Annotated in this window: 107 protein-coding genes and 2 tRNA genes (2 of these 109 running past the window's edge); 46 read left to right on the top strand and 63 right to left on the bottom strand. The window is 65.0% G+C overall.

The genetic code is table 11. From position 1 onward, the window contains the following. Both rplK and rplA read left to right on the top strand, forming a co-directional pair. Window positions 1-364: the 3' portion of a 50S ribosomal protein L11 gene (gene rplK, locus K3172_RS13690; RefSeq protein WP_200982369.1), read on the top strand. 68 nt of this gene lie to the left of the window's left edge; the window shows 364 of its 432 coding nt (coding positions 69-432); its start codon lies beyond the left edge, outside the window; its stop codon occupies window positions 362-364. 4 nt (window positions 365-368) lie between these two features. Continuing rightward, window positions 369-1,061: a 50S ribosomal protein L1 gene (rplA, locus tag K3172_RS13685; protein ID WP_221590934.1), complete on the top strand. Its 693-nt coding sequence runs from the start codon at window positions 369-371 to the stop codon at window positions 1,059-1,061. Window positions 1,062-1,126: 65 nt separating this feature from the next. On the opposite strand, the gene K3172_RS13680 is transcribed toward rplA, so the two are convergent. From K3172_RS13680 to K3172_RS13655, 6 genes are all read right to left on the bottom strand, one after another. After that, on the bottom strand, window positions 1,127-4,063 hold the full coding sequence (locus K3172_RS13680; protein ID WP_221590932.1) for a DUF2339 domain-containing protein: 2,937 nt from the start codon (window positions 4,061-4,063) through the stop codon (window positions 1,127-1,129). Window positions 4,064-4,122: 59 nt separating this feature from the next. Beyond that, entirely contained in the window at window positions 4,123-4,881 is a 759-nt protein-coding gene (locus K3172_RS13675) for a competence/damage-inducible protein A (RefSeq protein ID WP_221590929.1), read from the bottom strand. Between the two features lie 33 nt (window positions 4,882-4,914). Continuing rightward, entirely contained in the window at window positions 4,915-6,417 is a 1,503-nt protein-coding gene (locus tag K3172_RS13670; RefSeq protein WP_221590927.1) for a flavin-containing monooxygenase, read from the bottom strand. An 81-nt stretch (window positions 6,418-6,498) separates the two neighbouring features. Further along, window positions 6,499-7,896: an O-antigen polymerase gene (locus K3172_RS15780; RefSeq protein WP_221590924.1), complete on the bottom strand. Its 1,398-nt coding sequence runs from the start codon at window positions 7,894-7,896 to the stop codon at window positions 6,499-6,501. A 42-nt stretch (window positions 7,897-7,938) separates the two neighbouring features. Beyond that, window positions 7,939-9,318: a hypothetical protein gene (locus tag K3172_RS13660; RefSeq protein WP_221590922.1), complete on the bottom strand. Its 1,380-nt coding sequence runs from the start codon at window positions 9,316-9,318 to the stop codon at window positions 7,939-7,941. Window position 9,319: 1 nt separating this feature from the next. Continuing rightward, window positions 9,320-9,628 carry a hypothetical protein gene (locus K3172_RS13655; RefSeq protein WP_221590920.1) on the bottom strand — a complete coding sequence of 103 codons (309 nt, stop codon included), beginning with the start codon at window positions 9,626-9,628 and terminating at the stop codon, window positions 9,320-9,322. Window positions 9,629-9,753: 125 nt separating this feature from the next. On the opposite strand from K3172_RS13655, the gene K3172_RS13650 reads away from it, so the two are divergent. Both K3172_RS13650 and K3172_RS13645 read left to right on the top strand, forming a co-directional pair. Further along, entirely contained in the window at window positions 9,754-10,782 is a 1,029-nt protein-coding gene (locus K3172_RS13650; RefSeq protein WP_221590918.1) for a LacI family DNA-binding transcriptional regulator, read from the top strand. A 75-nt stretch (window positions 10,783-10,857) separates the two neighbouring features. Then, window positions 10,858-14,178 (top strand): amidohydrolase family protein, encoded by a 3,321-nt coding sequence (locus K3172_RS13645; RefSeq protein WP_221590916.1) that lies wholly within the window; start codon window positions 10,858-10,860, stop codon window positions 14,176-14,178. 54 nt (window positions 14,179-14,232) lie between these two features. On the opposite strand, the gene K3172_RS13640 is transcribed toward K3172_RS13645, so the two are convergent. The 9 genes from K3172_RS13640 to K3172_RS13600 all read right to left on the bottom strand — a co-directional run bounded on the left by K3172_RS13640 (window position 14,233) and on the right by K3172_RS13600 (window position 25,703). Continuing rightward, complete coding sequence (locus tag K3172_RS13640) at window positions 14,233-15,576, bottom strand: methyl-accepting chemotaxis protein (RefSeq protein WP_221590913.1); 1,344 nt, start codon at window positions 15,574-15,576, stop codon at window positions 14,233-14,235. Between the two features lie 57 nt (window positions 15,577-15,633). Continuing rightward, window positions 15,634-17,436 (bottom strand): methyl-accepting chemotaxis protein, encoded by a 1,803-nt coding sequence (locus tag K3172_RS13635; RefSeq protein WP_247718173.1) that lies wholly within the window; start codon window positions 17,434-17,436, stop codon window positions 15,634-15,636. Then, window positions 17,433-18,923, bottom strand: a complete 1,491-nt coding sequence (locus K3172_RS13630) for a putative bifunctional diguanylate cyclase/phosphodiesterase (RefSeq protein WP_345725658.1) — start codon at window positions 18,921-18,923, stop codon at window positions 17,433-17,435. Before K3172_RS13630 ends, K3172_RS13635 begins: the two co-directional genes overlap by 4 nt. 163 nt (window positions 18,924-19,086) lie before the next feature. Beyond that, window positions 19,087-19,950, bottom strand: coding sequence for a CheR family methyltransferase (locus tag K3172_RS13625; RefSeq protein WP_221590911.1), 864 nt, complete (start codon window positions 19,948-19,950; stop codon window positions 19,087-19,089). Continuing rightward, on the bottom strand, window positions 19,941-21,026 hold the full coding sequence (cheB, locus tag K3172_RS13620) for a chemotaxis-specific protein-glutamate methyltransferase CheB (RefSeq protein ID WP_247718172.1): 1,086 nt from the start codon (window positions 21,024-21,026) through the stop codon (window positions 19,941-19,943). Before cheB ends, K3172_RS13625 begins: the two co-directional genes overlap by 10 nt. Window positions 21,027-21,037: 11 nt before the next feature. Continuing rightward, window positions 21,038-21,403 (bottom strand): response regulator, encoded by a 366-nt coding sequence (locus tag K3172_RS13615; protein WP_221590909.1) that lies wholly within the window; start codon window positions 21,401-21,403, stop codon window positions 21,038-21,040. Window positions 21,404-21,460: 57 nt separating this feature from the next. After that, window positions 21,461-21,895: a chemotaxis protein CheW gene (locus tag K3172_RS13610; protein ID WP_221590907.1), complete on the bottom strand. Its 435-nt coding sequence runs from the start codon at window positions 21,893-21,895 to the stop codon at window positions 21,461-21,463. Beyond that, window positions 21,892-24,288, bottom strand: coding sequence for a chemotaxis protein CheA (locus tag K3172_RS13605; protein WP_221590905.1), 2,397 nt, complete (start codon window positions 24,286-24,288; stop codon window positions 21,892-21,894). The genes K3172_RS13610 and K3172_RS13605 overlap by 4 nt, the downstream gene beginning before the upstream one ends. Before the next feature lie 47 nt (window positions 24,289-24,335). Next, window positions 24,336-25,703, bottom strand: coding sequence for an MATE family efflux transporter (locus K3172_RS13600; RefSeq protein ID WP_221590903.1), 1,368 nt, complete (start codon window positions 25,701-25,703; stop codon window positions 24,336-24,338). A 113-nt stretch (window positions 25,704-25,816) separates the two neighbouring features. Here K3172_RS13600 and K3172_RS13595 point away from each other — a divergent pair, with 113 nt between their 5' ends. Beyond that, complete coding sequence (locus tag K3172_RS13595; RefSeq protein WP_221590902.1) at window positions 25,817-26,368, top strand: (2Fe-2S)-binding protein; 552 nt, start codon at window positions 25,817-25,819, stop codon at window positions 26,366-26,368. Here the strand turns inward: K3172_RS13595 and K3172_RS13590 are convergent. Then, window positions 26,365-28,461 carry a TonB-dependent receptor gene (locus K3172_RS13590; protein ID WP_221590900.1) on the bottom strand — a complete coding sequence of 699 codons (2,097 nt, stop codon included), beginning with the start codon at window positions 28,459-28,461 and terminating at the stop codon, window positions 26,365-26,367. The two genes, K3172_RS13595 and K3172_RS13590, sit on opposite strands and share 4 nt — an antisense overlap. A 174-nt stretch (window positions 28,462-28,635) precedes the next feature. On the opposite strand from K3172_RS13590, the gene arsC reads away from it, so the two are divergent. Further along, window positions 28,636-28,980, top strand: coding sequence for an arsenate reductase (glutaredoxin) (gene arsC / locus K3172_RS13585; RefSeq protein WP_221590896.1), 345 nt, complete (start codon window positions 28,636-28,638; stop codon window positions 28,978-28,980). Here arsC and K3172_RS13580 read toward each other — a convergent pair. Then, window positions 28,977-30,332 carry an MFS transporter gene (locus K3172_RS13580; RefSeq protein ID WP_221590894.1) on the bottom strand — a complete coding sequence of 452 codons (1,356 nt, stop codon included), beginning with the start codon at window positions 30,330-30,332 and terminating at the stop codon, window positions 28,977-28,979. The two genes, arsC and K3172_RS13580, sit on opposite strands and share 4 nt — an antisense overlap. A 97-nt stretch (window positions 30,333-30,429) precedes the next feature. Here K3172_RS13580 and K3172_RS13575 point away from each other — a divergent pair, with 97 nt between their 5' ends. Then, on the top strand, window positions 30,430-31,065 hold the full coding sequence (locus K3172_RS13575; protein WP_247718171.1) for a class I SAM-dependent methyltransferase: 636 nt from the start codon (window positions 30,430-30,432) through the stop codon (window positions 31,063-31,065). On the opposite strand, the gene K3172_RS13570 is transcribed toward K3172_RS13575, so the two are convergent. Then, window positions 31,066-31,899, bottom strand: a complete 834-nt coding sequence (locus K3172_RS13570) for a glycerophosphoryl diester phosphodiesterase membrane domain-containing protein (protein WP_221590890.1) — start codon at window positions 31,897-31,899, stop codon at window positions 31,066-31,068. Between the two features lie 57 nt (window positions 31,900-31,956). On the opposite strand from K3172_RS13570, the gene lipB reads away from it, so the two are divergent. Beyond that, window positions 31,957-32,628: a lipoyl(octanoyl) transferase LipB gene (lipB, locus tag K3172_RS13565; protein WP_221590888.1), complete on the top strand. Its 672-nt coding sequence runs from the start codon at window positions 31,957-31,959 to the stop codon at window positions 32,626-32,628. Continuing rightward, window positions 32,625-32,939, top strand: coding sequence for a hypothetical protein (locus K3172_RS13560; RefSeq protein WP_221590886.1), 315 nt, complete (start codon window positions 32,625-32,627; stop codon window positions 32,937-32,939). Before lipB ends, K3172_RS13560 begins: the two co-directional genes overlap by 4 nt. A 3-nt stretch (window positions 32,940-32,942) precedes the next feature. Here K3172_RS13560 and K3172_RS13555 read toward each other — a convergent pair whose 3' ends face one another. After that, window positions 32,943-34,043 carry an alkene reductase gene (locus K3172_RS13555; RefSeq protein WP_221590884.1) on the bottom strand — a complete coding sequence of 367 codons (1,101 nt, stop codon included), beginning with the start codon at window positions 34,041-34,043 and terminating at the stop codon, window positions 32,943-32,945. A 54-nt stretch (window positions 34,044-34,097) separates the two neighbouring features. Here K3172_RS13555 and K3172_RS13550 point away from each other — a divergent pair, with 54 nt between their 5' ends. Next, window positions 34,098-35,021 (top strand): DMT family transporter, encoded by a 924-nt coding sequence (locus K3172_RS13550; RefSeq protein ID WP_221590882.1) that lies wholly within the window; start codon window positions 34,098-34,100, stop codon window positions 35,019-35,021. Here the strand turns inward: K3172_RS13550 and K3172_RS13545 are convergent. The 6 genes from K3172_RS13545 to K3172_RS13520 form a co-directional block, all read right to left on the bottom strand. Next, window positions 35,002-36,318 carry a DUF2254 domain-containing protein gene (locus K3172_RS13545; protein ID WP_221590880.1) on the bottom strand — a complete coding sequence of 439 codons (1,317 nt, stop codon included), beginning with the start codon at window positions 36,316-36,318 and terminating at the stop codon, window positions 35,002-35,004. The genes K3172_RS13550 and K3172_RS13545 overlap by 20 nt on opposite strands. 60 nt (window positions 36,319-36,378) lie before the next feature. Beyond that, a complete protein-coding gene (locus K3172_RS13540) occupies window positions 36,379-38,493 on the bottom strand; it encodes a prolyl oligopeptidase family serine peptidase (RefSeq protein WP_221590878.1) in 2,115 nt (704 codons plus the stop codon). Between the two features lie 20 nt (window positions 38,494-38,513). After that, on the bottom strand, window positions 38,514-39,500 hold the full coding sequence (gene nadA, locus K3172_RS13535; protein ID WP_221590876.1) for a quinolinate synthase NadA: 987 nt from the start codon (window positions 39,498-39,500) through the stop codon (window positions 38,514-38,516). A gap of 89 nt (window positions 39,501-39,589) precedes the next feature. Next, window positions 39,590-40,366 (bottom strand): hypothetical protein, encoded by a 777-nt coding sequence (locus tag K3172_RS13530; RefSeq protein WP_221590874.1) that lies wholly within the window; start codon window positions 40,364-40,366, stop codon window positions 39,590-39,592. 92 nt (window positions 40,367-40,458) lie between these two features. Then, complete coding sequence (locus K3172_RS13525) at window positions 40,459-41,136, bottom strand: DUF4230 domain-containing protein (RefSeq protein WP_221590872.1); 678 nt, start codon at window positions 41,134-41,136, stop codon at window positions 40,459-40,461. Next, window positions 41,121-42,005, bottom strand: a complete 885-nt coding sequence (locus tag K3172_RS13520) for an MBL fold metallo-hydrolase (protein WP_221590869.1) — start codon at window positions 42,003-42,005, stop codon at window positions 41,121-41,123. Before K3172_RS13520 ends, K3172_RS13525 begins: the two co-directional genes overlap by 16 nt. Window positions 42,006-42,067: 62 nt before the next feature. Between K3172_RS13520 and K3172_RS13515 the strand changes: the two genes are divergently transcribed. Next, window positions 42,068-43,531 carry a glycerol kinase gene (locus K3172_RS13515; RefSeq protein ID WP_221590867.1) on the top strand — a complete coding sequence of 488 codons (1,464 nt, stop codon included), beginning with the start codon at window positions 42,068-42,070 and terminating at the stop codon, window positions 43,529-43,531. Here the strand turns inward: K3172_RS13515 and K3172_RS13510 are convergent, their stop codons facing one another. Both K3172_RS13510 and K3172_RS13505 read right to left on the bottom strand, forming a co-directional pair. Continuing rightward, entirely contained in the window at window positions 43,532-43,990 is a 459-nt protein-coding gene (locus K3172_RS13510; RefSeq protein WP_221590865.1) for a DUF1465 family protein, read from the bottom strand. It abuts the gene before it with no gap. A 90-nt stretch (window positions 43,991-44,080) separates the two neighbouring features. After that, window positions 44,081-44,290 (bottom strand): YdcH family protein, encoded by a 210-nt coding sequence (locus K3172_RS13505; protein WP_221590863.1) that lies wholly within the window; start codon window positions 44,288-44,290, stop codon window positions 44,081-44,083. A 151-nt stretch (window positions 44,291-44,441) separates the two neighbouring features. Here K3172_RS13505 and K3172_RS13500 point away from each other — a divergent pair, with 151 nt between their 5' ends. From K3172_RS13500 to tilS, 5 genes are all read left to right on the top strand, one after another. Then, window positions 44,442-44,597, top strand: coding sequence for a YdcH family protein (locus tag K3172_RS13500; RefSeq protein ID WP_221590861.1), 156 nt, complete (start codon window positions 44,442-44,444; stop codon window positions 44,595-44,597). A 73-nt stretch (window positions 44,598-44,670) separates the two neighbouring features. Then, complete coding sequence (gene ptsP, locus K3172_RS13495) at window positions 44,671-46,941, top strand: phosphoenolpyruvate--protein phosphotransferase (RefSeq protein ID WP_221590859.1); 2,271 nt, start codon at window positions 44,671-44,673, stop codon at window positions 46,939-46,941. Window positions 46,942-47,084: 143 nt separating this feature from the next. Further along, window positions 47,085-47,918 (top strand): helix-turn-helix domain-containing protein, encoded by an 834-nt coding sequence (locus tag K3172_RS13490; protein ID WP_221590857.1) that lies wholly within the window; start codon window positions 47,085-47,087, stop codon window positions 47,916-47,918. A 96-nt stretch (window positions 47,919-48,014) separates the two neighbouring features. After that, window positions 48,015-48,965 carry a tetratricopeptide repeat protein gene (locus tag K3172_RS13485; RefSeq protein WP_247718170.1) on the top strand — a complete coding sequence of 317 codons (951 nt, stop codon included), beginning with the start codon at window positions 48,015-48,017 and terminating at the stop codon, window positions 48,963-48,965. Further along, on the top strand, window positions 48,919-49,932 hold the full coding sequence (gene tilS / locus K3172_RS13480) for a tRNA lysidine(34) synthetase TilS (RefSeq protein WP_282098627.1): 1,014 nt from the start codon (window positions 48,919-48,921) through the stop codon (window positions 49,930-49,932). Before K3172_RS13485 ends, tilS begins: the two co-directional genes overlap by 47 nt. Before the next feature lie 4 nt (window positions 49,933-49,936). On the opposite strand, the gene K3172_RS13475 is transcribed toward tilS, so the two are convergent. From K3172_RS13475 to rimO, 8 genes are all read right to left on the bottom strand, one after another. Next, window positions 49,937-50,581, bottom strand: a complete 645-nt coding sequence (locus tag K3172_RS13475; protein WP_221590853.1) for a L,D-transpeptidase family protein — start codon at window positions 50,579-50,581, stop codon at window positions 49,937-49,939. A gap of 73 nt (window positions 50,582-50,654) precedes the next feature. Further along, window positions 50,655-51,263 carry a bifunctional 4-hydroxy-2-oxoglutarate aldolase/2-dehydro-3-deoxy-phosphogluconate aldolase gene (gene eda, locus K3172_RS13470; protein WP_221590851.1) on the bottom strand — a complete coding sequence of 203 codons (609 nt, stop codon included), beginning with the start codon at window positions 51,261-51,263 and terminating at the stop codon, window positions 50,655-50,657. Continuing rightward, window positions 51,260-52,231 carry a glucokinase gene (gene glk, locus K3172_RS13465; protein WP_221590849.1) on the bottom strand — a complete coding sequence of 324 codons (972 nt, stop codon included), beginning with the start codon at window positions 52,229-52,231 and terminating at the stop codon, window positions 51,260-51,262. Before glk ends, eda begins: the two co-directional genes overlap by 4 nt. Window positions 52,232-52,233: 2 nt before the next feature. Next, on the bottom strand, window positions 52,234-54,048 hold the full coding sequence (gene edd / locus K3172_RS13460) for a phosphogluconate dehydratase (RefSeq protein ID WP_221590847.1): 1,815 nt from the start codon (window positions 54,046-54,048) through the stop codon (window positions 52,234-52,236). Beyond that, window positions 54,041-55,483 carry a glucose-6-phosphate dehydrogenase gene (gene zwf / locus K3172_RS13455; RefSeq protein ID WP_221590845.1) on the bottom strand — a complete coding sequence of 481 codons (1,443 nt, stop codon included), beginning with the start codon at window positions 55,481-55,483 and terminating at the stop codon, window positions 54,041-54,043. Before zwf ends, edd begins: the two co-directional genes overlap by 8 nt. Before the next feature lie 85 nt (window positions 55,484-55,568). After that, a complete protein-coding gene (locus tag K3172_RS13450) occupies window positions 55,569-56,366 on the bottom strand; it encodes a transglutaminase-like domain-containing protein (RefSeq protein WP_221590843.1) in 798 nt (265 codons plus the stop codon). Window positions 56,367-56,575: 209 nt separating this feature from the next. Next, window positions 56,576-58,951 carry an EAL domain-containing protein gene (locus K3172_RS13445; RefSeq protein ID WP_221590841.1) on the bottom strand — a complete coding sequence of 792 codons (2,376 nt, stop codon included), beginning with the start codon at window positions 58,949-58,951 and terminating at the stop codon, window positions 56,576-56,578. Window positions 58,952-59,207: 256 nt separating this feature from the next. Then, window positions 59,208-60,581 carry a 30S ribosomal protein S12 methylthiotransferase RimO gene (gene rimO, locus K3172_RS13440; protein WP_221590839.1) on the bottom strand — a complete coding sequence of 458 codons (1,374 nt, stop codon included), beginning with the start codon at window positions 60,579-60,581 and terminating at the stop codon, window positions 59,208-59,210. 65 nt (window positions 60,582-60,646) lie between these two features. On the opposite strand from rimO, the gene K3172_RS13435 reads away from it, so the two are divergent. Then, window positions 60,647-61,150 carry a hypothetical protein gene (locus tag K3172_RS13435; protein ID WP_221590837.1) on the top strand — a complete coding sequence of 168 codons (504 nt, stop codon included), beginning with the start codon at window positions 60,647-60,649 and terminating at the stop codon, window positions 61,148-61,150. Further along, window positions 61,138-61,503 (top strand): DUF1761 domain-containing protein, encoded by a 366-nt coding sequence (locus K3172_RS13430; protein ID WP_221590835.1) that lies wholly within the window; start codon window positions 61,138-61,140, stop codon window positions 61,501-61,503. Before K3172_RS13435 ends, K3172_RS13430 begins: the two co-directional genes overlap by 13 nt. Here K3172_RS13430 and K3172_RS13425 read toward each other — a convergent pair whose 3' ends face one another. The 4 genes from K3172_RS13425 to serS are packed head-to-tail and all read right to left on the bottom strand — an operon-like array spanning window position 61,504 to window position 65,574. Next, the gene (locus K3172_RS13425) at window positions 61,504-62,631 is read right to left on the bottom strand and encodes a potassium channel family protein (protein WP_221590833.1); all 1,128 of its coding nucleotides are present in this window, start codon (window positions 62,629-62,631) and stop codon (window positions 61,504-61,506) included. After that, a complete protein-coding gene (locus tag K3172_RS13420; RefSeq protein WP_221590831.1) occupies window positions 62,628-63,407 on the bottom strand; it encodes a M23 family metallopeptidase in 780 nt (259 codons plus the stop codon). The genes K3172_RS13425 and K3172_RS13420 overlap by 4 nt, the downstream gene beginning before the upstream one ends. Continuing rightward, complete coding sequence (gene surE / locus K3172_RS13415) at window positions 63,404-64,168, bottom strand: 5'/3'-nucleotidase SurE (RefSeq protein WP_221590829.1); 765 nt, start codon at window positions 64,166-64,168, stop codon at window positions 63,404-63,406. Before surE ends, K3172_RS13420 begins: the two co-directional genes overlap by 4 nt. Continuing rightward, the gene (gene serS, locus K3172_RS15580; RefSeq protein ID WP_247718169.1) at window positions 64,168-65,574 is read right to left on the bottom strand and encodes a serine--tRNA ligase; all 1,407 of its coding nucleotides are present in this window, start codon (window positions 65,572-65,574) and stop codon (window positions 64,168-64,170) included. Before serS ends, surE begins: the two co-directional genes overlap by 1 nt. A 139-nt stretch (window positions 65,575-65,713) precedes the next feature. On the opposite strand from serS, the gene K3172_RS13400 reads away from it, so the two are divergent. The 5 genes from K3172_RS13400 to K3172_RS13380 all read left to right on the top strand — a co-directional run bounded on the left by K3172_RS13400 (window position 65,714) and on the right by K3172_RS13380 (window position 71,777). Beyond that, window positions 65,714-67,018 carry a sulfotransferase family protein gene (locus K3172_RS13400; protein WP_247718168.1) on the top strand — a complete coding sequence of 435 codons (1,305 nt, stop codon included), beginning with the start codon at window positions 65,714-65,716 and terminating at the stop codon, window positions 67,016-67,018. 52 nt (window positions 67,019-67,070) lie between these two features. Beyond that, entirely contained in the window at window positions 67,071-67,331 is a 261-nt protein-coding gene (locus tag K3172_RS13395) for a hypothetical protein (RefSeq protein WP_221590825.1), read from the top strand. Window positions 67,332-67,607: 276 nt separating this feature from the next. Then, window positions 67,608-68,954 (top strand): tyrosine-type recombinase/integrase, encoded by a 1,347-nt coding sequence (locus K3172_RS13390; protein ID WP_221590823.1) that lies wholly within the window; start codon window positions 67,608-67,610, stop codon window positions 68,952-68,954. A gap of 137 nt (window positions 68,955-69,091) precedes the next feature. Next, entirely contained in the window at window positions 69,092-69,280 is a 189-nt protein-coding gene (locus K3172_RS13385) for a helix-turn-helix transcriptional regulator (protein WP_221590821.1), read from the top strand. A gap of 259 nt (window positions 69,281-69,539) precedes the next feature. Further along, on the top strand, window positions 69,540-71,777 hold the full coding sequence (locus K3172_RS13380) for a primase-helicase family protein (protein ID WP_221590819.1): 2,238 nt from the start codon (window positions 69,540-69,542) through the stop codon (window positions 71,775-71,777). Between the two features lie 466 nt (window positions 71,778-72,243). On the opposite strand, the gene K3172_RS13375 is transcribed toward K3172_RS13380, so the two are convergent. Genes K3172_RS13375 through K3172_RS13365 form a run of 3 tightly spaced genes read right to left on the bottom strand, consistent with a single transcriptional unit; the run spans window position 72,244 to window position 73,481 of the window. After that, window positions 72,244-72,927, bottom strand: a complete 684-nt coding sequence (locus K3172_RS13375) for a hypothetical protein (protein WP_221590817.1) — start codon at window positions 72,925-72,927, stop codon at window positions 72,244-72,246. A gap of 14 nt (window positions 72,928-72,941) precedes the next feature. After that, complete coding sequence (locus K3172_RS13370; protein ID WP_221590815.1) at window positions 72,942-73,133, bottom strand: hypothetical protein; 192 nt, start codon at window positions 73,131-73,133, stop codon at window positions 72,942-72,944. 57 nt (window positions 73,134-73,190) lie between these two features. Continuing rightward, window positions 73,191-73,481, bottom strand: a complete 291-nt coding sequence (locus K3172_RS13365; RefSeq protein WP_221590813.1) for a hypothetical protein — start codon at window positions 73,479-73,481, stop codon at window positions 73,191-73,193. Window positions 73,482-73,975: 494 nt separating this feature from the next. Between K3172_RS13365 and K3172_RS13360 the strand changes: the two genes are divergently transcribed. From K3172_RS13360 to K3172_RS13325, 8 genes are all read left to right on the top strand, one after another. After that, window positions 73,976-74,479, top strand: coding sequence for a hypothetical protein (locus K3172_RS13360; RefSeq protein ID WP_221590810.1), 504 nt, complete (start codon window positions 73,976-73,978; stop codon window positions 74,477-74,479). After that, complete coding sequence (locus K3172_RS13355) at window positions 74,466-74,912, top strand: hypothetical protein (RefSeq protein ID WP_221590808.1); 447 nt, start codon at window positions 74,466-74,468, stop codon at window positions 74,910-74,912. The genes K3172_RS13360 and K3172_RS13355 overlap by 14 nt, the downstream gene beginning before the upstream one ends. Next, complete coding sequence (locus K3172_RS13350; protein ID WP_221590806.1) at window positions 74,887-75,288, top strand: hypothetical protein; 402 nt, start codon at window positions 74,887-74,889, stop codon at window positions 75,286-75,288. Before K3172_RS13355 ends, K3172_RS13350 begins: the two co-directional genes overlap by 26 nt. Then, window positions 75,285-75,659 carry a hypothetical protein gene (locus K3172_RS13345; protein ID WP_221590804.1) on the top strand — a complete coding sequence of 125 codons (375 nt, stop codon included), beginning with the start codon at window positions 75,285-75,287 and terminating at the stop codon, window positions 75,657-75,659. The genes K3172_RS13350 and K3172_RS13345 overlap by 4 nt, the downstream gene beginning before the upstream one ends. Next, entirely contained in the window at window positions 75,650-75,982 is a 333-nt protein-coding gene (locus K3172_RS13340; RefSeq protein WP_221590802.1) for a hypothetical protein, read from the top strand. Before K3172_RS13345 ends, K3172_RS13340 begins: the two co-directional genes overlap by 10 nt. A gap of 509 nt (window positions 75,983-76,491) precedes the next feature. Further along, window positions 76,492-76,695: a hypothetical protein gene (locus tag K3172_RS13335; protein ID WP_115416064.1), complete on the top strand. Its 204-nt coding sequence runs from the start codon at window positions 76,492-76,494 to the stop codon at window positions 76,693-76,695. A 21-nt stretch (window positions 76,696-76,716) separates the two neighbouring features. Beyond that, window positions 76,717-77,034: a helix-turn-helix domain-containing protein gene (locus K3172_RS13330; RefSeq protein WP_199798591.1), complete on the top strand. Its 318-nt coding sequence runs from the start codon at window positions 76,717-76,719 to the stop codon at window positions 77,032-77,034. Next, complete coding sequence (locus K3172_RS13325; protein ID WP_221590800.1) at window positions 77,021-77,962, top strand: reverse transcriptase family protein; 942 nt, start codon at window positions 77,021-77,023, stop codon at window positions 77,960-77,962. The genes K3172_RS13330 and K3172_RS13325 overlap by 14 nt, the downstream gene beginning before the upstream one ends. A 76-nt stretch (window positions 77,963-78,038) precedes the next feature. Here K3172_RS13325 and K3172_RS13320 read toward each other — a convergent pair. Together K3172_RS13320 and sppA are read right to left on the bottom strand one after the other, a co-directional pair. After that, window positions 78,039-78,113 (bottom strand) — tRNA-Val (locus tag K3172_RS13320). A 68-nt stretch (window positions 78,114-78,181) separates the two neighbouring features. Next, window positions 78,182-80,059, bottom strand: coding sequence for a signal peptide peptidase SppA (gene sppA / locus K3172_RS13315; RefSeq protein WP_221590797.1), 1,878 nt, complete (start codon window positions 80,057-80,059; stop codon window positions 78,182-78,184). Between the two features lie 102 nt (window positions 80,060-80,161). Between sppA and K3172_RS13310 the strand changes: the two genes are divergently transcribed. Continuing rightward, complete coding sequence (locus K3172_RS13310) at window positions 80,162-81,187, top strand: aspartate carbamoyltransferase catalytic subunit (RefSeq protein WP_221590795.1); 1,026 nt, start codon at window positions 80,162-80,164, stop codon at window positions 81,185-81,187. Next, entirely contained in the window at window positions 81,184-82,416 is a 1,233-nt protein-coding gene (locus K3172_RS13305; protein WP_221590793.1) for a dihydroorotase, read from the top strand. Before K3172_RS13310 ends, K3172_RS13305 begins: the two co-directional genes overlap by 4 nt. Before the next feature lie 66 nt (window positions 82,417-82,482). Here K3172_RS13305 and K3172_RS13300 read toward each other — a convergent pair whose 3' ends face one another. The 3 genes from K3172_RS13300 to K3172_RS13290 are packed head-to-tail and all read right to left on the bottom strand — an operon-like array spanning window position 82,483 to window position 85,101. Further along, window positions 82,483-83,817: an SPOR domain-containing protein gene (locus K3172_RS13300; protein ID WP_221590791.1), complete on the bottom strand. Its 1,335-nt coding sequence runs from the start codon at window positions 83,815-83,817 to the stop codon at window positions 82,483-82,485. 36 nt (window positions 83,818-83,853) lie between these two features. Beyond that, window positions 83,854-84,360 (bottom strand): hypothetical protein, encoded by a 507-nt coding sequence (locus K3172_RS13295; protein WP_221590790.1) that lies wholly within the window; start codon window positions 84,358-84,360, stop codon window positions 83,854-83,856. A 24-nt stretch (window positions 84,361-84,384) separates the two neighbouring features. Next, window positions 84,385-85,101, bottom strand: a complete 717-nt coding sequence (locus tag K3172_RS13290) for a ParA family protein (protein ID WP_219955639.1) — start codon at window positions 85,099-85,101, stop codon at window positions 84,385-84,387. 225 nt (window positions 85,102-85,326) lie between these two features. On the opposite strand from K3172_RS13290, the gene K3172_RS13285 reads away from it, so the two are divergent. The 4 genes from K3172_RS13285 to bfr all read left to right on the top strand — a co-directional run bounded on the left by K3172_RS13285 (window position 85,327) and on the right by bfr (window position 88,651). Beyond that, window positions 85,327-86,421, top strand: coding sequence for an SPOR domain-containing protein (locus tag K3172_RS13285; protein WP_345725657.1), 1,095 nt, complete (start codon window positions 85,327-85,329; stop codon window positions 86,419-86,421). Between the two features lie 59 nt (window positions 86,422-86,480). Beyond that, a complete protein-coding gene (locus K3172_RS13280) occupies window positions 86,481-87,770 on the top strand; it encodes a DUF418 domain-containing protein (protein WP_221590788.1) in 1,290 nt (429 codons plus the stop codon). A gap of 77 nt (window positions 87,771-87,847) precedes the next feature. Next, entirely contained in the window at window positions 87,848-88,036 is a 189-nt protein-coding gene (locus K3172_RS13275; protein WP_221590786.1) for a (2Fe-2S)-binding protein, read from the top strand. Between the two features lie 123 nt (window positions 88,037-88,159). Further along, window positions 88,160-88,651, top strand: a complete 492-nt coding sequence (gene bfr, locus K3172_RS13270; protein WP_221590784.1) for a bacterioferritin — start codon at window positions 88,160-88,162, stop codon at window positions 88,649-88,651. On the opposite strand, the gene K3172_RS13265 is transcribed toward bfr, so the two are convergent. From K3172_RS13265 to der, 3 genes are all read right to left on the bottom strand, one after another. Continuing rightward, the gene (locus K3172_RS13265) at window positions 88,648-88,854 is read right to left on the bottom strand and encodes a hypothetical protein (RefSeq protein WP_221590781.1); all 207 of its coding nucleotides are present in this window, start codon (window positions 88,852-88,854) and stop codon (window positions 88,648-88,650) included. The two genes, bfr and K3172_RS13265, sit on opposite strands and share 4 nt — an antisense overlap. Window positions 88,855-88,971: 117 nt before the next feature. Continuing rightward, complete coding sequence (locus tag K3172_RS13260) at window positions 88,972-89,463, bottom strand: DUF2721 domain-containing protein (protein WP_221590779.1); 492 nt, start codon at window positions 89,461-89,463, stop codon at window positions 88,972-88,974. A 6-nt stretch (window positions 89,464-89,469) separates the two neighbouring features. Then, window positions 89,470-90,876 carry a ribosome biogenesis GTPase Der gene (gene der, locus K3172_RS13255; RefSeq protein ID WP_221590777.1) on the bottom strand — a complete coding sequence of 469 codons (1,407 nt, stop codon included), beginning with the start codon at window positions 90,874-90,876 and terminating at the stop codon, window positions 89,470-89,472. 121 nt (window positions 90,877-90,997) lie between these two features. Between der and K3172_RS13250 the strand changes: the two genes are divergently transcribed. Continuing rightward, a complete protein-coding gene (locus tag K3172_RS13250; protein ID WP_221590775.1) occupies window positions 90,998-91,591 on the top strand; it encodes a CHAP domain-containing protein in 594 nt (197 codons plus the stop codon). Here K3172_RS13250 and K3172_RS13245 read toward each other — a convergent pair whose 3' ends face one another. Together K3172_RS13245 and K3172_RS13240 are read right to left on the bottom strand one after the other, a co-directional pair. Then, window positions 91,592-91,876, bottom strand: coding sequence for a DUF3297 family protein (locus tag K3172_RS13245; RefSeq protein WP_221590773.1), 285 nt, complete (start codon window positions 91,874-91,876; stop codon window positions 91,592-91,594). It lies immediately after the preceding gene. A gap of 39 nt (window positions 91,877-91,915) precedes the next feature. Further along, window positions 91,916-92,092 (bottom strand): hypothetical protein, encoded by a 177-nt coding sequence (locus K3172_RS13240; RefSeq protein ID WP_221590771.1) that lies wholly within the window; start codon window positions 92,090-92,092, stop codon window positions 91,916-91,918. Between the two features lie 157 nt (window positions 92,093-92,249). On the opposite strand from K3172_RS13240, the gene K3172_RS13235 reads away from it, so the two are divergent. Continuing rightward, a tRNA-Leu gene (locus K3172_RS13235) sits at window positions 92,250-92,334 on the top strand. A 61-nt stretch (window positions 92,335-92,395) separates the two neighbouring features. Further along, entirely contained in the window at window positions 92,396-93,949 is a 1,554-nt protein-coding gene (gene tig, locus K3172_RS13230; protein ID WP_221590768.1) for a trigger factor, read from the top strand. Between the two features lie 60 nt (window positions 93,950-94,009). Here the strand turns inward: tig and K3172_RS13225 are convergent, their stop codons facing one another. From K3172_RS13225 to K3172_RS13215, 3 genes are read right to left on the bottom strand one after another with little or no spacing between them, the layout of a single operon-like run. Continuing rightward, window positions 94,010-95,368 (bottom strand): cation:proton antiporter, encoded by a 1,359-nt coding sequence (locus K3172_RS13225; protein WP_221590767.1) that lies wholly within the window; start codon window positions 95,366-95,368, stop codon window positions 94,010-94,012. Between the two features lie 24 nt (window positions 95,369-95,392). Then, a complete protein-coding gene (locus tag K3172_RS13220) occupies window positions 95,393-96,916 on the bottom strand; it encodes an amidase (RefSeq protein WP_221590765.1) in 1,524 nt (507 codons plus the stop codon). Window positions 96,917-96,958: 42 nt separating this feature from the next. After that, window positions 96,959-99,052: a TonB-dependent receptor plug domain-containing protein gene (locus K3172_RS13215; protein ID WP_247718167.1), complete on the bottom strand. Its 2,094-nt coding sequence runs from the start codon at window positions 99,050-99,052 to the stop codon at window positions 96,959-96,961. 286 nt (window positions 99,053-99,338) lie between these two features. Here K3172_RS13215 and K3172_RS13210 point away from each other — a divergent pair, with 286 nt between their 5' ends. Together K3172_RS13210 and clpX are read left to right on the top strand one after the other, a co-directional pair. Beyond that, window positions 99,339-100,034 (top strand): ATP-dependent Clp protease proteolytic subunit, encoded by a 696-nt coding sequence (locus K3172_RS13210; protein ID WP_221590762.1) that lies wholly within the window; start codon window positions 99,339-99,341, stop codon window positions 100,032-100,034. A 188-nt stretch (window positions 100,035-100,222) separates the two neighbouring features. Continuing rightward, a complete protein-coding gene (clpX, locus tag K3172_RS13205; protein ID WP_221590757.1) occupies window positions 100,223-101,491 on the top strand; it encodes an ATP-dependent Clp protease ATP-binding subunit ClpX in 1,269 nt (422 codons plus the stop codon). A 63-nt stretch (window positions 101,492-101,554) separates the two neighbouring features. Here clpX and K3172_RS13200 read toward each other — a convergent pair whose 3' ends face one another. Then, a complete protein-coding gene (locus K3172_RS13200) occupies window positions 101,555-103,015 on the bottom strand; it encodes a tetratricopeptide repeat-containing sulfotransferase family protein (protein ID WP_221590756.1) in 1,461 nt (486 codons plus the stop codon). A 217-nt stretch (window positions 103,016-103,232) separates the two neighbouring features. Here K3172_RS13200 and K3172_RS13195 point away from each other — a divergent pair, with 217 nt between their 5' ends. Continuing rightward, window positions 103,233-105,704 (top strand): TonB-dependent receptor, encoded by a 2,472-nt coding sequence (locus K3172_RS13195; protein WP_221590755.1) that lies wholly within the window; start codon window positions 103,233-103,235, stop codon window positions 105,702-105,704. 112 nt (window positions 105,705-105,816) lie between these two features. Here K3172_RS13195 and K3172_RS13190 read toward each other — a convergent pair whose 3' ends face one another. From K3172_RS13190 to K3172_RS13160, 7 genes are all read right to left on the bottom strand, one after another. Beyond that, the gene (locus K3172_RS13190; RefSeq protein WP_221590754.1) at window positions 105,817-106,386 is read right to left on the bottom strand and encodes a fasciclin domain-containing protein; all 570 of its coding nucleotides are present in this window, start codon (window positions 106,384-106,386) and stop codon (window positions 105,817-105,819) included. A 91-nt stretch (window positions 106,387-106,477) separates the two neighbouring features. Then, window positions 106,478-107,185 (bottom strand): anti-sigma factor, encoded by a 708-nt coding sequence (locus tag K3172_RS13185; protein ID WP_221590753.1) that lies wholly within the window; start codon window positions 107,183-107,185, stop codon window positions 106,478-106,480. Further along, window positions 107,182-107,751, bottom strand: a complete 570-nt coding sequence (locus K3172_RS13180; protein WP_221590752.1) for a sigma-70 family RNA polymerase sigma factor — start codon at window positions 107,749-107,751, stop codon at window positions 107,182-107,184. The genes K3172_RS13185 and K3172_RS13180 overlap by 4 nt, the downstream gene beginning before the upstream one ends. Further along, window positions 107,751-108,668, bottom strand: a complete 918-nt coding sequence (locus K3172_RS13175; RefSeq protein ID WP_221590751.1) for a cation diffusion facilitator family transporter — start codon at window positions 108,666-108,668, stop codon at window positions 107,751-107,753. The genes K3172_RS13180 and K3172_RS13175 overlap by 1 nt, the downstream gene beginning before the upstream one ends. Window positions 108,669-108,837: 169 nt before the next feature. Then, entirely contained in the window at window positions 108,838-109,506 is a 669-nt protein-coding gene (mtgA, locus tag K3172_RS13170; RefSeq protein WP_221590750.1) for a monofunctional biosynthetic peptidoglycan transglycosylase, read from the bottom strand. 71 nt (window positions 109,507-109,577) lie between these two features. After that, the gene (gene rpoH / locus K3172_RS13165; RefSeq protein ID WP_221591199.1) at window positions 109,578-110,465 is read right to left on the bottom strand and encodes an RNA polymerase sigma factor RpoH; all 888 of its coding nucleotides are present in this window, start codon (window positions 110,463-110,465) and stop codon (window positions 109,578-109,580) included. 140 nt (window positions 110,466-110,605) lie between these two features. After that, entirely contained in the window at window positions 110,606-111,550 is a 945-nt protein-coding gene (locus tag K3172_RS13160; protein ID WP_221590749.1) for an RluA family pseudouridine synthase, read from the bottom strand. Between the two features lie 16 nt (window positions 111,551-111,566). Here K3172_RS13160 and K3172_RS13155 point away from each other — a divergent pair, with 16 nt between their 5' ends. The 3 genes in view from K3172_RS13155 to K3172_RS13145 are tightly spaced (at most 40 nt apart) and all read left to right on the top strand, a layout consistent with a single transcriptional unit that may run on beyond the window. Next, window positions 111,567-111,962, top strand: coding sequence for a M67 family metallopeptidase (locus K3172_RS13155; RefSeq protein WP_221590747.1), 396 nt, complete (start codon window positions 111,567-111,569; stop codon window positions 111,960-111,962). A 34-nt stretch (window positions 111,963-111,996) separates the two neighbouring features. Then, window positions 111,997-112,656, top strand: a complete 660-nt coding sequence (locus K3172_RS13150) for a histidine phosphotransferase family protein (protein ID WP_221590746.1) — start codon at window positions 111,997-111,999, stop codon at window positions 112,654-112,656. Between the two features lie 40 nt (window positions 112,657-112,696). Further along, window positions 112,697-113,302 carry the 5' portion of an N-acetylmuramoyl-L-alanine amidase gene (locus K3172_RS13145; RefSeq protein ID WP_221590745.1) on the top strand. 99 nt of this gene lie beyond the right edge of the window, so only the first 606 of its 705 coding nucleotides appear in the window; it begins with the start codon at window positions 112,697-112,699; its stop codon lies beyond the right edge, outside the window.

Here is a 113,302-nt window from a genome sequence, read left to right as displayed (position 1 = left end):
CATCGGCCCCGCACTGGGCCAGCGCGGCGTGAACATCATGGAATTCTGCAAGGCGTTCAACGCTGCGACCGACAGCCTCGAAAAGGGCATGCCGATCCCGACGATCATCACCGTCTATGCGGACCGTTCGTTCACCTTCATCACCAAGACCCCGCCGGCCAGCTTCCTGATCAAGAAGGCTGCCAAGCTGAAGTCGGGTTCGAAGGAGCCGGGCAAGGTTTCGGCCGGAACCATCAAGCGTTCGCAGCTCGCCGAAATCGCCGAGACCAAGATGAAGGATCTCAACGCGAACGACATCGAGCAGGCAACCAAGATCATCGAAGGCTCCGCGCGTTCGATGGGCCTCGACGTGGTGGAGGGCTAAGATAATGGCTAAGCAGACCAAGAAGCAGCAGGTTGTCGCCAAGCTCGACGGCGAAAAGCTCTACACCGTGGACGAGGCTCTCGCCACGCTGCGCGAACACAAGGCGAAGTTCGACGAAACCGTCGAAGTCGCGATGAACCTCGGCGTCGATCCGCGTCACGCCGACCAGATGGTCCGCGGCATGGTGTCGCTCCCGAGCGGTACCGGCAAGGACGTCAAGGTCGCGGTCTTCGCGCGTGGCGACAATGCCGACAAGGCGCTGGCCGCCGGTGCGGACAAGGTCGGTGCCGAAGACCTCATGGAAGACATGCAGAACGGCAACCTCGACTATGACCGCGTGATCGCCACGCCGGACATGATGGGTGTCGTCGGCCGTCTGGGTAAGGTCCTGGGTCCCAAGGGCCTGATGCCGAACCCGAAGCTCGGCACCGTGACCCCGAACGTGGAACAGGCCGTGAAGGACGCCAAGAGCGGCCAGGTCGAATTCCGCGTCGAGAAGCAGGGCATCATCCACAGCGGTATCGGCAAGCTGTCGTTCAAGGATGAGGACCTCAAGGCGAACTTCAAGGCGCTGACCGATGCGATCGTGAAGTCGAAGCCGTCGGGCGCCAAGGGCAAGTATGTCCGCAAGGTCACGCTGACCAGCTCGATGGGTCCGGGCCTCAAGGTCGACCTCTCGGAAGTTGAAGGCGCCTAATTCGCTTTCCTACTTCGATGCAATTTGAATAGGGCCGGGGGGAAACCTCCGGCCCTTTCTCATTGTCATGTTTCCGCTGGTGCGGGTGCGCCGCGCAACTGCCGCGAATAGACCCAGCCGATCCCGATCAGGCTGAAGCCCAGCGCCATGAAGCTGGCGATCCGCAGCAGGCCCTCGAGACCCGCTGCGTCGACGATGAAAACCTTCGCCACCGCGAGCAGCATCAGCACCAGCGATCCGACCCGCCAGCTGCGCTCGCCGAGGCGGCTGCCGAGGAAGAGGTAGAACAGCGCCAGCAGTATGCCTGCAAGGCTGCGCATCAAGTCCTCGGTCTGGGACATTGGAACGCCTGCCGGGAGCGATCCGGCGAAGGCTTGCCGCAGCAGCGTCAGCACCATCATGGCCGAGAGCGCGATCACCACGCCGTCGAAGGCGATGCGCGTGCGCTCGCCCAGCCAGCGCCGCAAGAGCAGCGCGGCAGCGATGGCGATGCCGTAGGCTGCGAGCGCGAGGTTAGCGACGGGCACGGGGCCGATTGCCTGCTTCGCCCACAGCGGATTGTGGAGCAGGCCGGTGTAGATGGCGAAGTGGAGCAGGGCGGCGCTACCGAGTGCTACGGCTAGCCAGCGTTGCGGAGCAAATCGCGCGACGCCGTTCGCCGCCAACCAGCCGAGGCCGAGCAGCAGCGCTTCCCAAATCGTCCGCTCTGCAAGCCCGAGCGAAACGAAGCGCATCTCGGTCTCGATCGCGAGCACCTGCTTGAACAGGATGTGCGCCGCGACCAGCAGAACCGGTGCGGCGAGCCATGCCGGGCGCAGGGCGGCGACGGCCCGGATGGCCGGCGGCGAGGGCAGGATCGCCAGCGCGGCCACGAGCGGTAGGATGCGTGTCAGCACGGATTTGGGTGGGGGCAGGTCGATCACGAAGACCGGATCTGCCGCTAGCGAAGCGAGCCCTGCCTCGAGCCAGCCCACCAGCGGGACCAGCGCCCAGAACAAGGCAATGAGGGTAAGCGTCCCCTGTGCCGCCTTCCGCTCGCCCGCGAAGTGCCAGATCGCGAAAGCGCCGAGCGTCGCGCTCCAGGCGAGCACGTCGGCGGGCAGGACCTGTGCAAGCGCCCCGTATACGAGCGCCGCGGCGATGGCCTCTCCGCTATGACGCATGGCCGGCTGGCGGGTGAGGATCGCCAGCGCGGCGAAGGGGGCTGCGGCGGCGATCCAGCGCAGCACCGCCTGCCACACGGTGGTCCCACCGGCATCGCCGCCGAGCAGGGCGGCCTCTTCGACGAAGCCTCCGGTCGTCAGCAGCGCGCCGAGCGCGACCACGGCACCGATCGAGCACAGCTGCGCGATGGCCAGGTCCCCCGTGCGGTGCAGGAGGATGAAGGCCGGGAGGAGCGCCAGCATGGCCGTCAGCGGCGCGCTCCAGCCCGGTGTCACCATCAGCAGTGCAGCAAAGCCGAGGGCGCTCGCCGAGCCGGTCAGGCCCGCGAACCAGCGGCGATCCGCGCGCTGCCGGGTGAGCCATGCGCCCGCCGCCGGGAACAGCGCCAGCGCGGCGGTGGCCAAGGCCAGTGACCATTCGGCAGCATCGGCCTCGAAGTCGCCGAAGGTGCCGTAGACGATGGCGGCCAGAGCGGGCGGGACCAGCGCGGCCTGCAAGCGGTCGACGGTCCGGTCCGATCCCTCGCGCAGGAATGCGAGCGGAACGCCCGCGAAGACGAGCGCGAGAGCCGCCCCGACCCAGCCGAAATCGCTGGGGAAGGGCAGGTCCCATTGCACGTAGAGCAGGACGCCGACCAGCGCCGCGATGCCGTTGGCCTCGCGCATTGCGGGGCGCTTCCAGCCGAAGAACGCCAGCGTCGCGCCGAGCAGCAGGTAGAGCCCCCAGGCAAGCGGCGCATAGCCGCCCTGGTCGACGAGCATGGCGAGCTGCAGGCTCGCCACCAGCGCGGCAATGAGCCGCAGCGGCGTCTCGAACCGTCCCGCATCGGCCAGCGCCGGCATGACCGCGCCGAGAACAACGAAATAGAGGCCGAGCGCGAGCACTTCGGTGAAACCCGGATCGCCCGCCAGCAGGAGAACGGCACCCCAGCCGAGCCCGCCGACAAGGGCCGCGATGCCCATCCACTCACGCTGCTGCTGGCGCCCGGCATAGACCAGCCCGCCCGTGACCAGACCGAGATAGAGCGCCAACAGCGGCAGGTTCGCGTCTTCGCCGCCGACCAGCGCGGGCGCGGCGAAACCGCCGACGAGGCCGAGGACGGCGCTGGGAAGGCCGAAGCGGAAGGACAGCGCAATCGCGCCTGCGGTCACTGCGGCGAGTCCGACGAAAGCGAGCGTCTGGCCGATCAGCCCGTATTGCGTGCCGGCAAGATAAAACCCGGCATAGAGCGTCGCGAGGCCTGCCCCGGCCAGGGCCTGCGCCACACGGGGGTCGGCCACCTTTGCGCGGAAGCGATAGGCGACCTCGGCCCCGCCGATCAGTGCGCCGCCGAAGAGGAACGCCATGATGACGCGCAGCAACGGGGTGATCAGGCCGCGCTCGATCGAATAGCGCACGAGGAAGACACCCGCGACCGCGAGCGTGACACCGCCGAGCCAGATCGGCAGGCGGCGGCCGAAGACATCCTCCAGGTCGAAGCGGAAACGCGAGACCAGCGGGTCGGCAGGCCGCTCGTCGGAAGACGGCTGGTCCGCCAGCGGCTCGGCCGCCGGCTCGGGTTTAGCCTCCACGGGTACCGGCTCGGACAGCGTCTCCGTCTCGTCTTCGCCGCGCCGCAGCGCTACGGCGGGGACCGACACGGGGGTCCTTGGCAGCTCCGGTTCAGGCGGTGCCGCCTCGGCCGCCGGCTCTACCGATACGCGCTGCATGCCGCGCATCATGTCGAGCATCCGGTCCTGCAGCTCGTCGAGCTTCTCCAGCCGCCGCTCGGCGCGCTCGAGGCGGTTCCACAGGTACGCCACCACCCCTGCGAGGCCGAAGATGAAGAGCCATTCCATGCGCCGCTATCCCCTCGGGACCGAACCTATCGAGGCGGAGTAATGCGGAAAAGGCCTGCTCAGATTCCGCCGGGGGTAAAGTCGAAGCCGGCGATGGCGAGACCGTCGCACAGGCTGTCGACGCAGCTTTTCAGCTCCTCCGGGTCGGTCGATCGCACGACGAAATTGGCACCTACCTTCCCTTCACGGAAGAAGGGGTAGCTGCCAATCTGGCAGCCCTCGTGAGCTTTCTCGACCTGTCGGAGAATATCGGCGACCTCGCTCTCGGGCGTCCAACAGCCCACCGTCTCGCTAAGCAGCGGCGCGCCGCCTTCGAGCGTCCCGGTCAGCGCATCGAGCATGCCGGCGGTGATGTGCGGCACGCCCGCCATCAGGTGAATGCTGCCGATCTTGATGCCCGGCGCGCCCGACATGCGATTGGGGATCAGCTCCGCGCCCTCGGGCGCGCGTGCCATGCGCAGGCGCGCCTCGGTCAGTTCGAGGTCGCGGCTGGTATAGTACTTCTCGAGGATCGCGCGCGCTTCGGGGTGGACGATCACCGGAACGCCCAGCGCCTCGGCCACGGCGTCGACCGTGATGTCGTCATGCGTCGGGCCGATCCCGCCGGTCGTGAAAAGATAATCGTAGCTCTCGCGCAGCGCGTTCACCGCTTCGACGATGCGCTCGATCACATCCGGCACCACCCGGACCTCGGACAGGCGGATGCCCTGCACCTGCAGCCAGCTGGCCACCTGGGCGATGTTCTTGTCATGCGTGCGGCCGGACAGGATCTCGTCGCCGATCACGACGAGGCCAGCGGTGTAGATGCGTGTGCTCATGCCTGCCGACCTAATGCGGCTTGGCGAACAATGCTACTCCGCAGCTTCGAGTTGCTCTTCCTTGCCGCGCGCATTCGTGCCGTGGCGGTGCATGTCAAGGATGCCGTCGTCCACCGGATCGGTCTTCATGCGCTTGCGGTCGAGCACATATTCCTGATTGAGGCGCCAGGGATAGCTGACCGCATTCTTCGGCATGATCGCCTTGCCGCGCTGGATGTAACCGCTGGAGAAGTCGAAGATGTCGTCTTCCTGGAGGTTGTGGGTTTCCGGCAGGACCGGCACGGCCACGTCGGTACCGTTCGCTTTCTGGTGCTGCAGCACGCGGCAGATGAAGTCCGAATTGATGTCCGCGCGCAGCGTCCAGCTGGCGTTGAGATAGCCGAAGACCACCGCCAGGTTCGGCACGTTCGAGAACATGCAGCCCTTGTAGTAGAAGTGCTGCGACAGGTCGATCGGCGCGCCTTCCTTCGACAGCGCGATCTTGCCCGCGACCGCGAGCTTGAGGCCGGTCGCGGTGACCACGATGTCGGCGGGCAGGAAAGTATCGTCCGTCAGCCGCACGCCGCCCTTCTCGAAGGCCTTGATGTGGCCGGTGACGACATCGGCCTTGCCAGCCTTGATCGCCTCGAACAGGTCGTCGTCCGGGACGAGGCACAGGCGCTGGTCCCACGGATTGTAGGGCGGGGTGAACGGCTTCAGGTCGAAGTCGTCGCCCATGATTTTGGTGATCTTCTTGTGCAGGAATTCTCCCACCTTTTCCGGCTTGGTGCGCGCTTTCTTGAAGCTGATATCCTGCATCTTGATGTTCTTGAACCGGGTGATCCGGTAGGCCATTTCCTCGGGCAGGACCTTGCGCAGGAAATTCGCGAACCCGTCCTTGGCCGGCCGGCTGAACATCCATGTCGGCGTGCGCTGGAGCATGGTGACCTTGCCGGCCTTCTTCGCCATCGACGGCACGATCGTCACCGCGGTCGCGCCCGACCCGATGACGACGACATTCTTGCCGCTGTAGTCGAGGTCTTCGGGCCAGAACTGGGGGTGGATCACCTGACCTTCGAACGCGCCGAAGTCGAAGCCCGGATCATAGGGTTCGTCGTAATCGTAATAGCCCGCGCCGAGATAGAGCCAGTTGGCGGTGAGCAGCTTGCGCTCCCCGTCCTTGGTCTCCAGCGTCACGTGCCAGCGCGCATCGCTTTCGCGCCAGTCGGCGGCGAGCACCTTGTGGCCGAAGCGGATGTGTCGACGGATGTCGCGTTCGTCGACGATGCGGTCGAGATACTCGAGTATCGCAGGCGCATCGGCGATGGATTTCTCGTGCTTCCACGGCTCGAAATCGAAGCCCAGCGTATGCATGTCGCTATCCGAGCGGATGCCGGGGTAGCGGAACAGGTCCCAGGTCCCGCCGAGGTTGTCGCGCCGCTCCACGATCGCGTAGCTGTGCGAGGGGGCCTTCTCGCGCATGTGCGCTGCCATGCCGATACCGGAAATGCCCGCACCGACGATCAGGACATCGAAATCGCTTGCCGACTCTGTCATCTGTCTCTCCCAATTGGCGCGAGCGTAACCCAAGCGGACGACGAGCGCCAGTCGGTTGTCTTCTGCAACCGTTAACGGGTTTCAGGGCCTGTGAACCTGCGCGGCGAGCGCCCTGCGCCGCTCGCGCGGCGACGATCCGGCCTGCAATCCCGGGGCATGCGGCAGCGTGGGCTGGCTGGCGAGGCGCGGGGTGGTGAACCAGACTATGGCCCAGACGATCGCCAGCGGCCCGATGTAGAACGGCAGCTGGCGCACGAAGGTCAGCATGATGCCGTCACGGAAAACGACGATCGAGGTCGCTACCAGGAGCGCGAACAGCAGGCGGGCAAATGCGCTCTCGGTCCGCATCATCAGCCGCTGGTAGATCCAGCCATAGAGTAGCGCGAAGATGGCGGCCTGGATCACGATCCCGAGATAGCCAAGCGACATCCAGCCTGCGCCGGGCATGGAGATCGTCATGCCGATGGGCGTGCCGTAATCCCACAGTTTGAAGAACTGCACCGGCGACCCGATCGGCTTGCCTTCCCACAGGACGCGCGGGATCGGTTCGGTCAGGATCTGGAGGTTGTGAGCGAAATAGTCGTAGCTTCCGGTGCGCTGGGGCACGGCGTAGACGATGTATTCGAAGTACTCCATGCCCGCGAAGTCCATATGTTCGAGCGGGTCGAGGTCGTACTTTGCGGAGTAGACGTCGGTCTCCCCGCCGCCGAGCATGCCGCGCACCGATGCGCCGCGGTCCGATACCACCGCGTTGAAAGCGATGAGACTGGTGGCGGCTAGCAGCATCAGGCGCCAGTCGAACCAGTTGCGCCGCCGCTCGATGAGGAAGAGGAAGCCGACGGCCGCGCAAGCGAAGATGAAAGTTCCGCGTCCGCCCGAACCGAGCATCAGCACGCTGGCGACAAGAAAGACCAGCCAGCCCGGCCAGCGGAAGCGCGCCAGCCACACGGCGAGCACTGCGATCGGCCCGAGGATCATCGCCGCATCGGCAAACCAGCCCACACCGTCGATATTGACGAGAATCCCGGTCGCCGGATCGCGTTGCATCGTGGCGTAGGGATCGGCGCGGCGGGTCCAGATCGACAGCTGCGCGAAGGCCGCCAGGGGGCCGAGCACTGCACCCACGGCGAGTGCGGGCGCCATCAGTCGCCGGCGCAGTTGCGCAAAGGCGCCCGCCGGCAGGGGCAGCGGTGCCCGGTCGGCAATCCGCAGGACGAGGAAGGTGAAGACCAGCATTGCCAGGTTCGCGCCCAGGATGACAGTAATCTTGTCGTCAACCGACGGCTGGAAATCATACACCCGATAGACGAGCTCGAAATCGTAAAGTCGCGCGAACAGGGGGCGGATGACGAAGACGAAGCCGTGGAACGCGAGGTAGATCGTGGCCGGGTGGAACAGGCTCGCCGCCTCGTGCCGCGCGTAGATCGCGCAGACGCCCGCGAACAGGACGCAGGAAGCGATGAGCAGGAAATCGTACACGCGGGCAGGATGGCTTCGAGCGCGTGGAGTCGCAAGCGGTCGCTACCCGCGATGCCCCAGAAAACGCGCAAGCTGGACAACGTCGGCGAACCGCTGGCGGCTCACGAGCGCAATGGCGAAGGCCTCGGCCCGCCAGTCGAGATGGCTCAGGGCCGCGCGGAAAGAGATGATCGCGGCATACAGCTCCGCCGGCACCAGCATCGCGGCTACCGGCAGCAGGGGCAGCCCCGCCATGGCCAGCGCCAGTGCGACCCCCAGCGCCAGCATAGAGACGACCAGATAGTCGCGCGAGATGCGGCCGAGCGCATTCTCTGCCCCGACGATCGATTGCGGGGTCGTGGCCAGCGCCCGCAGGGCCCCGGCGCACAACAACGCCATCGCGACCGGCAGGTCGAAGCTGCTCTTGCCTGCGGTGAAGATCGTGAACAGCCACTCGCCCGCCCACAGGATCGCCGCCGCGAATCCGGCCAAGGCCAGCACTGAAAGGCTGGTCATCGTGGCGAGCTGGCGCCGCTGGAGCGCCTGTTTGTCGCCGTCGATATAGCCGGCTTCGTGAAACTGGAGCGCGAAGAGCATGCTGGTGACGAGGTCGATCGCCCGCACGACCACGCGGATCGCGACGAAGCCGGCCACCACCTGCGCTCCGAAAGCGAAGCCGACGAGCAGGGTATAGCCCTGCAGGTTGAGCACATAGACGACCGGCAGGATCATGAAGGCGAGCGACGGGCGGACGAGTTCACCCAGCGAGGGGGCGAGTGGTGCCGTGCCTTTGCGGAACATCTCCGGCGTGAGCCGCCAGGCGAGAGCGAAAAGGATGAGAGCCGACACGATGCGCAACACCGCGAGCGATGCCGCCAGGAGGACATAGGAACTGCTTATGGCCACGCAGGCCGCCAGCACCGCGATCTCACACAGGCTGGCGATGTTCTGCGCCGTGTTAAAGTGCGGATACCGCTCGCTTACGCGCAGCGGCACGATCATCAGTGCGGCCTGGCTGAGGGCAAGGATATAGACGCCGAGCCAGGCCATGCTCGCGCGCAGTTCCGCGCCATCGAGGAAACCGATCTGGCGTGCCGTGGCCTCCGGCAACGCTGCTCCGACCAGCTGGAGGAGGACCAGCGCGGCCACGACGAGGCCGCTCGTCCACACCCAGCTGGCCCGGAAGGCGGATCGCGCATCGTCCCACCGTCCTTCGCGGGCCGCGGCTAGGGCGACATTGCCGCCCGCTCCAGAGAACGCTTGCCCTGCGACGGCGAGATAGGACGGGAGGGCGAAAAGCATCAGCCAGGTGCCGACACGCCCGGTAGGCCAGCTGGCGAACAGGATCGGCAGCGTCGCCAGCTGCACCGCGATCCGTGTCGCGATCCCCATGAGGTAGGAAATGACTGCGCCCAGCAGCCGGCGCTGGGCAGTCGGGCGCATCTCAGTCCTCTTCGCGTCGATCCATTTCGCGCGCGATATGGCCGAGGACACTGGGATGGAGCGGCCGGTCGAACTCCGCGCCGACAGTGCTGCCGTCGCGCCACTTCACCAGCGCCGGGATCGGCCCGATATTGCCGAGCTTGACGAGGATTTCGCTATCGACCTCGAGAATCGAGAACTTGTCGAAGAAGCGGCAGCCGTATTCGGAGATGTCCTTGAACCAGATATCGCGCGAGCCGCCGTGCCGCCCGCGGTATCGCCCGGCGACCTGGACCGTGAATCGTTCCTCGCGGCGGTTTTCCTGCGACATCGTTTCCCCTTGTCCGCACAGTGTCTAGCCGCTTGCCGGATTCGAACGCAAGCGAGGCCGTGCGGGTACTCGCAATAATCTGAAGTTCCGGTTAGGGACCGGAAAAATGCCGAACGGGGACGAGGATGCCGAATAGCCAGAACGGGAGGCCGCGCCGGGTCACCTCAATCGACGTGGCCGAACGCGCCGGGGTGAGCCAGTCGACGGTCAGTCGCGCGCTGTCGGGCTCCGAGACGATTACCGAGGCGACTCGTCGCCGGGTCGAGCAGGCGGCCGCCGAACTGGGCTATCACGTCAATGCGCGCGCGGCCGGCTTGCGACGCGGCGAGACGGGCACCATCGCCATCGTCGTTATCGGACGGGCAGGGCAGGGCGCGGCCTCCGTGAATCCCTTCTATTACAGCATGCTCGGCAGCACGTGCGCCGCAGCTGCGGATCGCGGGTACGAGGCGCTGGTCTCGTTCCAGGCAGAGCCCGAGGAGTTTTTCGGTCATTACGTCGCGCGTCGGCAGGCCGATGGCGTCGTGGTGATCGGTACGGCCACCAATGCTGAGGCCTGGGATTACTTCCGCGACTGCGCGAAGGAAACCGACCACATCGCCTTCTGGGGATCGCCCTTCGACGATGCGACCTGGGTCCGCTCCGACAATCGCGAAGGCGGCCGCATCGCGGTCGAGCGACTGGTAAAGGGCGGGGCGAAGGATATCGTCTTCGTCGGCGACACTCATTCCTCGCAGCGCCAGTTCTCCGAACGCTACGAAGGCTACAAGGCGGCGATGGAGGCGCAGGGTCTGGCCCCGCGCGAGCCGATCGTGAGCGAGGGTGAGGATCGCGTGTCGCAGGGTCGTAATTCTGTCGCGGCGTTGATCGAGAGTGGCGAGAAATTCGACGGGCTCTTCTTCGCCTGCGACGCCATGGCCCTGGGCGCGCTGGAGGAAATGGCGTCGCGCGGGATAGCAGTGCCGGGCAATGTCGGCGTGATCGGTTTCGACGGGCTCGGCTCGGGCGAATTCAGCGCGCCGCCCCTCACCACCGTCGAACCGGATTTCGCGACCGCAGGCAAGCTGCTGGTCGACACTGCGCTCGCCGGCGAAGGCGAAAAGCCCGAACGCCGCGTGCCCGTCCGGCTGGTGGAACGCGCGAGCATCGGCTGATATTGCTCGACGAACGGCATTTGCCCTCTGCCAGCATCCGCCTATGAAGCGGTCCGGAGTTTGAGGGAGAATACCATGAAGTCGAGCATCGCCTCCGTCCTGGCGCTGGTCTTTGCCAGCCAGGCCGCATTTGCCCAGGACCCGGAACCCAGCCCCAATCCGGTCGAAGAGCAGGAGGTCGATGCTTCGCAGGAAGGCGGGCCGAAGGAAGGCTCCGGCATGGCGGTGCAGGCCGCGCCCGCGACGCCCGCTGCGGCGAATGGCGACGACGACGGCTGGGACGTAACCAGCCCGCGCGGCGCGACCATCCGGCAGGTCGCGATCGACACCGACGAAGGCACCTGGATGGATGTCGACGTCTCGCCCGACGGGCGGACCATCGCCTTCTCGCTCCTGGGCGACATCTACACCATGCCGATTTCCGGCGGCACGCCGACGCGGATTGCCGAGGGGATGGCCTGGGAAGTGCAGCCGCGCTTTTCGCCCGACGGGCGCCGGATCGCCTTCACCTCGGACCGCGGCGGCGGCGACAACGTCTGGGTGATGAACGCGGACGGTTCGGACAAGAAGCAGGTGACCAAGGAAGACTTCCGCCTGCTCAACCAGCCCGACTGGTCGCCCGACGGCAAGTATATCGTCGCCAAGAAGCACTTCACGACGCAGCGCAGCGCCGGGACGGGCGAAATCTGGCTCTACCACCCCTCGGGCGGCGGCGGCGTGAAGCTGGTCGCGCGGGCCAGCGAAGCGCTGCAGAAAGAACTCGGCGAGCCGATCTACTCGCCCGATGGCGAGGCCGTCTATTACACGCGCAATGTCACCGGCGGGCCGATCTTCGAATATGCGCAGGATTCGACGCAGGGCACCTTCGCGATCGAGCGATACGACCTGGCGACGACCGAAGTCACCACCGCAGCCAGCGGTTTCGGCGGCGCGGTGCGTCCGACCCCTTCGCCCGACGGCAAGTCGCTGGCCTTCATCCGCCGCGACAAGGACCGGACCGAGCTGTGGGTCAAGCAGCTCGACACCGGCGTCGAGCGCATGGTCTATGGCGATCTCGATCTCGACATGCAGGAAACCTGGGCGGTCTACGGCTTCTATCCACGGATGGACTGGACGCCCGACAGCCGCAGCATCGTCGCCTGGGCAGGCGGCAAGATCCGCCGCATCGCCGCCGATGGCAGCGGCGCGAGCGTCATCCCCTTTCGTGTGAGCGACACCCGCGGCGTCTCGGATGCGCCCCATCCGGTCATCCCGGTGGGCGAGGACAGCTTCACCGCGAAGATCCCGCGCTTCGCCAGCGTTTCGCCCGAAGGCCGGACCGTCGTGTTCGAAAGTCTCGGCAAGCTCTACAGCAAGCCGCTGGCCGGCGGCGAACCGCGCCGCCTGTTCTCCGATGGCGGCGACGCGCTGGAGCTGTGGCCCAGCTGGTCGCGCGACGGTAAGCGGCTGGCCTTCGTGCGCTGGACCGATGCCGGTCTCGGCCAGATCATGGTTGCCGACGCCACTGGCCGCAACGCGCGTGCGGTCACGGCGATGCGCGGCCACTATGCCTTGCCGCAGTTTTCACCCGATGGCAGCACGATCGTGTTCGAGAAGCGTTCGGGCGGCTATCTTACCTCGCCGGAGTATTCCGAGAACGAGGGCGTCTATGCAGTCCCGGCCAGCGGTGGCACCCCGCGCCTGATCGCACGCGATACCTCCGAACCGCAATTCGGTGCTTCGAACGACCGCGTGTTCATGCTCGGCCGGTCGGACGGCAAACTGCAGTTGCTGTCGGCCGACCTCGATGGCGACAAGCGCCAGGTCCATGCCGAGGGTGAGCTGGTGAGCGGCTACAGCGTCAGCCCGCGCGGCGACCTGCTGGCCTTCCGCGAAAATTACGAAGCCTTTGTCACGCCGCTCTTGCCCGGCGGGCAGGCGGTGACGCTTGGCGAGAAAGCAAGCTCGCTCCCCGTGACCCGCGCCAGCAAGGGCGGGGCCGACTATGTCGGCTGGACCGACGGCGGCAGCACGCTGACCTGGTCGATGGGGCCGACGCTCTACCGCGCGACCACGGCGGCGATGTTCGCCAATGCGCCGCAGGGCAAGGACGCGCCAAAGTTCGAGCCGCCGGTAACGGGCATCTCGCTCGCACGCACGATCCGCGCGGACAAGCCGACTGGGACCGTGGCGCTCACCGGGGCGCGTATCCTGACGATGGCGGACGGGGGCGCCGGCGCAATCGAAAACGGCACGATCGTTGTCGAAGGTGACCGCATTATCGCGGTTGGCCCGGCGTCGAGCGTCAGCGTTCCTTCCGGCGCCACGGTCATCGACGCGAGCGGCAAGACGATCATGCCCGGTCTGGTCGATGCGCATGCGCATGGCGCGCAGGGGCAGGGCGACCTCGTCCCGCAGCAGAACTGGTCGCTGGTGCAGAACCTCGCGCTCGGCACCACGACGATCCACGATCCCTCCTCCAGCGCGAGCATGATCTTCGCCGCGTCGGAGCGGCAGCGGGCAGGCTCGCTGCTGGCCCCGCGCATCTTCTCGACCGGCGAGATCATCTACGGCGCCAAGGCCCCCTCGGTCTATGCCCGGATCGACGGGTACGAGGATGCGCTCGGCCATGTCCGCCGGATCAAGGCGCAGGGCGGCGTCTCGGTGAAGAACTACAACCAGCCCAGGCGCGAGCAGCGCCAGCAGGTCGTCGCGGCGGCGCGGGCGGAGAACATGCTCGTGGTGGCCGAGGGCGGGTCGCTGTTCGGGATGGACATGAACCTGATCGCCGACGGCAATTCGACGGTCGAGCACAATGTGCCGGTCGAGCATTTCTACGAGGATGTGCTGCAGTTCTGGGGCGGTTCGCAGACCAACAACACGCCGACGCTGGTGGTGACCTACGGCGGCCTTGCGGGCGATCCCTATTGGCGGCAGGCGACCGACGTGTTCGACAACCCGCTGATGGTCCACACCCCGCCGCGCCAACTGATCGCGGAGACCGCGCGGCGTGTGACCGCGCCCGACTGGGCCTTCGTCGACGACGATGCGGCGCGCGAGGCGAAGAAGCTTGCGCAGCGCGGCGTGAAGATCAGCATCGGCGCACACGGCCAGCAGGCGGGCATCGGCTCGCATTGGGAGCTGTGGAGCTTCGTGCGCGGCGGCATGACGCCGGTCGAGGCATTGCGCGCGGGGACGCTCACTTCGGCGGAATCGCTCGGGATGGCGCGCGATATCGGCAGCCTCGAGGTCGGCAAGCTGGCCGACCTGCTGGTGCTGTCGGCGGACCCGAGCGCCGATATCCGCAATTCGGACAAGATCGAGCGCGTGATGCTCGGCGGCCGGCTCTACGATGCGCGGACCATGAACGAGGTAGAGACCGGCAGCGAGCAGCGCCTTCCCTATTGGTGGGAATGAAGCGGAACGCGGGCGGTGCGCGTGGCGCGCCGCCCGTCGCGTTAGCCTGACCGCCTAGCCGGCGCGCACTTCGGCGAAGAAGCTCTGCATCTTCTGGCGCAGGGTTTCGGCCTGCGTCTCGAGCGATTCGGCGGACGTCAGCACCTGGCTCGCCGCTGCGCCGGTCGACAGCGAGGTCTCGCGGACTTGCGAGATGCTGCCGGAAACCTCTTCGGTCGAACGGGCGGCAAGATCGATACTGCGCGCAAGGTCCTGCCCGGCGACGGACTGCTGGTCCACCGCACTGGCGATCGAGACCGCGGTTGTTTCGAGTTCGCGGATCTGGCTCACGATCGAGCGTAGCGCACCGACGCTGGCGCCGGTCGAATCCTGCATTTCGCGGATCTGCTCGGCGATTTCCTCTGTCGCGCGGCTGGTCTGTGCGGCAAGTTCCTTCACCTCGCTCGCCACGACGGCGAAGCCGCGGCCCGCTTCGCCGCCGCGAGCGGCTTCGATGGAGGCATTGAGGGCGAGGAGGTTGGTGCGCTTGGCGATCGACTGGATCAGCTCGACGATAGCGCCGACCTGCTCTGCCGAAGTTGCCAGTGCGGAAATCGTGTCGTCGGCCCCCGTCGCCGTTTCGGTGGCCTTGCGGGCGAGTTCCGCCGAATGCGAGGCCTGGCGACTGATCTCGCCGATCGACATGGCGAATTCGTCCGACGCGGCCGCTGCAGCGGTCGCGCCGTTGGAGGCCTGCTGCATCGAATGGATGACCTGCTGCGCCTGGTTCGTCGCCTGGTTCGCAGTCGCCGCCATGCCGGCAGCGGTCGTCTTGAGCTGGCTCGAAGCTGCCGCCACGCTAGCCGCGACCTCACCGACGTTCGCATCGAGCGTCGCGGCGAGCTGGATCAACTCCGCCTTGCGTTTCTCCGTCGCTCCCTGGCGCGAGGCAAACAGTTCGTCGAGCTTGATGCCGGACTTGGTGAAGATTTCGAGCGCACGGGCAAGATCGCCGATCTCGTCGACCCGGTCTGTCCCCGTCAATTCGATGTCGCGCGCGCCCCTTGCGAGGCGGGTCATTTCGCGGCTGATATGGCTGTAGGGCGCGATCACGCGCTTGCGAATGAACTGGAGCGCGACAAGGCTTACAGGAACGCTGAAACCGGCGATGGCGATGATCACCATCATCGCGGAGCGGCTGCTTTCCGGGACGAAGAGCCCCCAGGCTGCCATTGCGCCTATGACGGTCAGTCCGCCGACCGACATGATGGAAGCGAGAACCGCTTTCTCGTCCAAGGTCTTGCCCATGAACCAGGCCCCGATCCCGGACACCTGGTCGTCCTGCGAGCTGGACACCACGGCCACTTCGTCGATCTCGCGGATCATGTCCTGCACCAGGAAATTCATCGGAGCATTCATCGAGCCCGTCCCCGTTAAGTTCGTGATAACCGTAACGGGTAATTGCTTGAAATAGGGTTAAGCGGAGCGGACTTCCTGGAGGAATGCCTCGACCTGGTCCTGCAGGCGGCCTGCCTGTGCTCCCAGCTCATTGCTCGAGGCCAGCACCTGGTTTGCGGCAGCACCCGCGGCCAGAGAGGTTTCGCGGACCTGGTCGATACTGCCCGACACCTCCCCGCTCGCGCGCGCGGCGATATCGATGCTGCGCGCAAGGTCCTGCCCGGCGACGGACTGCTGGTCGACCGCGCTGGCGATCGAGATGGCAGTGGTTTCAAGCTCGTGGATCTGGCCGACGATAGAGCGGAGCGCGCCGACGCTTGCGCCCGTCGAATCCTGCATGGTGCGGATCTGGTCGGCAACGTCCTCGGTGGCACGGCTGGTCTGGGCGGCGAGTTCCTTTACCTCGCTGGCGACAACCGCGAAGCCGCGACCCGCTTCTCCGCCGCGCGCGGCTTCGATCGAGGCGTTGAGGGCAAGTAGGTTGGTGCGCTTGGCGATCGACTGGATCAACTCGACGATCTGCCCGACCTGGTCGGCCGCGCTGGCAAGACCGGAGATCGTTTCGTCGGCGCTCGATGCGGTTTCAGTCGCGCGGCGTGCGAGTTCGGCGGAATGCGAAGCCTGGCGGCTGATCTCTCCGATCGACATGGCGAATTCGTCCGACGCAGCCGCGGCTGCGGTGGTGCCCGCAGAGGCCTGTTCCATCGACATCGCAACGATTTCCGCCTGGCCGGCGGTCAGCTGGGCTGCATCCGCCATCGTTCCGGCAGTGGATTGGAGCTGGGCCGAGGCGGAGGCCACGCTGCCGACGACTTCGCCGACCGTCCGTTCGAAGCGATCCGCCACGAGCAGCATTTCCTTGCCGCGTTCGGCCCGCAGTCTTGCGCGCTCTTCCGACAAGCGCTCGAATTCGCGGGCCGATTGCGCGAACACCTCGAATGACCGGGCGAGTTCGCCGATCTCGTCATGGCGGTAGGTGCCCGGAATATGCATGTCCTTTTCGCCAGCCGCGAGCCGCGTGGCGACGTCGGTGATCCGGCCTAGCGTCCCGGACAGGTCGCGCGCGATATAGCGGTAGCTGCCGTAAACGAGTGCCGCTCCGACCACGCAGGCGGTCAAGAACATCCCGAACAGCGCCATGATGCCGCGCTTGGCGTTGCTATCGGCTTCTGCGCCGATGGCGACCAGTTCTTCGCGCAACAGGCGGCTCTGTTCGACGATCCCCTCGCCTTCGACATAGACGCTGTCCGAAAATGCCTGCCACTGGGCCGGCGTCCCGCGCGAACTTTGTGCGGCGGCGACGCGCGACGATAGGGCGGCTAGTCGGCTTTCGAGTTGATCGACGGTGCCGATTTCCGCAGGCGCGAAACCGCGCACGCCCTGGCCTACTTCCCGCAGCGAACGGTCGGCCGATTTCAGCGATTCCTGCGCGGTGAGCAGGTCATTACGGTCACCCGACACGGCATAATGCTGCACGAAGAGCCGGGCCTCGCTGACGTCGGCCAGCATATGCGCTGCATCGAGCGTCGTCTCGGAAAGCGCCATGCGCTTCTCCCGCAATTCGACCGCATAGGATCCTCCGCCAAGGATCGCGGCGAGGATCGCCACAATCGCAAGGATGTTGATCGTGCTGATGGCCCGCAGTTTCTCGCTGAAGGGTTTGGCATACATCCATCCCTTGAGCCCGCGCGGGGCAGCGGTGGCCTGATCGTCCTTCCATTGATCGAAGTCCACGCTTTCGTGTGCGGGCAAGCCGATGTCCGAGGGCGCGATCTCGCTTTCGGCGACGACGCCGTTCACCATGTCCGAAAGTGCGCTCATGCGACCTTGGAGTCCTTCATCTTACGGGTCAGTGCGACATCGACCGGATGGCCGAGATGCGCCGGGATTTCGCTGGCGGGCATGGCCTTGAAGTAGAGCCAGCCCTGGATCTGGTCGCAGCCCGCGGCGCGGACCATATCGGCCTGCTCCTGCGTCTCGACGCCCTCGGCCGTCACGCCCATCTTCATGGCGCGCGCCACGGTGATGCTCGACAACATCATCGCGCGGCTGCCATCATCCTCGCTCGCCTGTACCACGAGGCTGCGATCCAGCTTGAGCTTCTCGAAGCGGAACTGGCGCAGGAAGCCGATCGACGCATAGCCGGTACCGAAGTCGTCGAGCGCCACCTTGACGCCGAAGCCGCGGATCAGGGCGAGGCTGCGCTCGGCAACGATGGGATCGAGCACGAGGCAGGTTTCGGTGATTTCCAGTTCGAGGCGTTCCGGATCGAAGCCGGTTTCTTCCAGGATATGGCCGAGCTGGATGGGGAATTCGGGATTCCGCAATTGTGCGGCGGAAATGTTGACCGAAAGCGTGATGTCATCCCAGTCGAGCGCATCGCAGCAGGCCTGGCGCAGGACCCACAGCCCGATCGCGTTGATCAGCCCGCTTTCCTCGGCGACGGGAATGAAGATATTGGGTCCCACCGGCTTGCCGTCGGGCCGTTCCCAGCGCAGCAGGCATTCGACTGCAACGACCCGGCGGGTATTGCTGTCGACGAGCGGCTGGTAGTTGAGCCGGAATTCGTTATTGGCCAGCGCGCTGCGCAGTTCGTCGTCCATCTCCTTGAGCTGCTCGCGGCTCTTGTCGAAGGCGGTGTTAAACCAGGTGCAACGCATCTTGCCGCCGCGCTTGGAGACATACATCGCCACATCCGAGCGGCGGAGCAGTTCCGAAGAGGGCAGCTTTTCGCCCGGCGCACTGCGCGCGAGACCGATGCTGGCACCCAGCGTGAGGCGCCGGTCCTCGACCTTGACGGGCTTGGCGAGCCGTTCGACGATCCTTCGGCAGAGCCCTTCCAGCAGCGTGCCGGCAACCGGGCCCGCCACCATGATGGCATATTCGTCGCCGCCCAAACGGTAGATCCGTGCTTCGCCATCCGCCATGTCGACGAAAATCCGCGAACATTCGCGGATTGCCGCGTCGCCGACGAAATGGCCGTAGTGGTCGTTGACCAGTTTGAAGCCGTCGAGATCGAGCAGGGCAAGCGCGATCTCCTCTCCGTTGATTCCTTCGCGCTGGAGGTCGCGGTGAAGCGCGCGGCGGTTTGGCAGCATGGTCAGGCTGTCGCTGTTGCTGAGCAACTCGACCTGGCGCAGATGGCGCAGGCCCTTGATAGCGAGCAACACGACGGCAATTGCGAAGGCGAGGGAGCCGGCTCCGAGCACAGCCATAGGATTGGCGAAGCCCATGCGGCTAGAGGCGATGGTGAGCACGAAGGTCGAAAGGAAAATGGCCGCGAGGACGACGATCGGGCCGAATATCACGGCCCTGTTCCCGCCTGCTGCCTCAACCTTCCGTAATTTCACCTGTACCCCCGCATGAGACCGGTCTTCTCGTTCGAGCCTGAGGGCATAGAGGCGAATCGCTAAGGAACGGTGAAGGGGCGGTTTACCCTGATCTTAAAGCGCTTTCGGGGCGCCCGGCTTTTTAGACAGCCGATGCGCGGCGCGGTATCTGGGAAACCCGTGCCACGACCGAGGCCGGCTTGTAGATCGAGGAACCCCACTCGGACGCTTCGAAGCGGTCGGTCTGGCCCACGACCGACTCGCCCGCGCCCAGCATCAGCCAACCGTCGGACGCGGTGGCGCTGGCCACTCGGTCGAACACGGTACGACGCGTCTGCGGGTCGAAATAGAGCAGCACGTTGCGGCACAGGACCAGGTCGAACCGGCCCGGACTGGGCGGGAAATCCAGGATGCTGTGCTGCTGGAAACGGGTCATCGAGCAAATCCGGTCGCTGGCCTGCCAGCCGCGGGGCGTTTCGCTGAAGAAGTTCAGCATCTGGGCGACACTGATGCCGCGCTGGATTTCGAACTGGGTGTAGCAGCCGGTCTTGGCCGTCGCGATCGCCTTGCCCGAGATATCGGTGCCGAGGATGTCGATCTCCCAGTCCTGCCAGCGACCGGGCTGTTCGCAGAACAGCATGGCAAGGCTCAGCGCTTCCTGCCCGGTCGAGCAGCCTGCCGACCAGATCGAGAGCTTCTTGGTGGCCTGCCGCTTCCTGGCGAGGTCCGGTAGGACCTGATTGGCCAACGTCATGAAATAGACGTGGTCGCGAAAGAAGTAGGTTTCGTTGTTCAGCAGCGCCTCCACCACCTTGGTGGCGAGGTGGTGTTCGCCCGGCCGTTCGAGGAGGCAGGCGAGCTGGTCCACATTGTCGATGCCGAATTCGCGGAACAGGCCTGCCAGCGCGGTCGAAATCCGCCAGCGGCGATTTTCCGTCAGGTGCTGTCCCGTGCGCTGCTCAAGCAGGTCGGCGATGATACGGTGAGAGGCGTCGTCTACGCCCATGCGCCAGCTCCCGCGCTGGCAAGTACCTTCTCGGCGAGTTCCTCCGGCGGCAGGACGGCGGCGGCGATGCCCATTTCGGTGACCGCGCGCGGCATGCCCCAGACGGCGCAGGTTTCAGCGTTCTGGGCGTAGATGGAACCGCCGGCGGCGGCGATGGCCTGCGCGCCGTCGGTGCCGTCGCGGCCCATGCCGGACAACAGCACGCCGGCCACGCGGCCTTCATAAGCTTCGGCCAGCGTTTCGAACATCGGATCGACCGAGGGCATGCAGCCGCTCTTGACCGGATGATAGGCGAGGCCGGTGACGTAGCGTGTGCCCGACTTGCGGACGACCATGTGGCCGTGGCCGGGCGCGATGACGATCTTGCCACGGGTCAGCTCGACGCCCTCGTCGGCCAGCACGGCTTCGCGGTCGGCCGCCATTTCCATCTGCTTTGCGAAGACGGGAATGAAGCTGTCGGGCAGGTGCTGGGTGATGAGGATCGGTAGGTCGAAGGACTTGGGCACCTTGCGCAGGAACAGGTTGAGCGCATGGATGCCGCCGGTCGAGGCACCGATCGCGACGACCTGTGGTTGCTTGCTCGCCCTAGACGCGGCCGGGGCAGGACGGGCCGGTTTGGCCGGTTCGGCGTCGACACCGGCGAGCGCGCGGATCTTGCCCAGCAGCGAGGCGCGATAGTCGTCGTTGAAACCGCCCGGGCGCGGCTTGAGCATGGTGTCGGCAGCGCCCAGCGAGAGCGCGCGGACCGTATGTTCGGCACCGTCGGCGGTCAGCGAGGAAATGACGAGCACCTGCACGCCTGGCGCAGCCTGCTGGATCTTGGGCAGCGCCTCGATCCCGCCCATGCCGGGCATTTCGAGGTCGAGCATGATTACGTCGACGTCGTGCTGGCGCAGCTCTTCCAGCCCGCGTTCCGCCGTATTGGCGGTGGCGACGAGGGTGATGTCGTTCTCGCTCTGAAGCATGCGGCTGAAGACGGTCCGCACGGTCAGCGAATCGTCGACGATCAGCACCCGCACCTTGCGCTTGGCGGAGGTGTCAGGTGCGATCGCCTGGGGTTTGAGGACTGCGCTCATGCCGGCGCTCCTCAGGCCATGCCGACAAGCTGGAGCTTGATCTGCAGCGTTTCGTGATCGAACGGCTTCATCACGTATTCGTCCGCCCCGGCGCTGATCGCCTCGCGGATGTGGGCGACGTCGTTTTCGGTGGTGCAGAACACCACCTTGGGCTTGTCGCCGCCCTCGCGCTGGCGCAGCTGGGTGATGAATTCGATGCCGGTCATGACCGGCATGTTCCAGTCGAGCAGGACCACGTCGGGCATGGTCTCCATGCAGCGTTCAAGGCCCTCCTGGCCGTTCTCGGCTTCCTCGACAGTGAAGCCGAGCGTCTCGAGGATGTGGCGCGACACCTTGCGGATGACACGCGAGTCGTCGACGATCAGGCAGGTTTTCATGGTAGTGGACCTCGTATGTTTCGGGCGATGTATAAGGCCCGATGCGTAACTATTCGCTTAAGCCGCCTCTTCGAGCGGACCGGCAATCAGGGCTTCGACATCGATGAGGAGGGTGGGGCCGGTTTCGGTTTCGACCATGCCGCGCGCGGCGCGCTGCCAGCCGGGGCCGAAACCGCCGGGCACCGCGACCGGCTCGCTGCTCGCTTCACCGACATCATAGGCGGCATCCACAAGCAGTGCGTAGAGGTGGCCTTCGATCTCGACGACAGCCGCGCGCTGGTCCGGCTGGTCACCGGCACTTTCGAGCCCGAGCGCAAGCGAGCAGTCGATCACGGTCAGCGCCTGGCTGCGCAGCGCGGTAAGGCCGCGGATGAAATCGGGCGTGCGCGGGATCGGCGTGATCTCGTCGACCTCGATCACCGACTGGACGTCGCTCGCCGGGATCGCGGCCTGGCGACCGGCGATGAGGCACTGGAGTAGCAACTGGGTCATGCGGTCCTCCCGAAACGGGCCTGTTTGAGCGCGGCGAGCAAGCCGTCGCGATCGTAGCGGTAGATGGTTTCGGCATCCTCGCCGACGCCCTCGGGTTCCTGGCGCAGGCGGATGACGCTGCGCGCCGGGCCGGCAGGCACGTCGGCCTGTTCGGCGAGAAGGATGGCGACATCCGCGTCCTCGTCCCCGTCGCTGGCGACGCGGTAACCGGCCGCCTCGACGAGGGGGCCGAGGATGGTCCGGGCCCAGTCGCTGTCGGCCGGAATGCGGCAGGTGAGCGGCTGTTCGGTGCGGCGCGGGGCATGATGCCGGGCGAACAGCGTGTGGCCGTCGATGACCGGGATCGGGGCATCATCGATCAGCGTGACACCCTCGATCAGCGGATCGTCGTGCGACGGGATGATTTCGCCTTCCATCTCGGCAGCGTCGAGCACCTCGCCCACGGCGTAGACCACTTCGTTCTCGCCGTCGGACAGGCGGAGCAAGCGGCAGCGTTCTTCGCTCAGCTCGCCGTATTCGAGGCCGACCAGCGGGAAGATCGAGCCGTCGATAACCGCCTGCATGCGGCGTCCGTCGATATCGATCGCCTCGCGCGAGACGGTGTCGATCCGGCGGACCATTTCGAGCCGGACCGCGCGGCGACGACCGTCGAGACCGGCGAACAGCATGATCGGAACGGTCTTGCGGCGCGCTTCGACCCTTTCCTCCTCGACGACCGGAGCCGCGCTACGGCCTTCGTTCATCAGCAGGCGGCTGGTGGCTATGCTCGGCAGGTCGAGCAGCATCATCGGCCTTCCGTCGTCGAGCAGCGTCGTACCGGCGTAAAGCCGGGTTTCCATGACCGCAGGGGCGATCGGCTTGACCACGACGTCCTCGTGATCGAACACCCGGTCGACGGCCAGCGCGAAGACCTCCTCGTTGGCGAGGCGGATCAGGACCAGCGTCTTGTCCTCCCACTCGATATCCTCATTGGCCTCGGTGCCGAGGATATCGCCGAGCGCAAGGCAGGGGACGCGCTTGCCACGGAAGGTGACGAGGCGGCGCTCGCCCGCTTCGGCGAATTCGACATTGCTGCTCGAACCGAAGACGATTTCCTCGACATAGCTGCGCGGGATGGCATAGCGCTGGCCGCTGGAGCCCACGGTAAGCGCGGCTATGATGCTGAGGGTGAGGGGCAGCTTGAGGTGGAAACTGGTGCCTTCGCCCGGCTTGCTGACGAGGTCGATCGATCCTCCGACGCGTTCGATATTGGCGCGCACCACGTCCATCCCGACGCCGCGACCGGAGACCGAGCTTACCGTGTCCGCGGTCGACAGGCCGGCGTGGAAGATCAGGTGCTGCTTGCGGCGATCCGACATGCGGTCGATCTCGGCCCGCGAATAGATGCCGGCGGCGACCGCCTTTTCGGCCAGCCGCACGGTATCGATGCCGCGGCCGTCGTCGGAAATCACTAGGCTGATCTGGTTGCCCGACTGGCGCGCTGCGAAGCGGAGCAGGCCGATCTCGCGCTTGCCTTTTTTAAGGCGTTCGCCCGGGCCTTCGATCCCGTGATCGATGGCATTGCGGATGATGTGGGTCAGCGGATCGCGAACCATTTCGATCATCTCGCGATCGAGTTCGACCTCGCCGCCTTCGAAATCGACCATCACCTGCTTGCCGAGTTCGGTGGACAGGTCGCGCACCAGGCGCGGGAGCGAGCTGAACAGGTGCTCGAGCCGCTGCATGCGCATGCGGGTGATCGCGGTGCGGACATCGGCGAGGATGGTGGAGAGACGGTCGAACGGACCGTCGATGGTCGGCTGCTCGCCCGCTTCGCGCAGGCGGCGCGCGAGGTCGTTGCGCGCGAGGACCATGTCGGACACGCCCTTCATCACCTCGTCGAGCAGGTCGACGGGCAGGCGGATCGAGCGCTGGACCGGGTTTGCACGCGCGGCCTTGGGTGCGGCTTCGTCGCTCGTGTCCTCATTGGCGGTCACGGTTTCGCGGGGGGCATCCTGCATCGCCGCGCTCGCGACCTCGAAATCTTCGCCCGGCTGGAGCGCGGCGATCAGCTGGTCGTCGCCGCCTTCGGGGAAGTCTTCGCCGGCTTCGATGGCATCGGTCATTTCGCTGATCCGGTCGATGATCGCGAGCACGGCTGACACGAGCGCGCTGTCGGGCTCGCGCCGCCCGGCACGGCATTCCGACAGGGCATCTTCGGCGGCGTGGCTGAGCTTTTCGAGGCGCGGGAAATCGAAGAAACCGCAGTTTCCCTTGACCGTGTGGACGAAGCGGAAAATTGTGTCGAGGCGGGCCTTGTCCGAAGGATCGGCTTCCCAGGCGACGATTTCGCCCCCGCTCGCTTCCAGCATTTCACGCGTTTCGGCGACAAAATCCGCCAGAAGATCATCCATTGCATCGGCCCCTGATACGATCGGGGGTCAGCTATGCCCGAAGATGGTTAACGAATGGTTTGGGGCTCGGGCGTGTTTTCGGAGTGTGCGCGCAGCACCCGCCAGGCGAGCCAGGCGGCCAGCAAGCCGCCCAGCACATTGGCCGCAAGCTCGGCGGCATAGATCGCGTCCGGGCCCCATGCGCCGCGCAGCAGCCAGGCGAAGGGGAGCATCACCAGGAACACCCGCGCAAAGCTCTGGCCCAGCGCATAGCGCGCCTTGTCGACCGCGTTCATCGCGCCGTTGGCGACGATCAGCACGCCGAAGCCGGCATAGCCCCAGACCGAGATGGCGAGGTAGCGCGAGAATTGCTCGATCACGGCGGGATCGTCGGTGAAGAAATCCGCAAACCAATCCCCGAAGGCATAGAGCATGATGGCGACGACGAGGCCGTAGCCGATGCAGAACAGCGCCGCCTCGCGCATGGCCTCGCGCGAGCGACCGGGCATGCCTGCGCCCCAGTTCTGGCCGACGATGGCACCGATCGATCCCGACAGCGCCAGCAGCGGCACGACCGCGAAGCTCTGCAGACGCCCGGCGGCGCCGAAGCCCGCCACCGCCGCCTCGCCCTGGCTTGCAAGCAGCGCGGTGAGGACCGACAGGCCGATGGGGTTGATCGCGTTGGAGAAGGCGGCCGGCCCGGCGACACTGAGGATCGCCTTGGCGGATTCGCCCCAGCGACACTGGCGGATGAGCGCAGGATGGATTTTGAGGGTGCTGCGCCCGATCAGCCAAAGCGCCATCACGATCGCGATGGCCCAGCCCGCGAGCGTGGCATAGGCGGCGCCCGCGACACCGAAGCCTTCGAAGCCGCCGATGCCGGTGATCAGCAGCGGATCGAGCACCCAGTTCGCGACCGAGTAGGTCAGCGAGACATAGCTCGTCGCCTTCGCCTCTCCCTGCCCGCGCAATATGCCGTTGAGCGCCATCTGAACGAGCAGAAGCACCATGCCGAGCGCATAGGGCCGCATGTATTCGCGGATCAGCGGCAACAGGGCCTCGGGTGCCTGCATCAGCCGGAATAGCGCATCGAGCAGGAGATAGAGCGCCAGGGCCAGCGCGATGCCGATACCGAGCGCGAACACCGCGCCGAAATTGGCGCGGCGCTCCGCCCGATCGCGATCGCCTTCGCCGAGCGCGCGGGCGATCACCGAGTTGATGCCCACCATCACCCCCACGCCGAGGCTGGAAAGCGCGATGGTAATCGGGAAGATGAAGCTCACTGCCGCCAGTTCCTGCGATCCGAGCTGGCCGATGAAATAGGCGTCGATGAGGCCGACCGACATGATCGCCGCGACGCCGATGATCATCGGGGCGGTCTGGGTCACGAGATGGCCGCGAACGCTTCCGCGCGTCAGTTTGGCCGTCTCGCTCATCGCCGCCTCGCCTAGCTGCGCGAGAGGCGCTTGCCTAGCGGGGATTGCGGGCACCGCTTCGCTTGCACGGCAGGCGCAATGCGATAGGACGGGGGCATGAGGCGCGCCCCCGCATGACCAGCATGACCGTCAACGGCAAGCCCGTGCGTTTCCGCATGGAGCCGGACACGCCGCTGCTATGGGCGCTGCGCGATGCGGCCAACCTCACCGGCACGAAATACGGCTGCGGGGAGGGCGATTGCGGCGCCTGCATGGTGCATGTCGACGGCGAGGCGCTGCGCAGCTGCCTGATCACCATCGCCGAGGCGGAGGGGCGCTACATCACCACGATCGAAGGGCTCGGCCGCGACCGCTCGCATCCGGTGCAGCAGGCCATGGTGGCGGAGCAGGCGATCCAGTGCGGCTTCTGCACGCCGGGAATCGTGATGGCGGCGAGCGCGCTGCTGGCAAAGAATGCCGCGCCGAGCGAAACCGAGATCAGGGCGGCGATCCCCAATTTGTGCCGCTGCGGCGTCTACCCGCGGCTCGTCCGCGCGATCGAGCGGGCCGGCCGGGTCGCCCGGCGTCAGGAGCGGATCAGCGCCGCGCCCGTGCCGGGTATCAGCGCCGAGGACGCCGCGCAGGATGTCCCCGCGATCAGCGCCCCCGACGAATCCAACGACTAGAGTTCGAAGCGCACACCCAGCTTGGCCGTCAGCGGCTTGCCCGGCTGGATGTTGTTGTCGCCATGCGCGCTCGGATAGTAATCCTCGTCGAACAGGTTCTCGACATTGAGCTGCAGGCTGATCCGGTCGTTCACCGTGTAGAAGGCAGCGGCATCGACGCGGGTGTATGACGGCAGCACCACCTCGTTGCTATAGCTGGCGAACTGGCTCGACTGGTGGACCACGCCGAGGCCCAGGCCGAAATTGTCGGTGAAGTCGTATCGACCCCACGCGCCGACCTGGTGCTCGGGCATCTGCTGCAGCTCGGTGCCGATCCCGGCCGAGTTCGTATCGGAACGCACTTCGCCATCGAGATAGGTGTAGCCAAGGTTCACATGCAGCTGGTCGGTCAGCGATCCGGCGAGGCCCGCCTCGAAGCCCTGCACACGGGTCTCGCCGGTCTGGAGCACGAGGTTCGTCACCGGATCGGTAAAGGCGGTGTCCTTGCGATCGAGGCGGAAGACGGCCGCGGTCAGCAGCAGGTCGGCACGCGGCGCATATTTGATGCCCGCTTCGAGCGTCTCGAAGCTTTCCGGCTCGAGATTGATCGAGCTGCCGCTGAGCACGGTGAACTGGTCGCCCGCGGACGGCAGGAAGCTTTCCGAATAGGCGGCGTAAAGCGACAGGTTCGGCTGCGGCTTCACGATCACGCCGAGGCGCGGGCTGATCTTGTCGTCCTTGCGCGAGGCGGCGAAATCGTTGCCGATATCGTAGCTTTCCAGATCGAACTCGTCATAGCGGGCACCGACGATGACCTGCAGCCAGTCGGCGAGGTCGACCTGGTCCTGGATGTAGAACGACAGGGTCGACAGTTCCGAGGTGGAGGCGCGGGTGAAGCTGGTCGTGAACGCCGGGATGAAGATGGTGTCGGCTAGATCGACGTCCGGATCCGCCAGCGTCGCGCCGAACCGGTCTGCGTCGGTATTCTGGCGCGAAGCCTCGACCCCGAGCAGCAGCGTGTGGCCGATGCTGCCGGTCTTGCCTTCCCAGACGAGGTTCGCCTGGCCGATCAGGTTCTCGCGCACCGTGCCGCTCTCGTAGCCGCCCAGCGCGACGGTGTCGGCCACGCCGTCATTGTCCGTGTCGAGCGCTTCCGAAGGGACGATGTTCGAATAGAACTTGTCGTAATGCGCGTATTGCACGGTCGCATTCGCCGACAGGCCGCCACCGAAATCGTGATCGAGCCGGGCGCGGGCGATATGCGCTTCGACCTCGCTGAAATTGTAGTCCGGATCGCCGAAGAAGGTCTCGTCGTAGCCTTCGACAGGAAGGCCGAGGAAAGCGGGAATGCCGCGATCGACGACGCGCTCGTCATTGTCGTAGGTATAGCTGAGCACGAGGTCGGTCGCAGCGCCCAGTGCGACGGTTGCGGTCGGGCTGAAACCGATGAAGCGGCCTTCGTATACGTCGCGGTGGTTGGCGAATTCCTCGTAGGTGCCATTGAGGCGCAGCGCCACGGTGTCGCCTGCCGGGATGCCGACGTCGCCCGCGATACTGAAAGCACCGTGGGTGTCGACGCTGGCCGCGCCGATCACGCGGCTGTCGCCGATGATCGCCTTCTTGCTGACGCGGTTGATCGCCCCGCCGCCCGCACCGCGGCCGAAGATCAGCGCATTGGCGCCCTTGAGCACTTCGACGCGCTCGATGTTGTAGAGCGGGCGATAGTATTGCGCGTCGTCGCGCAAGCCGTCGATGAAGAAGTCGGCGGTGGTTTCCTGGCCGCGGATGAAGACTTCGTCGCGGTGACCTTCGCCGGTTTCCATGCTGACGCCGGGCACAAACCGCAGCGCTTCGTTGAGCGAGGTGACGTTCTGGTCGTCGAGCTGGTCGCGGGTGATGGTGGTCACGGCCTGTGGTACGTCGATCAGCGGAGTCGGCGTCTTGGTCGCGGTCGAGCCGTCGTCATTGCCGTAACCGTCGCGGTCGCCGGTTACGACGATGTCGCTCGGCAGGTAGTCGCGTTCGGGCTGGGCGTCTTCGGCCTGCGCGGGTGCGCCGAAAGTGGCGAGCGTGGTGCCGATCAGTAGGGCGGCACGAGCGGAAACGATCCTCATGAAACTTGGACTTTCTAATCTTGCGAATGATTCTCAATTGCTGGCTGCGTGCTATTGCGAACCATTCTCATTCGCAAGCGGAAACCGCATCCCGGCCCGTGAAAAAATCGCAAGAGCAGCTTTCACTGATCGCAACAGTCGCTTAAGCCGCGCGGGAAACAAGGAGAGCCCGAGATGAAAGCGACGATCTGGCACAACCCGAAATGCGGCACCTCGCGCAAGACGCTCGCGATCCTGGAAAACCTGTCAAAGGTCGATGTGACGGTGGTCGAATATCTCAAGGATCCGCCGAGCAAGGCAAAGCTCGCGCAGCTCTATAAAGATGCCGGGATCACTCCGAACGAAGGCTTGCGCATTCGCGGTACCGATGCGGAGGAACGCGACCTGCCAGCCGCTTCGGCTGATGCGGTTCTCGAAGCGATGGTGGCGGACCCGATCCTGATCGAAAGGCCGTTAGTGGAGACCGAGAAGGGTGTGCGTCTGTGTCGTCCGCAGGATAAGGTCTTGGAAATCCTCTAGCGACGGTCGCGCGTCAGCAGGCTGTCTTTCTGCAGCGACGCCCAGCCATAGGCGAACACGATCAGGCAGAGCGCCACGATCAGCCCGAACCCCGTCCAGTCCGAATGGCCGTATAGCCACACGCCGAGCGCCGGGGCGTAGATGAAGCTCGCGCCGGCAACGGAGGCAGTCACGCCCGAGGCCTGCCCCTGCTCCGCCCGCGTCACGGCGAGCGACGTGCCCGAGGTGTTGCCGGGGCGGAACAGGCCAAAGCCGAGCGACGCGATCGCATAGGCCAGCGCGATCGAGTGCAGATCGTCCGCGAAGCCCAGAAAGATCACGCCGAAAGCAGAGATGGCTATCCCGGACAGGCTCGCCGCGCGCGGCCCCAGGTTGAAGCGCGGGATCAGGCCCCATTGGGCGAGCAAGGTCGCGATGGCGCCGCTCATCAGGACGAGGCCGACCGGCCCGGTACCCTCCGCAGGCGTATCGCGCAGGCCAAGGCGGTCGAGCACGAGGAAGCCCGAAATGCCAAGCACCATGGCCTGTGCATGTCCGCCCAGCAGGCCGCAAATCACCCAGGGTCGCAGCCGCGGTTCGAACCACCGCAGCTTGTGCGGTTCGACCTGCTCTTCGTCCTTCTCCTCGTCGTCTTCGGCCATCTCGGACGTCGGGCTGCCCGAATAGGGCGCATCATAGGCCTTCCCGCGCGCGGGAAATTGCGGCTCGTCGTTCGGGAGCCGCCAGCGGAGGGCGATCAGCGTCAAGACGCCAATGGCGGAAAAGATCAGGAAGGGTCCGGTAAGCCCGACGCCCGGCAACACCATCAGCGGTGCTAGCGCAGGGCCGATCACCGTGCCGAGGCCGAAGCTCGAGGCGATGAGGGACAGCGCCTGCGTCCGTTCTGATCGCGGGGTGCGACTTGCTACGTAGGCCTGCACCGCAGGCGGGGCAGCGCTGCCGAAACCGCCGTACAAGCTGCGCGCCACGGCAAACAGCAACAGCGCCCAGAACGCGGTGAGATAGCCCGACAGGCCGAACCATAGCATCAGACCGCAGAGGGAAAAGCTGGCGATGAAGCCGACCAGTCCCAGCGCCATCATCGCCTTGCGCCCGCGCCGGTCGGAACGTTCGGCCCAGAACGGCGCGCAGACGACCCAGAGCAGGGCGGACCAGCTGTAGGCGAGGCTGATCCACACGTCGTTTATCTGCAGCGCGGTTCCGATCGATGGCATCACCGATTGCATCGCGGTGTTGCCCGCGGCAGTGGTCAGCATCACCGCGAACAGCAGCGCCATGCGCTCGCGCGAAATGGCCCGCGGCCTGGCGGGGGGAGGGGGCGCTATCGCCTGCGAAGGCTCGACATCGGCCATGGACAAGTCGCTAGGCCGCGCTCCTTCGGCTTGCAATGGAAAGAACGTGCTGCCAAACCGTCGCCTCCCTTTCCGCTGGTCGCCGCGAGTATTCGATTTGTCTTCCGAAAACAGTGTTGGCGTAATTGATCGCCCGTCGTTCAAGCGCAAGGCTGCAAGGGTCTTCGGCCAGTGGGGGGTGTTCTTCCGCGGTTTCCTCGAACATCCCAAGATGGTCGGATCGATCATCCCGTCCTCGCGCTTCACCATCGAGAAGATGCTCGCGCCGGTGAAATGGGACGAATGCGACGTGTTCGTCGAATACGGCCCCGGCGTCGGCACCTTCTGCCAGCCGGTGCTCGACCGCTTGCGGCGCGACGGCATGCTGATCGTGATCGACACCAACCCGCTCTACATCGACTACCTGCGCAAGCATTTCACCGACAGCCGTTTTCACGCGGTTCACGGCTCGGCCGCCGATGTCGAGGATATCGTAAAGGCGCATGGCGCGGACCATGCCGATTACGTGCTGTCGGGCCTGCCGTTCTCGACCCTGCCCGACGGCGTTGGCCCCGCCATTGCGGCAGCGACCTATCGCGTTATTCGCCCCGGCGGCGCATTCCTGGTCTACCAGTTCTCGGCCAGGGCGCGCGACTTCATGGCGAAGCATTTCGAGCGGATCGACAGCGGTTTCGAGGCGCTGAACGTGCTCCCCTGCCAGCTGTTCTGGGGCTGGAAGGAACCGATGGCCTGATCAGTCGTGATGGATCGGCGGCACGCTCGGGGTCGCGCGTTCGAGCCGCCGGAACTGGCGATGCACCGCGGCGAGGACCGCTGTCGCCAGGGTCACGACGCCGGTGACGGCCGCAGCCGAGACCAGGGCCGATCCCACCTCTTCCGTCGTCGGGCCGCCGAGCGAGAGCAGCAGGCCGGTCACCAGCATCACCACCGCCAGGACGACGGAGGCACCTACCGCCAGCAGCAGGTAGAACGCCAGCAGGCGGCCGCCCTGGCCCCTGGTCAGCGCCCATGAGCTGCGCAGCGCCTTGAACGGGTTCCATTCCCCTTCCACCGCAACGATCGGCAGGACGAGCGAGAAACGGGTGAAGAGATAGAGCGCGAGACCGAGACTGAAGACAGTCGCGACGAAGGCCAGTGCCCCCAGCCCGGTAAGGCTGGCGACCGAAACGATCAGCAGGACGATGAAATTGACACCCAGCGACTGCAGCACGAGCGCCAGCCAGGCGGGCAGGAACGCCTTGCCGCCGATCCCGATTGCCTCGCCCACGGTCGGGCTGGTGCGGCTGCCGAGCAGGGCGAGCATGGCAAGCTGGCCGATCGTCACGACGACCGCGGCGATGGCGAAGGCCCACCAGGTCTTGGCGTAAAAGGCGTTCATCGCCTCCATCGCCACTTCGAGGCCGGCATTGTCGGGCAGCTCGGGCATCTCGGCGATCGCAGGCAGGACGACCAGCAGCAGCGCGTAGGGCAGGAACACGAATATTCCGCCGATGGCCGACAGCAAGCCGGAATTATCGCCGGCATAGCGCTTCGCATCGCGCCAAGCCGTATCGAGATCGAATTTCATGCGTCAGGCTCTCCTTGCCCCTTGATAAGCGGTGCGGCAGGCGCCACGCAATCGCCGATGTCGATTCCGCCCCCCGAAAGCATCGAATGGCGCGCCGAGGCCGGCCAGGTCGCCTATCGCGAGGCGCTCTCCGCGATGGAAGAACGCAACCGCGCCATTTCCGAAGGCACGGCAAGCGAGATGATCTGGCTGCTCGAGCATCCGCCGGTTTACACCGCAGGCACCAGTGCCGACGGCGCCGAACTGCTCGACCCGCGCTTCGAAGTGGTCGAGGCGGGGCGCGGCGGGCGCTACACCTATCACGGGCCGGGCCAGCGGATCGGCTATGTCCTGCTCGACCTCAAGGAGCGGGGCCGCGACGTGCGCTGCTTCGTCCATTCGCTCGAGGGCTGGGTGATTGCAACGCTGGGCGACATCGGTGTCGAATGCTGGCGCGCCGAAGGGCGGATCGGGATCTGGACACGCGACATCGACGGACGGGAGGCGAAGATCGGCGCGATCGGCGTGCGCGTGCGGCGCTGGGTGACGATGCACGGTTTCTCGGTCAATCTCGCGCCCGATCTCACCCATTTCACCGGTATCGTGCCCTGCGGGATCGAGGAATTCGGGGTAACCAGCCTCCAGCGACTCGGGATCGACCTTGCGCCACAGGCCTTCGATGAGGCATTGCGGGCGCGCTTCGGCGATTTCCTCGAAGCGCTCCAAGGAAAGGCCTGCGCGCTGCCATGACCCGTTTCGTCTTCATTGCTGCCCCGCTGGTGCTGGGGCTTGCCGCTTGCGGGAGCGAGACTGCTGACGCGCCGGGCGAGAGTGACGATCGCGGCGCGCGCGGAGAAGTGCTCGGCGGGACGATCAGCGACGACATGATCCCGCTCGATACGCTGGAATCGCAATCACCGCCGCTGCGCCAAGCCTCCGAAACCACTGCGGACGGCTCCGACCCCGCCGCAGCAGCGCCGGACAGTGCAACCGAAGCGGACAGCGAAAGCGCGGCGGAAGCCGAAGCCCCCGCCGCGCCTGAAGAGCCGACCGCAGAGTAAGCCTTACTCCGCCGCCTCGGCCAGTTCGGGATAATCGATGTAGCCTTCCGGCCCCTGTCCGTACCAGCTGTGCGGCACGTTGACGTTGGGAGCGATCGCCGCGCCGATGCGGAAGCGTTCCGGCAGGTCGGGATTCGAGATGAAGTCGCGGCCCCAGCTCACTGCGTCTGCGCGGCCCGCATCGAGGTCCGCCACCGCCTGATCGGGAGTGTAGTCGCTGTTGAGCACAAGAGCGCCAGAGTAGAGCTGGCGAATCAGCGGGCTCTGCTTGGGTACTTCGGTCGCGCCGAAAGTCCCGTCGGGCCCCGGCTCGCGCAGTTCCACGAACGCCAGGCCAAGGTCCTCGCAGACCTTGGCGGCAGCGCCAAAGGTCGCTGCCGGGTCGCTGTCGTCGCAGCCCTGCGTCTCGCCGTTGGGCGAGAGGCGCACGCCCACGCGGTCCGCGCCCCACACATCGACCAGCGCGGTCAGCACCTCGCGCAGGAAGCGCGTGCGGTTTTCGGGGCTGCCGCCATATTCGTCGGTGCGCAAGTTGGTGCTGTCGCGCAGGAACTGGTCGACGAGGTAGCCATTCGCGCCATGCAGCTGCACGCCATCGAAGCCCGCCTTCTTGGCATTCTCGGCAGCGCGGCGATAATCGCCGACGATCCGCTGGATGTCCTCGTGGGTAGCTTCGCGCGCCTGTTCGTAATCCTTGCGGCCTTCGAAAGTGTGGGCATGGCCCGGCGCGGTCGTCGCGCTGGCCGAGACCGGCGGATTGCCGCCTAGGAAGAGCGGGTGCACGAGGCGGCCCATGTGCCACAGCTGGAGGACGATCAGCCCGCCTTCCTCGTGCACCGCATCGGTCACCGGCTTCCAGCCCGCGACCTGCTCCTCGCTCCAGATCCCCGGCGCCGCGGGCCAGCCAGAACCTTCGACGCTGATGCCTGTGGCTTCCGAGATGATCAGCCCGGCACTCGCGCGCTGGCGGTAATAGGTCGTCATCATGTCGTTGGGGATCGAGCCCGGCTGGGTCGAACGGCCACGGGTTAGCGGGGCCATGAAGATGCGGTTCTTCGCCTCGAGGGCGCCCATGGTGAGCGGCTGGAAAAGCGTATCGTGCATGCGGGACAAATCCTTTTTGCTGGCGCGACTTGGCCAAAGAGCTAGGTGGCGCGGATGGACGGCGCAACCGCAGGCGATGACAAGAATGGCTTTCAGGCTGGCGCATGGCACTTTGCCGCGCTGATCGCCGGGAACGTCGCGCTGGCGCTGGGCCCCTGGCTGGTACGGCTGTCGGACGCGGGCCCGGTCTCGGCGGCATTCTGGCGCCTGCTGCTGCCGATACCCGTGATCGCCTTCCTCGCCTGGCACGGACGCAGGGTCGGTCCGCTCGACAGGCGGCTGGCCGCGCTGTGCCTTGCCGCCGGGGCCTTCTTCGCCTTCGATCTCGCCAGCTGGCATATCGGGATAGAGCGCACGCGGCTGGCGAATGCGGTGCTGTTCGGCAATTCGGGCAGCGTGATCCTGATGGTCTGGGGGCTGGTCGCCGCCCGGCGCGCGCCTTCCGGCCGCGAAGGAGCGGGCGTGCTCGCCGCGCTGGCGGGCGCCGCGATCCTGCTCGGTCGCAGCCTGGAGATCTCCGCCGCCACCTTCATCGGCGACCTGTTCTGCCTCGCTGCGGGAATATTCTACGCCTTCTACCTCTTGCCCGCACAACGCGCACGCGGCGCGCTCGGACCATGGGCCGTGCTGCTGCTGGTGAGCCTCGCCGCCTCGCCGCTGCTGCTTGGCATGGCGCTGTTCGCGGGCGAGCCCGTGCTGCCGGGGCCAGCGGGCTGGACGCCGTTGTTCGCGCTCGCGCTGTCGAGCCAGATCGTGGGGCAAGGGCTGCTCGTCTATTCGCTGCGCCACTTCCCGCCGCTGATCATCGGCATGGCGCTGCTGACCCAGCCTGCCGTCGCGGCCTTGGTCGGCTGGCTGGCCTTCGACGAGTTGCTGGTCCCGCTCGACATTGCGGGCATGGCGCTGGTCGGCGCGGCGCTGGTGCTGGCGAAGGCGCCGGCCAAACTCGGGCAGGCGCCTACCAGAACGTCCGGCTGAATTCGGACATGTGATTTTCGAAGCGCTGGAGGTCGGGCCCGACCAGCGACAGGCGGGCCTGCGCGGCGAGATCTTCGGCTTCTTGCTTCAGCAACCTCTGCCGCCCCTCGTCCCTGATCGGACAGGCGGCATTGGCCAGCGTGTCGAGCATCACCTCCGCGGCGAGCGGCGACGTCGCGACGGCGCTGCGGATGGCGCCGAAACCGCGCTTCACATAGTGGTCGAAATTGTCCGGCAGCGGAATGAGCGGGCAATCGTCCGCGTCCTTGCCGCAGATGTTCTTGCGCAGGTCCCTTCGCCCGACTTCGGCAGTCGCCGCGCCCAGCCAGTGGAGGGCGTTGATCGCGGTGAACGGATCGTTGATCCCGGGGGACAGGGCGCGCAACCCGATTTCGACCAGCTCGTCGATCAGGAATTGCGGGTCCTGTTCGGGCGTCCGTGTCGCGCCGAGTGTGAAGCAGGGGCGGACCTTGTCCTCGATTGCCTGCGGGTCGCAGCCGGCGACCTCCAGCAGGACCATGTCGCGATGGATGAAATCGCCGGTCCGCACCTTGAGCGAAAGGGTCGCGCCGTTGTCACGCGCGATTGTCTCGAGGTCTTCGAAGTCGATAAGCTGGACATAGCCGGTGCCCCGCGCGGTCAGCGGCGTGCCCTCGACCTGGTCCAGCGCATCGCTGAAATCGTCTTCGACAGGATAGGTTTCGAAGATTGCATCCAGCAAGCGTTCGCCGATGCCCTTCAGCACCTTGTTGATGCGGATGCTCGACGGGATGTGGTTGAGGAAGAAGACCAGTACCGCCACGCACAGCCCCATCAACAGGTAGGCGACCAGCAGGGAAAGCTGCGGGGTGAAGCCGGGCAGCGCCGTCGCGGCGGCGTCGCCGATATCTGCGGGCGTCTCGTTCTCCGCCCGCACGGCGCGCAGCACGATGATCGCGTAGACGAAACTGCCGATGAAGGTCGCAAGGCTCAGCTGGTTGCCCCGGTCTTCCATGAAATTGGTCAGCAGGCGCGGACCGTAGTTGCCACTGGCATAGGCGACAGCGGCGATGGTGATGGAAAACACCGTCGACGCGACGCCGATCATGCTCCCCGCCATCACGGTCAGCATGTCGGCCGCGCCCTTGGGCCGGGCGGGCACGATCCAGCCCACGTCGTTGAGGAACTCGGCGAAACCGGCGCGGTCGAGCGCGACCATGGCGAACGCCAGCGCGCCAGCCGCGATCGAGAACAGCGCCGGGTAAAACCAGTAGTTCGCGTTGAGCCGTGCCCAGAAGAAGCGGATGTCGGCGGTCAAACGGCGTTCCCCCTGCCAGTTGCGGACAGGGGGTGAACGCTCATCCCCCGATTGTGTGCCTCACTTCTCGTCGCCGATCTCGCGATTGAGGAAGGCGAGCAGCAGGGCCGCGCGCCTTGCGTCTTCCTCGCGGTCGGCGCCGACCGAATGGCCTCCCTCGATGGCTTCGCGATAATAAAACGTCTGGCCGAAGGCCTCGAGCTTGGCCGCGGCCTTGCGCGCGTGGCCGGGATGGACGCGGTCGTCGAGGGTCGAGAGGTAGTAGAACACGGCCGGATAGTCGGCGCTGGGACGCATGTTCTGGTAGGGCGACCATGCTCGCATGAAGGCCCAGTCCGATGGCACGTCGGGATTGCCGTATTCGGCCATCCATGAGGCGCCGGCGAGCAGCTTGTTGTAGCGCCGCATGTCGATCAGCGGGCTACCGGAGATGATCGCGCCGTACAGGTCGGGGCGCTGGTTGGCGACCGCGCCCACCAGCACGCCGCCGTTGGAGCGGCCCGAGGCGGCGATCTTGCCGGGCGTGGCTAGGCGCTCGGCGACTAGGTCGTCGGCCACGGCGTGGAAATCGTCGAAGCTGTTCTGGCGCTTCTCGCGCAGCGCATCCTCGTGCCAGCGCGGGCCGTATTCGCCGCCGCCGCGGATATTGGCGAGGACGTAGGCATTGCCGCTTTCCAGCCAGAACAGCGCCAGCGGGCCGCTGCGATAGGGCTCGGCAGTCAGATACTTGGGCGTCTGCGCATTGCGGAAGCCGCCATAGGCGTGGATCAGCGTCGGCAGCGGGCCGGTCGCGCCCTTGGGTCGCGCGAGGTAGTAGGGGACTTTCGTGCCATCCTTCGAGGTGGCGAAACGCTGCTCGACCGTGAACCGCTCGGCGTCGAATTGCGCGGGCATGGCGGCGATCGCCTGCGAAGCGCCGACGCTTGGCACTGCCCAGAGCGTCGGCGGCGTCAGCATGCTCTCGATCGTGACGAAGGCGGTGTCACCCTTGCCGCTGGTGTTGGCGATCTGGATCGTGCTGTTGGCGGGCAGATGCATGTCGCGGTTGAACCAGCCGGGGTAGCCGGGGCGGACTTCGATCAGCTTGCCCGATACATCGTCGAGCACCTTGACCCAGAGGACGTTCTCCGAGGTCGCGACTTCCTCGACTGCCTGCGTCTCGCTGGGTGCGAAGACCACGAAGGGTTCGGCTGGCTCGCCGTCGAGCACGGCCTGTAGCGGCCAAGCCACGAGCCAGCCGGCCTCCGCTTCGCGATTGCGGGTCGAAAGGGGCGAGTTGAGTTTCGCAATCACATGCCCGTCGAGCACCGCCTCGAATTCGGCATCCTCCGGCAGCGGTAGCGGGACGAGCGAGCCGTCGTCCTTCACCAGCGAATAGAGGCTGGTCCAGAAACTGGGGCCGCGGTTCACGAAACGCCAGCGCGTGTCGCCGTCGAGCAAGGAAAAGCCGCGGATGCTGACGTCCGCCTGCTCGCCTTCGGCAATGGTGCGTGCGGACGCGAAGTCGGTGCCGCGCTGCCACAATTTGACGAAGCGCGGATAGCCCGAATCAGTCAGGGTGCCGTCGCCCTCGTCGGTGCCGACGAACAGCGTGTCCTTGTCGAACCACGCGACGTTGGACTTGGCTTCGGGCAGCGTGAAGCCGCCCTCGACGAATGCGCCGGTTTCGAGATCGAACTCGCGCACGACATCCGCATCCGTGCCGCCGGGGCTGAGCGAGACGAGGCAGCGCGTGTAGTCCGGCGCGAGGCAATTGGCGCCGTGCCACACCCAGCTCTTGCCCTCATCCCGGCCCAGCTGGTCGACATCGATCAGCGTGCGCCACTCGGGCGCGCCGGCCGTGTAACTTGCGAGCGAAGCGATGCGCCACAGGCCACGCGGATTGTCCGCATCGCGCCACAAGTTCGCAACCTGATCACCATAGATCGCATCCGGCATCGCAATCTGGCGGTCGTCATCGAGGATCTGCTTCGCCCAAGCCCGCGCGACCGGATATTCGGGCGCGGCGGTCAGCACCGCCTCGGTATCCGCATTCCACTCGCGCACCTGATCGAGCGCCTTTTCGCCCTGGATTTCCTCCAGCCAGATGTAGGGATCCTCCGCATCGGTCTCCTGCGCGAGAACCGGCGGAGATGCGAAAACGAGCGCGGCGGCAAGCGCCAGACGTGCGACCATTCTTTTACTCTCCCTAGAGCTCAGACCTTGCCTAGATCGCCCTTGCCGATCGTGCCGCTGGCCATTTCAAGCATGCGGTCGAGGCTCTGCTTGGCCTTGAGGCGCAGGCCTTCCTCGATCTCGATGCGCGGTTCGAGATCGCGCAGGCAGGCGTACATTTTCTCCATCGTGTTCAAGGCCATGTACGGGCAGATGTTGCAGCTGCAGTTGCCGTCCGCGCCCGGTGCGCCGATGAAGGTTTTCTCGGGCAGGGCTTTTTCCATCTGGTGGATGATATGCGGCTCGGTCGCGACGATCAGCGTGTCGCCTTCGAAGGTCTTGGCGAACTGCAGTATGCCGCTGGTCGAGCCGACGTAATCGGCATGGTCGATGATCGTCGGCGGGCATTCGGGATGCGCGGCGACAGGGGCATCGGGGTGCTGCGCCTTGAGCTTGAGCAGCTCGGTTTCGCTGAAGGCTTCGTGCACGATGCACACGCCCGGCCACAGCAGCATGTCGCGGCCGAACTTGCGGCTCATGTAGCCGCCGAGGTGCCGGTCGGGCCCGAAGATGATCTTCTGGTCTTCGGGGATCTGGCTGATGATCGTTTCCGCACTCGAGCTGGTGACGATCACGTCGCTGAGCGCCTTCACCTCGGTCGAACAGTTGATGTAGGTCAGCGCGATGTGATCGGGATGCGCCTCGCGGAAAGCCTTGAACTTCTCGGGCGGGCAGCTGTCTTCGAGACTGCAACCGGCGTCCATGTCGGGCAGGACGACGATCTTCTCGGGGCTGAGGATCTTGGCGGTATCGGCCATGAACTTGACGCCGCAGAATACGATCACGTCGGCATCGGTTTCCGCCGCCTTGCGGCTCAGTTCGAGGCTATCGCCGACGAAGTCTGCGATGTCCTGTATATCGGCCGTCTGGTAATAATGCGCGAGGATGATCGCGTTCTTTTCCTTGCGCAGCCGGTTGATTTCGCTGAGCAGGTCTTCACCGGTGAGCGGCTTGGTCTGATCGGTCATGGTCCGTCCCGTCTGATGCGTTTGTGGCGCTTATAGACAGAACGGCTGCGATGGCGAGTGCGTTCCGGGCATTCGGTTATGCACGGGTCTCACATGCTGAAGCCGGGCGGCAGGAAGGCCTCCATCGGGCGCTCGGCCCCGGGCGTACCGGCGATCACGCTCTTGGTCACGCCGATGCCGAATGGGCTGTAAGCGAGCGCCAGCGAGACGAGGAACACCGCGGCATAAATGCCGAGGCCCCACCAGTAGGCAGGATGCACGCGGCCCATGCTCCGCTTGTCGGCGATCATGCCGATGACGGGGAAGATCATCGTCACGAGGATGGTGATCGTCCAGGCATTGGGGATGAGCAGCGGAAGCGGGAGCAGTCGGCCGAGGCCCGGGCCGGTCAGGATCGCCATGGCACACAGCATCAGGCGGCGATGCCAGCCGGTGTAACGTCGGCGGCGGAGCGCCCAAAAAGCGAGCCCGCCGAAGCACCACAGCGTCATGAGGTTGCTCCACAGGAACTCGCTGACGTGGAAGAAGAACGGTCCGCCTGTCCGGCGCGCGACGACGATCATGATCATCGTGCCGAAAGCGACCATCAGCGGCACCCAGAGATAGGCGATCTTGCCGAACTTCGCGTGCAGCGCCCAATTGCCCGACGATGCGGTGAGGTGCTGGCCGAGGTAGATGCCGATCCAGCTCATGAACACGGCGCCGTGCAGGTGGTATGGCAACGGGACGGCGAAGCTGGACCGCCCCATCGCCAAATTGAGCGAAAAGCCCGCCACGATGACGAAGGACATGACGAACGCCATGATCGTGAAGAAGCGTGTGTTCCCGCGCGCCTGTGCGCCGGAATCGATTGCGGCAGTGGCCATGGTGCTCGTTCTCCCCCCGGTGTCCAAGCGACCTGTTCTGTATGTGGGGAATTTATGCCGAGCGGGATGAAAAGGTCAAATCTGCCCGTGAATCACGACGCGCTTTCATTCTCGAAGCGCACCTCGACCTTCGCTTCGCCATAGCCTGCGACCTGCAGCGGGATCGCAAGGTTCTGACGGATCGCATCTTTCGCCGCCTGCCGTGCGAGCGCGAGCACTTCCGGGTTCTTGGCGAATTCGGCGGCCTTGCGCTCGGCCTGTTCGGAATTGTTGCGCGCGAGGTCGGCGCTTGCATCGCGGGTGACCCAGGTCCCCTCGGTGAAAACCTTCTGCCGCGCCTCGTCGAGATTGGGGCGCGAAATGCGCAGCACCGGAAGGACGACTTCGAGCGTTTCGCTCTCGGCATCCCAGGCGAAGTCGCCGCGTTCCATCCCCGACAGGTCGAGCCGGTATTCAACCGATGCCGGAATGATCGCCGCCTGCCGGCTTTCAAGCACGCCGGCCGGCCCCCGGCGGTCGACGCTTTCGGCGACGACCTCGAAACGCGAGGAGAAGACAGTCAGCGAATTCTGCTTCTCGAACGCCAGCATGGCACTGCCGACGGGATCGCCTTCTTCCTGATAGAAAAAAGCGCGCCAGCCGAGCCAGGCCACTGCCGCCAGCAGCACGATCACGATGAGCCAGGGCGCTGCCTGCACCCGCGCAAGCGGCTGCTCGCGAGTCAGGTGAGGTTCGACAGTGGTTTCGCGTGTCGTCAGATGGTCCGCCATATATCGCCTGAACGGGCGACCATGCCGCGGCGTTCCAGATCGAGCAGATGCGCGGTGACCGACATCTCCGCCGCCTTGTGCAGTTTGGGGTCGAGGCCCTTGTACATCTTCGGCACGAAATCGCTCGCGGCATGCGGTCCTTCGCCGAGATGACGCAGGATCTGGTTCTCGCGCTGCCGGCGGTGGCCGATCATGCCGCGCACCAGCTGGCGCGGATTGTCGACCGCTTCGCCATGGGCGGGGTAGAAGACCGTATCCTCGCGCGCATACAGTTTCTCGAGGCTGAGCATGTAATCGCCCATGTCGCCATCGGGCGGGATCACCACGCTGGTCGACCAGCCCATGATGTGGTCGCCGGTGAACAATGCGCCGCTTTCCTCCAGGGCGAAGCAGAGGTGGTTCGACACGTGACCGGGGGTGGCGACTGCGGTGAGGGTCCAGCCGGGGCCGGTCATCTGCTCGCCATCCTCCATCACCCGGTCGGGTTCGTAGGTCCGGTCGAAGCTGGCATCGGCGCGCGGGCCGCTGTCGTCGAGCACCAGCGGGGCGCAGCCGACGATGGGCGCGCCGGTGCGCGCGGCGAGCGTCTTCGCGGCGGGCGAATGGTCGCGGTGGGTATGCGTGCACATGATCGCGCAGACGTGCTCTTCGCCGATCGCCGCATCGAGCGCGAGCAGGTGCGCCGGGTCGTCCGGACCGGGGTCGATCACCGCGCAGCCCCCACCGTTCTCTGGGCCGAGGCCGACGATATAGGTCTGGGTGCCGGTATAGGTGTAGGGCGACGGGTTCGGCGCGAGCACGCGGCGCACCAGCGGTTCGAGCTGCATGGCCTGCCCGGTGGGCCAGGGTTTGGGAGGAGGTCCTGCCATGGGGTTGCATATGGGGGACCTGCTGGCCCATGTCACGCCCTGCCATCTGCAAGGGAGAGAGCATGGCCGACCGTATCCTCGTCCTCGACGCCGGAACCACCTCGACGCGCGCGATGATCTTCGCGCCCGACGGGACGCTGGAGGCAGTCGCGCAAGCCGAGATTACACAACACTATCCGCAGCCCGGCTGGGTCGAGCACGACGCCGGGGAAATCTGGGAGAAGACGCTCGCCTGCGCCTGCGAAGTCGCGGGCGGGGACGCCTCGCGCCTTGCCGCAATCGGCATCACCAACCAGCGCGAGACGGTGGTGGCGTGGGACCGCGAGACCGGCGAGCCGCTCGCCCGTGCGATCGTGTGGCAGGACCGGCGCACGGCGGATTTCTGCGCGGGGCTCAAGAGCTATGGCCATGAGCCCGAGGTGCAGCGGCGCACCGGCTTGCTGCTCGATCCCTATTTTTCCGGCACCAAGATGCGCTGGCTGCTCGACAACGTCGCCGAAGTGCGCGCGGCGGCCGATAAGGGCACGCTGGCGTTCGGAACGGTCGAGAGCTGGCTGGTCTACAAACTGTCCGGCGGGGCGCATGTGAGCGATGCAAGCAATGCGAGCCGGACGTTGCTGCTCGCGCTCGACGGGGCGCAGTTCGACGAGGATCTGTGCGAACTGCTCGGCGTCCCGCGCGCGGCGCTGCCGCAGGTGGTCGACACGCATGGCCGGATCGCGGTGGCGAGCGCCGAATGCCTCGGCGCGGATATCCCGATTTGCGGGCTGGCGGGAGACCAGCAGTCGGCGACGATCGGGCAGGGGTGCCTCGCCTTCGGGGAAACCAAGGCGACATATGGCACTGGCGCCTTCGTCCTGACCAACAAGGGGCAGGAGATACCGCATTCGGACAACCGCCTGCTGGGCACGGTGCTGTACCAGGAAGAGGGCGTGCGAACCTATGCGATCGAGGGGGCGTGCTTTGTCGCGGGGAGCCTCGTCCAGTATTTGCGCGACCAGCTGGGCCTGATCGGCAGCGCGGCGGAAACCGAGGCTCTGGCCCGCTCGATCGAGGATAGCGGCGAGGTGGTGATCGTGCCGGCACTCGCCGGGCTGGGCGCACCGCACTGGCGGCCCGATGCGCGCGGGGTCATCTCGGGCCTGAGTTTCGCCAGCGGCAGGGCGCAGATCGCCCGCGCGGCGCTGGAGGCCATGGCACACCAGACGCACGATCTCGCCAGCGCCTTCGCGGCGGATGGCGCGCCGTGGTCGCGCCTGCGGATCGACGGCGGGATGAGCGTCAACGACTGGATGGCGCAGGATCTGGCCGACGTTCTGGACCTCGAAGTCGAACGACCCGATTTCGTCGAGACCACCGCGCTCGGCGCGGCCATCCTCGCCGCGGTGGGGGCCGGCATCCACCCGACGCTGGCCGATGCCGCTCGGGCGATGCGCGGTGCATCGCGCGCCTTCGCGCCGGCGATGACGGATGATGTCAGGAAGGCGCGTCTGGCGCGCTACGCCAAAGCCCTGGCCGCGGCCTGATCAGCGCGCGCCGAAGGCTTCGGCCAGTCGGCCTTGCAACGCCTGCACCGGCGGTGCCGAAGCTGCGTCGCGGGCACGCCAGTCGCGATCCAGACGGGCCACGCGGGCGTGAAGGTCCTCGCTCTCGCGGATGAGGGCGCGGGTTTCCGGCTCCAGCGCCGCGAGGTTGACGGGGTCCGCCGGGCGCTCTTCGGGGAGGGAATTGTGCCGGCGCAGCTGCGTCTCGCTCAGTTCGCCCGACATATAGGCGCGCTGGTTGAGCAGCCAGGCGAGCACGTGCATCACCCGTGTCGTGGTGCGCAGACCTTCGATGGAAAGGGCAATGCGGACATTGTCATGCGCGCCGTCGCTATCGGCACCCAGTTTCAGGTCGAACACCGCGCGCGCGTCATCGGCCAGAAGCAGGGCTTCCGTGTAAAGATCCTCGATGATCTCCTGGTTGATGTTGCGTGCAGCCATGACAAGCAGGTTACGCCTCTGCACCGGTGGTTGCCAGCGCGTTTACCATAATGTCCCGCAAGGGTACGGGAGCCCGTTGCACCGCTGCGGTCAGGCGATGATGTCGGGCACCAGCGTGTCCTCGATCAGCGCGATCCGGTCCTTGAGCTGGAGCTTGCGTTTCTTGAGCCGTGCGATCTGGAGCTGGTCGACGAAACCGTTGCGCTCGCCCGCATCGGTGAGGGCGGCGATGGCGGCATCGAGATCGCGATGCTCGCTCTTCAGCATCTCCAGCCTCTTGCGCAGCTCCTGCTCGTTCACATCCGTCCTTCCCGAATCTCGTTTCGCCGCATGCCTGCGAAAGAGGGTGTTTGTAAATCGGCAATACTGTGGTTTGATAATCGGACCGCGGCCCGTGCCGCATGGCACGAGTCGCTTCTTGGGGTCGCACAACCCGTAAGGAGACAGCCCGATGCAATCATCCCATGTCGATGCGCTCAAAGCCAAGCACGCCGGTCTCGAGGCCCGCCTGCATGCGGAACAATGCCGGCCGGCGCCCGACGTAGCGATGATCCAGCAGATCAAGAAGCAGAAGCTCAGAATCAAGGAAGAGCTCGCGAGCTGCTGATCCGGCCATAAGGCGGGGGCGGGGCGCAGCGTCCCGCTTTCGCCGACCGGCGGATTTGCTATAGGCTGTAGGCATGTCAGCCGCAGCATCAGCCCGCCAGATACTTACCCGCCTGCACGAAATCATGGCAGGGCGCACGCACGCCCAGCACAAGCTCGACCGCGTGGTCGAAGTTATCGCCGACAGCCTGCACAGCGAGGTCTGTTCGATCTACCTGCTGCGCGAAGGCGCGCTCGAGCTGTTTGCTACTCAAGGCCTCAACCCGGCCGCCGTCCACGTCACCCGCATGGCGGTGGGCGAGGGGCTGACCGGCACCATCGCCAAGAACATCGAAACGCTCAACCTGGCCGAGGCGAAGGCGCACCCGGACTTCCTCTACCGTCCGGAAACCGGCGAGGAAAAGTTCCACTCCTTCGCCGGGGTCCCGATCGTCTATCGCGAGCGCGCGGTGGGCGTGCTGTGCGTCCAGCATGTCGAACCGCGCCGTTACGAGGACGTCGAGATCGAGGCGCTGCAGACGACCGCCATGATCCTGTCCGAGCTGATCGCGCACAAGGAACTGGTCGACGATCAGGAGGCGATCGGTTTCGGCGAAGCGCATACGGAAACGGAGGTGATCGAAGGACTCACCCTCGTCAAAGGCCTCGCCGCAGGGCAGGCGGTGTTCCACCAGCCGCGCATCGAGATCGACCAGGTCGTGGCCGAGGATATCGAGGCCGAGCGCCAGCGCGTCTACCGCGCCTTCGACAAGATGCGCGAGCAGATCGACGCGCTCGGCAAGGAGCCCGAATTCGGCAAGGGCGGCGAGCATGTCGAGGTGCTCGAGACCTACAAGATGTTCGCCTATGACGAAGGCTGGAGCCGCCGGATCAACGAGGCGATCGACAGCGGCCTCACCGCCGAAGCGGCGATCGAGCGTGTCCAGCAGCGAACCCGCATGCGCATGCGCGAAATCGACGATCCGCTGCTGGCGGACCGCATGCACGACCTCGAGGACCTCTCGAATCGCTTGCTGCGGATCGTCTCGGGCCAGCTCGGCACCGCCGCGACACAGGGGCTGCGCCGCGATGCCATACTGATTGCGCGCAACCTCGGTCCCGCCGAACTGCTCGAATATGATCGCCGCAAGCTGAAGGGCGTGGTGCTCGAAGAGGGCTCGCTCACCGCGCATGTCGTGATCGTAGCGCGGGCCATGGGCATACCGGTGCTCGGCCGGGCGGACGGTATCCGCTCGCGCGTCAGCGAAGGTGACGAGATCCTGCTGGATGCCGACAGGGGTACGGTGACGCTTCGTCCCGGCCAGCAATTGCTCGACGCCTTCGAAACCCGTTTCGCCAAGAACCGCGAGCGGCAGGCGACCTACGCCGAACTGCGCGATGTCGAGCCCTTCACCCGCGACGGCACGCGCATCACCGTGATGATGAACGCCGGCCTGCGCGACGACATGAGCATGCTGCCGATCACCGGCGCGGATGGGGTGGGTCTGTTCCGCACCGAGTTCCAGTTCCTCGTTTCGGCCACCCTGCCGCAGCGCGACCGCCAGCTGCGCCTCTATCGCGACGTGCTCGATGCGGCAGGCGACAAGCCAGTCATCTTCCGCACGGTCGATATCGGCGGCGACAAGGCGGTGCCTTATCTGAATTCGCAGGTGGCCGAGCGCGACGAGAACCCGGCCATGGGCTGGCGCGCGCTGCGCCTTTCGCTCGAACGCGAAGGCCTGCTCAAGGCACAGGCGCGCGCACTGCTCGAAGCAGCCGCGGGGCGGCAGCTATCGGTGATGTTCCCGATGGTGTCAGAACCTTGGGAGTTCGACGCCGCGAAGGCGGTCTTCGAAAACCAGCTTGCCTACCTGCGCAAGCAGCGCAAGCTCGTGCCCGAAGTGATCGAATACGGCTGCATGCTCGAGGTGCCGGCGCTCGCCGAAGTGCTCGACCAGCTGATTCCGCGCCTGTCCTTCATCTCGGTCGGCACCAACGATCTCACCCAGTTCCTGTTTGCCGCCGACCGCGCGAACCCCAAGCTCGCCGAGCGCTACGACTGGCTGAGCCCGGCGATCCTGCGGTTCCTCAAGCGGATTGCCGACGCCGTGGTCGGCCATCCGGTGCGGATCAACGTGTGCGGGGAGATGGGCGGACAGCGGCTGGAGGCACTGGCGCTACTCGGCATCGGCTATCGCCGCCTCTCTATCACCCCCGCCTCGGTCGGCCCGATCAAGGAATTGGTGCGCAAGGTCGATCTCAAGGAAATCGGCGAGCAGATGACCCAGTGGCTCCTCTCGCCCCCGCCGGACATGCGAACGAGCCTCAGGGCCTGGGCAGAGGAACGCGGCATCGAAACCGACTGATTTCGTCGCGTGTCCGGCGCGCCTCGTCGGTTTGCCTCAGCTGTGCTATAACCACGGCTTGACAGTGACGGCGCGCCTTCGCTTTCAGCGGCAAGAGCCAATACGAAGCGGGATCACCCGCGCGGTCGCCAATCGGGAAATACATGGACAACAACGAAACGGTCGAGGAAACGCACGCACCTGTCGGGGGCGCCGGTGCGAGGCTGCGCGCGGCGCGCGAGGCTGCGGGGTACGACCTCGAACAGGTCGCGGCCGAAACCCGCATTCCCCTGCGCCATCTGGAAGCGATCGAGGCTGGCGACTTCGCTGCCCTGCCTTCGCGCACATACGCCGTCGGCTTCAGCCGGACCTATGCCAAGACCGTGGGGCTCGACGTGGACGATATCCTCGCCCAGGTCCGCCAAGAGCTGTCCGCCGGCCATGGCGACGAACGCGGTGCCCCGGCCCGCTTCGAACCCGGCGATCCGGCGCGTGTGCCCGGGCGTGGGCTGGCGTGGTTCGCCGTCCTCGCCGCCTTGCTGCTGTTTGCCGGCATCTTCGCCTTCTATCGCAGCTATTTCGCCCCTGGGCTCGGCCCGGCGCCGCTGCGCGACGAGACCGAGCAGCCGGTCGCTGCCGCCACCGATACACCGACCGAGCAGGTCGCGGCGAAGCCGGCGGGCGGACCGGTGGTGTTTACCAATGAAATGGAAGGGACCTGGGTCCGCTTCTACGACGCGGCGGACGAGACGCTGTTCGAAGGCATCATGGCGGTGGGCGAGAAGTTCACCGTACCTGTCGGCGCGGACACGCCGCAAATCCGCACCGGGCGGCCCTACGCGTTCGCCATCACGGTCGGTGGCCAGCCGGTGCCGAAGCTGTCCGAGGAGGACGAGATTGTGAGCGACGTGCCGGTGTCGGCGGAGGCCCTGCTGGCGCGGTCCGCACCGGACGCCACGCCGCGCCCCGCGCCGACTGCGACACCCGCCGCGCAATAGTCTCCCGAAGGGGAAAAGCGCGCTTCATGGCCTCGACAGCTTTCGGGGCCTAGGGCAGTTTATCGACCGATTGCCATTCCTTTAGGAGCCCCGCCGATGAGTTTCGGACGCAGCCTGCGCACCACCAGCATGGGCGCCGCATTGTTCGCCCTGCTGGCCATCGCCACCCCTGCGCTGCCGCAAGACGGCGGTGACGAGGCACGCCTGCGCCGGCTCGAGGCCGAAGTGCGGGCGTTGCAGCGCAAGGTCTTCCCGGGCGGCGACGGCAAGTATTTCGAGCCGGAGATCACCGCCCAGCCCAGCGTCAATTCGACCGTGACGACACCCTCGACCACTGCGGTGACCGATATCCTCGCGCGGCTCGATGCGCTCGAGGCGCAGTTGCAACGCCAGACTTCGCAGATCGAGGAAAACAGCAACGCGATCCGCCTCCTGACCTCGCGGCTCGAAGCGCTCGAAGGCGGCCAGGGTGCGGGAACCGGAACTGGTGCCGCAGCAAGTGCGACACCGGCACCCACTCCCACTCCGACCTCCAGCGCGGTCGCGACCAACACCAACCGCATGACCGGCAACACGCCGACGCCGACCCCGGCGGCGACCGGCCCGAGTGCGGAGCGTCTCGCTGCGGTGCAGGCGATCACCAAGCCCCAGAGCGACGATGCGGGCGACGACGAATACTCCTACGGGTTCCGCCTGTGGGATGCCGGCTTTTTCCCCGAGGCGCAGCAGCAGCTGACCATGTTCGTCGAAAAATACCCCACCCATTCGCGGGCATCGTACGGCCGCAACCTGCTCGGCCGGGCCTATCTGGACGACGGCAAGGCGCGTGAGGCCGCGCCGTGGTTCCTCAAGAACTATCAGGAAGACAAGTCCGGTGCGCGTGCGGGCGACAGCCTGCTCTATCTTGCAGAGGCGATGATCGAGCTGAAGGACACCAACCGCGCATGCATCGCGCTGGCGGAATTCGCCGAAACCTATCCGGCGCTCGCGACTGGTCGCCTTGCAGGCCAGTACGCGACGCAGCGTAGCAAGGTTAAGTGCAATTGATAGGACGCTCGATCCCGAGCTCGTAAGGCGCTTCACGGAGGCAATCGACCGCCTGCATCGTGGCGGCAGGCTTGGGCTCGCCGTATCGGGCGGGCCGGACAGCATGGCCATGCTGCTTCTCGCATGCGCGGACCTGCCGGATGTCGAAGTCGCGACGGTCAATCACGGGCTGCGTCCCGAAGCTGTGGGAGAATGTGCCCTCGTCGTACGAATCTGCGCGGAACTCGCGGTCCCGTGCACGGTGATCGACGTCAGTCTCGAACGGGGCAACCTCCAGGAGCAGGCCCGAAAGGCGCGCTATGCCGCGCTTGGTCGCTGGGCGCAGCAACAAGGCCTGGAAGGGATCCTGACCGCGCATCATGCCGACGACCAGGCCGAAACCCTGGCGATGCGGCTCAATCGCGGCAGCGGTCTTGCCGGCCTTGCGGGCATTCGGGCTAGCGGACTGGTGGAAGGCTGCGCGGTGCCCGTGCTGCGCCCGCTGCTCGGGTTCCGGCGCAAGGAATTGCGAGACCTGGTCGAGGGGGCGGGCGTGCGCTTCGCCAGCGATCCGAGCAATGCCGATCCCTCATTCGACCGCGTGCGCATGCGCCGGGCCCTCGCGCAGGCGGATTGGCTCGATGTCGAGGCCGTGGGGCGATCGGCCAGGCTTCTCGACGAGGTGAGAGCGATGGTCGAGGCGATGGCGCTGGAAGACTGGCACCGCAACCGGCAGGCGACGCAAACCGGTTTCGCCTACGCGCCCTTCGCTGCGTCATGTGTCGAGCGCAAGCCGGTGTGGATCGAAGTGGTCCGCTGCGTCGCGAAAGATCTGGGACGCGCTTTGTCCCGATCCGATGCGGCGAGGCTGGTCGATGCCCTGCGTGACGGCCGCAAGATCAATATCGCCGGGATCATGGCCGAAGTGGAGAAATCCGATCAGGGGCGTTGGCTGTTCGAGCCGGAGCCGCCCCGCCGAACGGGCTAGCGCCTCAGACTATGCTATCGCCGAGGCTGAGCTTCTCGCCATCGGTGATCACCACCATGTCGCCGGTCTTCGCGATGGCGAACAGGCGCGAGGCGAGTTCGTCGGGAATGCCGACGCAGCCGTGGCTGGCATAGCCGTTCTCGACCTCGGACCCGCCATGGATGGCGATGCCGTCCCAAGTCAGGCGCAGCGTCCAGGGCATCGGGGCATTGCCGTATTTTTCCGAGACGTTGTGGCGTTCCTTGGTCAGGATCGGGAACTTGCCGAGCGGCGTCGGATGCTCGTCCGTCCCGAGCATGACCGCCGCCGCGCCGATTTCGTAGCCGCCGCGGAAAACAGAGATCACCCGCGCCTGGAGGTCGACGGTGATGAGCAGCGGGCCATCGGGCACGCCCTCGTCGTCCCAGTGCCATTCACCATACTTGATCGGACCCTTGATCGGCAGAACGCGGCGCACGGTGTAGAGCCGGTCGTAATCGGCCAGCGCCTTGGCAGCGATCGCACCCATGGGTTCAAGCTTGGGAGCGGGTGCAGACTGCGCCTGTTCGGCAGGCCTTTCAGCCTCTAGCGAGCCGTTGAACGCCACCCCGGCCAGCACGGCGACCACCAGGAGCGTCAGTCCGCCAATCCATTTGAACGCCGAATCCATGCAGCGGTTATGGTCTGATCCGCAGGGATTTTCCAGTCTCCGCGCAGGATCCGTCCCGCGCGGACACAAGCTTTTACGCGAGGGTAAAGGCTTCGCGGGCGAGCTTCTCGACCGCCGCTTCGTCCACCGGCCCGCGCGGGGCGACCCAGCTGCCGCCGACGCAGAGCACCGGATCGAAGGCGAGCCATTCGGGTGCATTCTCCAGCGTGATGCCGCCCGTGGGGCAGAAACGGCACTGGCCGAAGGGCGCGGCGAGCGCCTTCAGCGCCGGGAGCCCGCCCGCAGCCATCGCGGGGAAGAACTTGAAATGCGTCAGGCCCATGTCGAGCCCGCGCATGATGTCGCCCGCATTGGCGATGCCGGGCAGGAAGGGGATGCCTTCGCGGATCGCCGCCTTGCCGAGCGGTTCGGTGAGGCCCGGCGAAACGATGAACTCGCTGCCCGCGTCGATCGCGGCGGCCAGCTCCTTCTGGTTGGTGACAGTGCCTGCGCCGACGATCGCGCCCTTGACGGTCTTCATCGCCCGGATCGCGTCGAGCGCGGCAGGGGTGCGCAGCGTGACTTCGAGCACGCGGAGCCCGCCGGCAACGAGCGCTCGCGCGAGCGGCACGGCATGCTCGACCTCGTCCACTACGATGACCGGGATCACCGGCGCGGTCTGCATGATGTCGGAAATGCTCATGCGTGTTCCCTAACGAAGGCTGCTGCCGCGCCGAACAGGCCGGGCTGCGGGTGGGTGATGAGTTTGACCGGAATGCTCGCCATGAGTTCCTGGAAGCGGCCCTTGGCCTTGAAGCGTTCTGCAAAGCCCGACTTCACCAGCGTTTCGCGGATCCGGTAACCAAGGCCCCCGGCGATCACGACGCCGCCGAAGCCGCCCTGTGCCAGAGCGATATCGCCCGCCACGCTGCCGAGCGACATGCAGAAGCGGTCGACCGCGGCGGCGGCGAGGCTGTCGCTGCCTTCCTGCCCGCGGGTCCAGATGGCGACATCGTCCTCTTCGGCGACCGGCTTGCCCTCCATCGCGGCGAGCGTCTGGTAGATATCCGAAATCGCAGGGCCAGCGACGACTCGTTCGACCGAGACGCGCGTGTGCCGCTTGCGCAGCCGCGCAAGGATCGCGTCGTCGATCTGGTCGAGCGGGGCGAAGTCGATATGGCCGCCCTCGGTGGCGGAGACGCGGTAGGTGCCGTCGGGCTCGCGATAGAGATGCGCCACGCCGAGGCCGGTGCCGGGACCGAGCACGCTCAGGCGACCGGTGGGCGAGAGCGGCTTGTCGGGGCCGGTCAGGTGGATGAACTGGTCCTCGCTCACCCGCGCGACCGCATGCGCCACCGCCTCGAAATCGTTGACGATGCAGTATTGCTCGACACCAAGCTTTTCCTGCACCAGCGCGGGGCGAATGATCCACGGGTTGTTGGTGAAACGGATCACCTCGCCACCAACCGGGCCCGCGATCGCCATCGACACGCGCGGCGGCAGGCTGCCGCCCTTGCGTTCGCGGAAATCTTCCCACGCGGTCTGGAAACTCGCGTGGTCCTTGGTGTGGATCGTCTCGGGCTCGTCGAGCGTGATCGTACCGTCGTCGGCGACGGTCGCGATGGAGAAACGGGCGTGGGTGCCGCCGATATCGACGCTGACCAGGTCCATGCTCACAGTCCCGCCATCGCCATCATCGAGGACGCTCCCTGTTCGGCGCCGTCCGCATTTGCGCGGAACATGGCGAAGAGCTCGCGGCCCATCCCCATGTCGGGCTTGGGCTCGGGCGCGGGCTCGCGCGCATCGAGGTCAGTCGGCGTGCTGAGCTCGCCGGTCTCGGCGCAGACCCTGACAATGTCACCGTCGCGCAGGCGCGACAGAGGGCCGCCGCCCAGCGCCTCTGGCGTGCAATGGATCGCGGCCGGGACCTTGCCCGAGGCGCCCGACATGCGGCCGTCGGTGACCAGTGCCACGCGGTAGCCGCGGTCCTGCAACACGCCCAGCGCGGGGGTGAGCTTGTGCAATTCGGGCATGCCGTTGGCGCGCGGTCCCTGGAAGCGGACGACAACCACGACGTCCTTGTCGAGCTCGCCGCGGCTGAAAGCCTCGTTGACCGAATGCTGGTCTTCGAACACGCGGCACGGCGCCTCGACGGTCCAGCGTTCGCGCTCGACGGCAGAGGACTTGAAACAGGCGCGGCCGAGATTGCCTTCGACCAGCCGCATGCCCCCATCGGCCTGGAACGGATCGGAGGCGGGACGGAGCATTTCGGCATCGCCGCTCGGGCCCGGATCGCGCCAGGTCAGCGCGTCGCCGTCCATGCCGGGTTCCATGCTGTAGGCTTCGAACCCGCCGTCCCACACGGTCATGATGTCGGCGTGTGCGAGCCCCTCGTCGAGCAGCGTGCCGATGACATAGCCCATGCCGCCAGCCTCGTGAAAATGGTTAACGTCGCCCGAGCCATTGGGATAGACGCGCGCCACCAGCGGTACGGCGCGCGAGAGCTCGGCGAGGTCGGTCCAGTCGAATATGATCCCCGCCGCGCGGGCCATCGCGGGGATGTGGATCGCGTGATTGGTCGAGCCGCCGGTTGCGAGCAGGCCGATAGCGGCATTGACGATCGCCTTCTCGTCCACCACCCGTCCGAGCGGGCGGAAATCGCCGCTGTCCTTGCCGATGCCCGCGATCCGATGGGTCGCCGCGCGGCTCAGCTCCTGCCGCAGCTTGGCGCCCGGCGGGACGAAGGCCGCGCCGGGGACGTGGAGCCCCATCATCTCCATCATCATCTGGTTGGAATTGGCGGTGCCGTAGAAGGTGCAGGTGCCGGGCGAGTGGTAGCTGCCCATCTCGCTCGCCAGCAGCTCGTCGCGCGTCGCCTTGCCTTCGGCATAGAGCTGGCGCGTGCGCTGCTTTTCCTTGTTCGAGATGCCGGTGCCCATCGGTCCGGACGGCACGAAGATCGCCGGCAAATGGCCGAAACGCAGCGCTCCCATCAACAGGCCGGGCACGATCTTGTCGCAAATGCCGAGCAGCGCGATCCCATCATACATCGCATGACTCAGCGCGACGATGGTCGAGAGCGCAATCGTGTCGCGACTGAACAGCGAAAGCTCCATGCCCGCCTGGCCCTGCGTCACCCCGTCGCACATCGCCGGCGTTCCGCCCGCAACCTGCACCGTCGCGCCGACTTCGCGCGCCCAGATCTTCATCCGCTCCGGATAGCGGTAGTAGGGCTGGTGGGCAGAGAGCATGTCGTTATAGGCGGTGACCACGCCGATGTTCGGCCCGCGCGCGGCGCGGATCGCCTCCTGGTCATCTTCCGCGCCGGCGAAGGCGTGGGCGAGGTTGGAGCAGGACAGCACGTGGCGGTTGACCTGCCCGTCGGCCTCGCGGTCCATCAGGTCGAGATAGTCCGACCGGCTGGCCCTGGAATTCGCGATCACGCGCTCGGTGACGCGGTGGATGGTATCGTTGAGAGGCTTACTCATCGTGCCAGCTCACTCCGTCTCGTTCGGCGAGCGCGATGGCGGCGCTGGGCCCCCATGTTCCGGCGCTGTAGGTCCGGGGCTTGATTTCGGCCTGGTGCCAGAGCTCGCGGATCGCATCGATCCATTCCCATTGCGCCTCGACCTCGTCGCGGCGGACGAAGAGCGTCTGGTCGCCTTCGATCAGGTCGAGCAGCAGGCGTTCGTAGGCGATGCGCCGCACCGTGCCGGAAAATGCGTCCGGCATGGCGATGTCGAGCGGGACCGGGCGCAGGCGCAGGCCCTCGCGGTCGAGCCCGGGTACCTTGGCCATCATCGTCAGCTGGATGTTCTCTTCGGGCTGGATGCCGATCACTAGCCGGTTGGGCTGGGTGGTCGCGCCACGGCCTTCGAAGATCGAATGCGGAATGCAGCGGAACTGGACGACGATTTCGGTCACGCGTTCGGGCAGGCGCTTGCCGGTGCGCAGGTAGAAGGGCACGCCCTTCCAGCGCCAGTTGTCGACATGCGCCTTGATCGCGACGAAGGTTTCGGTGTCGCTGTCCTTGCCCAGTTCCTCGTCATAGCCGGGCACCGCCGCGCCATTGATGGCACCCGCGCGGTACTGGCCGGTCACAGTCTCGTCCTTCGCGACGCTGCGGAGTGCCCGCAGGACCTTTACCTTCTCGTCGCGCACGGCGGTGGAATCGAAGCTGGTGGGCGGCTCCATCGCGACCAGCGCGAGCAGCTGCAGCATGTGGTTCTGCACCATGTCGCGCAGCGCCCCGCTGTCGTCGTAATAGGCGACGCGCGATTCGAGGCCTACCGTTTCCGCCACGGTGATCTGCACATGGTCGATGTATTTGGAGTTCCAGACCGGCTCGAACAGCAGGTTGGCGAAGCGCAGGGCGAGGAGGTTCTGGACCGTTTCCTTGCCGAGATAATGGTCGATCCGGAAGATGCGGTCTTCGGGGAAGGCCCGCGCCACGGCATCGTTGATTTCGCAGCTCGATCCGAGATCGGTACCGAGCGGCTTTTCCAGCCCGATGCGCACGTTACCTTCGGTCAGGCCGGCGTGCTTCAGCCCGCCGATCGTCGCTTCGAACAGACTGGGTGCGGTCGACAGGAAAATGGCGAGGCCACCTTCGTAGGCGCCGACTTCTTGCGCGAGCCGATCGTAGCCTTCGAGCGTCGTCGCATCGAGCGGTACGTAATGCAGGCGGTTGAGAAAGTCGGCCATGCCGCCACGCCGGTTGTCGGGCAGGAATTTTTCCAGCGCCTCGCGGGCAAAGTCCCGATATTCCTCGGTCGAGAGTTCGGAGCGCGCCGTCCCGACGATCTTGAGGTCTGCGTGCAGCAGGCCGTCTGCGTCGAGTGCGCACAGCGAGGGCAGGAGCATGCGCTGCGCGAGGTCTCCCGTGGCCCCGAACAGGACCAGACGATCGGCCGTGAAACTCATGCGACAAGCCTCGCTGTCATAGTTCTCCCTCTCTTGTCGCAAGCGGTTACCAGCGCGGCTGGGGTAGTGCCAGTGGGCTGCATTCCTATTCTTGCACGACCCTGACACTGCTGGAGCGAAAATTGCTCGGACCGAAGCTTGTCAGGAAGCTGACGTCGGCCGCGTCGCGCCCCACACCGATCTTCACCGTATCGGTCGGGTTGGCCATGCCGGTTGCATCGACCAACTGCCAGGTGCCGCCGCCTTCTATGGTCGGATCGGCAAGAAAAACCTCGGCGACCGCGTGGAAATCCTGCGGGGTCACGCCTGGCGCGTAGCAGGACACGTAACGGGCCGGAATCGTGCTCGCCCGCGCCATGGTGACGAGCACATGGGCATAGTCGCGGCACACGCCGTGGCGGGAAATGAAGCTGTCGGCGGCGCCGGTTTCCGGGCCCGAGGAGCCGGGCGTATAGGTGAAGTTTTCGGCCAGCCAGTCGCGGATCGCGGCAACCCGTGCGCCGCCCGATGTTCCCCCGAATTCGGCCTCGACGAAGGGCTGGAACTGGTCGGCCGGACAATAGCGGCTGTCGAGCAGGTAATGCACGGCCTCGCCCGGCATTTCGTGCGGCGGCAGGGCGGCAAGCGTGCCGAGGTCGGCTAGCTGGCGATCGAGCGCGACAGAGGCCCTGTAGCCGACCTCGAAATCGCCGGTGGCACGGATCCAGATACGTTCTCCGATCTCGTCCTCCGCCGCCACGCGTGCGAAATGCAATGTGTCCGACAACTGCATATCCGCCGACAGGATCTGCTGCTCGGGCAGCGCCGCCGCCTCGAACTGGAGGAGGCAATCGGTCGGCTGGTCGAGCGTGAAGGCGAAGCGGGTTTCGATCGTTACAGGCATCGTCAATTCCAACGCTGACGGCCCGGCATCGTTTCAGGTCTGCGGCGCATTTGTCCCGGACGTGAAAAGGGCCCCGCTAGGGGGCCCTTAATATTCGGGTTCACGAAGCGATTAATCGCCGCTGAAGAACCACTTCCAGATGTTCCACATGTGCGTACCTCCTGTTGGTGCAGGAGTGACATGTCATTAACCATCCTTGTTTGTAAAGTCTAAACCATGTTTGCCGCCTGGCGTTTGTCGTGATTCCCTTTGTATTCCATAAGCTTGGATAGCGAAATCGGCCTTGAAAAAGCGTAACCCTGGAGCTCGTCGCAGCCGATTTCGTTAAGGATTTCAGCCTCTCGCAAGGTCTCGACGCCCTCTGCCACCACAGTGATTCGCGCCTGGTGTCCCATTTCCACGATGCTAGAAACGATCGCCCGTGCCTTGGGATCGGTCGTAATATTCGACACGAACAGCCGGTCGATTTTCAGCTCGTCGAAGGGCAGGCTGAAAAACGTTTCGAAATTTGCGGCGCCGACGCCGAAGTCGTCGATCGATAGCTTTACGCCAAGAGCGCTCAATTCTTCGAGAATTGTTGCAGCCGTCTGCATATCGGCAATGCGCGACGTCTCGGTGATCTCGAGCACGAGGAAGCGCGGATCGAAGCGCGTCGCCTGCAAGGCGTTGCGGACGAGGCCGACCACCCGCATGTCGCCCAGCAGGGTGGCCGAGATATTGACCGACATGGTGATCTGCGTACCCCGGAAGTGCAGCAGCTGACCGGCCGAACAGGCGCTCTGCAGCACGTAGCGGGTCAGGTGCTCCATGCGTCCGGCCTTTTCGCACTGCTGGACGAAATGCATCGGCTCGATGAACCCTTTTGCCGGATCGTGCCAGCGAACGAGCGCCTCCACGCCTGCAAGGTCGCCCGTGCCGGTGTGGATCTTGGGCTGGTAGACGCAATAGATCTCGCCCGCATCCATCGCCTCGTCGATGCGGGCGCGCAGCGAAATATCCCACAGCAGGTCCGACTGCGCGCTGCTTTCCGCCAGCTTGATCGGGTCGTGCGCCTCGGTCGTTTCCTCCGCTGCGGCGATGGCGGCGGGCACGCGGCGATGGGAATCTCCCTCCAGCGCGGCCATGCCGAAGGTGATGCCGACGTCGATCGAGGTGTCGGCCACCGACACCGGCGCGGCGAAGATCGCCCTCAGGCCGGCGAGATGTTCGGTCAGCGCACCGCTATCCTCCATCGGCGAATGCCAGGCGACATAATGGCCCTCGCTGAAAACGGCGAGATTGGGATCGGCGGCGCGCAGCCGGTCGATGAGCTTCAGAAGGTAGGTGGTGCGATCCTCGGCCCGCAGGGTCTTCAGGATCCGTTCGTAATTGTGGACCTTGGCCACGACCACATGGCCCGACGTGTAGTGCTCCCGCATCAGGCGAGCTTCGAGCGCCTTCAGCGTCGGCAAGCCCGTATCCTGGTTGACGAGGGCGACCCAGCGTTTCCAGCGGGCGCGCGAGCGGAACAGTGCATAGACCGTGAACAGGCCGATGGCATAGGATGCTTCCACACGGACACCCATGCGGGCTGCAAGGACCAGCATGACCGGCAGGAAGCCGACAATCGCCGCATAACCGATCCAGCGGCGCCGACGGGCCGGGGCCAGAATGATCAGGCAGGCCATCAGGCATCCCATGATCGCGATCACCTGGAGCGAGCTCAGGAAGCCGACGCGGCCGCTCTTGAGTGTTTCACCGGCGTAAATAGAGACGTAGCTCGACGGTGCATTGACGCTGTTGGGGATCGTGATGCTGGAACCGGATGTCTGGCGATCGTAGCCGATGACCACCGTCTTGCCCGCAAAATCGACCGAGTTGGCAAGGGGATGCGAGTTCCCCATCGCGCCTTGGCTGAGCCTCGAAAATGGATAGGTTGCGATTTCACGGGCAGCGAAGCCGTAGTCGATCTGGAAGTTGCCCGAATGGGCATCAGTGACACCGCCCAGCGCTGCACCGAGTGATGGAACGGGCTTGCCGTCGACCCTAAATCCGTATTGGGCAATCCAGGCAATTCCGAAATAGTTCGAATCCCTCCTGTCGGCCACGACACGGGTTGCCGTTCCGCTGATCGCGGGGTCTGTTCGCAAAAACCGCTGCTTGTCGTTCGCGTCGAGAACCATCTGATCTGCGAGGGCGATGCGGGGCCCGAGTCGCTCGATGGCCTGCGCAAGCGGCTGGTCGAATTGCTGTTCGGATGGTTCGTCGAACACGATGTCGACATAGACCTTGCCGACACCGCGTCGGTCGAGCTCGTCGAGCGCCTTCGCCAGGTCGAGCCTGCGGTGGGCTAGGTTAGGGTCGTCGATGATCTCGTCGGACACGACATAGACGATGTCGCCTGACGGCTTCTGGCCGGCGATCTTAGATTGGAACAGCCACAGGAACTGGTCGATCGGTTCCAGCAGGAACACCGCGATCATGCCGAGGGCGAAGAGGGTTGCGAAAATGAGGTGACGGAGTCGTTCGGCCACGCGCCCGCCCAGCCCCTGCCACAATTTCGGCAGGAACTGGCGCGTCGTAGCGAAGGCGCGTTTCGTGTCCATCGTGCATGCTTATGGGCTCCTTAAGTTTAAGAAACCTTTGACGCGGCGTCGGGAACGGTGGCGGAGCCTTGGATATGCTTGGGATGCGATGGTTAAATGCGCTTTAGCGTTTAGCCTTTCCGAAATGACCCGCGCAGCGCCTTTGGCCCCGCCCTGTCGGCTTCGAAAAGCCCGCATTTCCGCCGTTTTCAGGAGGCGAGGCGACAGCTAAGCTCTATGGTAAACGCGCAGTCCATGCGTTTCCGGCGCAAGAATCTTACGCGATTACGCCGAAAAGGTCGTGCGCATCACTGTCCTCGATCGAGACAGTTACGATATCGCCGGGTTCGAGATCGCCCGGAACCTGGCGCAGGTAGACCGCGCCGTCGATTTCCGGCGCATCCGCCTGGCTGCGGCCGGTCGCCCCGATATCGCCGTCCTCGTCCGCCTCGCCGACCTCGTCGATGATGACGGCAATCGTCTTGCCGACCTTGGCGGCGAGCTTGGCGGCGCTGATCCGCTCGGTCACTTCCATGATCCGCGCGTAGCGTTCTTCCTTCACCTCTTCGGGGACGGGATCGGGCAGGGCATTGGCCTGCGCGCCTTCGACGGGTTCGAAGCGGAACGCGCCCACGCGGTCGAGTTGTGCCTCTTCGAGCCAGTCGAGCAGGTAGCGGAAATCCTCTTCGGTCTCGCCGGGGAAGCCGACCACGAAGCTCGAGCGGATGGCGATCTCGGGGCAGATCTCGCGCCAGCCCTTGAGCCGTTCGAGCACCTTGGCTTCATTCGCGGGCCGTTTCATCGCGCGCAGCACCTTGGGGCTCGCGTGCTGGAACGGGATGTCGAGATAAGGCGTCAGCAGTCCCTCGGCCATCAGCGGGATGACCGCGTCGACATGCGGATAGGGATAGACGTAATGCAGCCGCACCCATGGAGGCGTGCCGCCACCGATATCGAGCTGGCCCAGCTCGCGCGCGAGGTCGGTCATGTGCGCGCGGACCTCGCGGCCCTTCCACGGCTTCGCCTCGTGGCGCGTGTCGACGCCATAGGCCGACGTGTCCTGGCTGATCACCAGCAGTTCCTTCGTGCCCGCGGCGACCAGCTTTTCCGCTTCGCGCAGCACCGCGTCGATCCGCCGGCTGGCGAGCTTCCCGCGCAGGTCGGGGATGATGCAGAAGGCGCAGGAGTGGTTGCAGCCTTCCGAAATCTTCAGATAGCTGTAATGGCGCGGCGTCAGCTTGACGTCGGGCTGCGGGATCAGGTCGATGAAGGGGCCTTGCGAAGGCGGCGCATGCTCGTGCACCGCTTCCACCACCGCTTCGTACTGGTGCGCGCCGGTGACCGCGAGCACGCTGGGGTGCGCGGCACGGATAGCGTCGGCTTCCTCGCCCATGCAGCCGGTCACGATCACGCGGCCATTCTCGGCAATCGCCTCCCCGATCGCGGCGAGGCTTTCTTCCTTGGCGGAATCGAGAAAACCGCAGGTGTTCACCAGCACCACGTCGGCGCCCGCATAGTCGGCGCTCATCGCGTAACCGTCGGCGCGCAGCCGCGTGAGGATGCGTTCGGAATCGACCAGCGCCTTGGGGCAGCCGAGGGAAACCATGCCGACCTTCTTCTGGTCGGGGATCGAGGTGGTGGGGGTGCTCATGTACCGATGTCCGTGAATTCGCGCGCGCCCTACCTGAAATCGGCCGCGCATGCTACCGGCAACCAATGCGCATCGCGATCTCCCGCATCGGCCGCACCGAGCATCTCGCGATCGAGCGCGCGGACGGCAGCACTGCGCGGGCCACGATCCCGCAAAAAGGCGCAATTTCGCACGATCTCGTCCACTTCTGCGTCGAGGATACGCTCGGCCTGACGCGCGGCTTCTGGGGCAGCGTCGCGGCAGGCGAGGAGCCTGAGCTGATCCAGGAGCGGGCCAAGGCCAGCGGCCATGCCAGCGCCAAGCGGGCGGACGTGCCCGACGATGGACTTGTCGAACTGCTGCAGGCGGAACGGCTGGTCGAATGTTTCGAGGCCGAAAGCTGGAGCGGCGGGAACGACGACGAAGGACTTATGGCGATGGCGAGGGCAGGCTGGGCGGCCAGCCATGTCCCGCCGCTCGCGCTGGACTCCGCCCAGCTGGCGGCGATCCGGCGGCAGCTGGCTGACCTCGGTGACAAATGGAAAGCCACGCCGGAAGGCGAGGCGATGGAGCTGCAATGGGACCGGTAGACTGGCTTGCGGTTGCCCTCGCATGGGCTCTGGCCGCCGCGCTCGGCGTCGCCTTCTACGGCAGACGGGCGACGCCGCAGGGAAACCTCGCGCTGCACGGCTTCGCAGCCGTGCTCCTGTTCGCGAGCGCGACCATGCTCGGCCACATGTTCGCGCGCGTGGGCACGGCGACGCTCGATGCCAAACCCTGGCTCTATTTCATGATGTCGGGCGGCCTCGCGCTGACCTTCATCGGGCCGGCGCTGTTTATCACCGCGGTGCGGCGCGAGGCGTCGATCCGCACTGCGCTCTACGATTGGGGCTATTGGCTGGCGGCCTATCTGGCGATGGGCGCAGCCTTCTGGATCGCCTGATCAGGCGTCTTCCTTGAGGTCGTCGTGCAAATGGCCGTCGCCTTTCGAGGTGCCGCTGACGGTCGGGACGATCTCGACCACGATGTCGCCCGGCTGCAAACGCTGGCATTCGTCTTCCCAGAAGCCGAGCGCCTTCCCGTCGCGGTAAACGCGCAGGCCCCGGCCGCCGCTGCGCAGTTCCGAAATCCCGCAGCCGCATTCTTCCTCGGTAATCCTGCGCTCGACAAGCTGGACCCTGCCCGAGACCGAGGCGAGATCTGCGAGGTAGTCGGCGATGTGCTCGCCCTTGGCGCTGCCAGCGAGCAACAGGCCGGTGAAGCGCACCGGGTTGATGACGTTGTTCGCCCCCGCCTGCCGCGCGAGCGATTCGTTGTCGTCGGCGCGGACCACGGCGCTGATCGGCACGTGGGGCGCGAGCGCGCGCACGGTGAGCGTGATGAGGATCGTCGTATCGTCGCGCCCGGCGGAGACGAGCACGTTCTGCGCTTCGGCAATCCGCACTGCCTTGAGCGTCGTGTCGCGCGTCGCGTCGCCCGCCATCACGTTGCAGCCCAGTGCTTCGGCATCGAGCAACCGCTCCTCGCTCGGGTCGATCACGACGATGCTCGACGGATCGGTGCCGCGCTCGATCAGCTCGGACACCGCTTCGGAGCCGGAGATGCCGTAGCCGAGCACCACGATATGGTTGGAAAGCTGTTCCTGGATGCGGGCCATGCGCCATTTCTCCCAGCTGCGCTTGATGATGAAATTGTACGCCGTGCCGACGAAAATGAAAAATACGGCGAAGCGGATCGGCGTCACGATCACCGCTTCGACGAGCCGCGCCCGGTCCGAAATCGGTGCGATGTCGCCGAAGCCGGTGGTGGTGATCGAAATCATCGTGAAATAGACAACGTCGAGAAAGCTGATTTCGCCATCGAGATTGTCGACCAGACCCTCGCGGTCCCACCAGTGGATCATCACCACGATGCCGACCAGGGCCAGCGCAAGCCCGAGCCTGATGCCGAGATCGCCCCACACCGGGATCTTCACCGCCCGGCGCAGCGGCTGGAAGCGCGGCCCGCGATAAACTCTCTTGGGCGCCTGCGACGGTGTGATCGTGTCGACCTGGCGATCCTTCCGGCTCATTTGCCGGACCCTCCGGACAGCTTGCCCGCCGGATCGACGGGGACATTGTCCTTGAGGATGTCGAAATGCAGTTCGGGCCGGGTTGCGTTTCCGCCCTGTCCGGCGATGCCGACGCGCTCGCCCGCCTTGACCATGTCACCCAGCTTGACCGTGACGCGCGCGAGATGGCCGTAGCGGGTGCGCCAGCCATTGCCGTGATCGAGCACCACGAGCGGGCCGAACCGGCCGCTGTCCGTCTGCGCGTAGACCACCCGACCGCTGGCCGCCGCGCGCACCATGTCGCCCGGCTTCACCGCATAGTCGATGCCCTCGTGCCCGGTGCCGTCGGGCCGGCGCTGGAAGCCGAGCAATTGCACCCCGTCATGCGGCGGGCGGAAGTAGGGCGTGTCGCGCACCGGCGCGACGGGCACCTCGCGGTCCGAATAGGCCGGGATGATGAGCTTCTGGCCGACCCGGATCGCGTAGGGCGGCTCGAGCCCGTTGGCCACCGCGACCAGTTCGAACGGCACCCCGTAATCCATCGCGATGGCAAAGCCGGTTTCCCCAGCCTTCACCGTGTGCGTGCGCTGGCGCGGGATGACGAGCACCTGCCCGACCCTGACCGCATAGGGTTCGACGAGACCGTTGGCCGCAGCAATCACGCCCGGGGCTACGCCGGCACGATTGGCGATCCCGCCCAGCGTCTCGCCCTCGGTGACCGTGTGCTCCGTCTCCGTTGCAGGGTCGCCCGCCGCCACCAGCAGCAGGGCCGAAAGGGCGAGCGCGATGCGCTTCATCCGCCGTAGCGCTCCGCCAGATTGCCGAGCGAGGCATGGTGCGTCAGGTCCAGTTGCAGCGGTGTCACCGACACGTAACCCTCGTCGATCGCTTCCAGATCCGTCCCGTGATCGAGCGTGTGCTCGATCGCTTCGAGGCCGAACCAGTAATACTTGAAGCCGCGCGGGTCACGCCCTTCGACCACGGTACCCCTTGAATAATCGTGGAAACCCTGCCGCACGACCCGGATGCCCTTCACGTCGGATGCCGGACGGGGCGGGAAATTGACGTTGACCAGCGTGCGTTTCGGCAGCGGCGTTTCGAGCAGCGGGGCGAGTACCTTGGCGCCCCATTCGACCGCCGCATCGAACGACACGTCGTTGCCGGCGCCTTCCTTGGCATAGACCTGGCTCAGCGCGATCGAGCGCACGCCCGCAAGCGCCCCCTCGATGGCGGCGGAAACGGTGCCCGAATAGGTGATGTCGTCGGCCAGGTTCGCGCCGCGGTTTACTCCCGACAGGATGAGGTCCGGCGCTGCAGGAACGACCCTGCGCAGGCCCATCGTCACCGCATCGGTCGGCGTGCCGGTGACCGAGAAACGCCGCTCGTCATGCTGGCGCAGGCGCACGGGGCGGGTGAGGGTGAGCGCATGGCCCATGCCCGACTGTTCCTCGTCCGGGGCGCAGATCCAGATATCGTCGCTGAACTGGCGCGCGATCGCCTCCAGCACTTCCAGCCCAGGGGCGCGGATACCGTCGTCATTGGTGAGGAGGATGCGCATCAGGCTTGCGGCTCCAGTCTGGTTACACCGCCCATGTAGGGGGCGAGGCATTGCGGGACGGTGACGCTGCCGTCGGCCTGCTGGTAATTCTCCATCACCGCCACCAGCGTACGCCCGACCGCGAGGCCGGATCCGTTGAGCGTGTGGACGAAGGCGGTCTTGCCGTCCTCGGTGCGGTAGCGCGCTTTCATGCGCCGCGCCTGGAAGTCGCCGGTGTTGGAGCAGGACGAGATCTCCCGATAGGCGCCCTGTCCGGGCAGCCATACCTCGAGGTCGAAGGTCTTGCGCGCGCCGAAGCCCATGTCGCCGGTGCACAGCAGCACGCGGCGATAGGGCAGTTCCAGCGCTTCGAGGATGCCCTCGGCGCATTTGGTCATGCGCTCGTGCTCGGCCTCGCTGTCCTCGGGGCGGCAGATGCTGACCAATTCGACCTTCTCGAACTGGTGCTGGCGGATGAACCCGCGCGTGTCGCGGCCCGCCGATCCCGCTTCGGAGCGGAAGCACAACGTATGCGCGGTGAGGCGGATCGGCTCGGCAAGATCGGGCAGGATATCGCCCGCGACCGAATAGGTGAGCGGGACTTCGGAGGTGGGGACCAGCCAGAGACGTTCGCGTTTTTCTGGTGGCGCAACCCATTCATCATGCGCCTCGATCGTCTCAATGATGACTGATCGCGCGCTTTGATTGGGTTTGGATGGGCCATAGCGTTGCATGACAAAGTCGAGGAATGTCATGTTTCGTGAGGTTTGAAAGCTGTCCTCGGCGAATTTGGGCAGCTTGTCGGTGCCGTACATCGCTTCGTCGTTGACCAGCACCGGGGGGTTGCATTCGGTGTAGCCGTTCTCGCGCGTCTGCTTGTCGAGCATGAACTGCGCCAGCGCGCGATGGAGGCGGGCGATATCGCCGCGCAGGAAGGTGAAGCGCGCGCCGGACAGCTTGGCGCCGGTCTCGAATTCCATCCCCAGCGCCGGGCCGATGTCGGCATGTTCCTTCGGCTCGAAATCGAAGTCACGCTTCTCGCCCCACTGGTGGACTTCGACATTGTCCTCTTCATCGGCACCATCGGGCACATCATCCGCCGGCATGTTCGGCAGTCGGGCGAGCATGTCCTCCAGTTCGGCTGAGGCGGTCCGCTCCGCCTCTTCCCATTCGGGCATCGCGGTTTTCAATTCGGCGACTTCGGCCTTCAGGGCCCCGGCCTTGTCCTTGTCGCCCTGGCCCATCGCCTGGCCGATCGCCTTCGAGGCCTCGTTCCGGCGCGATTGAATCTCTTGTACGCGCGTTGTGGCGGCCCTTTTCCGGGCATCCAGCTCGACGATCCGTGCGGCGGCAGGCTCGGCCCCGCGGCGCTTCAGCGCGTCGTCGAAGGCTTCGGGATTGGCGCGGATAAAGGCGATATCGTGCATGGCGGCGCGCTATGCCTTGTCCCCGCGCGCTTGGCCAGAGGGCAGTGCACGGGGAGGCGCGAACCCTCTGCTAGAGCGGGCACCTCTCTTCGGGACGCGCGTTCAGGGACAATTGCAACAGTCTGAAAGGCAATCAAACTTGCAAGGACAGCCAATCGAGCCACCGCGCCGCACGCGCTTCATCGACATAGCGGACAAGGTCATCCGCGCGGGACGTGCGCTCGGTGCGATCGCGCCAGCGCGGCTCGACAAGGACTACATGTTGGAGCAGGCAGTCACGAACACCGGTCTCGACGACTTCGGGGATCCCTGGTTCGAACGCCCGTTTGAGGTCCTGCTCGACAGTGTAAAACATGAGGCGAAGCTCAATGCCGCCGGCGATTTTTCCGCCATGCAGCAATTCGCCTACCTGCTCGAAAACCGGCTCTACGCGCAGAGGTGGTTCAAGCGGCATCCCGAAATCCTCGCGCGGCCCATCCGCCGCCCGGTCGTGATCGTCGGCCCGATGCGCTCGGGCACCACGCGCCTCCACCGCCTGCTCGCGAGCGACAAGCGCTTCGCCCATATGCGCAGTTTCGAGACGATCAGCCCCGTGCCGAGACCCGATTTCGAGGGAGTGCTCGCCGGCGAGGAGGAAGATTTCCGCCCGACCCTTGCAGGCCGGATCATGAAGGTCGCGCGGCTGGCCAATCCGCGGACGCTGTCGATCCACCCGACCGGTCCTTACGAGCCGGAGGAAGAACTCGGCCTGCTCGTCGCCAGCATGTGGAGCATGAAGCACGATGCGCAGTGGCACGTGCCGTCCTACGCCCAGTGGTGCCTCGGCGAGAGCGCGGTGCCGGCCTACCGCTACATGGCCGATCTCCTGCGCCTGATCGGCTGGTCGCAGCAGGAAAGTTCGCTGAAGCCGTGGATCCTCAAGACCCCGCAGCATATGCTCGACCTGCCGGCCTTGCTGGAGGTGTTTCCCGATGCCCGCCTGATCTTCACCCATCGCGATCCCACGCGGGTGGTGGGCAGCGCGGCTTCGCTCGCATGGAACCAGACGATCATCTATTCCGACGATGTCGACCCCGCTCGCACCGGACAGTTCTGGCTGGATAAGACTGCGACCATGATCGAGCGGATGCGCGAGGCGCGCGCCAAAATCCCGCGCGAGCGGATGATCGACATCCACTATGACGACATGGACAGCGATTGGCGCGGCACGATGCAGCGAGTTTATCGTTTCCTCGAGTTCGAGATCGAACCCGCACTTCCCGGGATGCGGCGGTATCTGGACCGTTCGGCAGATCTCAAACGCAAGCCGCACCGCTACAGCCTCGAAGAATTCGGACTCACCGACGACGAGGTCGGCGAACGATTTTCGGACTACGTAGAGACTTACGGCGTGGCGGTCGATCGTACGGACGGCGAATCCGGCAGGCGCCTGACCCGAAGGTGATCGCCGGAACGCGGCGGGCGTTCGTCCGTTATGGGGTCAAAGGAGATTTCATATGATCGGCAAGGTAATCGGAGCATTCGTGGGCGATAAAATCGCCAAGCAAACCAGTGGCGTGGGCGGCGCAACCGGTGCGGCACTGGGGGTCTTGGCCACGACGGTCCTGCGGCGCATGAGCCTGCCCGCGATGATCGCCATCGGCGCCGGCGGCTATGTCGCGAAGAAAATGCTCGATAAGCGTGCGGACAAGACGGCGGACCAGACCCCGCCCGCGACCTCGACCGCTCCTGCGACGACGAGCGCAAAAGCCGCCTGAGACCGGCCACAAGCGAACAATGAAAGAGGCCGTCCTTCGGGGCGGCCTTTTTTGTTGTGTCTGCGATGTATTAATGGTGGGCGCGGCAGGGATTGAACCTGCGACCCCACCCGTGTGAAGGACAAGATACCCTTTCCGCCGAGTTATGAGCGGTTCCGAAAAACATTAGGAAATCTGGTGCTTTACAGCTAAATCGGCTCCGGGCGGTTCCGAAGTGTTCCTGCCCAAACCGGGTCCCGCGCTACCCTAGCGCTACCCCTGAAAGGAGTTTGAGGCATGGCAACGGCGGCAGATACGCCCACGGTGAAAGAGAAGCGCGGCAGGGAGCGGCTCACGGAGAAGCGGCTCGAGGCGCTGACGGCTAAGGCAGGCACCCGCTCCGAAATCGCGGACGACATCGTGCGCGAGCTTCGCGTCCGCGTGGGCAAGAGCGGCAAGAAGAGCTGGTCCATGCTCTACCGTGTCGTCCAGCCGGACGGAAAGCGCGGGGACATGAAGCGGTTGAGCCTCGGGGCCTACCCCAAGGTGTCGCTGGCCGAAGCCCGGACGAAAGCCCGGGCGGCACTGGAGCAGGCAGACGATGGCATCGATCCGGCCGCCGTGAAAGCCGAAGAGGTCGAACAACGGCAGACGCGCACCTTCGAGGTCGTGCTCGACCGTTTCGTTGAATTGTACGCCAAGCCCAACACGAAGGACGGCCGTTGGGCGAAGGCGCAGGAGGAGCTCGCCAAGGCCGATGTAGAGAAGGCCGGAGCCGGGACCGAGGACGAGCCGAAACCCCGCAAGGTTGGTCGCTGTCCAGCCGAGCGATTGCTCGCTGACCACGTCGCTCCGAAGTGGCAGGGCCGCCTGATCGAGACGATCACTCGGGCAGAGGCGCACGAAATGCTGGACGAGGTGATCGAGGAGAGCGGCGCACCCATCGCCCGGGAGGTGCGCAAGCACCTGACCCGGATGTTCAACTGGGCAGCGGACCGGGGATTGATCGCCGCCAACCCGCTCGCCGGGATGCAGCGGCCCGAGCTCGGTTACGTTTCGCGTGAACGGGTGCTCACGGTCGAGGAATTGCGGCAGATATGGGACGCGGCCGGGGAGGCGGGCCATCCCTTTGGCGACATGATCCGCCTGCTCATTCTCACTGGACAACGGCGCTCCGAGATCGCGGGGCTTGAGCGGGGATGGATTCAGAAGGAACAGCGCGCGGTCGAGATACCGGCGGCCAGCTACAAGACCAAGCGGCCTCACGTGTTCCCGCTGTCCGCCCCGGCTTGGGCATTGGTCGAGGCCCTGCCCAAGTGGAACGGCGGGGAGTTCATCTTCAGCACGACCGGGGGCGAGCGGCCGTTCAGCGGTTTCTCGAAGGCGAAGGCGCGGCTGGACGTGAAGATTGCCAAGAAGGCGAAGAAGGCCGAGATCGAGCCGATGGAGCCGTGGACGCTGCACGACATTCGCCGGTCCGTTGCGACGCACATGGCGCGTCTTGGCGTGGCCCAGGAACATATCGAGCGGGTTCTCGGCCATGTCGTTGCCGGTGTCGCCGGGACGTACAACCGCTACAGCTATCTGGACGAGAAGCGCGCCGCGCTGGAGACGTGGGGCAAGCTATGGGCGAAGTCCATTTAGCACCGGGGACAGTTTCGCACACCGGGGATAAATGAATCATCCAATTTAATTCTCAAAACTCTGTTCTCGACTTAGCCTGAGTCGGGCTTTCTATAGGTCCTCGCTTCCGTTCGGAACCGAAGCGAGGAGATAGGAAGATGAGTACTGACAATCAGCTTGTCCTCGACATCGGAGGTGTAATCGAGCTGACCACCCTTTCCCAATCGACCATCTACGCGATGGTCAAGAAGGGCGAGTTTCCCAAGCAAAAGCGCATCGGAAGCAATCGCGTCGTGTGGATGCGGTCCGAGGTGATCGCGTGGCTCGAAGAGAAGCTGGCCGCCTAAACGAAGGGCCGCCGCTCTGACCAAGAGCGACGGCCGATTCACAGGGTGGAAAGGGAGACTTTCCGTGAGTGACTATAGTGCCCCCGGAGCCGGGGACGAAGGCCGAAGCGTTGAGGACGGGGAGCTCCGCCCGAGCATTGCCGAGGCAATCCTTTCGCAGCGCCTTATTCGCTCGGAGGGTCCTTGGGTCTTGACCGCTATCCGTGGGAGAAACGAACCGACAAAGACAGCGACCTTCTACCCGGGCGATGAGCAGCGCATGGGCGAGTGGATCCAGCGGCACAATCTAGTCGAGCGCTACAACATCTATTTCATGCTCAACACGCCCACGCACGACCTTACGAAGAAGGCGAAGAAGCGGGACACCAAGTGGATGATCGGCGGCCACGTCGATATTGACCCGAGGAAGCCACCCAACGACGCCACCGAGGCGGAGAAAGTCCAGCATTATGCGCGTGAGCGGGAGGCGGCCGCCACCAAGTTGCGCGACTTCAAGCCCGCACCTTCGCTGAAAATCGACAGTGGCGGAGGGATGCAGGGCATTTGGTTGTTCGAAGACCCGCTGTACATCGGAGGGAACGAAGCGGCAGCCGAGGATGCCGAGCTCTACAACCAGCATCTCGAGACGGTGCTTGGCGGGGATAGCTGCCACAATGTTGACCGCGTTCTTCGCTTACCCGGCACGATCAACTGGAAGGAGGGTGACGGGCGCAAGCCCCGGCTCGCCCGGCTCGTTTCTCCACTCGAGGGCGAGTTGCCAAAGCGCTATCGCGTAGCAGAATTCACCGCCGCGTCAGCTAGGAAGGCGTCCGTGACAAGCGGACAGGCGAAGGTACAGCTCGAAGGCATTCCAGCCCCGATTGACCTCGACACGTTACCCGCAGCCGTAACTCCGCGCACCCGAATGTTGATCGTGCAGGGTGACGACCCCGATGACCCGTTGAGGTACTCGAGCCGCTCAGAAGTGACCTTCGCTGTCGTCTGCGAGATGGTCCGGGCTGGCTGCACCGATGAGCAGATTGCCGCCGTGATTGCGGACCCGGACCTCGGCATCTCGGCACACACCCTCGCCCAAAAACAGACCCGCGCCTACGTTGAGCGCCAGATCGAGCGAGCGCGGGCCGAGGTCGAGGAGCCGATGCTGCGCGAGCTGAATGGCAAGCACTTCGCTGTGGGCAGCATCGGTGGCAAGTTCCGCATCGCATCGCCGCGCCGGAGCGAGATCGACGAAGGCCGCGAATGCCTCGAATATCAAACCGTCGCTGACTTCAAGAACCGCTACATGAACCTCAAGGTCCAATGCGGCACCGATGGCAATAACAATCCGAAGATGGTTCCGGCCGGTGATTGGTGGCTGAAACACCCGATGCGCCGCCAGTACGAGACCATCGTGTTCGCGCCGGGCGAGAACACCGATGAATTGCACGAGTACAACCTTTGGCGAGGGCTAGCGGTAACGCCGGAGCCGCACTCGTGGCCCCTATTACATCGCCTGATTCACGAGGGCCTAGCCGGGGGCAATGCGGAGTATGCCGAATACATCATGCGCTGGCTGGCCTTCGCGGTTCAGCACCCCGAACGGGCGGCCGAGGTCGCTCTCGTCTTTCGCGGCAAGCGCGGTGTGGGCAAGAGCACACTTGGTCACGCAATGCGCCGCATTTTTGGCCAGCACGGGATGAGCGTCACGCATCCGCAGCACCTCCACGGCCAGTTCAACGACCACCTCCACGATTGCATCCTGCTGTTCGCTGACGAGGCCGTCGCGCCGGGCGAGAAGAAGGCAGAGCAGATGATCAAGGTGATGATCACCGAGCCTACGTTGCTGATCGAGCCGAAGGGTCTGGGGAAGTTCACTGCGAAGAACCGGCTGCACGTTATGATGGCATCGAACGAGCGATGGGTTGTACCGGCCGGGGCTGACGAGCGCCGCTTCGCCATCTTCGACGTTTCGCCGCACCTCGCCGCGCGGCCGGGCGACCCGAATGAGGAACGCAACCGCGCATTCTGGGACGCACTGTACGATGAGATTAACGGCGAGGGACTGCAAGGCTTCCTGTATGACCTGTTGGCGATGGACCTCGGCAACTGGCATCCGCGCCGGGGAGTGCCGCAGACTGCCGCATTGAATGAGCAGAAGGCCGCATCGCTGACGGGGTTCAAAGGTGTATTTTTCGACCTGCTTAAAACAGGCGAATTGCCGCAGCTTCAGGCGGTGCGGGATTGCGGTGGTGGTCACGTCTTTGTCTCGACCAGCGAGCTCCTTGAGTATGCGCAGAAGCGGACGCGGCGCGATGACATGACCCTGAACGAGGTGGGCGAGCTTCTCGATAATCTGGGCTGCATGAGGGATGGTCGGCGGAGGCCGAGGGGGTGGGTGATGCCGCCACTCGAAGAAATCCGGCGGAAGTGGGATGAAATCGAGTTCCCTGGTGCATGGCAGCCGACACCGGGCTGGGGTGTCGGCAGCGCCGCGCCAGACGAAAATGACCCATACTGACCGACTTGAACCGGGGGGCGGTTTATCCCCGCCGACCCCTCTTGATGAAAAACCCACGAAGCCCGTGGGGTTAACCGACCTAGCCGACTTTACCGACCAGAAAACCGCGCGGAGCGGCGGCCAGTCTCTGCCCAAATAGACATGCCTAAGGCCCCTCCGCTATTATTCTTCTCTCTAAGTCGGTTAGGTCGGTTAAGTCGGTAAAGCTGTTGAAATATTGGCTGTTCGGGCAACCGACCCAGTGACCGACCTAACCGACCTCCGGTTCTGCCTGTTCGATGGCTCCTCTGGGCAAAGTGCCGCCGCCCGCCGTTTGGTGCGTTGTCCCTTCGCGCGGGCGCGAGCGAGATCGCCACCACCGGAACCGGACCTGACCCTATGCGAGGGCCGGGCCGTTTGCAGTCACTCCATCGTTTCCAAGGGCCGCAACGGCCATTTGAGAAGGGGGTAGCGGCGAGGGTAGCGCCTAGGTGCTTTTGGCGATGCTCAGGTCCAGAGCTGCTATCTGTTGGCGCAGTTCATCGACCACCTGTTCCTGCGCTGCTTTGAGCGACCGATTCGCCTTCCATGCTGCACTGACTTTCTCAGTCGCCAGTGCCTTGCTCTTCGCTGCCTTCTGCTCGATCTCGGCCCATTCTTCATCCGTGAACGAGTAGTCCTCGCCATGCTGGTCGCTGGACGCAGGCCGGTGAACGTCGCCCAGTGTGTCGGTCAGGTCTTTGAGCGCCGCCTTCAAGGCAGCCTTCGCCTCTTCAATTCGCGCATCCTCGGTGCCTTCGAGCGTGACTAAATACCAGTTAAGGGCGCCGACGATCATCTGCTCCAATCCAAAGGCGTCGTGCTCGCCAACTTCGAGAGGTTCACCCGCAGGGTCGCTAGTTAGTTCTTGGGCTCTCCAGAGCGGCCCATCTATTGCCTTCGCCACACGGGCGGCGCGCTCTTCGGTTTCACGCTGGCGGATAGCAAGCGTTTCCCGATGCATGATGCGGGTTTGAAGGTTGCTGTCCTTTAGCTGACGCCAGACTGGAGCTCCGGCGTACCACGCTGCACCGATGGCAGCAGCGCCGGTAATGAGCGTTTGGAAGTCGTAGATCCAATGACCGATTGCGTAGCCCACCCCAATGGCTCCATCAGCTATCATTTCCAGCATACCAGAGCTCGCAATTAGGCCGAGAAGATCAGCAGCGGAACGGTGTCTTTCCCGCGCTTCACCATGATCTCGTTCCCGGCCTCGACCTCTTCGATCAAGGCCTCGTACAGACGCAGTGCGTTTTTCATGACCTCAGCGTAAGACGCCGCCTCCGTCACTTCCTGCAGACGTTTCAGCCGCTCGACGGATCGCGGCGGCATATCCATCTGTATGCGCTTCGATGTGCTATCTGATGTTGTTTGCCCTTTGGGCATCTGACGCCTTCAATCCTTCTTGAAGTTGAAGTAGCGGCCCAACACCAATCCGACCCAGATGCCGCCATTATTCCAGACGGCATTCAACTCGTTGTAGCTCCCGTCATGCCAGCCAATGAACGCTGTCAGCGACACAGCCACAATCATAGCCCCGAGAACACCATAGGTGATCCGGGCCTGATCCCGCGACAAGCCGCGACGTTCATCGATAGCGGCAAGACGCTCAACCGCATCGACATCTTCAATCTCAACGCCATCGATTGCGAAAGGCTCGCCGATGGACACCTTAAACTTCGCCATTCCGCTTCCCTCTTGGGATGCGGACCATAGCTTATGCGACCAGTAGTTACCCTTCCATCATTCCGAGTTTCGCCAAGATATGGTCCAATATTACCACAAGGCTCTTCTGCACCGAGACGAGTAACTACTGTCTCGGAATGATGATTGCCGCCTTTAAGAAGCGGCAGTTGAGGATCGGATTACTGTTGGTGGTGCTTCCCTTTCATCAGCAATCCATGCCTCGACGAAATTCTTTGGCCATTGACTACTCCTTTGATTGCTCAGGATATGTCGGCACATCACGCCACCCTGAGCTTGAGTGGTGCAAGTGCTCGCGGTGCTTTGGACACATCCGCTGGCTTCAATTTCTACGCGCAGTTTGGACCTACGCATTCCCGCCATATAGCAACGCCGTTCGGTGGCTGCAATGCCGATGAGGAAAATAGCCTCATTATTTCCTACGGCATCAATGCTTCGCCGTTCGTTCCGTTGGCCGCGCCAGCTACCTTCCGGCCATGAAGTTGACCGACCGCCGCAAGCAGGCCTTTTTGGCCGAGTTATCCCGCCACGGCATCCTCGTCCGTGCGGCAAGGGCCGCCAGTCCGCGTGCATCGGCCCGTTACGGTGCGGTGCAGACCTTCAAGGATGAACGCGAGCGGGACCCGGAGTTCGCGCGGCAATGGGACGAGGCCCTGCTGACGGCAGAGGCCAGCATCGAAGCCGAGATTTACCGCCGCGCGCAGGAGGGGGTCGAAGAGCCGATATATGGCGGGAAATACCGTGAGAAGGTTGTCGGCACCGTCCGCAAGTATTCGGACCGCCTGCTCGAGCTTCGCGCCCGGGCGATGCTACCTGCATACCGCGAGACCAACGCCATCGCCGTGAACAAGCAAGTGACGCATAGTGTCGATGCCGGGGTGCTAGGCGATGCCGTGGCGAAGGTCGCGTTGCAGATGGCTAGCAACCTCCGCCCGCAGCTTCCGGCTCCGGCCCGGGTGATCGACCATGACGCGGGATGAAGCCCGCAGGCTGCTCGAGCTCGGTCCGGTGGACCGGGACACCGCGCTCGATGATTTTGCGTTCGCCGTGGGCTATCGCCTGATGACCCCGGCCGAGCGCCGCGCCTTGCGCATCTCGGTCCTGTACGAGATGGGCGAGGCTGCGCCTGCGACCCCCGAATTGGCCGTCCTGTGGCATGAGGACCGGCTGATTCGGGGCGAGCGGGAGCCCACCAGCACCTATGACCGCTGGGTCCTGATGAAGGCCCGGGACGAGGCCGAGCGGCCCGCATTCGATGAACAATTCTGGAGCGCCCGAAGGGCAGACCTCGAGCATGCGGGCTTCGAGCCGAAGGAGGCGCGCGACGTGATCGCATCGGTGCGTGCGTCCTTGGGCAACCCCACCACCGGATTGGAAGGAGACGACAATGGGAATTTGGAACAAGCGGCCTGACGCGCCGGAGCCGGACGGCGGACACACCGACCGGCTGCGCGAGATCGCCGCAGAGAAGGCCGAGGCAGCGACCCGCTTCTCGTCCGCTATCGCGGCCGCCGGGGAAGCGATGACCGCGCTCTTCGATGCCGACCGGGCATTCCTCGCTGAGCATCGGCAGCGCTACGGCTCTGAGGCGCATTCTGCCTCCCGGTTGATGCACCAGTTTCGCGGCTCGCTCTTGGGCGAGCTGGAGCTGTCTGCGCCGGACCTCCTCCGCCACCTGAACCAGCCCCGCCAATCCCGGGCCAAGGCCCAGACCATCGCCACCCTGATAGCCCGGCAGGTCGAGAATGACCTGTCATCTCTCCCCGCCGAAAAGGAACCCGCACAATGACCCTGCCCAAGAAGATGATCGTCCGCGATATGACGGTGAACGAGATTTCGACCGTGGACGTGCCCGCCGTGAAGGGCGCAACCGCCGTGATCCTGAAGAGCGCCTCGGTCGCCATCCGCAAGAACGCAGCCGAGATCGCCGCTGGCGAGGCCGCCCCGCTCTACAAGGCGGCCGAGTACGCAGACGCGATGATGGTGCGCGCCGGGGAGATCGCCCTCGAGAAGGGTTGCACCCCCGGCAAGGCCCTCCTCGACCACTCCGGCACCGACCCGGTGCTGATCGAGCTCGCCTGTGCCGAGCGCTCGGCTGAGGTCGCCTTCCGCAAGGCCCGCACCGATGCGGTCTATGAGGCAAGCGACCAATGGAGCTGACCGAGGAACAGGTCCTGGACCACTATGTGGCCCGGTTCGATGAAAGGACCCGGAGGGCACACACCGTGGCGCTCTCCGCAGCCATCGCGACAGTGAAGGACCAATGGCCCACGCTCGAGCTCGTCCGGCGCGTCTCGAACATCTACGGCGTGACGGTCGAGGAGCTTGGCGCGTACTTCGGGCTTATCCGGCAGCCCGGGGAGCGCGAGGTCTGGGTGGACGTGTTCCGCTCGCCCGACAACCAGCATCTCGTTCGCGAAACGATGAACGCGGGCCAGCGACGGGCCTACGGCACAATGTTGGCGATGCTCGAGGTCGCGTGAGCAACGCGGGCCTGACACACATGGGGCGCAAGCGCCGGGACGTGCATGGCGAGCCCATGCCGACTGAGACCCGGCCTTGCCTCCGGTGCCGCAAGCCCTTCGAGAGCGAGGGCTCGCACAATCGGCTGTGCGGTCCGTGCGGCAATCGGGTGAGCGAGACGAGCCCGTATGCGGTCTAGTTGTGGATAAGTTCGCCAACAGCGAACTTTTGCTTGCATCTGGCGAACTGCCAGCCTACATCAATCTCAGCGTTTGGGTAATGGAGATGCACTAGAAGCATGGCGGTCCGCCGCCAGTGAAGGTCCCAGTTAGGCCTTTACCACTTTGCCAGCTCTCGTTCCGGCGTCTCGGCGTCGGAGAAACGAAGATGGTCCCGGTATGCAGTTATTCGGTTTGTTCGAATTTCTTGTGTGCAGTGTGCGCCTAGAAGCAAAACCTCAACCCTGATCCGCTCTCGGACCAAGTGCAGATCGACAGGCAATTCGGCCGGTCGATGGTCTGGGAGACTCATGATGGCTCATTTGCCGAAAAAGAGCCCAGACGCCGGGTTGTGGAAGTACGGACGGCAGGCGGTCCGGCGCATTGTGAAAGCAGTGCGGTGGAGCCTCGATAAGGTTCTGCGGAACCGCCTTGTCCTGATGTCGCTGATCAAGATGGCGGAAGCCATCGTGAAACTGGTCAGCGCCGTCCTCGAGATGTTCCGTCACTTCTAGGCGTCATTACAGAAAGGACGCATGATGCTGAACGAGGCGCTGCGACTGGTTCGGGTGTTTCATGACCTGAACAAGACGCAGACCGCAGATCGCGTCGGGCTCTCGAAGTCGTACATCACCGAGCTCGAGCGCGGCGACAAAAAGGTGACTATGGAGGTGCTGGAGAAGTACGCGGATGCGTTCTCCATCCCGCTGTCGTCTCTCATGTTCTTCGCGGAACAGGCGGCAAACCCTTCGCCTGCGGAAAAGACGCGCACATTCGTGGCGGGCAAGACCCTCAAGATGCTTGATTGGATTTCGACTGTGACGGCCGAGCGGGACGAGCATGAGCACGCATAAGCGGGTCCCGCTCAAGGCAAGCGCTCTCTTTCGGCTGACCTCGCCGCGCCGTCTCGCAAACATCCTCATGGTGACGCCCACCGCGCTCGAGCGGCTGGTCCGATGGGGTGACGAAAATTATCTCGTCCGCCCCCTCGCCCAGGTGGAAGGGAAGGCACCGCGAATGATCGAGGAGCCGAAGCCGCAACTCAAGCTCATTCACCAGCGCTTTGCGCGGTTGCTCGCTCAAATCGAGACCCCCGACTATCTCCACTCAGGTGTGAAGGGCCGCTCCTACATCACCAATGCGAACGCGCACACTGCGGACAAGGCCTGCATCAAGCTCGACATCAAGAAGTTCTTTCCCTCCTCGAGCTCGCACTACGTCCAGCGCTTCTTCGAGGACGTGCTCGAGTACCCACCGGACGTGGCGGCCCGGGCTAAGCAGTTGCTCACATACGATGGTCATCTACCGACCGGCGGCAATGCCAGCACCATCCTGTCGTTTTGGGCTTACAAGCCGATGTTCGATGAAATCGCGGCGCTCGCTGTCGAGCTGGGTTGCGAGTTCACCGTCTATGTCGATGACATGTCCATTACTGGCGTGTTCGCCAATCGAAAGTGCCAACAGGCAGCGCGAAAGATCATCGCTCGATATGGTTTGAAGGCCCACAAGGCGAAGTCCTTCTCACCCGGTCAACCACGGGTGCTGACCGGCATCGCAAAGACGCGGCGCGGTCGGGAGGTCCCGCACCGCCGTGCGAAAGGCATTGCCGAGCTCGAGCAGGTGGAGGCGGCTGCGTCCACTGTCGAGGACAAGATGAAGGTCCTTCCCTCCCTCATCGGGAAGCTCAGCGAGGCGGCCATCGTGGATCCATCATGGACCGGCCGGAAGGACGCGGCCGTTCACCGGCGCAGGAGGCTTAAGGTCGGAGCCGGAGCAGAGTGAGGAGCTAGATCGCTACCCCGAAAATACCCCTGACGGGGGTAGTGGGGTCATCTATTCAGCTAAGTCTCTGAAAAGATGGTGGGCGCGGCAAGGATTGAACTTGCGACCCCACCCGTGTGAAGGGTGTGCTCTACCACTGAGCTACGCGCCCGCCCGTCGGCCTCGGCTGAGGGCAGGGGCGCGCCTTTACGCGGCGAATCGGGTTGTGGCAAGCACCTGCTAGCGGGCGATTGCGGTTAGCAAGGCGGTCAGCCAGCCGCGCGTCTCGCCGCTCGGTCGGACGGCGCCGCGTGCAGCCGGACATTCGAGGCAATAGGCCTGCATGCCCTTCACGCCCAGTAGCCGGTCGACATCGCTTTCGACCTGGCCCAGCACGGCGCGCTCGCGCAAGGCGATGACGGCCACCGGATCGGTGCCGCCCCCGGTTTCGGCATCGTCGATCAGCCAGCTGCGCAGCAGCGTGTCGTAGCTGCTCCGGCTAGCGCCCAGATAGCGCGCATGCCAGCCGTCGCCGAGCTTCGCCTGCTGCGCGACCCAGGCGAGCGCGTCGTCCATCCCGCCATACTGGTCCACGAGGCCGATCTGGCGCGCAGTGCCGCCGTCCCAGACCCGCCCCTGACCGATCCGGTCGACCTGGTCGCGGGACAACTTGCGCGAGTTGCCGACGCGTTCGAGGAAATCTTCGTATCCGTTCTCGACCGTCGCCTGGATCATGGCGTCGACTTCGGGGGTGAAGCCGCCAATGAGGTCGGGTTGGCCCGAGAGCGGGCTGGTGCGCACGCCGTCGCTTGAAACGCCCCACTCTGCCGCCGCGCGTTCGAAGGTCGGGATAACCGCGAAGATGCCGATCGAGCCGGTGATGGTTTCCGGTTCCGCAAAAATGCGGTCGGCAGGGGTGGAAACCCAGTAGCCCCCGCTTGCCGCGAGGTTCGCCATCGATACCGCCACCGGGATGCCGCGCGCCTTCTGGCGCAGGATCGCCGTGCGGATACGCTCGGACGCCATGACCGATCCGCCGGGGGAATCGACCCGCACCACCAGTCCGGCGAGATCCTGCGTCAGCGCCTCGTCGAGCAGTTCGGCGATCCGGTCGCCGCCGGCAGTTCCGGGACCTGCCTCGCCGTCGACGATCTCGCCGGCGATCGTGATCACGCCGATCGGCTTGCCGCTGGTCGGGGCGGGATTGTCTTCGAGCCAGGCATTGAGCGGGGTCGATGGGAAAGCGCCGGGCTGCTCGCTCCAGTCGTCCTCGCCGACCAGTTCGACCACGCGCTGGTCGAACTCTTCCTTCGTGCCGAGCTTGTCGACGAGGCCGGCCTGCTTGGCAGCGGTTGCGAGGTCGCCCCTGGCCGCCTGTATCCAGCCGACCGGGTCGCTCGTGATGCGCTCGATATCGGCTGCGGGGCGTGCCTTCTTCACATTGGCGACATACTCTTCCCACAGCGCGCCATAGAGAGCTCCGTAGTTTTCGCGGGCCGGTTCGGACATGTCGGACCGCGAATAGGGCTCGACCGCGCTCTTGTATTCGCCGACCTTGTAGATGCGGGCATTGACCTTCAGCTTCTCGAGCAAGGCGCCGTAGTAGGGCCGCTCGCCGCCCGGACCCGCGATCACCGCGCCGCCCAGCGGATCGACCCAGACCTCGCTGGCATGGGCAGCCAGCAACATGGCATCGTCGGTATAGGCGGTGGCATAGGCTAGGACCGGCTTCTCGGCCGCGCGCACCCGGTCGAGCGCCTCGCCAACTTCCTGCAGGTGTACCTGGCCAGCGCCCAGAAAGCGTTCCAGATCGAGCACGACGGCCGTGATCCGGTCGTCCTTCGCAGCGGCATCCAGAGCGCGTACGAGGTCGCGGGACTGATATTCAGCCATCGGCGCGCTAGAAGCGAGCAGCGCCGCGATGGGATCGACTTCGGAGCGTTCCTCGACGATCACCCCGTCGAGTTCGACCAGCAGAGCGCCGTCGCGCACGGCCGCCGGGCTGGGGCGCGCGGTCAGGATCGCGAACAGCGCCGCAAAGAACAGCAGCATGAAGATGAGGACCAGCGCGTCCTTCACGCCGACCAGAAGCCGCCAGACCCTACCTGCGAAATGCATCCGAATATTCTCCTGTTGCGCCCTAGCTAGGTGAGCCGTGCCCGCTTCGCCAGTCGAAAGCGCTTGAGCGGGCCTATCCGCTCGACTAAGGGCGTCGCTTCAATGGCATCGACGGAAACCTCGGCCCACGCGGCCCGCTATCCTGCGGGCGCGCTGGCATTCCCGCACCGCGACCTGATCGGCATCGGTCAGCTCGAGCGGCATGAAATCCTGTTCCTGCTGGACGAGGCGGAACAGTGGGTGGCGCTGAACCGCCAGCCGACCAAGCACAACGACCTGCTGGCGGGCCTTACCGTCATCAATGCCTTCTTCGAGAACTCGACCCGCACGCTGCTGAGCTTCGAGATCGCGGGCAAGCGACTGGGCGCGGATGTCGTGAACATGCATGCCGCGCAGTCGAGCGTGAAGAAGGGCGAGACGCTGATCGACACGGCGATCACACTGAACGCCATGCGCGCCGATGCGATCGTGATCCGGCACGGGTCGAGCGGAGCGACGCAGCTGATCGCGGACAAGGTCGATTGCCCTGTCCTCAATGCGGGCGACGGGCAGCACGAACACCCCACGCAGGCGCTGCTCGACGCGCTGGCGCTGCGCCATGCGCTGCGCGCGCGGGGCGAGGCAGCGGAGGATTTCACCGGCCTCGTGATCGTGATCTGCGGCGATATCCTGCACAGCCGCGTGGCGCGCTCCAACCTGCTCTGCCTGCAGGCGCTTGGCGCGACGGTGAGGCTGTGCGCGCCGCCCGCACTCATGCCGAGCGGCATCGAAGCGATGGGGGCGGAGGTCTTCCACGATTTCGACGCCGCTCTCGACGGGGCGGATGTCGCCATGATGCTGCGCCTGCAGACCGAGCGCATGAGCGGCCAGTTCATCCCCTCGGCGCGCGAATATCACCACCTTTACGGCCTGACAAAGACGCGGCTTGCCAATGCCAGGCCTGACGCGCTGGTGATGCATCCCGGGCCGATGAACCGCGGGGTGGAGATCGACAGCGAGGTGGCCGACATGATCGACCGCTCTATCATTACGCGACAGGTCGAGATGGGCGTCGCGATCCGCATGGCGGCGCTCGACGTGCTGACCCGCCGCGGGCGCGGGGTCGAGGGATGGGGGGACGCGGCATGAAGCAGATGCAACCCCTGACGATGACCGGCGGCAGGATCGTGACGCCTGATGGCGTTCGCGAAGGCTCCATCAGGCTTGCCGACGGCAAGATCGCCGCAGTCGGAAACGTGCAGGCCGGGAGCGAGGATGCGGTCATCGACGCAAAGGGCGCCCTCGTGACGCCGGGCCTCGTCGATTTCGGCGTGTTCGCGATCGACAAGCCGGCGTTCCATTTCGGCGGGATCACGCGCGCCGCGCTGATGCCGGACCAGTCGCCGCCGCTCGACCTGCCGAGCCGGGTTTCCTACATCGCCAAGAGCGGCAAGCCCGATTTCTGGGTGCATCCGCTCGCCGCCGCAACGCGCGAGCTTGCCGGTCGCGAAATCGCCGAGCTCGCGCTCATGCGTGACGCCGGTGCGCTGGCGGTGGCGACGGGGCGGAAATGGATCGGCGATTCGGGTGCGATGCTGCGGCTGCTGCAATATGCGGCGATGCTCGACCTGCTCGTCGTGACCCATGCCGAGGATGCGGCGCTGGTCGGGCAGGCAGTCGCAACGGCGGGAGAGATCGCCACGCGCCGCGGCCTGCCCAGCGCGCCGGTCGAGGCCGAAGCGATCGCCATCGCACGCGATCTCGCGCTGGCCGAAATGGCAAAGGCGCGGTTGCATTTCCGGCAGGTGACGACGCGGGCAGGACTGGCTTTGGTCCGCGAAGCAAAAGCGCGGGGGCTCGCGGTAACCTGCGGCGTGACCCCGGCGCATTTCATGTTGTCCGATCTCGCCACGGTCGACTTCCGCACCTTTGCGCGCCTTTCGCCGCCGCTGCGCTGCGAGGACGACCGGCAGGCCGTGCGCGAGGCCATCGCCGACGGCACGATCGACGTCATCGCGAGTGGCCACGACCCCCGGGGACCCGAGGACAAGCGCCTGCCCTTCGCCGATGCCGAACCGGGCATGGCGGGTGCCGAGACGCTGCTCGCCATGGTGCTCTCGCTGGTGCGCGACGAGGTAATCGACCTGCCGCGTGCGTTCGATCTCGTGGCGGCGACGCCCGCCCGTCTGCTGGGTGTCGAGGCCGGTGTTCTGGAACCGGGCACAGAGGCGGACATCGCCCTGATCGATCCGGACAAGCCCTGGGTCATCCAGAGCGCGAAGATGGCGGCCACCGCCGGCAATACGCCCTTCGATGGGCAACCCACGCAGGGCCGGGTCACCGCGCTCTACAAAGGCGGCGTCGCGATCGACCTCTAGGGCAGGAAAAAGCCCCGCCCGGATCGCTCCGGACGGGGCTGGCGAAGTCTGGATGGAGTGCGGATGTTACCGCGCTGCGACCCGTACCTCGTTACCCACAACATTGAGGGCGCCGGGAAGGGGGTTGGAAGCGGCGTAGGCAATGCAGCCGTGGCCGCCGGCCTTGACGGTGCGGCACATCGACTGCGCCGAAGCCTTGGCATAGCCTGCCGCCGCCACACGGTAGTAGATCTTGCCGTTGACCCGCGCCTTGGTGATGACCTTTTCGGCATCGGCCAGTTCGGGATAGCGGCTCTGGAAGATCTTCCATGCGGCCTGTGCGTCGGACATCGAGAAGAACGAGCCGAGCTGGATGTTGTAGTCGCCCGATGCCATGACGCTGGGGGCGGCAAGGGTGGGCTTGCCGGCCGGAGCGAGGGCTGCGACACGCGGTGCGGCAACCTTGGCGGCGACCGGTGCCGGGGCGGGCTGGGCCACTTCGGCAGCGACGAAGCGCTGCTCGCCGTAGGTTTCGAGACCGGCTTCGGCGAAAGCGGCTTCACCCGCATCCTGTGCGACCGGTGCAGCGACGACCGGCGGAAGCTCGCTCGCCATGGCGAAGTCGCTGTGCGGTGCCTCGGCTACCTGATCGACCTGCTGCGACGCTTCGAGCGCCAGCTGGCCATTTGCCGGGTGATTGACGAGCGCGAGCATCGCGGGCTGACCGGGATCGGCCACCGCATCGACACCGAGCAGGCTCGCGACGCGAACGGTCGGCTCGTCTGCCTGGGCCAACCTGGCCCACTCGCTCATGCGCTCGCCAAGCTGGTCGCCGGGTACGTCCTGCGATGCGAGCAGGCGGGCGTTGCTCCAATCGCCCGAGAGAGCGAAAGCGTAGGCGAGGTTCTGGCGGACCTTCGCGGTATTCTGGCCGCCCTTCAGCGCGTTGCTGAGGACGTGGACACCCTGCTGCGGCTGGCCGGCGAGGGCGAGGGCGAGGCCGAAGTCGGCCGCGTCGATCGCCGCTTCATGCGCCCGCAAAACGCGGATCGCGCCGTCCCGGTCGCCCATTGCAGTCAGCGCGAGCGAGTAGCTGATGATGGTGCGCGGCGCGGTATCGCCGAGCTCGATCGCTTCGCCGAAGGTGGTGGCAGCCGAGGTGAACCGACCGGCCTCGAGATAGGCGTTGCCGAGCAGCGTACGGGTATAGGCATCGCGCGGCGCCGCCAGCACGGCCGCTTCGGCCTGCTGGATCGCCTTGCTGTCCTTGCCCTTCTTCAGCGCGGTCTCAGCCTGCGATGCCGAATAGGCGTGCGAGGGCGCGACCTTGCCGGTGCAGCCGGCAAGCGCCGTGGTTGCCAGCGCCGTGGTAACGGCGAGCCGGACGAACCGGGTGGTCTTGGCTTTGCTCTCGGTGCTCATTTCCATTCCCCTGAAGGCGATCCCACGTCTTCGAACTTACTTTTCGTTTTGCTGCACCTGGGCAGCGAGGCTCGCGATCTCCGGCATCTCCGCCAGGAGGCCGTCGAGCGCGTCGGTCACCAACTGCTGGGCGCTGCGACCGCGAACTGTGCAGGCAAGACGCAGCATCAGGTGGCGTTCGTGATCGAGCCGCAGCGTGAAAGCTGCACGCTTGCCGCGCGCCGACGCCGCCTTGCGGACGACCGGCTTCTTGTCCTCGACCGGCTGATCGAGCTTGGCGGCGATCCTGCTCAGCGATTCGCGAACCTGGTTCGGTGCCACGTGGGCGCCGCTTTCGTTTGCGGCACGCGGCGCGATCGCCACGACCTTTTCGGCAGGTGTGTCGTCACCCATGTCGTTCCAGCCGAGGTCTTCCAGGTTGGCGGCGGCTTCCTTGCCGTCGATCGGACCGGGAATCCCGGACTGCGGGCGCATGGCGGGCTTGGCGCCGCCCTTGCGCGCGAGGAGCGTCGGGGTGAGCGAGGCGAAATTGGCGTCAGACATCCGGCAGTCTCCGCCCTAGAGCTCTTACTGTGCCACCCGGCGGCCGAAGCCACCAGCGGGGCGATGGGCACCGGGAACCGCGCTCTGCGTGTTCGGTGCGGCGAAGACGGTGCGGCGGAAGTTCTTCTCCAGACGGTCGGCGATGTATTTCCACAGCGCGGTAACCTCGGCGGCCGAGCGGCTTTCGGGGTCCACTTCCATGACCGTGCGGCCGTCGATCATCGAGGCGGCGAAGTCGGTGCGGTGGTGCAGGGTGATCGGGGCGACCGTGCCGTGCTGCGACAGCGCGACGGCGGCTTCCGATGTGATCTTGGCCTTCGGCGTCGCAGCATTGACCACGAAGACCAGCGGCTTGCCGGCGCGTTCGCACAGGTCGACCGTAGCACCCACGGCGCGCAGATCGTGCGGGCTGGGGCGGGTCGGGACGACGATCAGTTCGGCAACCGAAATGACCGACTGGATCGCCATGGTGATCGCCGGCGGCGTGTCGAGCACGGCCAGCTTGAACCCCTGCTGGCGCAGGATGGCGAGGTCGTTGGCGAGACGTGCTACGGTGGTCTGGGCGAAAGCGGGATATTCGTCCTCGCGCTCGTTCCACCAATCCGCAAGCGAGCCCTGCGGGTCGATATCGATCAGGACGACGGGCCCGGCGCCGGCGCGCTGGGCCTGTACGGCGAGATGTCCGGAGAGCGTGGTTTTACCCGATCCGCCCTTCTGCGATGCCAGTGCCAGTACACGCAAGGCTATTCCCCCTGGTTTGAGCCTGTATTCCATCCGTTGGCCGCGCAATTTGCGACCGTTCGAAACAGGAAATCGCAGACTACCCCTAATTTAGGGTTAACTTGGCTGCGTTTTGGTTCGCCCGGGGTTCAGCAGATCATCGGCAAGGCTTTGCTAACCGGCGATTTACTATAGGATGCTGGCGGTCGGGCGTGCCGGCCGCGTCAGTGACGGGAGACGGGGACTGTGGTCGGTACCAAGAAATGCACTCTGATGGTCGCAGGCTGGCTCTGCATGCTTGGTGCGTCGGCCCCCGCGCAGGCCGACGTGAAGGCGGGCGTCGACGCGTGGGGCGAGGGCGACTATGCCGCGGCGGTGCGCGAATGGAACGGCCCCGCGCAGGCGGGCGACGCCGACGCGCAATTCAACCTGGCGCAGGCCTATCGTCTGGGCCGGGGTGTGAAGACTGACCTTGTGCGGGCCGAAATGCTCTACGCGCAGGCTGCCGCACAGGGGCATCTGAGGGCGGCCGACAATTACGGCCTGCTGCTGTTCCAGAACGGTCAGCGGGAGCGGGCGATGCCTTATATCGAAGCTGCCTCATCGCGCGGCGATCCGCGGGCGCAATATCTGATGGGGATCGCGCATTTCAACGGCGAGCTGGTGGAGAAGGACTGGGAGCGCGCCTACGCGCTGCTGACGCTCGCCAATGGCACCGGGCTCCCGCAGGCGAAGGCTGCGCTGGCGCAGATGGACGACTATATCCCGCTGGACCAGCGTCAGGCGGCGCAAGCGCTCGCCGCCCGTCTCAAAGGAGAAGCCGAGGCCGCGCGAGCGCGCGAGCTCGCGGCCGCCGATCTTGCGCTCGTATCGGACGCTCCCCCCGCGACTTCACGCACCGCTCCGCCTCCTCCACCACCTGCGGCGGTATCGCGGGCAGTGGCTCAGGAGCGGTCTGCTGCACCGGGTGCTGACTACACCGTGCCGCGGGGGGCGGGGCCGGTGGTGGTCGCTCGTGCGCAGCCGCAAGAGGCCTCTGCACCTGACGTGGTCGTGTCAGTCCCGGCATCATCGGTACGAACCCAAACCAGCCTTCGCCCTGCGGCAAGCAGCGGCGGGCCGTGGAAGTTGCAACTCGGTGCATTCGGCGTAGCCGGCAATGCCGACCGGCTTTGGGCCAAGCTTTCCGCCCGCAGCGAACTCTCCGGCAAGGAGAAGGTCACGATACCGTCCGGCAGGCTGACGCGCTTGCTGGCGGGTGGCTATTCCAGCGAGGCAGAAGCCCGGGCCGCCTGCACCTCGCTCAAGCGCGGCGGGCAGGACTGCCTCGTCACGAAATAGCGGCAGCGGCTTGGCAATGCGCGCGGCCGTGCTAGTCCGGCGGGCCGCAAAGAGGTCGTATGTCTCAAAACGAAATCGCCGTGTCCCGTGAAGGTGAGCCTGCAGCGGCGGCGCCCATCGCCGCCTCTGCCGACAGCCGGATAGGCAGTCTCGACTTCATCCGCGGCATCGCGGTGATGGGCATATTGCTGGCCAATATCATCTCGTTCGGCCAGCCTGCGACCGCCTATCTCTATCCCGCCGCTTTCACCGTGCCGCATAGCAGGGCGGAAGACTGGATGTGGGTGGCGCAGTTCGTCCTGATCGACGGCAAGATGCGGGGGCTGTTCACGCTGCTGTTCGGTGCGGGGATGGTGCTATTCCTCGAGCGGGCTGCGGCGCGGGGGCAGGGCGTATGGCTGCAGGTGCGGCGCCTGTTCTGGCTGGGCCTCTTCGGTATCGTCCATTTCCTTTTCATCTGGCGCGGAGACATCCTGTTTCTCTACGCCTGTGCTGGCCTCGCCGCGCTGCTGTTCCTGGGCCTGTCGCGGCGAAACATGCTGATCCTCGGCCTGCTGTCCTATGTCGGCGGGGCTTTTCTCTACACCGGTGTGGTCGGTTTCCTGCCGCTGGTGGCCGATGGCGAACTCGGCGGGCGCGCAGCCTTCGCCGAACTTGCCGACGAGCTGGAAGCCGGCAAGCAGGACGAGCTCGCCGACGGACGTCTCGAGACCCGGCTGATCTCGGCTGGCGACTACAGCGGATGGGTCCTTCACAATCTCACCGAACATGCGTCCGAACTGCCGACCTGGCTCCTGCTGTTCTGGTTCGAAACGCTGCCTCTGATCCTCGTCGGCATGGCGGCGTATCGCTACGGCCTGTTCGACGGTGGTCTCGATTCGGGGCGCCAACGATCGTGGGGGTGGGGTCTGCTGCTGTTCGGCACCGTGCTCACCGTGCCGATCGCGCTGTGGGCGAAGGACGGCGGTCTCACCTATTACGGCACGCTGGCGGCGATGATGGGCTGGTCGATGGTGCCGCGGCTCTTCGCGATCCTGGGTCTGGCAGCGCTGCTGTCGCTGTGGGGGCAGGGCGTGCGCGGCGCGCTGGCGGAGCGGGTGTCGGCAGCAGGACGCGCGGCCTTCACCAATTACCTCGGCACTTCGATCCTGATGATGCTGGTGTTCCACGGCTGGGCCGGCGGGCTGTTCGGCAAGCTGGGCCGGACGGAGCTTTATGGCGTTGCTTTCGCGACCTGCGGGGTCATGCTTTTCTGGTCGCGGCCGTGGCTCGAGCGCTTCCGTTTCGGACCGCTCGAATGGCTGTGGCGCTGCCTGACCTACTGGCGCCTGTTCCCCTTGCGGCGATAACTCCACGCCAGCCTTGCTATTGCGAATGACTCGCATTACATCTGCTCTTGCGAATCACTCGCAGGAGAAGCCCGGACATGTACGTTTGCATCTGCAACGCCATCCGCGAGAGCGAACTGCGCCGTGCGGCGCGGCATGTCTCGGGCGATGCGGAAGCGTGCTATGCGGCGCTTGGCAAACGCCCGGCTTGCGGTACCTGCCTCGACGAAGCGGAAAGCATCCTGCTTGAAGAGCGCGAACTCGGTTTCGTACCCGCCGCAGCCTGATCTTCCGCTACTGACAATCGCTTGCAACTGGCGGAATTCTGCCGTTTTCTGCGCGCAATCCCTTGCCAAGCCGGACGTTGTCCACGCATAACGTCCGATCGATCCAGCAGCAGGAGAGCGGCCGTGCAAGGCGATTCCAAGGTCATCGAGTTCCTCAACAAGGCGCTCACCAACGAACTGACCGCGATCAACCAATACTGGCTGCACTACCGGGTCCTGGCCGATTGGGGCGTGACCAGGCTGGCCGAATACGAGCGCCACGAATCGATCGATGAGATGAAGCATGCCGATGTGCTTGCCGAGCGGATCCTGTTCCTCAATGGCCTCCCGAATTTCCAGGCGATCCACAAGCTCAAAGTGGGCGAGACCGTCGAGGAAATCCTCAAGGCCGATCTCGCGGTCGAAATGGAAGCGATCCCGCTGCTCAAAGACGCGATCGCCCATTGCGAAACGGTGCGCGACTATACCACCCGGGAGATTTTCGAACGCATTCTTGAAAGCGAGGAAGAGCACGTCGACTTCCTCGAAACCCAGTTCGACATGATCGCGCGCATGGGGCTGGAAAACTATGTCCAGCTCAATAGCAAGCCGGCGGGCGAGGGCGAGGCCGGCTAGGCGATTTCCCAGAAAGTCGCGTAGGCTCCACCGTGCTTGATAACACGGCCGAGCAGCCGTTTGCCGTCCCACAGTTCGGCGAACCCGTCATGGACATTGATGTCGGCGATCAGCAAGGCCGTTGTCGTATCCGGTGCCTCGATTTCCAGCCGGTCGGCGTCACGCCCATGCTCGGGCTGAATTGACAGTCTGATGCGGTTCACACTGCTTCTCCTCTTTCGCCAGAGGACGTTGCGGGTGCGGGGATGAACCTTCGATAACAGCCGCGAACCGGTCGTTCCGTAGCGTCGGGCCGGCCCCGACCGGCCCCAAACCTGCGATCAGTCGCGCGGCAGGTGGCGGCGCATCCGCTCGCGATTGCGCCGGGCGGCGGTTCTCGTCTCGAGCAGGAAGGATCCGAGACCGGCAACCAGCAGCCCCATGGTCACGATCCACGCAAAGGCGACCAGCGTCCCCAGCGGGGCGCGCACGAAGGCGCTGACGAACAGCAACACGATCACGATGCTGATGGTAAGCGCCGCCGCCGTGCTCAGCATCACCGCGCGCTGCGCCAGAATGCGGCGCTTTTCCAGCGCCGGCAGCTCTTCGAGCAGCGTGCCCGCGCGGCCCTCCTCATCCGCGGCCATGATCCGCTCGATCTTGTTGGCAACCCAGATCAGGCGGTTGGTCATCACGTTCATGACGGCGCCAATGCCTGCGAGCAGGAAGGCCGGGGCCAGGCTCAGCTGGACCACATGCTGCACGCGCGCAGTCGAACTGGTCCGTTCGATCAACTCGAGACCGGGCAGGGCTGCAAGACTCTCGAGCAGCATGCGCGTTCAATCCTTCTGGTAGGGATTCTTCGGTGTCTTGAGGACGACGCGCACCGGCACAGCCTCGAACCCCAGCTTGTCGCGAATGCTGTTGACGAGATAGCGCTCATAGCTTTTCGGCAACATGTCGAGGCGTGTCCCGAACACCACGAAGCGCGGCGGGCGCGTACTCGCCTGCGTGATATAGCGCAGCTTGATCCGCTTGCCCTTGGGAGCGGGTGGCGGATTGGCTTCCAGCGCGTCGTCGAACCAGCGGTTGAGCGCGGCGGTCGGCACGCGGCGGCTCCACGCCTCGCGCAGTTCGAAGGCGGCGGTCAGCATCTGGTCGATGCCCTTGCCGGTTTTCGCGCTGACCGCGAACAAGGGCAGGCCGCGAACCTGTGCGAGCCCTTCGTTGAGCGCCTCGCGAATGCCGTTGAACAGCGAACTGGCGTTTTCCGCCACATCCCACTTGTTGATCGCGATCATCAGCGCGCGCCCTTCCTCGAGCACGAGGTTGGCGATCTTGAGGTCCTGCGCCTCGAGCCCGCGCGTCGCGTCGAGCAGCAGCACGACGACCTCGGCAAAATCGACCGCGCGACGGGCATCGGCGACCGACAGCTTTTCCAGCTTGTCGATCACTTGCGCCTTCTTGCGCATCCCGGCCGTGTCGATCAGCCGGATTTCGCGGGCTTCGCCGCTCTTCGGATCGGTCCATTCCCAGTCGATCGCGATCGAATCGCGCGTGATTCCGGCCTCGGGACCGGTGAGCAGGCGGTCTTCGCCCAGCATCCGGTTAATAAGCGTCGACTTCCCGGCATTCGGCCGACCGACGATGGCAAGCTTTAGCGGTCCCTTGAGGAGTGCTTCCTCGTCTTCCTCGTCGAACGCGTCTTGCTCATCAGCGCCCGCCTCTTCCGCCTTGGCACCGATGATCGGCCAGAGATGGTCGAACAAGTCGGCAATGCCCTCGCCATGCTCGGCGCTGATCGCAGCCGGTTCGCCGAACCCGAGACTGAAGCTTTCGAAGATGCCGGCATCGCCCTGCCGCCCCTCCGCCTTGTTGGCGACGAGCACGACCGGCACCTTCTGGCTGCGCAGCCAGCGGGCGATCTCTTCGTCGAGCGGGGTCAGGCCGAGGCGCGAATCGAACACGAACAGCGCGGCGTCGGCGCCTTCAAGGCTGACCTCGGTCTGCTTGCGCATGCGGCCGGGCAGGCTTTCGGCGCCCTCGTCTTCCCAACCGGCGGTGTCGACGATCTGGAATTCGAGGCCGGCGATCTCCGCATCGCCGAAGCGGCGGTCGCGCGTGACGCCGGGCTGGTCGTCGACGAGGGCGAGCCGCTTGCCGACGAGCCGATTGAACAGCGTCGACTTGCCCACGTTGGGGCGGCCGATGATGATCACCGTCGGCTTCTTAGAGGAGATGCGCATGATGGGGCGCCAAGTGGCGCTTTGCGCGGCGCTTTGCAAGCGTGATGGGAAAGAGGCCTAACGCGCCGTTAACCAAGCCGCGCAGCCTCACGGCAAGGTTAACGCGCTAGCTCGATCATCCATGAAGAGCGTCATCGCCACACTCGCCCTGTTCGCCTTCGCAACCCCGGCGCTCGCCGACGAGGTGCAGGACTTCAGCATCGACCCGACGCGTTCTGCGAACGAGCTCGAGCCCTACCTCCAGTGCGTTCCCTATGCGCGGCAGGTCAGCGGCATCCAGATTTACGGCGATGCGCACACCTGGTGGGAGCAGGCACAGGGCCGCTACGCCACCGGGAACGCACCGCGCCCCGGAGCGGTGATGGCTTTCCGCCCGCATCGGGGCATGCGCCTCGGCCATGTGGCGGCGGTCAGCACGGTGCTCGATTCGCGCCGCGTGCTGCTGGACCATGCGAACTGGTCTCCGATCGACGGACGGCGCGGACAGATCGAGAAAGACGTGCTTGCCGTCGACGTCTCGCAGGCCAACGACTGGAGCGAGGTCCAGGTCTGGTATGCCCCGCTGGGCCGGGTCGGGACGACCGTCTGGCCGGTAGACGGTTTCATCTACGGCGATGGCCGCTCGCAGCCGCGCACCGTTATCGCCCGCACCGAAGAGCCGGTCCGCAAGCAGACCTCGAAGCGCTTCCTCAGCGCCTTTGCCGAATTCCGGTAATCAACCGGCCTTGGCGACCGGCGCGTCCTCGCCCAGATCTTCGTACCAGGCTTCGACCGGACCGGTCAGCTTGAGCGTCAGGGGATTGCCCTTGCGATCGACGGTCTTGCCCGCCTGAACGCGCACCCAACCTTCGGAAATCGAATACTCCTCGATATCCGTGCGCTGCTTGCCCTTGAAGCGGATGCCCACGCCGCGCTTCAGCACTTCCATATCGAAATGCTCGCTCTTCGGATTGACCGAAAGGTGGTCGGGCGGGATGTCTGTCTTGGTTTCGTCGCTCATGGCGCGCGCCGATAAAGCGGCTTGGCCTGCGCGGCAAGATCAATCGGCGGGCGGCGGGGTCTCCGGCGGATGCTGCCCCGGATCGTCGAAATCGGGCGCGGGCGGCTCGAACCCCGGCGGCTCTTCCATCGGGCTCTCGTTAGGCGGGCTTGCCGGGGGCAGCTCGTCGGGAGCGGTCGGATCGATATCGGGCGACGGGTCGGGTTGGCTTGCCATCAGGCATTCTCCTCGGCGGCTGGCGCAAGTAACAAACGCCTCGGCGACCGGTCCTGTTCCTGTGCCAATGCCGCGCTTGCGCTTGGCCGCGCATCCCTCTAGAGGCACGCGCCTACACGCGAGGGTTAGCGCCTTTCGCGCAGCTTCGTTCGGGTTAGCGGGCGTGGCGGAACTGGTAGACGCGCTGGTTTTAGGTACCAGTATCGAAAGATGTGGGGGTTCGAGTCCCTTCGCCCGCACCAGTGCCGCCACGGCGTCAGCCCTCGCACCTTTATCGTTTACGGAAAGTCACGAGTTTCACCCATGCAGATCAAAGAAACCGCCAATGAAGGCCTGAAGCGCGCCTATGCCGTCACTATCCCGGCGAAGGACATCGATGCGCGCATCGGCAGCGAAGTGAAGAAGATCGCCCCGCAGGTACGCATGCCGGGTTTCCGCCCGGGCAAGGTGCCTGCGAACCTCGTGCGCAAGATGCACGGCGAACAGCTCCATGCGCAGGCGGTCAATGACATGATCCGCGAATCGGTCGACAAGGTGATGACCGAGAACAAGCTACGCCCGGCAATGCAGCCGAAGGTCGAATTCGGCGAAGGCTACGAAGAAGGCAAGGATGCCAGCCTCACGGTCGAGCTCGAAGTTCTGCCTGAAGTCGAGGCCCCCGAAATCAAGGACCTCATGCTCGAGCGCCTGACCGTGCCGGTGAGCGACGAGGCGGTGGACGAAGCCGTCCAGCGCATCGCGGACCAGAACAAGAGCTACAAGGATGCGGCCAAGACGAAGAAGGCTGCCGACGGCGACCAGCTGATCATCGATTTCGTCGGCAGCATCGACGGAGTCGAATTCGAAGGCGGGAAGGCCGAGAACACCCCGCTGGTGATCGGGTCCGGCCAGTTCATCCCCGGCTTTGAGGAACAGCTGACGGGCGTGAAGACGGGCGACGAGAAGACGATCACCGTCACCTTCCCCGCCGACTACCCGGCCGAGCACCTCGCCGGCAAGGATGCGCAGTTCGCCATCACGGTCCAGCAGGTGAAGGTCCCGACCGAAACCAAGGCCGACGACGAGTTTGCCAAGAACCTCGGCCTCGAGAGCATCGACAAGCTCAAGGAACTCATCCGCGGCCAGCTCGAGCAGGAAACTGCCGGCCTCACCCGCACGCAGATGAAGCGCCAGCTGCTCGACAAGCTCGCCGCGGGTCACGATTTTGCCGTGCCGCAGGGCATGGTCGATGCCGAGTTCGACCAGATCTGGGCGCAGCTCCAGCAGGAAGCCGCTCGTTCAGAAGACCCCGAAGCCATGCTGAAGGAAATCGAGGACGAGAAGGACGACTACCGTTCGATCGCCGAACGCCGCGTGCGCCTCGGCCTGCTGCTCTCGGAAATCGGCCAGAAGAACGGCGTCGAGGTCAATGCGAACGAGATGCAGATGCTGATCCAGCAGGCTGCCCAGCAGTACCGCGCCGAAGACCGCGAGCGGTTCATCGAATACGTCCGCAGCGAACCGATGGCTGCCGCCCAGCTGCGTGCGCCGCTCTATGAAGACAAGGTCGTCGACTTCCTGTTCGACAAGGCTGAGATTACCGACCGTGAAGTGACGCGCGAGGAACTCGAAGCCGCGATCGAGGCGGAAGAAACCGAAGCCGAAGCGAAGCCGGCCAAGAAGAAGGCCGCGCCGAAGAAGAAGGCGCCTGCCAAGAAGGCTGAGGACAAGGACGAGAAGCCCGCTGCGAAAAAGGCTCCGGCCAAGAAAGCTGCTGCCAAGAAAGCGGACGAGAAGAAGGCCGATGGCGAAAAGCCCGCGGCCAAGAAGGCTGCTGCTAAAAAGCCGGCCGCCAAGAAGGCGCCGGCCAAGAAGTAAGCGAACGCTACTTCCGTGATATTGCGAAGGGCGGCAGGAGCGATCCTGTCGCCCTTTCGTTTATTCGGGCTTGGCAGTCCGCTTGATCGCCAGTCCCGGCGAGTGTGAGAGCATTTCGGCTTCCTGCCCCGTGTGGATATGGGCCTTGCGCCTTTCGACGGCGCTGATGATCGGGCCGGCGACGATGCCGTGAACCACGATCGAGAGCAGAATCGTGAAGCTCGCGGTCGCCCAGAGGAGATCGAGCTGGGCGAAATCAGCGTGGTTCTGACCATAGGCGAGGTAATAGATCGACCCCATTCCGCGCACGCCGAGGAACGCCACGGCAAGCTTTCCAGGCAGCGGTAGAAAACTCAGGCTTTCGGCAGCCAGCCCGGCTAGGGGCCGAATGACGAAAACCAACGCACAGCCCAGCAGCGCGGCGGGCAGGGTGAGCGCATCGAGAACGCCGCTAGCCAGCATTGCGCCAAATCCGAACAGTACCGCGACAAGCACGATCTGCTCGATCTGGTCGATGAAATGGTGGCTGATCTTGTGGTAGCGACTGCGATTTTCCCGCTGCCGCGCCGTCACTGCACCCACGAACACCGCGAGGAAGCCGTATCCCTCGACGACCTCGGCAAGTCCGTATGCGAGCAGCAGCGTGCCAAGCACGACCAGACCTTCGCTCGTCGAGTAGATCGGACGCCCGGACCCTTCACTTTCTTCGTCGATGTCTTCGATCGGCGAATCGGCCTCACGCTCGAAAACGTACCATGCGCCGGCGCGGCCGACCGCCCAACCGACTGCGCATCCTGCGAGGATGCGCCAGACGAGATCAAGGGCAAACCACTGTACCGTCCAGCCACCAAGCGCCGTCATGCCGACAGCGGCAATGGCGAGATAGGTGAACGGGAAGGCGAGGCCATCATTGAGCCCCGCTTCGACCGTCAGACTGAAGCGGACGTCATGACGCTTGTTTTCCCCCGGCGGCCCGACTTGCACACTGCGTGCAAGGACCGGGTCGGTGGGCGCCAACGCCGCGCCCAGCAGGATCGCGCTGGCCGGTGCCAGGCCCAGCGCCCACCAGCCAAGCAGAGCGACCGCGGCGATGGTCACTGGCATTGCGATCACGAGAAGGGGCCAGATCTGACGCCAGTTTTTCCAGCTCACCGGCCTGTCAATCGCGATGCCGGCTGCCATCAGCGAAGCGATGACAATAAACTCCGTCACGTATTCGAGAGTAATCGCATCGAACCCGTCGCTGGCAGGATTGAAGTGTGGCAGACCGAGCGGAAGCTGGCAGACTGCCCATCCGGCAGCCACGTAAACGAGGGGCAGCGACAGCCAGTGATCAGCCAGCCGGCGTTCCAACCCGACCGCCAGGACCAGTCCGAGCCCGAAAATGATGAACATGAATATGCGGGGGTCGAAATCCATGGCGTATTAGACGCTCCGGCCGCACTAAGGCTCCCAGCGTTCGAAGTCGGGCTGCGGAATTGCTGCGCTGCGGGCCCGTTCATAGGCAGCGCCAAGCTTGAGCACCTCATGGTCGCTCCACGTCCCGCCCATGAAGCTTACCCCGACAGGCAGGCCCTCTACAGCTCCCATGGGAACCGTGAGATGCGGGTAACCGGCGATGGCCGCGAGCGACCCCGCGCCGATGCTGCCGTTGTAATTGTCGCCATTGACGAGGTCGCTCGTCCAGGCCGGGCCGCGCGTCGGGACGACGAGAAAGCTGACGTTGTTTTCCGTCAGGAGGCGATCGATGCCTTCGGCGCCCGCCAGCCTGAGCGACGTAGCCCGGGCCGCCTCGTAGTCCTCGCGACTTCTGGTGGCGAGCGCCTGCTCGAACAACGATTGGCCGAACCAGCGCATCTCGCTCGCGGCATTCTCGGTGTTGAAGGCGACAAGATCCGCTAATTCGCGCGGGCCGCCCTCGCCGGGCAGGCTCGCGAGATAGGCGTCCATGTCGGTCCGCAACTCGTAGAGCAGCACCGTCAATTCGCCGTCGTACATCTCTCCCTGAGGCTCGTACTCGATCTCGATCAGTTCGGCTCCTGCACGTCGCAGGTCGGCCAACGCGACCGCGAAGACGTCGCGCACGTCGTTGCGATTGCCGATTTGTTTGACGAGCACGCCGATCCGCACGCCTTGCAGCGAATAGTCGGCCAGCCCGGCGGTGAAATCGGTGACATGGGTGTCGGCCTCCGCGGTCGCAGCATCGGCAGGGTCGGACCCCGCGATCGCACCGAGCAGGAGCGCGGCATCGAAGACGCTGTTTGCCATCGGGCCTGCCGTGTCCTGCGAATGGCTGATCGGCACGACATGCGTGCGGCTGACCATGCCGACGGTCGGCTTGAAGCCGACGATGCCGTTGACGCTGGCCGGGCAGGTGATCGATCCATCCGTCTCGGTCCCGATTGCGGCCCAGGCAAGCCCGGCGGCCACCGCCGCCCCGCTGCCCGATGACGAGCCGCAGGTGTTGCGGTCGATTGCATGCGGGTTGCGGGTCAATCCCCCGACTGCGCTCCAGCCGCTGGTCGAGTTGTCGTCGCGGATGTTGGCCCATTCGGACAGATTTGTCTTGCCTAGGACCACGCCTCCGGCGGCGCGCATGCGGGCGATCAGGGGCGCGTCGCGGCCGGTGTTGTTGCCCGCGAGTGCCAGGCTGCCGGCCGTGGTCGGCAGTTCGCGCGTCTCGATATTGTCCTTCACCAGCACGCTGCGGCCCATCAGGGGAAGCGCTGCGGCCTGCGCCGCGCGCGCTTCGAGCGGAGCGGCGGGATTGATCGCGATCACCGCGTTCAGCTGCGGGCCCATGTCGTCGAGCTGGGCGATGCGGCGCAGATAGGCATTGGCCGCCTCCTCGGACGAGAGCGCGTCCAGCGCATCGATCCCGGCAGAAGCATCGGGCGGCGTCGCCTCCTGTGCGGCCAGCGGCGACGCGGTTGCGAGGAGGGCGAGCGGCAGGGTGATGTGCTTCATGGCACCGCACCCTGCCACCGGATCTCGGCAATGCAAGCGGGCTCAGAAGTTCCCGCTCAGCGTGAAGCGCACGATCGGCCCGATGCGGCGATCCGAAACTTCGGTGAACAGCACATCTCCATCGGGCCGCGAATCGTCGTAGACTGTGCGCCCCCCCTTGTTCCGCGCGCCAAGGACGTTGCCGACCCGCAGGCGGCCTGTCATCCCGAGGATGTCCTTATGCTCGATGAAGACGTCGACGAAGCTCGGTCCTTCCCAGAACCGGCCTTCTTCGTAGCGGCGCGAATATTCGACCGGGCTGAAAGTGAACAGGCTCGCACCATAGGCCCAGCTGCTACCCGGTATGTCGTGGCGGAAATCCGCCTCCAGCTTGTTGTAGAGGTCGTATGAGAAGGCACGGTTCTCGCCTGTAAACGGATCGGTGACGTCCATCCATCGCTGGACCGCGGCGAAGTTGAGCTGGGCGCCTTTCCAGCCGATCGGGTCGAACTTCATCGTACCCGAAAGCTCGACATGCAGGCGCTTCGCATCCCCGATATTGCCGCGTGCCTCGCCGCCGTCGGCCAAGGGGAAGAAGTCGACGAAGTCCTCGAACCAAGCCTGGCGGACCTGCAGCTTGGCAGAGCCCCATGCGCCGAAGCTCTTGTTGACCTCGGCCTCGATGTTCCAGCTCTGGTCGGGCACCAGCTCGTTGTTGCCGCCGTTCTGGTTGTTGTCGTCGAGGTTTACGCTGGCAAGGAAATTGCCGAAGCTCAGCTGGCCCACGCGGCGGCGCAGCTCGACCGATATATCGAAATCGCTGGCAGGTTTCCATGCGAGCGAGAGCGAGCCCTTGGGCCGCTTGAAGACGCGGGAATTCGCTGCCGATCCGGTCTGCTGGATTTTCGAGTATTCGGCACCCGCCGTCGCCTGCAGGGAAAGCTTGGGCGTCAGCTGCTTGCTGAAGCTGAGAATGCCCTCGTAGCGGTCTTCGGTGACGCCGCCATTGCCGGAAGGGAAGGGGATGCCGACGAAATCGCCGTCATCGTCGAGAACTTCGAGCGACGAGCTACGGTCGAGCCGGTTGAATGCAGCCTCGCCCGACAACTGCCAGTCGGCCTTGAACATGTTCCAGCCATATTCGAAGCGGCCGATCCGCTCGCCCGCACCATTGGTCTGACGGAAGCGGAAGCCGGTATCGGGCGATGCGTCGGAAAAGCTGTCGATCAACACGCTCTCGAAATTGTCGCGTTCGAAGCGTTCGAGGCCGATCAGCTTCAGCTTGCCAGGACCGAAAGGGAATTCGATGTCGCCGCCGATCTCGTAGTTCGGGCCGTCCTCGCTGTTGCGGACCAGCCGGTCGCGATCGGGACCTGTGACCGGCTGTGCGAATTCGGTGATCCGCTCGGCGAAGAAATCCTCGCCATAACGCAGGTTGAGATGGGCGACGCTTTCGGGCGAGATCGTATAGGTGAAGTTGGTCGAGAGGCGCGGGTTGTCGAACTTGCCCGAAAACTTGGTGGCCTGCGTCTCGATCAGATTGCCTGCGCCATCGCGCAGCTCGACGGGACCGTCCGCCCCGAAGCGGTTGTTCTCGTTACTCAGGGAGACTGTGTAATCGAGAGCACCCTCCTTCCCCGTCAGCGAAATCTCGCCGCCGTAGAGTTGCGCTTCGGTGTTGTGGGGCCGGAAGCCGGTGGTCCAGCGGAACTGTCCGGACGCACCCGTCGTGTTGACGACGATATTGGCAACCTGCCCGTTGAGGCCCGGGATGTCGAGGGTTGTGCCGTCGACGATTTCGATGCGGACCACATCGCCCGAAGGAATGCGGCTGAGCTGGTCGCGAACGCTTTCGGACTTGCTCGAAAAGCGCTGGCCGTTGACCAGCACATTGGCCGTCGCTTGTCCGAGACCGCGCGAATTGTTGTCGCCGCCGTCGATGACGAAGCCGGGCACCTGGGCGAGCATGTCGAGCGCGTTGCGAGGCGCATAGCGTTCGAAGTAGACCGGTTCGAACACCTGCGCTCCCTGGGTCGGCGAATCCCTTTCTCCGGCGACCGGAACATCGTCATCCGCATCCGCGGCAAGCAGCGGTGCTGGTGCGAGCATGAGCATGGCAAGGACATTTGCAGCGGTAACGGCGCGGGCGTAACGCATTGAATCAGGGCTCCCCTCGTGGTGCGGGAATCTACGTCTACGTTTGTAGGCATGAGCGCCAGACAGACATCGACCACAGCTGCTTTCCAGCCGACAAATGAGTCCGCCTGATCCGTGAACGGCTGGTTCGCGGCGACGAGCGACATGGATTGCAGGCTGCAACCGTTTTCAGGCCCATCGATTGACTCGCAGCGACATATCCTCTGCTTTGAAGGGTTAAGCCCCTTGAACATCGCCGGGGTACTCGCGACATAGGCGTCCGATTGATCCGAGAAGAGGAATATCCATGATCGACCTGTTCGGCGGCGACGCCTACTCCACCCAAGGCCAGTTCACCCGCGATCCCGTGACGGGTGCCCTCGTGCCGGTGGTGGTCGAACAGACCAGTCGCGGCGAACGCAGCTTCGACATCTTCAGCCGCCTGCTGCGCGAGCGCATCGTTTTCGTCACCGGGCAGGTGGAAGACGGCATGGCCTCGCTGATCACGGCGCAGCTGCTCTTTCTGGAGAGCGAGAATCCCTCCAAGCCGATCAGCATGTACATCAATTCGCCGGGCGGCGTGGTGACCGCCGGCATGGCGATTCACGACACCATGCAGTACATCAAGCCGCGCGTGTCGACGGTGTGCATGGGGCAAGCCGCCAGCATGGGCAGCTTCCTTCTCGCCGCGGGCGAGCCGGGCATGCGCATTGCGCTCCCCAACGCGCGCATCATGGTCCACCAGCCTTCGGGCGGGGCGCGCGGCATGGCCTCGGATATCGAAATCCAGGCCCGCGAGATCCTGCGCATCCGCAAACGGATGAACGACCTCTATGTGAAGTACACGGGCCGCAGCCTCGACGAGATCGAAAAGGCGATGGATCGCGACACCTTCCTTGAAGCGGACGAGGCGATGAAGTTCGGGCTCGTCGACAAGGTGTTCGAAACCCGCCCCGAAAACGAGGGCGGCGAGGCCGACGGTTCGGGCGGTGCACCCGAGTAAAATTGCAGCCTACGTTCGGCGCGGGACCTGTTCCCGCGCGGGACTGTTGCATTATTACCGTAGGATTCCGGCAACCTTGCCGCTTCAGCTTGTGGCAAGGGGAAGACCGTACCTACTATATTGACCCAAATCCTCGCGCGCCTACAGTCGGGAATCTTCCGAATGGGGGGCGGGGAAGACGTTAGGATATGACCAAGTTGAGCGGAACCGATAGCAAGAGCACGCTGTACTGCAGCTTCTGCGGCAAGTCGCAGCACGAGGTGAGGAAGCTCATCGCGGGCCCGACCGTGTTCATCTGCGACGAGTGCGTGGAACTCTGCAACGACATCATCCGCGAGGAAACCAAGGCCGGTCTCGCGGGCAAGAAGGAAGGCGATGTTCCGACCCCGTCGGAAATCTTCGCGACGCTCAACGATTATGTGATCGGTCAGGATCGCGCCAAGCGCGTACTCTCGGTCGCGGTCCACAACCACTACAAGCGGCTCAAGCACAGCGGAAAATCGGGTGACGTCGAACTCGCCAAGTCGAACATCCTGCTGGTCGGCCCGACTGGGACCGGCAAGACGCTGCTCGCCCAGACGCTGGCACGCACCTTCGACGTGCCCTTTACCATGGCCGATGCGACGACGCTGACCGAAGCGGGATATGTCGGCGAGGACGTGGAGAACATCATCCTCAAGCTGCTGCAGGCGTCCGACTACAACGTCGAGAAGGCGCAGCACGGCATCGTCTACATCGACGAGATCGATAAGATCACGCGTAAGGCGGAAAATCCCTCGATCACCCGCGACGTGTCGGGCGAGGGCGTTCAGCAGGCGCTGCTCAAGCTGATGGAAGGCACCACCGCCTCGGTCCCGCCGCAGGGTGGCCGCAAGCATCCGCAGCAGGAATTCTTGCAGGTCGACACTACCAACATCCTGTTCATCTGCGGCGGTGCCTTCGCCGGCCTCGACAAGATCATCGCCGACCGCCTGCAGAAGCGCTCGATCGGCTTCGGCGCGCATGTCGCCGATCCGGACAAGCGCCGCGTGGGCGAGCTGCTCGAGAAGAGCGAGCCGGAAGACCTGCTCAAGTTCGGCCTGATCCCCGAATTCGTCGGCCGCCTTCCGGTCATCGCGACGCTCAACGACCTCGATGTCGATGCGCTGGTGACCATCCTGACGGAGCCGAAGAACGCCATCGTCAAGCAGTACGCAAAGCTGTTTGAACTCGAAGATGTCGAGCTGACTTTCCAGGACGAGGCGCTACGCGAAATCGCGGAGAAGGCGATCAAGCGCAAGACCGGTGCGCGTGGCCTGCGATCGATCGTCGAAGGCATCCTGCTCGATACGATGTTCGACCTGCCCGACATGGAAGGCGTGACCGAGATCGTGATCGACAAGGACGTCGTCGAAGGTCGCAAGGAGCCGATCCAGGTTCACGGCGGAAAGAAGGACGAGAAAGAAGAGGCTGCCTGAGGCGGCGGCTCCCGGCCTTCTTTTCGATTTGTCCAAATTTCTGAAGCCCTGACCACAAGGTGGTCAGGGCTTCAGTCCGTATAGGGCCAACGCGGCGATCGCCCTTTCGGCCCCTTCGCCATAGCGACGCCATTTCTCGACCGAACTGGCGTAGATGGGCGAGCGGACCTGCACGGCGCTTGCCGTCGCGACAGGCTCGGCGTTGCGATGAAAGTCCATGCAGGCATCGTCCCACACGAGCCCGCAGAAATCGAGTAGCCGCTCGGTCTGGCCGCGCTGGTCGGCAACGACATCCTCGTACCGCACCGGAAGGAAGCGGGCGGGAGGCAGGCTTGCGGCAAAAGCGTCCGCCATCCGCTCGAACCCGGCGACGAAATGCGCGGTGTCGCCGAAGTCGTAGGCATAGCTGTAATAGCTGAACCCGGTCGCGAAGAGCTGACGGTAGTTGGCGAACAGCACGTCGAAGGGCGATCGGCGCAGGCATATGACCCTTGCCCCGGGCAGGGCGCGAAGGATGGCGGGGGCGAAAAAGGCATTGAACGGCATCTTGTCGATGAAATGGGGAGCGCCCCCTGCCAGTCGTCCAACGCGCTCGAGATAGGTATCGCCGACGGCGAGCAGGCTGCTCGCCTCGGCAGCTACATCCAGCAGCGCCGGTTCGAGCACCAGCTGTCCCGGCGTCCTGAGCGCGCGTTTTAGGAGGATCGCGAAGTCGGAGAGTTCGCCGACCGAACGCACTTCGGGATGCGAGGATAAAATCCGTTCGACCAGTGTGGTCCCGCTGCGCGGCATTCCGACGATGAAGACAGGCCGCTCGTCACCCCGCGGCTCGGCTGCAAAGTCGCCCGCCCGTGCCGCAGCGATGGCAGATGCGGCCAAGGCTTCGGCGAAAACCCTGTCGTGCCTCACTTCACGCGCCTTTGCGGCCTTGGCCCGGTCCAGCCAGGCAAGCGAAGCGTCCCACTCTCCGCGTCCCTCCGCCAGCCGTGCAAGGGCGTGACCGATCGTCAGCCGTGTCTCGATATCCTTGCTCGCAGCGAACAGGGTTTCCAGCCGCGCGTCCCAGTCCGGCTCCGGCTCCCGCGCGAGCTGCACCAGCGCGACCCAGCCCTTGGCGTGGAGCGGATCGCGGGCGACCAGATCGCGAAACTCGTATTCGGCCGCTGCCAGATCCCCCGCAAATTGCAGCGCCACAGCAAGATTATAGCGGTAATCGGTGTTGTCCGGCACCCCGTCGACCGCCTGCCGGAAGGGCCCGACAGCTTCGGCATGCCGGCCGGTCCGGGAAAGCGCCACACCGAGCTGGTTGGCGATATGCGGATCGTCCGTACCCAGCGCGCTCGCCGCCAATGCCCTTTCGCGGGCGCGGTCCTGGTCCTGCTTGAGCAACGCCACCCGCGCTTCGAGCACCGCCAGCCAGCAACTGCGATGGCCAGTGCCCGCCGCCACCGCACACAGCCGCTCAGCGCCCGGACCATTGCCATGTTCTACCGCGATCGCCGCCATTACCAGCACGGCCTCCACGGCAGTCGGGTCTTCCTTGATTGCACGTTGCGCTGCAACATGAGCGGCATGGAAATTCCCGGCGAACAGTTGCTTTCGTGCACTTTGAAGATCGAAAATGTCGGTTCATCCTGTCGTGGCGTTGACAAATTACGCCGAACCCGTCTGAATCCCGGCGTGTGTTGCCATGCAACATAGGGGCGGATCTGCGAACCGCCCAAGCATGAGGTAGTAAGATATGAAAACGAGAACAACCGGCCACATCGCCCGCGCTGCGCTGCTGAGCAGCAGCATGATTGCCACCGCCTATGCCGCACCCGCGCTGGCGCAGGACGCCGACACGGCCTCGGCCAGCCAGGCGACCGATGAGAATGTCATCATCGTGACCGCAACACGGCGCGAAGAATCGGTGCAGGACGTTCCCTTCAACATTTCCGCCGTGACTGCCGAAGACCTTGTGGAGCAGGGTGCGTTCAACCTGCGCGAGGCCTCGCGCCTGGTGCCGGGCGTTTTCTTCGTCGACAACGGCGCGCGCAACAATTCGCTGGTCGTTTTCCGCGGCCTCAGCGCCGATCCGCTCGGTTCAAACGATGGCGGCGGCAATGGCGGCACGGTCGGGACATACCTCGGTGAAGTCCCGCTGCTGGTGGACCTGCGCCTGAAGGATGTGCAGCGCGTCGAATTCCTCATCGGGCCGCAGGGCACCCTGTATGGATCTGGCACGCTGGGCGGTGCCATCCGCTACATCCCCAACAAGGCCGATCTCGACAGTTTCTCGGGCAGCGTCCGCGCCGACCTCTACACGATCAAGGATGGCGACGGGATTAGCCACGATACCGGGGCGACGCTCAACGTGCCTATCGTTCCGGGCAAGCTCGCCTTTCGCGGGTCGCTGGACTATCTCGATGACAAGGGCTTCATCGATTATCCGTACGCCGTCGCCAATGTCGGTGTTTCGAACCCCGACGGGTTTGGCGATGCGTCGAATTTCAATGGCCTGAAGGACGTGAATGACGAACAGACGCTGACCGCGCGCGCGGTCCTGCGCGCTGCCCCGACCGACTGGTTCGATGTCGAACTCGCCTATACGCTGCAGGACCAGGAAACCGGCGGTCGGCAGCTGTCGAACCGCGCGATCACGACCCTCCCGGTCGAGCTCGGCAAGTACGAATCGGCCATGCGTGTTCCCGAGCCGAACGATCGCAAGACCCAGCTGTTCTCGGTGGAAGCGACCGCCGATCTCGGCTTCGCACAGCTGACCAGCGCCACCGGCTGGGCTACGGAGGACGAGACCGGTCAGCGGGACCAGACCGACCTGCTGATTGCGCTCGAATACAGCTATGAAGCTTTCCCCAACTTCACCTCCTTCACGCTGGAGGACAGCGACATCCGCGCCTTCACGCAGGAAGTGCGGCTGGTGTCGCAGCACGGCGGTCCGTTCCAGTGGATCGTCGGCGGGTTCTACCAGAACTTCCGCTTCTCCGGCTTCAGCAAGGAATTCACCCCCGGCTTCGACCAGTTCGCGGTCGACGAATTCGGCGGCATCCAGCTGCGGCCCGACAGCCTCGAATATTTCTCGGTCGACGAGCAGAAGCTGGAGGAACTCGGTTTCTACGGCGAGCTGACCTTCGACATCACCGACCGCTGGTCGGTGACCGGCGGCATCCGCTATTACGACTATGATTTCCAGGCGAGTTCGGCGGTCGATATCCCGCTGTTCCGGACGGTGTTCGACGGGGACGATCCCGATTCGATCGTGCTCGATTTCCAGGACGTGGGCCAGCAGGACGACGGCTTCCTCTTCAAGCTCAACACCTCCTTCGACGTGACCGACGATGTGCTGGTCTATGCGACCTATTCGGAAGGGTTCCGCATCGGCAGCGCCAATGGCGTCGCCCTGTGCCCGAACCCGCTGCCCAATACACAGATCGTTTGCGCCCTGCCGAACGAGTTTCAGTATTTCCCGGATACGACCAACAATTACGAACTCGGCTTCAAGAGCCAGCTGGCCGACCGCACGATCACGCTCAACGGCGCGCTCTACTACATCAAGTGGAATGGGCCGCAGGTGTCTTCGGCCACGGTCAACGGCAGCCAGCCGATCACCGTCAACGGGGCTGGCGCGGAATCGAAGGGCTTCGAACTCGCCGCATCGTGGGAGCCGATCCGCGGCCTGCAGTTCAGCGGCAGCTATGCCTACACCGACCCGACCTTCACGAAGGATGCAATCGACCTGATCGCGTACTTCGTCCCGCCCGGCTTCAGCGCGCCGCTGGACCCGAGTGGCAATGAGGACCGCCTCGACGGGAAGGCGGGCGACCGCCTGCCGGGCTCGCCGAAGCACAAGGGCTCGTTCTTCGCAAAGTACGAAACGCCGGTTACCGACACGATCGATCTCGGCTTAAGCTACGGCTTCACCGCTCAGTCGAACGTGCTGCGCACCGCGGGCAACCGGGGCAATGGCTACAAGATCCCCGGCTTCTCGATCCACAATGTGGCGGTTTCGGCGAAGTCCGACAGCTGGAGCCTGACGCTCTATGCCGACAATGTGTTCAACAAATACGCCGTCGGCGGTGTCCGCGGGAACCCGGATTACAACCAGGTGCTCGCCGATATCAACGGCGATCCGGTCTATCAGCGCACATTCGGCGAATTCGTGCTTGCGCCGCGCACCATCGGCCTGCGGATGACGTACGACTTCGGCGGCTGATCGCGACCGAACGAAAAAACCCCGTCCGGCCTTGGGTGAAGCGCCGGACGGGGCCGTATGGTGCCGCGTCGCAATGGGGGTACATTCGCGGCACCCTTGGGGAAGTTGTTGATCAGCCCGGCAGGAACACGCCGTCGGTGACGTGGATCACGCCGTTGGTGGTCTTCACATCGGCCATGGTGACGGTGCTGGTCCGGCCTGCGCCGTCGGTGACAACGATATTGTCGCCGGAGAAGCTCGCCGTCAGCGTTTCGCCCGCCACGGTTTCGAATTCGTAGCTGCCGCCGGCCTTGCGGATCGCCTGCGTAAGTTGTGCCGCCGGAATGCGGCCCGCGACCACGTGGTAGGTGAGGATATTGGTCAACTGGTCCTTGTTCGCGGGCTGCAGCAACGTGTCGACCGTGCCGGCAGGCAGCGCGGCAAAGGCGTCGTCGGTGGGCGCGAACACGGTGAACGGGCCGGGGCTTGACAGGGTGTCGACCAGATCGGCCGCCTGAACGGCTGCGACCAGGGTAGTGTGGACGCCGGTGCCGACCGCGGCCTCGACGATGTTGGGCTGCGCCTTTTCGGCCTTCATCCCGTGATGATCGGCCAGCGCCGGCGAAGCGGTGGCGAGAGCGAAAGCACCCGTCGCAGCGATCGAGGCGAGGGCAGCGGCCTTGAGTTTCTTCGAAATGGTCATCTGTAACTCCTTTGACTTCAAGCCCCGTCCAGCTTGTGTGGGAGTTACGGGCGACCCGGAGCGATGGATGCACCGCGATCGTGAAAAAATCTCAGATCGCCGTGAACCGTGCCTCTGCCACGACGGGTCCGGCCACCTGCGCAGGCGGCTTGCCGCCGAGCGGTTCGCGGGTGAGCAAAAGCTGCGAGCCCCCTGCGATCTGGCGACCGATGTCTTCCGGCACGCTATGCGCGGTGACGACGCCGGGGGTGACAAGCCCGAGCGAAATCAGCTCTCCTTGTTGCGGCACCAGCCATATTTCGTGGTCGTGGACGCCATCGGCGGTGAGACCCACCGCAGTCACGAGGAGGCTCTCCCGGTCGGGCAGATAGGTGAAGTCGATCCGCAGCGGAGTCCCTTCGATGGGCATGACAGCTGCGAGCGGAGGGCTTTGCGGCGCGGGAGTCGTGGGCATTGTAAGGAATGTGGCCGAGAACACGGCGATCGCCACGGAAGCTGCAACAGCGGCGCCCCCGATCCACTGCCAGCGCCTGACCTTGCGGCGCAGCGCGATCACCTCGGCGACTGCCGGCTCGGTTCCCAGAGCGGCCACGATCCGCTGCCAGACTTCGTCGCGCGGCCAGCGCGGATCGATCTCGTCTGCCAGCGGCGAGAGGCGATCCTGCCACTGCGCTACTTCTGCCGCGAACGCCGGATCGCTGCCTTCGCGGGCGCGCGCGGCCAGCAGCTCGTCACCCTCGAGCAGGCCGAGCGCATATTCGGCCGCCAGAACTGGGTCGGGACGTTTGTCTTCGGTCATTCGCCCGCCTCCATACAGGCCTTGAGCTTGGCCAGACCGCGGCGGATCCAGCTTTTCATCGTGCCCAGTGGCACCTTCTGCGCCTCGGCCAGTTCGGCATAGGTCCTGCCTTCGAAGAAAGCGGTCCGGATCGCATCGCGCGGGGTTTCATCCAGCGTGTCGAGGCAGGTGTGGACCCGGGCCTCGCGCTCGGCATCGATCAGCATGGCTTCGGCCAATGGCTGGGTGTCGGCGAGCGGCTCGGCGTCAGCCACGGACACCGAACCGCGGCGCACCTTGCCCGTGCGCAGCCGGTCGACCGCGCGGTTGCGCGCGAAAGTCGCCAGCCAGGCGATCGGGCTGGCGCGCTCCGGGTCGTAGCGATCCGCGCGTCGCCACAGGGTGAGGTAGACGTCCTGCAATGCGTCCTCTGCTTCCTTCTCGTCACCCAAGATACGGAGGCAGATGCCGAATAGTTTCGCCGATGTGGCGCGGTATATCTCCTCGAGAGCAGCGCGTTCCCCGACTGCAAGACGGTGCATGGCGGATCGCAGCTTGGCGCGGGCTTCCTCGCTCGCGCGCTGCATCAGCACCCGCTTTCGCAAGCGCGCGTGCGCTCGATCTGGATGGTGACGTGGCCGATGCGGTGGTGATGGTCGAGCTCGTGCGCGATCTCGCGCAGGAAGCCGTCGCCGGGATGGCCCTCCGGGATGACGAGATGCGCGGTCAGCGCGGTTTCGGTGGTGCTCATCGCCCAGATATGCAGATCGTGCACCGCGGCGACACCGGGGAGGCCCGACAGATAGCCGCGTACGGCCTTTTCGGAAACGCCCTTCGGCACGGCGAGCAGGCTCATCGCCACGCTGTCCTTGAGCAAGCCCCAGGTTCCCCAGGCGATGACGGCGACGATCACGAGGCTGACTACCGGATCGATCCAGCTGGCACCCGTCACAAGGATCGCGATGCCGGCGAGCACGACGCCTAGGCTGACGAGTGCATCGGCCGCCATATGCAGGAAAGCGCCACGGATATTGAGGTCGTCATGCCGCCCTTTGAGAAAGAGCAGCGCGGTGGCGGTGTTGATCACAATGCCGATGCCGGCGACGATCACCATCGTCTTGCCCTCGACCGCAATCGGTTCGGCAAAGCGATGCGCGGTCTCGAAGGCAATTGCGCCGATCGCGACCAGCAGCAGCGCGGCATTGGCGAGTGCGGCGAGGATAGTCGAGCTCTTGTAGCCGTAGGTGAAGCGCTCGTTCGGCGGGCGCTTGGCGGCGATGCTCGCGCCCCAGGCTAGCAGCAGGGCGAGGACATCGGACAGATTGTGCCCGGCATCGGCCACCAGCGCCATCGAGCCCGAGATCCAGCCATAGACCGCCTCGACGATGACGAAGCCGGTATTGAGGAGGATCCCGATCAGGAAGGCACGGCCGAAATCGGCCGGGGCGTGGGCATGGCCGTGGCCATGGTCGTCTGCCCGATGATGTGCGTGCGCGTGCCCCATCGATCCGCTCGTCCGCTCCAGCCTGCCGTGTGGTGCCCGTCGATTAGGGCAGTCGATCTACACTGGACAAGAAAAATCGTTCCAAAACAGTTAGATATGGAATATCATTCTGTGTTACAGTATAACATACAACTTAACGGGAGGGGCGCAAGTCCCTGAAAGCGCCGCGCTATTCGTAAATGCAGGCGTCGAGTTCGTCGCGGCGGACCACCCCTACGCGGGCGGCGATGCTGTTGCCGTGGCGGCGCAGCCAGCCGCCGGGGTTCTTTACCGACCGTTCCTTGGGGAGGGGCAGGGCGACGGCCATGCGCGCCGCTTCGGTGGGCGTCAGGCTGGCGGCGGACTTGCCGAAATACCGCTGCGCGCCGGCTTCCGCTCCATAGGTACCGATGCCCGTTTCCGCGACGTTGAGGTACACTTCCATGATCCGTCGCTTGCCCCAGATCTGTTCGATCAGGACGGTGAAATAAGCCTCCAGCCCCTTGCGGAAATAGCCCCCGTCCTGCCACAGGAAGACATTCTTTGCGGTTTGCTGGCTGATCGTCGAACCACCGCGAATGCGCCCGCCTCGGGCATTCTGCTCGATCGCCTGCTCGATCGCTTCGCGGTCGAACCCGTCATGGCTGCAGAACTTGCCGTCCTCTGCCGCAATCACCGCGCGGACCATGTTGCGATCAATGTTTGAGAGCGATTCCCAGTCCTTGGTGATGCCGTTCCCGTCCATCACCATGGTTGCGGTCACAGGTACCGGCACGAATTTGAACAGCAGCACCAGCGTCAGGCTGAGGCCCAGGAAGCCGATCATGACCTTGAACAGAAAGCGGACCAGCCAGCGCATCTGTGCGTCCTAATCAAAAGCGGCACCCCGGACCAGCCGGAGCGCCGCATGTCTGGTGATTTTGCTGCCGGTCAGGCGATGCCCGGCAACAGCCTTTCGCCGGCAATGCGCTGCATGGCCTTCTGCAGCTTTTCGAAAGCCCGCACTTCGATCTGGCGGATGCGTTCGCGGCTGACGTCGTAAACCTGCGACAGCTCTTCCAGCGTCTGGGGATTTTCCGTCAGGCGCCGCTCGGTCAGGATGTGCTTTTCACGCTCGTTGAGGCTGTCCATCGCCTCGACCAGCATCTCGTGACGCACTTCGCTTTCCTGCGCGTCGGCGACGAGTTCGTCCTGCAGCGGCCCATCGTCCTTGAGCCAATCCTGCCATTCGCCCGAGCCGTCTTCGCCGTTGCGCATCGGCACGTTCAGTGAACCGTCGCCGCCCATCAGCATGCGACGGTTCATGTTGATCACTTCCTGCTCGGGCACGCCGAGGTCGGTTGCGATCTTGGCGACATCGTCCGGATGGAGATCAGTGTCCTCGTAAGCGTCGAGGTTCTTCTTCATCCGCCGCAGGTTGAAGAACAGCTTCTTCTGCGCAGCGGTGGTGCCCATCTTCACGAGGCTCCATGATCGCAGGATGTATTCCTGGATCGAGGCCTTGATCCACCACATGGCATAGGTGGCGAGACGGAAACCGCGATCGGCTTCGAACTTCTTGACGCCCTGCATCAGACCGACATTGCCTTCGGATATGAGGTCCGAAACAGGCAGGCCATAGCCGCGGTACCCCATGGCGATCTTCGCCACGAGCCGCAGGTGCGAGGTTACAAGCTGCGCTGCAGCTTCGGGATCCTCATGCTCCTCGTAGCGCTTCGCGAGCATGTATTCCTGCTCCTGCGTCAGCACCGGGAATTTCTTGATTTCGGAGAGATAGCGGTTGAGGCTCTGCTCACCGCCGAGCGCCGGAACGCTCATTGCCTTGGTATTGCTCACTTAAACCCTGACCTTTCTAGCGTCGACCTCTGCACCCGGACCCCTGATGGGCATCCGGTCTTCGGGCCACTGCGGTTACATATAGCAAAAACTGCCCGGATTTGCACTGCGTTTCATCGATTTCAACGAGCGGTTTCGTCGATGAGTTCCCGCATGTCGGCGGGCAATTCGGCGCGGAAATCCAAGGGTTCGCCGCTGACCGGATGGATGAATCCGAGTCGTGCGGCGTGGAGCGCCTGGCGGCGGAAATCCAGCTCGTCGAGAAGGGCCTTGAGGGCCTTGGGAGTGCGTCCATAGACAGGATCCCCCAATAGCGGATGACCGATTGACGCACAGTGAACGCGGACCTGGTGCGTGCGCCCGGTCTCAAGGCGGCATTCGATCAGCGCAGCGTGATCGAGGTGTTGCAGGGTTTCGTAATGGGTTACCGCGTGCTTTCCGCGAGAGCTGTCGTCCGGGAGCACGGCCATCTTCTTGCGATCCTTGTCCGACCGGCCGATGCGACCCGATACCGTGCCGGCAGGGGGGCTTGGCTGGCCAGCGCACACTGCGAGGTAACGGCGGGTGATCGAATGATCGGCGAACTGCTTCGCCAGCCCTTCGTGCGCCGCATCGGACTTCGCCACTACGAGCAGGCCCGACGTGTCCTTGTCGATCCGATGAACGATGCCAGGGCGCGCTACCCCATTGATCCCCGAGAGCTGTCCTGCGCAGTGATGCAGCAAGGCGTTGACCAGCGTCCCGTCGGGATTGCCCGCAGCTGGGTGGACGACCATCCCCGCGGGCTTGTTCACCACCAGCAGGTGTTCGTCCTCGAACACGATTTCGAGCGGAATGTCCTGCGGCTCTGCGGCAAGCGGTTCGGGCGGGGGGAGCGTAAGCGAATATCTCGGGCCGCCCGAGAGCTTTGCAGAGGCCGACGTCGCCACCTTGCCGTCCACCTCGACCGCCCCAGCGGCGATGAGCGCCTTCACCCGCTCGCGCGATAGCCCGCATGCTTCAGCCAGCGCCTTGTCGAGCCGGCCCCCCGCAGCAAGCGTTCCGGTGATGATTTCGCTCTCGGCCATGCTAGGGCCATGCGCTATGACACTTGAAGTCTCAAGCGCGGTGATCGACAGCCTGCTGGCGGCAGCGACCCGTGCGCACCCTCTAGAGTGTTGCGGTATCCTGCTTGGCACCGACCGGACGATCTCCGCCAGCGAACCCGCCGCCAACGTCCATCCCCAACCCGCCACACAGTTCGAGATCGACCCGCAGGTTCTGATCGATGCCCACCGCGTGGCGCGCAAGGGAGGGCCGCAGGTCGTGGGCTATTACCACTCGCACCCCAATGGTCGGTCCGAACCCTCAGCCACGGATGCCGCTATGGCGGCGCGCGACGGGATGGTCTGGGCGATCGTCGCGGCGGGTCGAGTGTCATTCTGGCGTTTCGGGGATGCGGGATTCGATCCGCTTCCCTATGTGGCGACGCCTCGCTAAGACGCATACTCAACATTCAGTTACCGGGATCCCGATGGACGACCGCCAATCGATCGACCTTGCCGCCATGCTCTGCTCGCGGCTGTGCCACGACATGCTCAGCCCCGTGGGGGCACTTTCCAACGGTCTCGAGCTCATGGCGCTCGAAACCGACCCTGAAATGCGCGCCAACGTCATGCAACTGCTCGAACAGAGCGCGGCGATTTCCACCACCAAGCTGAAATTCTTCCGCCTGGCCTTCGGCGCCGCCGGCGGGTTCGGCGACCGTGTGGATGTGGAGGAGCCCAAGGCCCTCATCCAGGCGCTGGTGGCGGACAAGCCCAACATTCAGATCAACTGGGCGCTGGCAGACAATTCGCTCGGCAAGCCGGCAGTGAAGGTGCTGCTCAATTTCGCCCAGATCGCCATCGATGCGCTGGTGCGGGGCGGTTCGCTCGACATCGGTGCCGAAGAGCGCGATGGGGCAAGCGAGATCGTCGTGCGCGCTTCGGGCCCGAAGATCGCTTTCGACGAGACGATCGGAAAGGCACTCGACGGTACTCTCGGCCGGTCGGAACTGTCCAGCCGGACAGCGGCCGCGCACATGCTCCACCTCCTCGCCGAGCAGAATGGCGGTGGCATTCAGTACCAGCGCACGGCCGACGCGTTGCTGCTCGGCGCGGTCATGCCGCAAGGCGAGGGCCTCATCGGGTGAGCGAGGCGCTTCGGCAAGCTCGGGCCGATCGGACCATTACATGACGGATGAGCTCGTCCATGCCGAGCGCCTGTCGCCCAATTTCGACGAGCGCACGATGCCGATCGAGATCGTCGTGCTCCACTATACCGAAATGCTCGGTCCCGAGGCCGCGCTCGAACGGATGTGCGATCCCGACGCCAAGGTCAGCGCACATTATCTGATTGCCGAGGACGGCACGGTCACGCGGCTTGTGCCGGAAGAAAAGCGTGCCTGGCACGCGGGTGTGTCCTACTGGCGCGGGCACAAGGACATCAACTCGGTCAGCATCGGGATCGAGCTCGACCACCCGGGCCATTTGCACGGCTACCGCGACTTTAGCGAGGCGCAGTTCGAGGCACTGGTGCCACTGCTCGCGCGGATCATGAGAACGCACGATATCCCGCGCGCCAACGTCCTTGGCCATTCTGACATCGCCCCGCAGCGCAAGATCGATCCCGGCGAACTGTTCCCGTGGGAGCGCCTCGCAGAATATGGCCTTTGCCTGCCGACTCCGAAGATCGAGCTGGGCGACCCGTTCGACAATGACGGCGCTTTCTACCTCGCGCTCGAACGCTTCGGTTACGACATCACAGACGGCCATAAGGCGGTCGAAGCCTTCCAGCGC

It is taken from the genome of Qipengyuania proteolytica (genome assembly GCF_019711565.1).
Lineage (GTDB): Bacteria > Pseudomonadota > Alphaproteobacteria > Sphingomonadales > Sphingomonadaceae > Qipengyuania > Qipengyuania proteolytica.
The sequence above is the reverse complement of the archived record's forward strand: the minus strand, read 5'-3'. Positions and strand labels throughout refer to the sequence as shown.

Coding starts and splice junctions, on each gene's coding strand:
- rplA (WP_221590934.1), top strand. CDS start 369: ATGGCTAAGCAGACCAAGAAGCAGCAGGTTGTCGCCAAGCTCGACGGC.
- K3172_RS13680 (WP_221590932.1), bottom strand. CDS start 4,063: ATGGAATGGCTCTTCATCTTCGGCCTCGCAGGGGTGGTGGCGTACCTG.
- K3172_RS13675 (WP_221590929.1), bottom strand. CDS start 4,881: ATGAGCACACGCATCTACACCGCTGGCCTCGTCGTGATCGGCGACGAG.
- K3172_RS13670 (WP_221590927.1), bottom strand. CDS start 6,417: ATGACAGAGTCGGCAAGCGATTTCGATGTCCTGATCGTCGGTGCGGGC.
- K3172_RS13660 (WP_221590922.1), bottom strand. CDS start 9,318: ATGCGCCCGACTGCCCAGCGCCGGCTGCTGGGCGCAGTCATTTCCTAC.
- K3172_RS13655 (WP_221590920.1), bottom strand. CDS start 9,628: ATGTCGCAGGAAAACCGCCGCGAGGAACGATTCACGGTCCAGGTCGCC.
- K3172_RS13650 (WP_221590918.1), top strand. CDS start 9,754: ATGCCGAATAGCCAGAACGGGAGGCCGCGCCGGGTCACCTCAATCGAC.
- K3172_RS13645 (WP_221590916.1), top strand. CDS start 10,858: ATGAAGTCGAGCATCGCCTCCGTCCTGGCGCTGGTCTTTGCCAGCCAG.
- K3172_RS13640 (WP_221590913.1), bottom strand. CDS start 15,576: ATGAATGCTCCGATGAATTTCCTGGTGCAGGACATGATCCGCGAGATC.
- K3172_RS13635 (WP_247718173.1), bottom strand. CDS start 17,436: ATGAGCGCACTTTCGGACATGGTGAACGGCGTCGTCGCCGAAAGCGAG.
- K3172_RS13625 (WP_221590911.1), bottom strand. CDS start 19,950: ATGGGCGTAGACGACGCCTCTCACCGTATCATCGCCGACCTGCTTGAG.
- cheB (WP_247718172.1), bottom strand. CDS start 21,026: ATGAGCGCAGTCCTCAAACCCCAGGCGATCGCACCTGACACCTCCGCC.
- K3172_RS13615 (WP_221590909.1), bottom strand. CDS start 21,403: ATGAAAACCTGCCTGATCGTCGACGACTCGCGTGTCATCCGCAAGGTG.
- K3172_RS13610 (WP_221590907.1), bottom strand. CDS start 21,895: ATGACCCAGTTGCTACTCCAGTGCCTCATCGCCGGTCGCCAGGCCGCG.
- K3172_RS13605 (WP_221590905.1), bottom strand. CDS start 24,288: ATGGATGATCTTCTGGCGGATTTTGTCGCCGAAACGCGTGAAATGCTG.
- K3172_RS13600 (WP_221590903.1), bottom strand. CDS start 25,703: ATGAGCGAGACGGCCAAACTGACGCGCGGAAGCGTTCGCGGCCATCTC.
- K3172_RS13595 (WP_221590902.1), top strand. CDS start 25,817: ATGACCAGCATGACCGTCAACGGCAAGCCCGTGCGTTTCCGCATGGAG.
- K3172_RS13590 (WP_221590900.1), bottom strand. CDS start 28,461: ATGAGGATCGTTTCCGCTCGTGCCGCCCTACTGATCGGCACCACGCTC.
- arsC (WP_221590896.1), top strand. CDS start 28,636: ATGAAAGCGACGATCTGGCACAACCCGAAATGCGGCACCTCGCGCAAG.
- K3172_RS13580 (WP_221590894.1), bottom strand. CDS start 30,332: ATGGCCGATGTCGAGCCTTCGCAGGCGATAGCGCCCCCTCCCCCCGCC.
- K3172_RS13570 (WP_221590890.1), bottom strand. CDS start 31,899: ATGAAATTCGATCTCGATACGGCTTGGCGCGATGCGAAGCGCTATGCC.
- lipB (WP_221590888.1), top strand. CDS start 31,957: ATGTCGATTCCGCCCCCCGAAAGCATCGAATGGCGCGCCGAGGCCGGC.
- K3172_RS13560 (WP_221590886.1), top strand. CDS start 32,625: ATGACCCGTTTCGTCTTCATTGCTGCCCCGCTGGTGCTGGGGCTTGCC.
- K3172_RS13555 (WP_221590884.1), bottom strand. CDS start 34,043: ATGCACGATACGCTTTTCCAGCCGCTCACCATGGGCGCCCTCGAGGCG.
- K3172_RS13550 (WP_221590882.1), top strand. CDS start 34,098: ATGGACGGCGCAACCGCAGGCGATGACAAGAATGGCTTTCAGGCTGGC.
- K3172_RS13540 (WP_221590878.1), bottom strand. CDS start 38,493: ATGGTCGCACGTCTGGCGCTTGCCGCCGCGCTCGTTTTCGCATCTCCG.
- nadA (WP_221590876.1), bottom strand. CDS start 39,500: ATGACCGATCAGACCAAGCCGCTCACCGGTGAAGACCTGCTCAGCGAA.
- K3172_RS13530 (WP_221590874.1), bottom strand. CDS start 40,366: ATGGCCACTGCCGCAATCGATTCCGGCGCACAGGCGCGCGGGAACACA.
- K3172_RS13525 (WP_221590872.1), bottom strand. CDS start 41,136: ATGGCGGACCATCTGACGACACGCGAAACCACTGTCGAACCTCACCTG.
- K3172_RS13520 (WP_221590869.1), bottom strand. CDS start 42,005: ATGGCAGGACCTCCTCCCAAACCCTGGCCCACCGGGCAGGCCATGCAG.
- K3172_RS13515 (WP_221590867.1), top strand. CDS start 42,068: ATGGCCGACCGTATCCTCGTCCTCGACGCCGGAACCACCTCGACGCGC.
- K3172_RS13510 (WP_221590865.1), bottom strand. CDS start 43,990: ATGGCTGCACGCAACATCAACCAGGAGATCATCGAGGATCTTTACACG.
- K3172_RS13500 (WP_221590861.1), top strand. CDS start 44,442: ATGCAATCATCCCATGTCGATGCGCTCAAAGCCAAGCACGCCGGTCTC.
- ptsP (WP_221590859.1), top strand. CDS start 44,671: ATGTCAGCCGCAGCATCAGCCCGCCAGATACTTACCCGCCTGCACGAA.
- K3172_RS13490 (WP_221590857.1), top strand. CDS start 47,085: ATGGACAACAACGAAACGGTCGAGGAAACGCACGCACCTGTCGGGGGC.
- K3172_RS13485 (WP_247718170.1), top strand. CDS start 48,015: ATGAGTTTCGGACGCAGCCTGCGCACCACCAGCATGGGCGCCGCATTG.
- K3172_RS13475 (WP_221590853.1), bottom strand. CDS start 50,581: ATGGATTCGGCGTTCAAATGGATTGGCGGACTGACGCTCCTGGTGGTC.
- eda (WP_221590851.1), bottom strand. CDS start 51,263: ATGAGCATTTCCGACATCATGCAGACCGCGCCGGTGATCCCGGTCATC.
- glk (WP_221590849.1), bottom strand. CDS start 52,231: ATGGACCTGGTCAGCGTCGATATCGGCGGCACCCACGCCCGTTTCTCC.
- edd (WP_221590847.1), bottom strand. CDS start 54,048: ATGAGTAAGCCTCTCAACGATACCATCCACCGCGTCACCGAGCGCGTG.
- zwf (WP_221590845.1), bottom strand. CDS start 55,483: ATGAGTTTCACGGCCGATCGTCTGGTCCTGTTCGGGGCCACGGGAGAC.
- K3172_RS13450 (WP_221590843.1), bottom strand. CDS start 56,366: ATGCCTGTAACGATCGAAACCCGCTTCGCCTTCACGCTCGACCAGCCG.
- K3172_RS13445 (WP_221590841.1), bottom strand. CDS start 58,951: ATGGACACGAAACGCGCCTTCGCTACGACGCGCCAGTTCCTGCCGAAA.
- rimO (WP_221590839.1), bottom strand. CDS start 60,581: ATGAGCACCCCCACCACCTCGATCCCCGACCAGAAGAAGGTCGGCATG.
- K3172_RS13435 (WP_221590837.1), top strand. CDS start 60,647: ATGCGCATCGCGATCTCCCGCATCGGCCGCACCGAGCATCTCGCGATC.
- K3172_RS13430 (WP_221590835.1), top strand. CDS start 61,138: ATGGGACCGGTAGACTGGCTTGCGGTTGCCCTCGCATGGGCTCTGGCC.
- K3172_RS13425 (WP_221590833.1), bottom strand. CDS start 62,631: ATGAGCCGGAAGGATCGCCAGGTCGACACGATCACACCGTCGCAGGCG.
- K3172_RS13420 (WP_221590831.1), bottom strand. CDS start 63,407: ATGAAGCGCATCGCGCTCGCCCTTTCGGCCCTGCTGCTGGTGGCGGCG.
- surE (WP_221590829.1), bottom strand. CDS start 64,168: ATGCGCATCCTCCTCACCAATGACGACGGTATCCGCGCCCCTGGGCTG.
- serS (WP_247718169.1), bottom strand. CDS start 65,574: ATGCACGATATCGCCTTTATCCGCGCCAATCCCGAAGCCTTCGACGAC.
- K3172_RS13395 (WP_221590825.1), top strand. CDS start 67,071: ATGATCGGCAAGGTAATCGGAGCATTCGTGGGCGATAAAATCGCCAAG.
- K3172_RS13390 (WP_221590823.1), top strand. CDS start 67,608: ATGGCAACGGCGGCAGATACGCCCACGGTGAAAGAGAAGCGCGGCAGG.
- K3172_RS13385 (WP_221590821.1), top strand. CDS start 69,092: ATGAGTACTGACAATCAGCTTGTCCTCGACATCGGAGGTGTAATCGAG.
- K3172_RS13380 (WP_221590819.1), top strand. CDS start 69,540: ATGGGCGAGTGGATCCAGCGGCACAATCTAGTCGAGCGCTACAACATC.
- K3172_RS13375 (WP_221590817.1), bottom strand. CDS start 72,927: ATGCTGGAAATGATAGCTGATGGAGCCATTGGGGTGGGCTACGCAATC.
- K3172_RS13370 (WP_221590815.1), bottom strand. CDS start 73,133: ATGGATATGCCGCCGCGATCCGTCGAGCGGCTGAAACGTCTGCAGGAA.
- K3172_RS13365 (WP_221590813.1), bottom strand. CDS start 73,481: ATGGCGAAGTTTAAGGTGTCCATCGGCGAGCCTTTCGCAATCGATGGC.
- K3172_RS13360 (WP_221590810.1), top strand. CDS start 73,976: ATGAAGTTGACCGACCGCCGCAAGCAGGCCTTTTTGGCCGAGTTATCC.
- K3172_RS13355 (WP_221590808.1), top strand. CDS start 74,466: ATGACGCGGGATGAAGCCCGCAGGCTGCTCGAGCTCGGTCCGGTGGAC.
- K3172_RS13350 (WP_221590806.1), top strand. CDS start 74,887: ATGGGAATTTGGAACAAGCGGCCTGACGCGCCGGAGCCGGACGGCGGA.
- K3172_RS13345 (WP_221590804.1), top strand. CDS start 75,285: ATGACCCTGCCCAAGAAGATGATCGTCCGCGATATGACGGTGAACGAG.
- K3172_RS13340 (WP_221590802.1), top strand. CDS start 75,650: ATGGAGCTGACCGAGGAACAGGTCCTGGACCACTATGTGGCCCGGTTC.
- K3172_RS13335 (WP_115416064.1), top strand. CDS start 76,492: ATGATGGCTCATTTGCCGAAAAAGAGCCCAGACGCCGGGTTGTGGAAG.
- K3172_RS13330 (WP_199798591.1), top strand. CDS start 76,717: ATGATGCTGAACGAGGCGCTGCGACTGGTTCGGGTGTTTCATGACCTG.
- K3172_RS13325 (WP_221590800.1), top strand. CDS start 77,021: ATGAGCACGCATAAGCGGGTCCCGCTCAAGGCAAGCGCTCTCTTTCGG.
- sppA (WP_221590797.1), bottom strand. CDS start 80,059: ATGCATTTCGCAGGTAGGGTCTGGCGGCTTCTGGTCGGCGTGAAGGAC.
- K3172_RS13310 (WP_221590795.1), top strand. CDS start 80,162: ATGGCATCGACGGAAACCTCGGCCCACGCGGCCCGCTATCCTGCGGGC.
- K3172_RS13305 (WP_221590793.1), top strand. CDS start 81,184: ATGAAGCAGATGCAACCCCTGACGATGACCGGCGGCAGGATCGTGACG.
- K3172_RS13300 (WP_221590791.1), bottom strand. CDS start 83,817: ATGAGCACCGAGAGCAAAGCCAAGACCACCCGGTTCGTCCGGCTCGCC.
- K3172_RS13295 (WP_221590790.1), bottom strand. CDS start 84,360: ATGTCTGACGCCAATTTCGCCTCGCTCACCCCGACGCTCCTCGCGCGC.
- K3172_RS13280 (WP_221590788.1), top strand. CDS start 86,481: ATGTCTCAAAACGAAATCGCCGTGTCCCGTGAAGGTGAGCCTGCAGCG.
- K3172_RS13275 (WP_221590786.1), top strand. CDS start 87,848: ATGTACGTTTGCATCTGCAACGCCATCCGCGAGAGCGAACTGCGCCGT.
- K3172_RS13260 (WP_221590779.1), bottom strand. CDS start 89,463: ATGCTGCTCGAGAGTCTTGCAGCCCTGCCCGGTCTCGAGTTGATCGAA.
- der (WP_221590777.1), bottom strand. CDS start 90,876: ATGCGCATCTCCTCTAAGAAGCCGACGGTGATCATCATCGGCCGCCCC.
- K3172_RS13250 (WP_221590775.1), top strand. CDS start 90,998: ATGAAGAGCGTCATCGCCACACTCGCCCTGTTCGCCTTCGCAACCCCG.
- K3172_RS13245 (WP_221590773.1), bottom strand. CDS start 91,876: ATGAGCGACGAAACCAAGACAGACATCCCGCCCGACCACCTTTCGGTC.
- K3172_RS13240 (WP_221590771.1), bottom strand. CDS start 92,092: ATGGCAAGCCAACCCGACCCGTCGCCCGATATCGATCCGACCGCTCCC.
- tig (WP_221590768.1), top strand. CDS start 92,396: ATGCAGATCAAAGAAACCGCCAATGAAGGCCTGAAGCGCGCCTATGCC.
- K3172_RS13225 (WP_221590767.1), bottom strand. CDS start 95,368: ATGGATTTCGACCCCCGCATATTCATGTTCATCATTTTCGGGCTCGGA.
- K3172_RS13220 (WP_221590765.1), bottom strand. CDS start 96,916: ATGAAGCACATCACCCTGCCGCTCGCCCTCCTCGCAACCGCGTCGCCG.
- K3172_RS13215 (WP_247718167.1), bottom strand. CDS start 99,052: ATGCGTTACGCCCGCGCCGTTACCGCTGCAAATGTCCTTGCCATGCTC.
- K3172_RS13210 (WP_221590762.1), top strand. CDS start 99,339: ATGATCGACCTGTTCGGCGGCGACGCCTACTCCACCCAAGGCCAGTTC.
- clpX (WP_221590757.1), top strand. CDS start 100,223: ATGACCAAGTTGAGCGGAACCGATAGCAAGAGCACGCTGTACTGCAGC.
- K3172_RS13195 (WP_221590755.1), top strand. CDS start 103,233: ATGAAAACGAGAACAACCGGCCACATCGCCCGCGCTGCGCTGCTGAGC.
- K3172_RS13190 (WP_221590754.1), bottom strand. CDS start 106,386: ATGACCATTTCGAAGAAACTCAAGGCCGCTGCCCTCGCCTCGATCGCT.
- K3172_RS13185 (WP_221590753.1), bottom strand. CDS start 107,185: ATGACCGAAGACAAACGTCCCGACCCAGTTCTGGCGGCCGAATATGCG.
- K3172_RS13180 (WP_221590752.1), bottom strand. CDS start 107,751: ATGCAGCGCGCGAGCGAGGAAGCCCGCGCCAAGCTGCGATCCGCCATG.
- K3172_RS13175 (WP_221590751.1), bottom strand. CDS start 108,668: ATGGGGCACGCGCACGCACATCATCGGGCAGACGACCATGGCCACGGC.
- mtgA (WP_221590750.1), bottom strand. CDS start 109,506: ATGCGCTGGCTGGTCCGCTTTCTGTTCAAGGTCATGATCGGCTTCCTG.
- rpoH (WP_221591199.1), bottom strand. CDS start 110,465: ATGAGCGTTCCGGCGCTCGGCGGTGAGCAGAGCCTCAACCGCTATCTC.
- K3172_RS13160 (WP_221590749.1), bottom strand. CDS start 111,550: ATGGCCGAGAGCGAAATCATCACCGGAACGCTTGCTGCGGGGGGCCGG.
- K3172_RS13155 (WP_221590747.1), top strand. CDS start 111,567: ATGACACTTGAAGTCTCAAGCGCGGTGATCGACAGCCTGCTGGCGGCA.
- K3172_RS13150 (WP_221590746.1), top strand. CDS start 111,997: ATGGACGACCGCCAATCGATCGACCTTGCCGCCATGCTCTGCTCGCGG.